This window comes from Streptomyces tyrfis (assembly GCF_037034285.1).
Taxonomy (GTDB): domain Bacteria; phylum Actinomycetota; class Actinomycetes; order Streptomycetales; family Streptomycetaceae; genus Streptomyces.
Map to the genome: position 1 here is coordinate 57672 of NZ_JBAGJZ010000003.1, position 115343 is coordinate 173014.

A 115343-nucleotide genomic window follows, 5' to 3' on the forward strand; every position below is an offset into this window, starting at 1 on the left:
AGCGTGGCCGGGAAGTGCACGACCGCGTAATAGGTGTTGGCGACGCGGACCAGGGTCTCGCCGTGCAGCAGCAGACCCTGCACCAGCCCCTCGCCGGGCAGCCGCAGGGCCCGCTCCAGGTCCCAGACGCGGTCGGCATTCCGGTACGCCTCCTCGACGTGACCGTTCGCGGCCTGCCGGCCGAGTTTGTAGATCACGAAGAGTCCGACGACGAGAAGGAGCTCGCGGACCAGCGGTGGCCGGGCAGAACTGTCCGGCTCCCGGTCCGAGGGCCCGCTACCGGCATGCATCACCCGGCGCCCCTTTGCTGACGAAGCGGTGTGTGTCGCGGCACGATCGGTCGGAACCGTGCCGAATCGATACGCCAGTGTACCGATACGTTCCCGTATCGGTACACGTGCGTTTCGGTACACTGGCGTACCGATGGGCTCCGTCGCACCATGGCCGAGAGGGATGCCGCATGTCGCCGCAGGACGCCACGCACACACCGGCGCACACAGCTCGCCGTTCGAAGATCACTCCGGAGCGGGCGCAGGAGCTGCACGCCGCCGTGCTCGACATCCTGCGGGAGTCCGGGTACGAGGCCCTCACCATGGAGGGGGTCGCCGCGCGGACGCGTTGCGGCAAGTCCACGCTCTACCGCCAGTGGGGCTCGAAGCCGGAACTGGTCGTGGCGGCCCTGCACGCCACCCGGCGGGTGGTGCTGCCCCGCATCGACACCGGCACGCTGGCGGGAGACCTCCGCGAGGCGGCCCGCGTGATCGGCGCGGGTTCGGGCCGGGACACCGCGCTGCTCCACGCGCTCGGCCACGCCGCGTTGCAGAATCCCGAGCTGCGGTGCGCGCTGCGCGAGGCGCTGATCACCCCGGACATCGCGGCGATCGAGGCGATGGTGCGGCGCGGGGCGGAGCGCGGCGAGATCCCGGCGGACAGCCCCGCGGCGGAGTTCGTCCCGGCCCAGCTGCTGGGGGTCCTGCGCGCCCGGCCGCTGATGGAGGGGAGATACGCGGACGAGGCGTTCCTCGTCCGCTTCGTGGAGAGCTCCGTCCTCCCCGCACTCGGACTGGACGCCCCGGCGACCGAATCCTGACAGTCGTGGGCCGCCGCCGGAGCGGATGACGACGGCCCACCGCCACGCCGCACCGTGGGAACGGGCCCGGCGTGCAGACCGGGCGGCCGGTGATTCCTCAAGGAGTCACCGGCCGCCCGCGTTCCACCCCTCGCCCACCGAACAAACGATTGGTAGATTGCTGAGGCCGGTGCGAACTCCCGCCCCGGCCCCGCCGCCCTCACCCCCACCGACCTCGCCCTCCATCGACCCCACCGGCATCGGACCCACGCCCGCGTCCGCGCCGGCTCTCAAACGTCTCCGCGTCGGCGTTCGCGTCTCCACGCCGCCGTTCACACCTCCACGTCGGCATGCTCATCGACATCGGCGTCGGCATCGACCCCGGTGGATCACGGAAGCAGGGGCGGACCATGGACATCGGCGATCCCATCGACTTCTCGGGGCGGGCGGTGATCGTCACCGGCGGCACCAAGGGCATCGGCGCCACGATCGCCCGGGCGTTCCTCGCCGCCGGCGCGCAGGTGCTGGTGTGCGGGCGCGGCGAGCCCCCGGAGCCGCCGAGGAGCGGGGACCGGCGGGCGCTCTTCCATCCGGCCGACCTCCGCGATCCGGCGGCCGCCGGGGAGTTGGCCGACCTGGCGGTGGAGCGGTTCGGGCGGCTGGACGTGCTCGTCAACAACGCGGGGGGCTCCCCCGACGCCGACGCGGCCACCGTGTCGCCGCGGTTCGTCGAGAAGATCGTCGCGCTGAATCTGCTGGCCCCGTTCTCCATGGCGCAGGCGGCGAACCGGGTCATGCGCGAGCAGCGCACGGGCGGTTCCATCGTCAACATCGGCAGCGTGTCCGCACACCACCCGCAGCCGGGCACGGCCGCGTACTCCGCGGCGAAGGCCGGGCTCCTGGCGCTGACCCGGGCACTGGCCCTGGAGTGGGCGCCGAGGGTGCGCGTCAACCACATCACGACCGGTCCGGTCCGCACCGAGAGCGCGGCCTCGGTGTACGGGGCGGACGAGGGCGCCGCACTGGCCGGGGTGATCCCGATGCACCGCATGGCCGTCCCGGACGACGTGGCGCACGCCTGCCTGTATCTGGCGGGCGACCTGGCCCGTTACGTCAACGGCGCGGACCTCGCGGTGCACGGCGGGGGCGAGGTGCCGGCCAGGTTCCTGGCCCTGCGGGGCGATCGGGACGATTCGTTCTCGTCATCTTGACGGTATGCCCCACTCCCCCTTATCGTCGCCATGACGAGAAAAAAGGGGGGCTTCCCGCATGGCCGACATCACCCGACGCCTGGGCTGGCGTCATCTGCGTTCCGCGCCCACCGCGCACATCCGCCACCACAAGCGCGGCCGCCTCGTCCACGACGGCCCCGGACTGAGCTTCTGGTACCGGTCGTTGACTGCGGCGCTCTCCGAAGTGCCGGTCAGCGACCGCGAGTTGGCGATGGCCTTCCATGCCCGCACCTCGGACTTCCAGGACGTCACCGTGCAGGCGACCGTGACGTACCGGATCAGCGATCCGGCCGAGGCCGCCGCCCGGCTGGACTTCTCCGTCGACCCGGACACCGGCGTCTGGCGCGGCGCGCCGCTGGAGCAGATCGCCACTCTGCTCACCGAGACCGCTCAGCAGCACACCCTGGACGTCCTGGCCCGCACCGCGCTGGCCGAGTCCCTGGTCGACGGTGTCGCGGCCGTGCGCGACCGGGTCGCCGCGGGCCTGGCGGCCGAGCCCCGGCTGCCCGCCACCGGAATCGACGTGGTCGCGGTGCGGGTGGTCGCCATCCGCCCCGAGGCCGAGGTGGAACGGGCCCTGCGCACCCCCGCCCGTGAGCAGATCCAGCAGGAGGCCGACCGGGCCACGTACGAACGCCGTGCCGTGGCCGTGGAACGGGAACGGACCATCGCCGAGAACGAGCTGGCCAGCCAGATCGAACTGGCCCGGCGCGAGGAGCAGTTGGTCGAGCAGCGGGGCGCCAACGCCCGGCGCGAGGCGGAGGAGAACGCGGCGGCCGACCGGGTGCGCGCCGAGGCCGAGGCGGCGCGCACGGTGCGCCTCGCCCGCGCCGAGGCCGAGGCGGCGCGCGAGGTCGGGGCGGCCCGGGCGGAATCCCAGGCGGCCTGGCTGCGGGTGCACGGCGAGGTGGACGCCGCGACGCTGCACGCCCTGACGGCGACCAGGCTGGCGGAGAACCTGCCGCGCATCGACAGCCTCACCCTCTCCCCCGACGTGCTCACCGACCTGATCGGCAGACTCGGCAGGGCCGGCGGGAACGGTGGGCACGGCGGGACCGGAGGGAGCGGCAGGACCGGCCGGGAGCCGCGGGCATGAGCCTGGCGCCGCGCGCGGTGCTGGTCCACCGCACCACGGAGTACGAGGAGTTGCTGGCCCGGCACGGCACGCACGGCCAGGCCGCGTTCTTCCTCTCCAGCCGGGGCCGGTCCATCGACGAGGTGGTCGCGCGGCACCGGCACACCCGGCAGGCTCTCGCCGACGTGGCGGCCGCCGTGCCGCTGCAGTGGCGGCAGTCCCGGGTGGAGCGCGCCGATCTCGACCGTTTCCTGTTCGCTCCCGAGGACGTGGTGGTCGTCGTCGGACAGGACGGGCTGGTCGCCAACACCGCCAAATACCTGTCCGGGCAGCCCGTCGTGGGCATCGACACCGAACCCGGACGCAATCCGGGGGTGCTGGTGCGGCACCGGCCGGGCGACGCGGCCGCCCTGCTCCGCGCGGCGGCGTCGCCCGGCGCCACGGCGGAGGAGCTCACCATGGTCGAGGCGGTCGCCGACGACACCCAGCGCCTGCTCGCCCTCAACGAGATCTATCTCGGGCCTCCCGGCCACCAGACCGCCCGCTACCGGCTCGGCCCCGACGCCCCCGGCGCGCCCGTCGAACCCCAGGCGTCGTCCGGCGTCCTGGTCGGGACGGGCACCGGCGCCACGGGCTGGCTGCGGTCGCTGTGGCAGGAGCGACGCAGTGAACTGCGGCTCCCCGCGCCCACGGACGCGCGGCTGCTCTGGTTCGTCCGCGAGGCGTGGCCGTCGCCCGTGACCGGCACCTCGCTGGTCGCCGGCGAGTTGCGGCACGGCCAGGGGCTCCGGCTGACGGTCGAGTCCGACCGGGTGGTGGCCTTCGGCGACGGAATGGAGTCGGACGCGCTGGAACTGACGTGGGGTCAGTCGATACGGCTGGGCATCGCCGCCACATCGTTGCGGCTGACCGTCTGAGACCGCGGTCCGCCCGGGGCCGCCCGGCCGGACGCCGCGCGCTGCCCGCCCGCGCCCCGGCGCGGCTGCCCGCGCCTTGTGCCCGTACGACCGGTTCAGGCGACCGACCTGTCCGTACGACCGGTTCGCGCGGCCGGCGCGGCTGCGGCCTCCGGCACGGACCTCCGCCGCGCCCGCCCTCGTGCCCCGGGCGAGAAGGTACGTAGGCTTGCCTCCCGTACGCCCACCCGCGCCGGGGCGCCGCGCCCCCGCGAGTCCCCCCGCGCCCGACCGCAAGGAAGCCCCGATGCACACCGCGCCCGCCGACTCCCTCCCCCGTAACACCCGCCCGCCGGTGGCGCAGGCGTCGCTCGGCGTGGGCGTCGTCGTGCAGGACGCCCAGGGACGCGTGCTGCTCGGCAAGCACCGCGGCGGGACCTGGGAGCTCCCCGGCGGCAAGGTCGACCCGACGAACGAGTCCATCGCCGCGGCGGCCGTCCGCGAGCTCCGCGAGGAGACGGGACTGGAGGTGGACGTGGCCGACGTGACGGTCTTCGCCATGCTCCATGACGTCGTCGCGGGGATCAACCGGATCTCGATGGCCGCCCTGGTGACCCTGGAGTCCGGGAGCCCTCGGGTGACCGAGCCGCATCTGATCAGCGCCTGGGAGTGGACCTCGCCCGACGCGCTGCCGGAGCAGATGTTCGGCCCCTCGGCCCAGGTCCTCGCGGCCTGGCGGCCCGACCTCGCGATCGAGCACCCCCCGGCGCACCGGCTGGCCCTCGCGACCGCCGGGCCCGACGCATAGCGGGGCGTGCCCCATGCCCGCCGCCGAAGCGGGCTCACCGCCCGCCGCGACGCCCGGCGCCTCGCGGCAGCGGATCTGCACGACGGCCGATTCCCACGGCGTCCGCTCCCCCTCCGGCCGTGAAGCTCCCGGCGCGCCCTCCTCCGCGGCCGGCGTCCGGCGCCCCTCGCCGCCGAGGACGGGACGGGCACGGGGCCGGCCGCGGAGGCGCGGTTCCCCCGCGCGATCGGCGGGGCCGCGGAGTCCGGGGCGTGGCGGTGTCAGGCGAGGGTGACCTCGACGGGCAGCTTCTTGATGCCGTTCACGAAGTTGGAGCGCACGCGCGGGACGTCTCCGACGAGCCTGATGCCCGCCAGGCGCGGGATGAGCTCCTCGAACATGATGCGGATCTCGGTGCGCGCGAGCAGGTTGCCCAGGCACAGGTGGGGGCTGCCCTTGCCGAAGGTGACGTGGTCGTTGTCCCGGCGGGTCACGTCGAAGTCGTAGGGGTTGCCGAAGACGTCCTCGTCGCGGTTGCCGGAGGCGAACCACATGACGACCTTGTCGCCCTCCTTGACGCGCTTGCCGCCGAGTTCGACGTCGCGCGTGGCCGTGCGGCGGAAGTGGTAGACGGGAGAGGCCCAGCGCAGGAACTCCTCCACCGCCGCGGGGATGAGGGAGGGGTCCTCCTGGAGGCGGGCGAGCTGCTCGGGGTGCTGGAGGAGGGCCAGCATGGAGTGGCTGATGGTGTGGCGGGTGGTCTCGTTGCCGGCGACGACCAGCAGCAGGAAGTAGTTGTCGAAGTCCTGCGGCGAGAGCGGCACCCCGTCGCGCGGGGTCTCGTTGACGAGCCTGGAGATCAGGTCGGCGCCGTCGCCGCCGCGCCGCTGCCGGGCGAGCTCGCGGCCGTACGCGAAGACCTCCAGCGAGGCGGGCGAGCGGAAGGGCAGGTCGCGGTACTTCTCGCTCTCGTCGCTGTGCAGGAGGACGTCGGCGTAGTCGGGGTCGGTGTTGCCGATGATGCGGTTGCCCCAGTCGATGAGCTGCTGGTTGTCCTCCGGGGGCACGTCCAGGAGGCGGGCGAGGACGTTGATGGGGAAGTCGGCGGAGACCTCCTCGACGAAGTCGAAGGAGCCCTTGGACAGGGCCGCGTCCAGCGTGGTGGCGGTCAGGCCGCGCAGGAAGTCGGCGTAGCTGTTGATGACGCTCGCGCCGAACTGCCGCTGCAGGAGGCTGCGCAGGGCGCGGTGGCGCACTCCGTCCAGCTCCAGGATGGAGGCGCGCTTCTTGATCTGGTCGTCGTCGACCTCCTCCAGGTTCACGAACCTGGACGAGGTGAAGGTCTCGGCGTCCCGGTCGACGCGGGCGATGTCGGCGTGCCGGGTGACCGCCCAGAAACCGGAGTTGGGCGCTTCCTCCGGCTGCCAGTGGACCGGGTCCTCGTGGCGGAGGGTGTGGAACATGCGCCACGGTGTGACGCCGTCGGTGAAGTTGTCGAGGTCGGCCAGGTCCACCTGGTCCAGGGGCATCGGCTCGCGGGCGGCGCCGGACGCGGGCGGTGTGGTCGTCACGGAGGTCATGGGTTCGTCTCCTCGGCATTACAGGTGGTAGGCGTACTCGGTGAACTCCCAGTCGGTGACGTGCCGATGGAAGCGTGCGACCTCGTCGCGCTTGTACGAGAGGTAGGCGGCGGTGAAGTCCTTGCCGAGCACCTCGGTCAGAGCGGTGTCCGCCTCCAGCGCGTCGAGGGCGTCGGGCAGGGACATCGGCAGGGCGGCGGCTCTGGTGGTGTCGTAGCCGTAGCCCTCCAGCGGGGCGGCGGGCTCCTCGCCGGCCCTGACTCCCAGGAGCGCCGCCGCGACGGTTCCCGCGATCAGCAGGTAGGGGTTCGCGCTCGCGTCTCCCAGGCGGAGTTCGAGGCGGGTGCCGGAGCCGCGTTCCGGTGGGATGCGGACCATGGCGCTGCGGTTGTCCAGGCCCCAGTCGACGAGCCAGGGCGCGAGAGTGTCGGGGCCGAAGCGCTTGTAGGAGTTGACCGTCGGGTTGGCCAGCGCCGCGAGTGCCGGGGCGTGGGCGAGGACGCCGGCCACCGCGTGGCGCGCGGTGGCGGCCAGGCCGTACGGCGCGGACGGGTCCGCGAAGACGTTGCCGCCCTCGTCGTCCACGCAGGACAGGTGGAGGTGGAAGCCTGATCCGCCCGCGCCCTGGAAGGGCTTGGCCATGAAGGTGGCCAGCCGGCCCTCCTTGCGGGCGAGTTCCTTGATCGCGGATTTGAAGCGGAAGGCGCGGTCCGCGGCCGCCATGGCGTCGGAGTGGTTCAGATTGATCTCGAACTGGGAGCCGTCGAACTCGTGGTTGCCGCTGCTGATGTCGATGTCCAGGTCGCGCAGCAGGCGCAGGGTGCGCAGCAGATGGTTGTCGCCGTCCGCGCGCAGGCCCGCCGTGTAGACGACGCCCGTGGCGTCGCTGTAGCGGCGCCAGCCCCGCGGGGTCTCGGGGGCGGCGTCGCACAGGAAGTACTCCAGCTCCGGTCCCACGACGGGGTTCAGGCCGTGCTCGCCGCACCGTTCGACGACCGCGCGCAGCAGATCCCGGGGCGACTCCGGTGCGGGCAGTCCGGTGGCCGGGTCGGTGACGTCGCCGAGGCAGCTGGCGACGCCGGGCTCCCAGGGCAGGGCGGTCAGGGTGTCGAGATCGGGGCGTACGCAGATGTCGGGCAGGCCGGCGTCCAGGCCCCCGGGGACCGGGACCACGTCGCCCTGGGGGCTGGTGTGGTAGACGGCGCGGCAGAAGGCGAGGCCGTGGTCGCAGGCCGAGGGCAGGTGGTCCAGCAGGACGTCGCGGGCCCGTTCGGTGCCGATGAGGTCGGGATAGGTCACCCGGACCACGTCGATGCCCTCGGCGGCCAGTCGCTCCAGATGGCGGCGGACGGGTGGGATGTCGGATGCGCTCACCGGTGTCTCCTCCGGGGGAAGGGGGGCGCCTCCCAGAGCGCGCGGCACTGGGGGAAGGGGTGCGCGGCGGGTTCGGACTGCGGGGAGGCGCAGGACACCGCTCGCTTGCTGGTGGCAAACGGTAGGGACGCCGGTCACCCTCCCGCAAGGGTTCTGTCGCAGAAATTTATCCATGCGGATAGCTATTGACCGGGGCCCGGCCGGTTCCTATGTTGTTTGACGCCAAACGAGTTGGGGGCCGGTGTTCACCGCACCCCTTTGGCCGGGGCCCGGACCCTGTCGGCCCGGGCCCCCTCTTGTCTTCCCTTCCCCTTTCCCGACGCTCCCCCAGCACCAGGAGGACCGGTCATGCAGGTCGTCGTCGACATGAACAAGTGCCAGGACCACGGCCAGTGCGTCTTCGCCGCTCCCGACGTCTTCCGCTTCGACGACGACGGGCGTCTGGCCTACGTCGCCGATCCCGACGAGGCCCTGCGCGGCGACGTCGAGGAGGCCGCCGACGTCTGTCCGTTGCAGGCCATCCGGATCGAGGACTGAGCCGTGGACGCGCCCATCGTCGTGGCCGGTGCCTCCATGGCCGGGCTGCGCGCCGCCGAGCAGCTGCGCGCCGCGGGCTGGGAGGGGCCGATCACCCTCGTCGGGGACGAACCCCACATGCCCTACAACCGGCCACCGCTGTCCAAGGAGGTCCTGGCGGGCAGGGCGTCCTTCGACTCGCTCGCCCTTCGGCCCCGGGCCGGCGTCTCCGATGCGCGGTGGCGCCTGGGAACCGGGATCGTCCGCGCCGACCTCGCCCGGCGGGTCGTCGAGCTCGACGACGGCGAGACCCTTCCGTACCGCGGTCTCGTCGTGGCCACCGGCATGCGCCCCCGGCGGCTGCGCTGTCCCGGTCCCGTCGCCGGACGGCACACCGTCCGCACGCTGGACGACGCCCGGGGGCTGCGCGAGGCGCTGACCCGGCCGGGCGTGCGCGTGGTCGTGGTGGGAGCCGGATTCATCGGCTGCGAGGTGGCCGCGACCGCCGTGGCCCTCGGCGCCGCCGAGGTCACCGTGGTCGATCCGCTGCCGCTGCCCATGGTCGGCCCCCTGGGCGAGCTGCTCGCCGGGGCGCTGCTCGCGCGCCATGAACAGCGGGGCGTCCGCTTCGCCCTCGGCACGGGCGTGACCGCCTTCCACGGCGAAGACCGGGTCACCGGGGTGGCCCTGGCCGACGGCAGGGTCCTCGCCGCGGACGTGGTGGTGGAGTCGGTCGGCTCCGCGGCCAACACCGAGTGGCTCGACGGCAACGGCCTCGACCTCTCCGACGGCGTGCTCACGGACGAGCATCTGCGGGCCGGCGGACGTCCGGACGTGATCGCCGTCGGCGACGTCGCCCGTTTCCCCAACGCCCGGTACGACGGGGTCGCGCGCCGCGTCGAGCACTGGTCGATCCCCACGGACACGGCCAAGCACGCCGCCCGGGTGCTCATCGCCGGCCTCACCGGCTCCGACGCCGGCCTCGCGCCGTTCGCGCCGCTGCCGACCTTCTGGAGCGACCAGCACGACTTCCGTCTCCAGTCCTTCGGCGCCCCGGTCCTCGGCAAGGACGACGTGCGCGTCCTGGAGGGCGACCTCGACGGGGACGTCCTGGCCGGCTACCACCGCGCGGGACGCCTGGTCGGCGTCGTCGCCCTGGGCGGCCGGGCCGCCGCGGCGTCCGCCGCCCGCCACCGCGCCGAACTTCTCAAGCAGCCGTCTCCCATCGCGTAAGGAATCCAAGTGGCCAGTGTCCGTGGATACTTCCACCCCAAGACCGCGACGGGCGCCTCGTCGCTGATCCCCTCGCCGCCGTGGCGCTACTCCGGCGACCTCCTCACCGTCGAATACCGCACCGACCCGTCGCGCGTGCGCGAGCTGCTGCCCGAGCCTCTGGAGCTCGCCGACGAGGACCCCGGCGCCGTCGCGCTGATCTGGGCCGACTGGCAGTCCTGCTCCGCCTCGGGACAGGAGCTGCTCGACCCGGTGCTCGCCCAGTACAAGGAGGCGTTCGCCGTCGTGCGCTGCATGTACAGGGGGCGGACCTACTCCCGCTGCGTGTACATCTGGGTCGACAAGGACTTCGCGATCGCCCGGGGACTGCACCAGGGCTACCCGAAGAAGCTCGGCTCCATCCACCAGACCCGCCCGCACCCGTACGGGCCCGCGCCCCGCATCGAGGCCGGGGCCCGTTTCGGCGCGACCCTCGCCGCGGCGGACCGGCGCCTGGCCCAGGCCGTCGTCACCCTGCGCGAGCCGTCCGGGACCAACGGCTTCGTCAACGGCCATCCGATGGCCCACCACCGCTGGCTGCCCTCCATCGAGAAGGGCGGGGGCCCGGCCCTGGACGAGCTGATCGAGTCCGGCGCCGCCTCCTTCGAGGGCGGGCAGGCCTGGGTGGGCGACGCCGACCTGGAGCTGTTCGACTCGCCCACCGAGGAGCTGGCCCGGCTGGAGATCCGCGAGCCGATCGCCGCCTACTACCGGCAGGTCGGCGTGGTGTGGGACGGCGGCCGGCTGCTGGAGTCGAACACCTCCGGCGCCGAGTGAGCCCGCGCCGCACCGACCACGAGGACCGTGAGGACATGAGCGAACACATCACCACCGTCGCCGGCGTCGCCGTCGACACCCGGCACTGGATCGGCGGCGAACGCGTCGCCTCCGCCGGCACCTTCACCGACGTCTCCCCCATCGACGGCGGCGTCCTCGGCGAGATCGCCCGGGGCTCCGGGCCGGAGGCCGCCGCGGCCGTCGCCGCCGCCAAGGCCGCCTTCCCCGCCTGGGCCGCCACCCCGCGCGCCGAGCGCGCCCGCCTCCTGCACGCCATCGCCGACGGCGTCGAGCGGCGGCTCGAAGAGCTGGCCGTCGTGGAGACGGCCGACAACGGCGCCCTCCTGCGCTCGCACCGCCGCGGCGTCATGCCCCGCGTCGCGCACAACTTCCGCTTCTTCGCCGACTGGCTGCTGCGGCTGGAGCACGAGGACTTCGACACCCGCGGCCACACCAACCACGTCAGCTGGGACCCGGCCGGCCCCTGTGTGCTGATCACCCCGTGGAACGCCCCGCTGATGCTGGCCACCTGGAAGGTGGCCCCGGCGCTGGCGGCGGGCGACACCGTGGTCCTCAAGCCCGCCGAGTGGTCCCCGCTGACGGCCTCGCTGCTCGCCGACATCGCCGCCGAGGCCGGTCTTCCGGCCGGTGTCCTCAACGTCGTGCAGGGGTACGGATCCGAGATCGGCGACGCCCTCACCTCGCACCCGGACGTGCGCCGCATCAGCTTCACCGGGTCCGTGCCGACCGCCCGGCGCATCGCCTCGTCCGCCGCCGCCAACCTCACCCCGCTCAGCCTCGAACTGGGCGGCAAGTCCCCGCTGCTGGTCTTCGCCGACGCCGATCTGGACCTGGCCGTCGACCTCGCCGTGGAGCAGTACGACAACGCCGGGCAGGTCTGCCTGGCCGCCACCCGCATCCTCGTCGAGGAGACGGTGGCCGAGGAGTTCACCCGCCGTTTCACCGAACGGGCGTCGTGCCTCCGGCAGGGCGACCCGCGCGACGAGGCGACCGACATCGGCCCCAACATCCACCCCCGTCAGCTGGAGAAGATCGACGGCTTCGTGCGGCGGGCCCTCGCGGACGGCGCGCGTGCCGTGATCGGCGGACACCGGGGCGAGGGGCAGTACTACGCCCCGACCCTCCTCACCGACGTCGCCCAGGACTCCGAGATCGTCCAGGAGGAGGTCTTCGGCCCCGTCCTGACCCTGCAGACGTTCGCCGACGAGGACGAGGCCGTTCGCCTGGCCGACGACACCCGCTTCGGCCTGGCCGCCACCGTGGCCACCGGCGACGCCGAGCGCGCCGAACGGGTCGCCGCGCGGCTCGTCGCCGGCACCGTCTGGGTCAACTGCTTCTTCGTCCGTGACCTCCGGGCCCCGTTCGGCGGCTCCCGCCACTCGGGCGTCGGCCGCGAGGGAGGCGCCTGGAGCTTCGACTTCTACTGCGACCTCAAGAACACCGTCACCGCGCCGAAGGGGTGGAAGGACCATGGGTGAGATCGTCGGGGCGGGCCTGCTCGCCCACGTCCCCACCATCGTGCTGCCCGAGGAGACCAGGCGGGAGCTGAACGAGGGCAAGGAGATCACCCTCGTCACCGGCCTGAGGCAGCTGCGCGAGGACGTCTTCGAGCGCGACGACTACGACACCGTCGTCGTCCTGGACTCCCACTGGGCGACCACCGTCGAGTTCGTCGTCACCGCCCAGCGGCGCCGCGCCGGACTGTTCACCTCCGAGGAACTGCCGCGCGGCATGAGCCGCATGCCCTACGACTATCCCGGCGATCCCGAACTCGCCCACAGCATCGCCTCGTTCGCCGACCGGCACGGCACCTGGATCACCGCGATCGACGACGCGTACCTGCCCGTCTACTACGCCACGATCAACCTGTGGAAGCTCCTCGGCGAGGGCCTGCCGGACAAGCGGTGGGTGACCATCGGCGTCTGCCAGACCGGCGACATGGAGGACCATCTGCGCCTGGGCCGCGCCCTGGCCGACGGCATCGCCGCCACCCCCGGCCGCCGCGTCCTGCTGATCGCCTCCGGCGCCCTGTCGCACACCTTCTGGCCGCTACGCGAGCTGCGCGACCACGAGGCGAGCGACCCGGCGCACATCTTCACCCCCGAGGCGCGGGCGGCCGACCGGCAGCGGATCGCCTGGTTCAAGGAGGGCGGCCACGACAAGGTCCTCGACACCATGGACGAGTTCTGGACGTACAAGCCCGAGGCCAGGTTCTTCCACTACCTGATGATGGCCGGCGCCCTCGGCGAGCGGGCGTGCACCGCGAAGGCGCGCCAGTACGGCGAGTACGAGAACTCGATCGGCACCGGCCAGGTCCACCTCTGGTTCGACCGTCCGCAGGACGGCTGGACGGGCGCCGGCCCCTCCACGCCCGCCGCCTCCCGCACCCACGCCTAGAAAGGCTCCGCCATGCCCGAGTACCGCCGCATCCTCCTCGACGGCGCCGCCGTGGAGACCGTTCGTGACGGCGACGAACTGGTCGCCGGCGACGGCCGGCGCGTCGCGATCGACGACGCCCAGCACCTGCCGCCCGTCGTTCCCTCGAAGGTGATCGCCGTCCACCTCAACCACCGCAGCCGGGTGGACGAGTTCCGGATCGGCCTGCCCGACACCCCCACCTACTTCCACAAGCCGACCTCCGCGCTCAACTCCCACAAGGGCGCGATCGTCCGCCCCGAGGGCTGCCGCTGGCTCAACTACGAGGGCGAGGTCGCCATCGTCATCGGCAGGACCGCGCGCAACATCTCCCCGGCCGAGGCGGGCGAGTACATCGCCGGCTACACCGTGGCCAACGACTACGGCCTCCACGACTTCCGCGACACCGACGCCGGCTCCATGCTCCGCGTCAAGGGCTCCGACACCCTGTGCCCGCTCGGCCCCGGGCTGGTCACCGACTGGGACTTCCACGGCAAGCGGCTGCGGACCTACGTCAACGGCGAGGTCGTCCAGGACGGCTCCACCGACGAGATGACGTGGGACATGCACTATCTCGTCGCCGACATCGCCCGCACCATCACCCTGTGCCCCGGCGACGTGCTGCTGTCCGGCACCCCGGCCAACTCCCGGCCGGTCCGGCCCGGGGACGTCGTCGAGGTGGAGGTCGAGGGACTCGGCCGGCTCACCAACCACATCGTCACCGGCCCCACCCCGGTCCGGGCCGACGTGGGGGCGCAGCCCACGGAGTCGGAGGAGGTGCTGTCCACCGCCCTCGGCGGCGACTGGGAGTTCCGCGGCATCCGGCCGCCGAAGCGCTGACCGGCACGCCCCCGGTAGGGTCGACCCCATGACCGACCCCGCCCGGCCCGCCGGCGAGCGCAGCCCCCGCAAGCGCGTGACGAACTACGGGACGGGCCGGGTGGCCCTGCTGGACGCCGCCGTACGCGTGGTGGCCCGGGGCGGTCTGCGCAAGCTCACCTACCGGGCCGTCGCCCAGGAGGCCGGGGTCACCCATGGGCTCGTCGTGCACCACTTCGGTTCGCGCGACACGCTGATCGAGGAGGCCGTCGCCCACGCCATCCGCTCCTCGCTGCACAGCAGCGCGCTCGACGGCGGCACGGGCAGGCCGGCCGACTTCGCCGCCGGCCTCCCGGACATGGTCGAGTCCGGTCCCGAGCTCCAGGCGTTCCAGTACGAGTTGCTGCTGGAGGCCCGACGCCGGCCCGAGCTGCTGCCGCAGCTGCGCGCCCTCTACGAGGAGTACTTCGAGGCCAGCCGGCGCGAACTGGACCGCATCCTGCCCGGCCCGGTGGACCGCGGCACGTCCCGGCTCGTCTTCGCCGCGCTGGAGGGCCTGGTCCTGCACCAGCTGGTGTTCGGCGAGCGCGAGGCCACCGAAGAGGCGCTGGCCGAGCTCAGGAACATTCTGGAAGGACTGGCCGGGGAGCCGGACGAGCGCTGACCCGCTCCACCGGCCCGTCCCCGTCGGGCCGTCGGCCGTCGTGGGCGCGGCGGCGCGCGGCCCTGGTCACGCCCGCGTAAAGATCCGTGCCGCGGCTGGATCTCCCGCGCCCCAACCCCTTGCCAAACGGATAGTCGCACCCCACGATGAGGCAACTCGTTTGGCCTGAAACGACTTCCTCCTCATCTGGCAGGTGATCCGAGTGGACAGTCAGACGGCTTCCGCCGAGCGGACCGTGCGGGACGCCCCCACTGCAGCCACACTCAAACCCAACGCCCTGGGTGTCCTTGGCATCCTCTTCTTCGTGCTCTCCGGCCAGGCCCCGCTGACGGGTATCGCGGGCGCCGCCCCGATATCGGTCGCCATCGGCAACGGCTCCGGCACCCCCGCGGCCTATGTGGTGGCCGGGGGTGTGATCCTGCTCTTCTCCGTCGGGTTCATCGCGATGGGCCGGCACGTCGTGGACGCCGGGGCCTTCTACACGTACATCGGCACGGGTCTGGGCCGGGCCGCCGGCGCGGGCAGCGCGAGCGTCGCCCTGTTCGCGTACTGCGTCATCCAGGCGGCGATGTACGGCCTGTACGGCTCGATCGTCAGCGGGCTCCTCGCCGACCACACCTCGCTCCACGTCCCGTGGTGGGTCTGCACGCTGGTCACCATGGCCGTGGTGCAGGCCCTCGGCGCCGCGGGAATCGAGATGGGCGCGCGGGTCCTGGCCGCGTTCGTGCTCGCCGAGTTCAGCATCCTGCTGCTCTTCGGCCTGATCACCCTGTTCAAGGGCGGCGGCCCCGAAGGGCTCGGGGTGGCCGACAGCTTCTCCCCGTCGGCCGCTCTGCAGGGCGCGCCGGGCGTCGCCGTGATGTTCGCCCTGGCGTCGATGTTCGGCTTCGAGGCGACCGCCATCTACGGCGAGGAGGCGAAGAACCCCAGGAAGACGGTGCCGCGGGCCACGTACCTCTCGGTGATCGTGGTCACCGGTTTCTTCGCCCTCACCTCGTGGACGCTCATCTCGGCCTACGGCGCCTCGAAGGCGCCGGGTGCGGCGAACACGGCGCTGGCCGCCGGCGACTCCGCCGGTTTCGTCTTCGCGCCCGTGGCCGACCTGTTCGGCGGCTGGGTCGGCGACGTCCTGCCGGTCCTCCTGGCCACCTCGCTGTTCGCCGGCGTCCTGACCTTCCACAACTCCGCCAACCGCTATCTGTTCTGCCTCGGCCGTGACGGGCAGCTGCCCGTGGAGCTGTGCCGGCTGAACGGCCGGCACGCCCCGTGGATCGCGGGCCGCGTGCAGACCGCCGTCGCCGTGCTGCTGGTCATGCCCTTCGCCCTGGCCGGCGAGGACCCGGTGCTCACCCTCTTCTCCTGGTTCAGCGGGCTCGCCGTCCTGGCGATGATGCTGCTCTACCTGCTGACCTCGGTGTCGGTCGTGGTGTTCTTCCGCCGCCGACGGGTGGACACCGGAGTGTGGAACACCCTGGTCGCCCCCGTGCTGGGCGCGCTGGGCATCGCGGGCGCCATCTGGCTCATCCTGGCCAACTTCACCACCCTGATCGGCGGCGAGGCGAGCACGGCGCTGTGGCTGGTCCTGTCGGTGCCGGTCGTCATGGCGCTGGGCGTGGCCAACCAACGGATCCGCCTCCGACGCGCCGCTCCCGGCGCGGGCTGACCACCCTGCCCGGCGTGTGCCCGGCCACCGGGCGCACGCCGCGCACGGCCCCGCCTCCCCTGTCCGTTCTCTCCCCTTCACCGACGTGGTCTGGAGGACCCGCATGACCCGCGCCACCCACGAGGAATGGCTCCGCCGGGCCGAGACGCTGCAACCGGCCGGCGCGCACCTCATCGACGGCGCCGACGAGGCCGGCGGCGGCGACACGTTCTGCGTGGTGTCGCCCCGCGACGGCCGGGTGCTGGCCGAGGTCGCCGATGCCGGCGCGGCCGAGGTCGACGCGGCCGTCGCCGCCGCGCGCCGCGCTTTCGACGACGGCCCCTGGCCGCGGCTGTCCCCCGCCGAACGGGGCCGCGTCCTGCTGCGGTTCGCCGACCTCCTGGAGGAACGGCGAGCGGAGCTGGCGCTGACGGTCAGCCTGGAGATGGGCAAACCCGTCACCGATGCCCATGACATCGAACTGCGGGCCGTGATCAGCACCTTCCGCTGGTACGGCGGGCTCGCCGACAAGCTCACCGACGAGTCCCCGCACACCGCGCCCGACGCCCTCGCCCTCGTCACCCGGGAGCCCGCCGGCGTCGTCGGCGCGGTCGTCCCCTGGAACTTCCCGCTCACGCTGGCCGGCTGGAAGATCGCGCCGGCGCTGGCCGCCGGTTGCGCGGTCGTGCTCAAACCCTCGGAGAACTCCCCGCTGTCGGCGCTGCTGCTGGGGCGGATCGGCCTGGAGGCCGGGCTGCCGCCGGGCGTCCTCAACGTCGTGGCGGGCGACGGGCCGGTGGCCGGCCGGGCCCTCGGTCTGCACCCCGGCGTCGACGTCCTCGCCTTCACCGGTTCCACCGCCGTCGGCCGCTGCTTCCTGCGCTACTCCGCCGACTCCAACCTCAAGCGGGTCTGGCTGGAGCTGGGCGGCAAGTCGCCCAACATCGTCCTGCCCGACGCCCCCGACCTGGAGCAGGCCGCGGCGACCGCCGCCTGGGGCATCTTCTTCAACCAGGGCGAGATGTGCACCGCGCCCTCCCGGCTGCTGGTCCACGCCTCCGTCGCCGAACAGGTCACCGAGGCCGTCGTGGCGCGCGCCCGCGCACTGCGCGTGGGCGATCCCCTCGACCCCGCCACCGAGATGGGCGCCCTGGTCGGCGAGAGCCACCTCGACCGGGTGCTCGGCCACGTCCGCAGCGCCCTCGACGACGGCGCCCGCCTGCGCACGGGCGGCGCGCGCATCCTGGCCGGGACCGGCGGCGCCTACCTCGAACCGACCGTCTTCGACCGGGTCGCCCCGGACAGCCGCCTGGCCCGCGAGGAGGTCTTCGGCCCCGTGCTGTCCGTCGTCACGTTCGACGACCTCGACGAGGCCGTCGCCCTCGCCAACGCCACCGAGTACGGTCTGGCGGCCGGACTGTGGACGTCCGACCTGTCCACCGCCCACCGGGTCTCCCGCGCGCTCCGGGCCGGCACGGTGTGGGTCAACTGCTACGAGGAGGGCGACCTCACCGTGCCGTTCGGCGGCATGAAGCAGTCCGGCAACGGACGCGACAAGTCCGCCCACGCCCTGGAGAAGTACACCGAACTCAAGACCACCTGGATCCAGCTGTGACCCACCGCCCGCTCGTCGCGATCCCCGCCCGCTTCTCCGCCACCGCCTCCGCCCTGCGCCACGCCGCGGAGGTCAACGCCCGAGCCCTGGTCGACGCCGTCTGGCGGGCGGGCGGCGAGCCCGTCGCCCTCCACCCGCACGCCCCCGGGGGCACGGCCGATCCCGCCGAGGTCGCCGCCCGTCTCTCCCGTTTCGACGCGCTGCTGCTCCCCGGCGGCGGCGACCTCGCCCCGCACCGCTACGGCGCTCCCCACGCCCACGAGGCCGTCTACGACGTGGACGACGAGCAGGACGCGTTCGACCTGGAGCTCGCCCGGCGGGCCCTCGCGACCGCGTTGCCGCTGCTGGCCGTCTGCCGCGGACTCCAGGTGGTCAACACGGTCCTGGGCGGCACCCTGCACCAGGACATGGGCGGCCCCGGACACGAGCACCGCCACCTGCGGCACCCCGTCTCCTTCGCCCCCGGCTCCGCCCTGGCCCGGGTCACCGGCGCCGACAAGGCCGAGGCGTCCTGCTACCACCACCAGCACGTGGACCGGCCGGGCAAGGGACTGGCCGTCACCGCCCGGGCCGCCGACGGAACGGTCGAGGCCGTCGAACTCACGGGGCACGACGGCTGGTTCACGGCCGTGCAGTGGCATCCGGAGGACACTGCCCACGAGGACCCGGCCCAGCAGCGCCTCTTCGACGCGCTGGTGCGGGCCGCGCGCGGGGCCGCCTGAGCCCCGGCTCCACGGCGCTCCCCCGCCGGCACGCCGACCGGCGTCGCGCGCGGCGCGGCGGCCGGCCGGAAGGCCGCGTCAGCCGCGGGCGCGCCGGCCGCTGCGGCGCGGCGCGGGCTGCTCGCCGTTCAGCAGCGACCGGCGCCGCTCCTCGCCCTCCTGCTCGACCTGGAGCACCACGCGCCGCAGCCCGTCGGCGAGGCCGCGGCACTCCGCGTCGCTCAGCCGCGAGGTGACGAAGGACTCCTCCTCGTTGAACGCCGGGAACACCCGGCGCATGAAGTCCTCGCCGTCCTCGGTGAGCGCGAGCAGCACCAGCCGGCCGTCGGTGGGATGGCCGACGCGCCGCAGCAGGCCGCGCGACTCCAGCGTGCGGGAGACCCCGGTCAGCGTGCCCTTGGAGATCCCCGCCTCCTCGGCGACGTGCCGCGTCTCGGACTCGCCCCAGACCCACACCACCCACAGCACCACGAAGGCGGTCCAGGTCAGATCCGAGCCGCGCAGCACGGAGTTCTCCAGATGCTGCCGCACGGCGGACGCGGCCCGGTAGATGTTGGCCACCGCGGCCATCTGCTCCCGGCGGACGGGGATGCCGCCGAGCTTCGCCTCGACGAGCCTTTCCGCCTCGTCGATGGACCGCTGGCTGGGCACGGGGGGCTCCCTCGAATCGTCACCGGGCCGCGGACCCGGCAGGGACCGCGGCCGTTCGGTGTCGCATTCTACGGGCGGACGGATCTCGCCGGCCGATTGCGGTGCCCGCGGGGGCGGTGCGGGCGCCGCCGGCCGACGCCGGTGCCCCTTGGGCCTGCGGGGCCGCGGGGAGCCGGGTTCCTCCGGTTTCGGCGTCGACCTTCACGTAGAGTGCGGTCAGGCTTCACGCGGAGTGTGGCCAGGAGGGTGTTCAGGTCTGTCGTCACACACGGCTCCTGGGTGACCTCCGCCCGCTCCGGAGGTCACAACGCAGAGCCACGCGTCGTCGCGCTCGGCGGGACTGCGCAGCTGTCGCGGAATCGAGGTCGGCGCCCAGGTGGAGGCCACAGTGAAGTGCCCCGACATGTCGCGCGGTGCGCGTCTGACCGCCCATGGCGCCGTGTCCACAGCCCTGGCCCTGCACAGTGATCGCGCCCTGCGCGAACTCCTGGACACGGCCGTGCCGATCGGCTCCGGCATCGGCGGGAAGTCGGCCCTGCTGGAGGTCGCCGGAACCCCGGTCTTCGTGAAGCGGGTGCCCCTCACCGATCCGGAGAGGCAGCCCGAGCACGTCCGGTCCACGGCGAATCTGTTCGAGTTGCCCCTCTTCTGCCAGTACGGCGTCGGGACCATCGGCTGGCCGGGCTGGGGGGCCTGGCGGGAGCTCGCCGTGCACACCATGACGACGAACTGGGTGCTCGCGGCGGAATACGGGGGCTTCCCCCTGATGTACCACTGGCGGGTGCTGCCGGACTCGACACCCCTGCCCGAGGAACTGGCCGACGTCGAACGGGCCGTCGCCTACTGGGGCGGCGGACCGCAGGTGCGCCGCCGGATCGAGGCCCTCCAGCAGTCCTCGGCGAGCGTCGCGCTGTTCCTGGAGTACATCCCGCAGAACCTGCACCAGTGGCTGGGCGCCCAGGTCGAAGCGGGAGACGAGGCCGCCAACCGAGCCTGCGCCATGGTGGAGAGGGACCTGGCAGCCGGCACCTCGTTCATGAACAGCCGCGGGCTGCTGCACTTCGACGCGCACTTCGAGAACATCCTGACCGACGGTCGGCGCCTCTATTTCACGGACTACGGCCTCGCCGTCTCCTCCGGGTTCGAACTGTCGCAGGACGAGGCCGACTTCTTCGACCGGCATCAGACCTACGACCGCTGTTACACCGCCACGTATCTGGTGAACTGGCTGGTCACCGCTCTGTGCGGATACCAGAAGGAGGACCGGGAGGGCCGCTGCGCGCTGGTGCGCGCATACGCGGAGGGCGAGCGCCCCGCGGGAATCCCGGAGGCGGCCGCGGCGATCCTCGCCCGCCACGCGCCGATCGCCGCGCTGATGTCCGACTTCAACCTCAAGTTCCAGCGCCGGAGCAGGCGGACCCCGTATCCGCTGGAGGAAATCCGTCGACTTGGCAAGCCGTACAGCTCCTCCCTTTACTGACCGACGCCTGGAGTCCGGCATTCGACGTGGATCGGTCCGCCCACGTCGGCCTCCAGCAGCTCCCCGGGGCACGACGCCGGCCCGACCATGCGCGTTCGAGTTCAACCCCGCGCAACAGTTCGGCGATGGAACTGTTCGTCCAGTCCTGAATCAAACGCGAAGAGGCTAATGCGCGCGAAGGTTGGTTTTGCGTCTTTTGGAGCCTTCGGATCTTCATCGTTCACCGTGCGTCCGCCACGACGTTGAAAACTTTCGCGAAAAATGACCGATATGCGGCTTCACCTTAATCGGATCGCGACTTGACCAGCCTTGACGTGCCATACGGGCGGTTGAAATCGTCGGCAGCGGCGCTGCCGACTCACGCGGCCGCCTTGAACTGGCTTACTCACACGCGAGGTTGTCGCTTCATGCCCGGCGCACCGCCCACTCCTGCTTCGCCTGCCCGTGCGGCTCCGGCAGCACACCTCAGGCTCCTACACCGGAACGGTCTCGCGCCAATCATTTTCTGACCCCGAGGATCCGCACGTCCTGACCGAGCGCTCGCGACCCGGTGCCCGGTCAACGCGGCCAAGCATCCAGTCACTCACCGGATTTGCGGGCCGATACGCCCCACATCACGAAAGGTCGGCTAGCAGTGCTGCGTTACATCGCCCGCAAAGTAGTCGGCTGGTTTTTGATGATCGCCATCGCGACCAACCTCACGTATTTCCTCGCTAACGCATTCCTCAAACCTGCGTCGAACTACACCGCGTTGCGACCGCCTCGAACTCCAGCCCAGATCAACCATTCGCTGGCGCTCTACAATCTCAATCCAGACAAACCGATCACGGATCGGTGGTGGCACTGGATATCTCAGATCGTGACGCACTTCGATTGGGGCCAGTCGCCGACCGGAGGCAGCGTCAACGACCAGGTCGGCTATCGGATTTTCGTCAGCGGCGAGCTGGTCCTGGGCTCGACGATCCTGTCCATCGTCATCGGAGTCGGGCTGGGCGTCTACACCGCGTCGCGCCAGTACAAGGCCGCCGACCGGCTGTGGCAGGGGGTCTCCGTGCTCTCCTTCAACACGCCCTCCGCGGTGGCCTCCCTCGCGGTGGTGCTCGCGGCCATCGCGCTGAACCAGGCCCTGGGCAGCACACTGCTGCCCGTCGCCGGAGCGCAGAGCCCCGACGTCTCCGGGTTCTGGCCGGTCTTCGGGTCCAGAGCCACGCACGCGATCCTGCCCACGATCTCGCTCACGTTCATCTCCTACGCCGGGTACCACCTGCTGCAGCGATCGCTGCTGCTGGACCACATCAACTCCGACTACGTCCGTACCGCACGGGCCAAGGGCTTGACGCGGAAGCAGGCCATCTACCGGCACGGGCTGCGGACCTCGATCATTCCCGTCGCCACTCAGGTCGCGTTCGCGATGCCGGCGCTGTTCACCGGCGCGGTGATCACGGAGACGGTCTTCGCCTGGCACGGAATGGGTGAGTACTTCACCAAGACCATCAGCACGAACGACGTGCACGGCGTCGTCGCCGTCGCAGCCTTCGGAGCCCTCATGACGGCCATCGGCGCGATTCTGGCCGACCTCGTCATCGTGGCCCTCGACCCCAGGATCAGGGTGAGCTGACGTGGCCATCAACATGCCCGGCGCCGGCCCCGACGCCGAAGACGTGCGCCCCGAGAAGGCCGAGGTGCGGAGACCGGGGAAGACCGGCCCCGGCGGCAAGCGCCTCTCTCCGTCCAGGCTCTACATGCGGCGCTTCGCGCGCAACAAGGCGGCGCTCGGCGGCCTGGTCCTCTTCGTCCTCCTCGTGCTCTTCTCGGTGTTCGGCCAGTATCTGACCCACTGGGACCACATGGAGGCGGACTTCACCGCGCTCTCCGTCGCCCCCGGGGTCGGCGACCACCTGCTCGGCACCAACGGCGCGGGCAACGACGTCTACGCCCAGCTCGTGCACGGCCTCGGCAGATCGCTGATCATCGCCGTGACGGTGTCGCTGCTGACCACCGCCATAGCCGGACTGTTCGGCACCACCGCCGCCTACTTCGGCGGCAAGATCGAACGGGCGATGCTCGGTTTTGTGCACTTCCTGCTGATCCTGCCCTCGTTCCTCATCATCGCCCTGGTCGGTACGCACTACCGCGGCGAGTGGCAGGTTCTGGTCGTGGTCCTCACGCTGTTCGGCTGGATGCTCACGGCCCGGGTGATCTGGTCCCTGGCCACCTCCCTGCGGGAGCGCGAGTACGTGATGGCGGCCCGCTTCATGGGAGTCAGCCCGATGCGCACCATCGTCCGCCACCTGGTACCGAACATCGGGTCCTTGCTCATCGTCACGTTCACCCTCGGTGTCGCCTCGACCGTGCAGTCCGAGACGGCGCTCTCCTTCATCGGTTTCGGCGTCAAGCAGCCCGACGTGTCGCTGGGCTCCATGCTCGCCGACGGGCAGAACACCCTGTCCACCGCTCCCTGGCTGTTCTACCTGCCCGCAGCCCTGGTGGTGCTGCTCACCGTGGCGATGGCGCTGATCGGCGACGGTCTGCGGGACGCCCTCGACCCCACCTCGCAGTCTGGAGGCCGCGCATGATCGAGCAGCGCGCTGTCACGCCCGAGCCCGACACCCAGCAGGCCCTGCTGTCCGTGCGTGACCTGAAGGTGGCCTTCCCGTCGGAAGCAGGCCGGGTGGAAGCCGTTCGCGGCGTCTCCTTCGACCTGCACCGCGGCAGAACCCTGGGCATCGTGGGCGAATCGGGGTCGGGCAAGTCCGTCACGTCCATGGCCGTCATGGGGCTGTTGCCCGACTACGCCTCGGTCACCGGCGGAATCACGCTCGGCGGGCAGAACCTCCTCGATCTCGACGACCGGCAGATGTCGAAGGTGCGCGGTCAGCGCATCGGGATGATCTTCCAGGACCCGCTCTCGTCGCTCACTCCGATCTTCAGCATCGGGGCCCAGATCGTCGAGGCCCTCCAGATCCACCAGGACATCTCGTCCGCGGCCGCCTGGAAACGGGCCGTCGAACTGCTGGACCTGGTCGGCATCCCCAACCCCGACCGCCGCGCCAAGGGATTCCCGCACGAGTTCTCGGGCGGCATGCGGCAGCGGGCCGTCATCGCCATGGCGATCGCGAACGACCCCGACCTGATCATCGCGGACGAGCCGACGACCGCTCTCGACGTCACCGTGCAGGCGCAGATCCTCGACGTCCTCAAGACCGCCCAGCGCGAGACCGGGGCCGCGGTCATCATGATCACCCACGACCTCGGGGTGGTGGCCGGCTCGGCCGACGACGTCATGGTGATGTACGCCGGCCGGCCGGTCGAGCGTGCCGGGGTGGACGAACTCTTCTCGCGACCGCGCATGCCGTACACCATCGGCCTGATGGGCGCGATTCCCCGACTGGACGACCGCGCCAGGGACGCCCTGACCCCGGTCCCGGGGACTCCGCCGCTCCTGGTGGACCTTCCCGACGCCTGCCCCTTCGCGGCGCGTTGCCCGGTGGTGCAGGACGCCTGCCGGGAGGCCGAACCGCCCCTGCTGGCGATCGCCGAGGACGACACCGGCGACGGGCACTCGGCCGCCTGCCGGCGTGCTGCGGAGATCTCCGACAGCGCCATCGACGGCCGCCCTGTCTACCCCGTCCCGGTCGTCAGGGAGAACCGGGCCGCGGCCGTCCCCCGCGAGGACCGGCCGAAGGTCCTGGAACTCTCCGGTGTCACCAAGACCTTCCCACTCACCAAGGGCGGTCTGCTCAAACGCAAGGTGGGCACCGTCTTCGCCGTCAACGGCATCGACCTCGACATCCGGGAGGGAGAGACGCTCGGACTCGTCGGAGAGTCGGGGTGCGGCAAGACCACCACGCTACTGGAGATCATGGGGCTGAAGCCGCCCGAGCAGGGCAGCATCGCCGTCTGCGGCCAGGACACGGCGGACCTGAAGCGGAAGCAGGACATCAGCTCCGTCCGCCGCAACATCCAGATGATGTTCCAGGACCCCATGGGGGCACTGGACCCCCGCATGACGGTCTTCGACATCCTCGCGGAACCCCTCCGGGCGGTCGGTGAACGCGACAAGAAGGTGCTCGGCACCCAGGTGGCGGAGCTCATGGAGCTGGTGGGGCTCGACCCCGAGCACCGCGACCGCTTCCCCGCGGCCTTCTCCGGCGGGCAGCGGCAGCGCATCGGCATCGCCCGGGCGCTCGCCACGAAGCCGCGGCTGCTGGTTCTCGACGAGCCGGTCTCGGCTCTCGACGTCTCGGTGCAGGCCGGCGTCATCAACCTGCTCAACGACCTCAAGGCCGAGCTGGGCCTGTCCTACCTCCTCGTCGCCCATGACCTGTCGGTGGTGCGCCACATCTCCGACCGCGTGGCGGTGATGTACCTGGGGCGGATCGTCGAGATCGGCACCACCGACTCCCTCTTCGACGACCCCAGGCACCCCTACACCAAGGCGCTCCTCTCCGCGATCCCCCTGCCCGATCCGGTGGCGGAACGCACCCGGGAACGAGTTCTGCTCAAGGGCGACCTCCCCAGTCCTACCGACGATCAGCCGGGTTGCCGGTTCGTCACCAGATGTCCGCTCCACCTGACGCTGTCGGAGCCGCAGAAGGAGCAGTGTCGCGGGGTCACTCCGCAGCTCACCGGGCGGGGAGACCAGGACCACCGCGACGCATGCCATTTCACGGACACGACCACGTCTGCCAACAACTGAGCTGAAAGGCTGTCATGAGAAGAACCGCTCTGAGCGGGTTGGCGTTCGCCGCCGCCGCTTCCCTCGTCCTCTCCGGGTGCGGCGGTGGCGACACCGACAACTCCGGGCAGGAGAAGTCCAAGGGTGCCACCTCGGAGAGCCAGGTGCTGACCTCGTACAACCCCCAGCCTGCGACCAACCTGGAGCAGGGGGGCAAGCTGACGCTTCCCATCGTGGAGATTCCCGATCAGCTCAACCCCCTGAACGGCAACGGAACACTGTACTCATCGAAGATCGCCTGGTTCTACCAGCCGCAGCTGTCCTTCAACGACCCCAAGGGCAACATCACCTTCAACGAGGACTACCTCACCGACGTCAAGCAGGCGACGGTGGACGGCAACACCCAGGTCACGTACGACATCAACCCGAAGGCCAAGTGGAACGACGGCCAGGACATGGACTGGACGGCGTTCCGGGACACCTGGAACGCGCTCAACGGGAAGGACAAGGAGTACGACGTCAGCTCCACCGACGGCTACTCCAGCATCGCCTCGGTCAAGAAGGGCAAGGACGCCAAGCAGGCGATCGTCACCTTCGACGGCCCGTTCGTGTACTGGAAGTCCCTCTTCTACCAGCTCGTCAACCCGCACATCGCCAAGCCCGCGGACTTCAACAAGGCTTACGTGAACAACCCCCACGCGGAGTGGGGCGCCGGCCCTTACACCATCTCCAAGTTCGACGCCAAGGGCGGCACCGTCACCTACAAGCCCAACCCCAAGTGGTGGGGCGCCAAGCCGCATCTGGACGAGCTCACCTTCGTGCAGATGGAGTCCAGCGCCAGCATCAACGCCTTCAAGAACGGTCAGATCGACGCCGTCCAGGCAAGCAATGCCGAGGAGCTCAACCAGGTGAAGTCGGTGAAGGGGACCGAGCTTCGCCGCGGCACGACCACCTCCAACAACCTCCTGGTCTTCAACAGCACCTCGCCGCAGCTGAAGGACCCGGCGGTGCGCAAGGCTCTGATGGAGGGAATCGACCGTTCTCAACTCGCGAAGATCTCGTTCCAGGGGCTTGGCTACACCGAGCCCCTGCCCGGATCCTTCAGCCTCTTCCCCTTCCAGAAGGGGTACCAGGACAACTTCGGCAAGCTGGTGAAGTTCAGTGCCGACACGGCGAAGAAGGATCTGGACGCCGCGGGCTGGAAGGTCGGCTCGGACGGTGTGCGCGCCAAGGGCGGCGAGAAGCTGGAACTGACCTTCCCCACCATCGGTGACAGCTCCACCGTCAAGGCCCGGGCCACCGCCCTCGCCCAGATGATGAAGGACATCGGCGTCAAGCTGGACATCAAGGCGCACCCCTCCGCCGACTTCAACAAGGTGTTCACCGACCGCGCCTTCGACATCTTCGGCATGGGCTTCATCTCGAGCGACCCGAACGGAATGCTCTACCTCTGCCAGATGTACTGCTCCGACTCCACTCTCAACGTCTCCCGCTCGGTGCCGAAGAGCATGGACAAGGAGACCAAGGCCGTCACCAACCTGCCGACCTTGGACCAGCAGCTCGAAGTCGGCAACAGCGTCGAGCTGAAGGCCATGGAGACCTACGGCATCATGCCGACCCACAACGGCCCCACCATCTGGGCCGTCAAGAAGGGGCTCGCCAACTACGGGGCGGCCCAGTTCTACGGCAACTACGGCGTCGCGGGCCCGCCCGAGCTGATCGGCTGGCAGAAGAAGTAGACCGTCCGGTCGGAGGCTCCGCCGCAGCATCGACGCGGCGGGGCCCCCGACCCGTGCCGGGCTCTGCCACGTATCGGTGGTGACGGCGGGTGACGGGTGTCGTCGGCCGTTCACACGACCACCACCCGGCGCCACCGCCACCCGGGCGCGCACGAGGTCACGCCCTCCTTGCGCAGCGCTCTGCGCGCTCCCCGCCGGACCCGATCGCCCGGACACGCCGACGCCGATCAGACACACGCCGGTCCCGGCCGGTTCCCAAAAATGATCAAGGGCCGGTTTCGGATGCCTCCGAAACCGGCCCTGACCTGCGACTGTCTCCAGTCGGGACGACAGGATTTGAACCTGCGACCCCTTGACCCCCAGTCAAGTGCGCTACCAAGCTGCGCCACGTCCCGTCGCGGTTTTCCGGTGTTCCGGGCGACCGCGCAGGACAAACATTACCTCACTCCGAGGCCCTGATCGACGCCCTTGCCTGGTGGGCGCGGTCGGCGAGGCCTTCGGCGCCGCAGGCGGTGGCCAGTTTGTGGGCCCTGGCGAGTTCGCGCGGGGAGCGGATCGCGATGCCGTAGTCGACGAGCGCCAGTGCGTGTTCGTACGCGGACGGCGAGGCTTCCAGATGGCGGACCGACTCCGCCAGCAGGTGGACGGCGTCCTCGGGGCGGGCGAAGAGGGCGACACAGCGCAGGGCCTCGCCGATCGCGGTGTCGGTGCCGAAGCGTTCGGCGTGCACCCGGTAGGCGGTGGCGAGTCGGTGCGCGCGCTGCGGGTCCTCGTCGGCCAGGGCCCGGGCGAGGTCACCGGCCCAGGGCGCCCACACGCCGTTGAACCTGCCCCGGGCCTCCAGGGCCTGGCCGACCGCTTCGAGTTCGGTGACGGCCTCCTTCGTACGGCCTTCGGCCAGCAGCAGCCTGCCCCGCAGGCACGGGGCGTCGGGCAGCACCATGGCGCTGGGGTACGGCGGGCCGAAGTCGTAGCGGTTGGCGATCTCGCGGGCCTCGGTGACCCGGCCCCGGGCGACCAGGGTGTCGATCAGCAGACAGGCGGCGTCCCAGTGGACCGGGAGTCCACTGCCGACCCGGTCCGCGAGGCGCAGGCCCTCGCGGAGGAAGCCCTCGGCCTCGGCCAGCCGGCCGCGACGGCGGTGCACCAGCCCCAGCAGGGTGTGCGCGAACGCGAGGTGCCCGCCGCTCCATCCGGAGATCTCGAACGCGCGGACGGCCTCGCCGAACAGCGCCTCGGCCCGGTCGACCTGGTCGGTGAAGGCGTAGGTGATGCCGACGAGGGTCGGCAGCTCGAAGCCCCACTCGGTGTCGGTCCAGCCGAGCCCCCGGGCGGGATGGCCGTCGACCAGGGCCCGTTCGCAGAGGTCCACGATGAGCTGCGCGTTCTCGCCGCGCATCATGGCGTCGAAGGCGCGCAGGGTGAGCAGCGCCCGTTCGGCGTTGTCGCGGCCGGTGAGGTGGTCGGCGTTGCGGGCGAGCCGTTTGGACCGGGCGGGCCCGTCGTCCTCCGTGGACTGCATGCCCTCCCAGAGGAAGTGGGCGGCCTGCAGGCGCATCAGGCCGGGCCCCGGGGCGGTGCGCGCGGCCTCGGCGGCGAGCGCGGCGGCCGCCTCCCTGAGCTGGTTGTTGTGGGAGTGCGCGGCCGCCAGCCGGTAGGTCGCGTCGACGCGCTGGGCGTCGTCGAGACCCGGCATGTCGAGGGCGTCCCGCAGGTGCCGGACGGTGGTGGCCGGGGAGCTGAGCAGCGTGGCGCAGCCCAGTTCGTACAGCAGCGTCGCCTTCACGTCCGGGTGCGGGGGCTCCTCCAGGGCCCGTTCCAGGCAGCGGCGGGCGGCCTCCGGCGCGCCGACGGCGAGGTGCTGCCGGGACGCCTCGCGGAGCTGCTCGACGATTTCCTGGTCGTCCTCGGGGTGCACCTCCAGCAGATGCCGGGAGGCCGCCGCGGCGCCGAGTCCCGCGCGGGTGATCGCCCAGGCGGCCCGGCCGTGAAAGGCGGTGCGGGTGGCCGGAGGGATGGAGCGGTAGATCGCGGAGGCGATCAGCGGGTGCACGAACTCCAGCGGGTCGAATCCGGTGACGATCCGGGCCTCGCGCAGCCGTGCCGTGCAGTCGGCGGCCTCGGCCTGGCTCATTCCGGCGAGCGTGGCGGCGAGGTTCTGCGAGATCTCCGTGCCGAGGACGGCCATGGCCCAGGCGAACCGGGTGGCGTTGGTGCCGAGCCGTTCGAGCCGGGCGACGAGGCCGCTGCCCCGGGCGGACGCGCCGAGTTCGCGCAGCAGCCCGGCCGACTCCTCCAGCGGCGCGAGTCCGCGGTCCTGGACCTTGGCGACGAGTTCGACCGCCTCGTAGGGGTTGCCTCCGGTGACGGCCCACACCTCGCGGCAGAACGGGTCGTCGGCGTGCTCGCCGAGGCCGGCGCGGACGAGTTCCGCGGTGGCGTCCGGGGTCAGGGCGCGGAGCGCGACCCGCACCTGGGAGGGGTGGGTGTCGCCGGCGGCGACCTCGTGCCGCCCCGCCATCTCCTCCGGCCGGTGGGCGCGCACCACCAGGACCCGCAGTTCGCCGAGGCGCTCGGTGAACGAGGTGAGCCAGGCGAGGGTTTCGCCGTCGGCCCAGTGGGCGTCGTCGATGATGAGCAGCAGCGGACGGTGGCTCAGCCGGGAGGCGAGCCGGGACACGACGAAGTCCAGGCCGTCCCGGACGCCCTGCGGGTCCGGCTGGGGCCCGCTGGGCTCCGCGAGTCCGAGGGCGGGCGCGGCGATCTCGTACCAGGGACCGAACAGGGCGCGCACCTCGTCGGGCGGGACCTGCTCGAAGGCCGGTTGCAGTAACTGCCGCACGACGTGGAAGGGGACGGAGGTGACCGTCTCGCCGCCGCGCGCGGACCAGATCGTGCAGCGGTCGGCGGCCATCGAACGGATCTCGTCGAGCAGTGCCGTCTTGCCGATCCCCGCCTCGCCGCTGAACACCAGCAGCCCTCCGGCGGCCTGGGCGCCGCACAGGGCGTCCACGGCTTGTGCGGCAGCGGCGAGTTCCGGTTCGCGCTCGTACAGTGGCCGGGACTGCTTCATCCCTACCCTCCCCAAAGTGGTGCGGACGACTGCCGACACTAGTCGTGCGCATGGGTCCACGGACAGTGGTTCGTACACTTCATCGCAGGTGCGGGGCACAATCGAATGGTGAACAGCGCCGACAGGGATCGCGACGGGGAGGGCCGGGCGCGCAACGCGCGCCCGCGTGACGGTCTGGGCCGTCCGCTGCCGTACGGGACGCCGGGGGTGGAACGGCAGCCCGAGGGGGTTTCCCGCACCCCCGAGGAGACCTTGCGGGAGGCACAGCGGCTGCTGGACGCGGGGATGCCGTTCCACGCGCACGAGGTGTTCGAGGACGCGTGGAAGTCGGGCCCGCCGTCGGAACGCGAGTTGTGGCGGGGGCTCGCGCAGCTGGCCGTGGGGCTGACGCACGCGGCGCGCGGCAACACGACGGGCGGGGCCCGGCTGCTGCGGCGCGGGGCGGGAGCGCTCGCGGGGGCGGAGGCCGACCGGCCGTACGGGATCGGGGTCGGTGAGCTGATCGACTGGGCGCTGGAGCTGGCGCGGCGGGTGGAGGCGGCGGAGGGCCGGAGCGGGGAAGGTCCCGGCGGCCCGGTCGACGCGGTCGCGGAGGCGCCCCGGCTGCGGTCCGGCAGCCGCTGAACCGGTCCGGCGCGGCCCCGCCCGGGCTCTCCCGGCGCCGGGGCGCGGGGCGGTTCGGCGGGGGCATGGGGCAGACTCGGTGCGGTGAGGAAGATCTATGTCATCGGTATCGGCGCGGGCGACCCCGACCATCTGACCCTGCAGGCAGTCAAGGCGCTGAACAGGGCGGACGCGTTCTTCATCCTCGACAAGGGCGAGGAGAAGTCGGATCTGGTCCGGCTGCGGCGGGACATCCTGGACGCGCACGCGAAGGACCGTTCCTACCGGCTCGTCGAGGCCCGGGACCCGGAGCGCGACCGCGGGACATCGGACTACTCGCCCGCGGTGGACGACTGGCGGCGGCGCCGCGCCGATCTGTACGAGCGCTTCATCGCGGAGGAGCTCGGCGAGGACGAGTGCGGGGCGTTCCTGGTGTGGGGGGACCCCTCGCTGTACGACTCCACGCTCGGCATCCTCGACGAGGTCGCCGCCCGGGGCGCCGTGGCCTTCGCGCACGAGGTGGTGCCGGGGATCAGCAGTGTGTCCGCGCTGTTGGCCAGGCATCGCACCGGGCTGAACCGGGTGGCGCGTCCGGTGCAGATCACCACGGGCCGGCGGCTGGCCGAGGGCTGGCCCGAGGGCGTCGACGACGTGGTGGTGATGCTCGACGCGCGGCAGGCGTTCACCCGCCATCTCGACCAGGACCTGTTCATCTACTGGGGGGCGTACGTGGGGACGGAGGACGAGATCCTGGTCTCCGGGCGGTTGGCCGAGGTGTCGGACCGGATCGAGGCGCTGCGGGCCGAGGCGCGCGCCCGCAAGGGCTGGATCATGGACACGTATCTGCTGCGCCGGGGCTGACCGGCCCGGACGCGCGCAGGAGTCGCAGGGCGGAGGGCACGTCGTGGACGACGGGCACGCCGTCGGGCGGCGGCGGGCGGCGGACCACGACCACGGGCAGTCCGAGGTTCCGGGCGGCGGTGAGTTTCGCGGCGGTGGCGGGGCCGCCGCTGTCCTTGGTGACGAGGACGTCGACGGCGTGCGCGCGCATCAGCGCCGTCTCGCCCTCGACGGTGTAGGGGCCGCGGTCGAGGATCAGCTCGGTGTGCCGGGGCAGCGGCGGCTCCGGGGGTTCCACGGACCGCACGAGGAAGCGGAGCCGGCCGGCGCCGGGGGCGGTGGCGAAAACCCCCAGGCCCAGGCGGCCGGTGGTGAGGAAGATCCGTTCGCCCAGGCCGGGCAGCCGGGCGGCTGCGTCCGCGAGGTCGCGGGCCGGGTGCCAGCGGTCGCCGGGGCCGGCCGTCCAGCCGGGCCGGCGCAGTGCGAACAGGGCGGTGCCGGTGGCGCGTGCCGCCTCGGCCGCGTGGGCGCTGATGGTGTCCGCGAAGGGGTGGGTGGCGTCGACGACGGTGTCCACCGCGTGGGCCCGCAGCCAGTCGGCGAGGCCGTGGGACCCCCCGAAGCCGCCGACGCGCAGCTCGCCGTCGGGGGTCCGGGGCCGGGCGACCCGTCCGGCCAGGGAGGTGGTGACGCGGGTCGTCGTGTCGCGGGTCGTCGTGTCGCGGCCGGGCCCGGTCAGCTCGGCGGCGAGCTGCCGGGCCTCGGTCGTACCGCCGAGGATGAGGACGTGGCCGGGCATGCGTCGAACCTACGCCACTTCGGCCGCCGGCCGCCCGAGCGGTGAACGGGGCGGGCCCGCAGCCATTACGATCCCGCGTCATGAGCACTTCTGACCAGGACCGGGCCGCGGAACGCCCGATAGCCGCTCCCGGGGCCGCCTCCGACGACGATCCGGAGGGCGGTACGAGCCCGGAGCGGCCGGCGGACGCGCTGCCCGGAGAAGCGCCGGCGCCCCGGCCGGACGCCGGGCCGAAGGCGGGGTCCGGCGCGAAGCCGCCCACGACGGCCGGCGCGAGGACGGCCGGCGGCCGCGACGAGGCCGGTGCCGACGACGAGGAGGACGCCGGGGGCGCGGGCCGTGCCCCCGCCGGAGCCGTCTCCCGGGCGGCGGATCACACCGCCGGGGAGCCCGGGGCGGACCTCGCGGAGGAACCCGGGGCGGACCTCGCGGAGGAGCCGGGGGCCGCCGCGCGGAACGCTTCCGAGCCCGGGGCCGCCGGACAGGACGCTTCCGAGCCCGGAGAGCGCAGGCTGACTCCGCGTCAGGCACGGCGGCTCCGCGTCGCCCTGTCCTCGGCCGGCATGGTCGCGATGGCGGTCGTGCTCGCGCTGCGGATCGCCAGCCGCTCCTCGGTGCTCGTGGTCGGGGTGTACGGGCTCGCGCTGATCCTCTGCGGGATCGTGATCGAGCTGAGCAGGAACGGCCGTACCCGGCTGGGCACATGGCTGCTGGTGGTGGGGGTCGCCGCGGCGATCGGCTCGGACTGGCTGCTCATTCCCTGACGTGCCGTCATGGCGGGGTGACTCCTACCGCCCGCCGCGCGGACCGAAGCATCCGAGTGGCGGTCCGGCGCGGCGGCCGCTGGGGCCGGTCCGGTGACCGCGCCCCGGGGTTCTTCGTCCGCCGTGCGGCGCGCGCTGCGCGCCGGGGCTCTCGGGTGTGTCGGACGGGGTGGTCCAGGAACGCGCCGGTTCCGTAGGTGCATTTGGCGTCGCCCGGGTCCAGCGCGTTCTGGGCCGGCAGGGCGTCCTGCTGGTCGACGAGGAGTCCGGTCAGCGGGGGTTCGGGGCCGACGGCGGTCGTCGTGCCGACGGCGGTGTCGGAGTCGACGACGGCGGGGAGGCGTTCGCCGCCGAGGCCCAAGACGTCCAGGGCCCGGGGCGACCAGTCGGCCCGTTCCAGGTCGAGCGGCTGGGTGCGGCCGGCGGTGGCCGTGTCGGTGACGAACGCCCCGGTGAGCTGGTGGACGAGCCAGGAGTCGCTGGTGGTGACGACGTCCTCGCGGGTCGGCTCCCGACGGATCCAGGCCATTTCGGGGGCGGCGAAGCAGGGGCCCGGCGGCAGCCCGGTGAGGTGCTTCAACTCCTCGCCGTACGGGTCGAGTTCGTCGCGGGCCGGGGCGGAGCGGCGGTCCTGCCAGACGATCGCCCCGGTGAGCGGGCGTCCGGTCTCCGGGTCCCGGGCGAGCACCGTCCCGCCCTGGTCGGCGAGGCCGACGGCCGCGTCCGGCTCGCCCGCGGCGCCCAGGGCCCGGCGCCCGGCGGCGAGGACCGAGGCGAGGAGGTCCGCGGGGTCGGTCCCGACCGGTCCCCCGGCGCCGCGCCGGGGCCGGACCGGGGCGGCGCCGGAACCGATCACGCCCCGCTCGGGGCAGACCACGAGCGCCTCGGTCCCCGACGTGCCCTGGTCCACGGCGAGTACCGGGCCTGTCATCGGCGCTCCAGCGATGCGAAAGCCCTGCGGCTCGAACGAAATCGTGATCATTGGCCTGCGACGCCCAGAGTGGTGCAGGTCACCGTCCACGTCAAGGGGCGTCCGGGCGGAGCCGAAGCCCATCGGCCGAATCAACCCGCCTGTGAACGCTTCGACTTGAGTAAGATCCGCGAATCGGTCGGGAGTTCGGGCCGACTGGCCTTACACTCACCGCCGAGCAACAACCGGACACCGCAAAGCAGTTCGCATTTCAACAGCTGCACCACCCCCCATGTCCCCGAGGACCCATGAGATCGAAAATCCGCCCCGAGCACCGGCATTCAGCCTCTCGGGCTCTCCGCCGCCAGACGCGCTCCATGCCGCCGCCGGGTTGCGTGACGTGATGAGGGGATATTCCGTCCTCCGCCCGCCGTCCCGTCGCACGGGGGCAGGGACCGTCGATGGCCAACAGTGAATTCCGGCCGGTCTATCACCCGGCCGGCCATGACAACGAATTACGGGCCGCCTTACAGGATTTGCGCACCGGCCGCTGGCTGTCCATGCGCGATCTGCTGGAGAGCACGCCGGACTGGGCCCTGTGGACGCAGCGCACGCAGGTGCTGGGGGCGGTCGCCGCCGGTTCGGACGCGGTGCGGGCGTGGCTGGCCGAGGAGCCGCAGAGCGTGGCCGCCGCCGTGATGCACGCCCGGGTCGCCGTGGAGCGAGCCGTCAGGGCCCGTCGCGAGGGCCATAGCCGCGCCCGGGAGCTGTGGCAGGAGGCCTGGGGGGCGTGCCGCACGGCCGCGCACGCCTCGCCCGCCGACCCGGTGCCGTGGGTGTGCCTGCTGGCCCTGTCCCAGCTGGACGAGCGCCAGCAGCTGGAGGAACACCGGCTGCGGCCGCCGGGGCCGATGCTCTTCCCCGGCCCGTGGGGGCTGCTGGCGGAGGCCGACCGGCGCGACCCGTACAACCGCGAGGCGTACCACCGGATGCTCCAGTTCGTGTACGCGCGCAAGGGCGGCGGGACGATCTCCGAGGCGGTCAACTTCGTCCAGTGGGCGGCCTCCTCCGCCCCCGAGGGCTCCGCGCTGCATGTGCTGCCGCTGTACGTCAGGGTCGAGCGCTACCGGCGCGAGCACGGCCATGAGAAGGCGCTGGATCTGCACTGGGTCACCGAGGACGCCGAGCGGGACGCGATGCGGGCGCTGGAGCTGTGGTTCCGCCGCACGCCCCGGCTCGCCCGTTCCCTGCCGGATCTGAACCATCTGGCCCACGCGTTGTGGGGAGCGCTCAAGTTCGCCGAAGCGGCTGCGGTCTTCGAGGAGTTGGGACCGTACTTCACCTCGGTGCCCTGGACCTACCGGACGCGCGACACCCGGGGTCCGGGCGGCGCCGAGGAGGTCTTCCTGCGCGCCCGGAGCCGCTGTCTTGCCGCGCCCCGCGAACCCGGGCGCGGGCCGCACGGCTGAGCCGGCTCGCCGCACTCCGTCGTCCGCACCCGGCCGGCGTCCCCGGGAACGCCCCGGCCGGGGTCCGGCCGTTCCCCCGTTCGTCCCTGTTCACCGCTCACGGAGGTTTTCCATGTCCCTGTCCACCCCCACCCAGCCGGGTGCGGAGGCCGCGCCCCCGAACGACGAGGAGCAGCGGCTGCGCGAACTCGGCTACCAGCCGGTGCTGGCCCGTCGCATGGGCGGCTTCGGCAACTTCGCCATCAGCTTCTCGGTCATCTCGATCCTGTCGGGCTGCATGACGCTGTACGGCTTCGGCATGTCGACCGGTGGTCCGGCGGTGATGCTCTGGGGCTGGGCGGGGGTCGGGCTCTTCGTGCTCTGCGTCGGCATGGCACTGGCGGAGGTCACCAGTTCCTACCCGACGTCCGGGGCGCTCTACTACATGGCCGACCGGCTCGGCGGCCGCAAGTGGGGCTGGTACACGGGCTGGCTGAACCTGCTCGGGCTGCTGGGCGCGATCGCCGGCATCGACTACGGCGCCGCGCTGTTCACCGGCGCCTTCCTGAACCTGCAGTGGGGTTTCACCCCCACGCCGGGCAAGACGATGCTCATCTTCCTCTGCATCCTGCTGCTGCACGCGGTGCTGAACCTCTTCGGCGTCCGCCTGGTCAGCGTGCTCAACTCCATCAGCGTGTGGTGGCATCTCGCCGGTGTCGCGATCATCGTCTTCGTGCTGGCGGTCGTGCCCTCGCACCACCAGTCGCCGAAGTTCGTCTTCACCGAGTTCGTCAATGACACCGGCTGGCACAACCCGTTGTACGTTGCGGCGATCGGCCTGCTCCTCGCCCAGTACACCTTCTGCGGCTACGACGCGTCCGCGCATCTCTCGGAGGAGACGTCGAACGCCTCGGTGACGGCGGCCAAGGGCATCGTCCGGGCGATCTGGGTGTCGTGGGTCGCCGGTTTCGCGCTGCTGGCGGGGCTCACCTTCGCCATCCAGGACTACCAGGGCACCCAGGAGACCGCGACCAATGTGCCGCCGGCCCAGATCATGATCGACGCGCTGGGCACCACCGGGGCCACCGCGCTGCTGCTCATCGTGATCGCGGCGCAGCTGTTCTGCGGCAACGCCGAGGTCGCCGCCGCCAGCCGGATGGTGTTCGCGTTCAGCCGTGACAACGCCCTGCCGGGCTCGGCGCTCTGGCGCAAGGTGAGTTCGCGCACCCAGACGCCGGTCAACGCGGTGTGGCTGTCGGTCGCCGTCGCCGGTGTGCTGGCCCTTCCGTCGCTGTACTCCGCGACCGCGTACGGCGCGGTGACCGCGATCAACGTCATCGGCATCACGCCCGCCTACGCCATTCCGATCTTCCTGAAGCTCCGCTCGAAGGACCGGTTCGAACGCGGGCCGTGGCACCTGGGCCGCTGGAGCAAGCCGATCGGCTGGATCGCGGTGGTGTGGGTGGCCTTCGTCACCGTGCTGTTCCTGCTCCCCCAGTCGTCGCCGGTGACGGTCGACTCGATGAACTACGCGTCGATCGCACTGGTCGCGGTGCTGGTGCTGGCCACCGTGTGGTGGTTCGTCGCCCGCCGCTCGTACAGCACGCCCTCGGCGTACGGGAACGCGCGCGAGCAGGCGCAGATCGAGGAGGACATCGTCTGACCGGGCACGGCCCGCGCGCCCGCGCCTCCCGGCCCTCCCCCGCCGCGACCAGCGGCGATCGGGAGGGCCGCGGCGTTGTTCCCGTCGGCCCCGGACGGCCGCCGCCGCACCCGGGGGCCGGCCGCCCGTCCTCGGGCACCGGCCGCGCACAGGACGCCCCGCGGTCGCGCCCGTCCCAGCCCGCGTCCGGCGTCCGGCGTCCCGCACCTCGCGTCCTGCCGAAGGCGGCCCCCGTTCCGGCTCGTCGGCAGGCCGCGCCACGCGCGCCCCAGAATGATCGTTCAATCATTTCCACCCCCTTTCGATCGATCACTTGACCAAAAACGATCGACCGATCAGGATTCCTCCGTGACCCGAATCCAGAGCCGCCCGGGCTCCCCCCTCGAACTTCCCGCAGAGGACCGCGAGTCGAGCCCGTACACCGGCTACACCCGGGCGCACTGGGAGGCCGCGGCCGACGGACTGCTCAAGGCCGCCTGGGCCTGGGCCACTCCCGGCGGCGCGCTGCTGGACCTGCCGGGCAGGCCCTCGGTCTCCGGGGTGCGCTCCGACGGCCTGGAGGGCTACGCGCGCACGTTCCTGGCCGCCGCCTTCCGGGTGGCGGGCGCGGACGGCTCCGACCCGCACGGCTGGCTCGGCCGTTACGCCGACGGCCTCGCGGCCGGAACGCTCGCCCCGGGCCGGGACGACGTCGAGTCCTGGCCGCTGATCCGGGATCACGGCGTCTTCGGGCAGCCCATGGTGGAATCCGCCTCGGTCGCCCTCGGGCTGCGGCTCACCCGGCCGTGGCTCTGGGACCGGCTGGACCCTGCGGTGCAGGACCGCGTCGAGGCGTGGCTGCGCGACGCGCTGCGGCACCGGCCCGCCCCCAACAACTGGTATCTGTTCCCCTTCACGGTGGCCGGGTTCCTGGAATCCGTCGGACACGGCGACGCGGAGACGGCCCGGGCGCGGGAGCGGGCCCTCGGCCTGCTGGAGTGCTGGTACCGGGGGGACGGCTGGTACGCGGACGGCGACGGGCGCGCCTTCGACCACTACAACGGCTGGGCCCTGCATCTCTACCCCGTGCTGGACGCCCGTCTCTCCGGGGACGCCGGGGCGTCCGCGCACTACGGCGCGCGGCTGCGCGAGCATCTGGAGGGCTTCTCACTGCTGTTCGGCGGCGACGGCGCGCCGATCCACTTCGGGCGCTCGCTGACCTACCGTTTCGCCGCCGCCTCGTCGGTGGCGCTCGGCGCCGTAACCGGGCACACCCCGCTCGCGCCCGGCGTCTCGCGCCGGCTGGCCAGCGGCGCGCTGCGGTACTTCCTGGACCGCGGCGCGGTGGGCGCGGACGGCCTGCTGAGCCTGGGCTGGCACGGCCCGCACGCGGCCGGCCTGCAGAACTACTCGGCCCCGGCGTCGCCGTACTGGGCGTCCAAGGCGTTCGTGTCGCTGCTCGCGCCGGAGGACCATCCGCTGTGGACGGCGACCGAGGAGCCCGCGCCGAGCGAGGGCCCCGACCGGGTGCTCGCGCTACCCGCGCCGGGGCTGCTGGTGCAGTCCACCGGGGCGGACGGGATCGTGCGGCTGCACAACCACGGCAGCGACCATGTGCTCCCGCACGAGGGCGAGGCCGCGGCCCCCGCCGATCCGCTGTACAGCCGTCAGTCGTACTCCACGGCGACCGGACCCACCGCGCACGGCAACGTCGCGGACAACCATCTGGCCGTGGTCGTCGCCGGGACGCGCAGCGGCCGCCGGGCTATGGATCCGCTGGGCGCGGGCCACGGCGACGGCTGGGGATGGGCCGCCTCCCGGCACCGTCCCGTGTTCGCCTCCGCGCAGCCGATGGTGCCGGGGATGCGGGTGGAGAGCGTCACGGTCGCCCGGGGCCGGTACGAACTGCGGGTGCACCGGGTGCTGGGCGCGCCGGACGGGGCCCGGGTGGAGCAGACGGGCTGGGCCACCGGCCGCGACGACACGGTGGCGTCGGCGCTGCACGGCCTGCATGGCTGGGATTCCCGGGACACGGTACGGGCGCCGCAGGGCACCGCGTACACGCCGTGGGCGGAGGTGCCCCGGCTGTCCGGCCCGGCGAAGGGCACGACGGTGCTGGTGGCGCTCGCCTCGCTGACCGCCGACCCCGACGCGGCACCGCTCGGCACCGTGGTGAGCGAGGTCGGGGTCGAGGGGGACACGGTGACGGTGTCCTGGGCGGACGACGGGTCGACGACCCGGATCCGCTTCGAGCCGCTCACGGTCGCCCACGGCTGAGCGTCCGTCAGGCACGGCCGCGCACCGGCCGCACACCGCGCGGTACCGGCGCCCCGGCGCGCACCGCCGGCGCCACGCGCCGCACGGACCCCGGCGCGCGCGGCCCGAAGGGGCCGTTCGCCCCGGGGCGTCCCGTACCGCGCGCCGGGCGCCGCGGGGCTCCCGTCACACGTCGGTGCGGATCACCACCACCAGGGTGCGCGGGCCGTGCACGCCCTCCACCCGCTCCAGTTCGATGTCGGAGGTGGCGGACGGCCCGCTGATCAGCGTGGTCGGCCGGTCGGGCGTCAGTCGGGCCACCGCCTCGGGCACCCCGGTCTCGACCGTGGACAGGTCGACGACGCACACATGCAGGTCGGGCACGAGGGACAGGGCCCGCCGGCCCTGGTCCGGCGAACCGTCCAGGAAGATCGTTCCCGTCTCCGCGCAGCTGACGGCCGACGCGGTGACGACGCCGTCCAGAGCGTCGAGCCGCGGCGCCGGAACGGCGGCCGAGTCCTCCTCGGCCTCGCCGTCGTATCCGTCCAGCCAGCTCCGGTCGAGGCCGGCCGGCACGCCGATCCGCCGTGCGCCGTGCTCCCGCAGGGCCCCGGCGACGGTCCGGGCGGTGCCTTCGGCGGCGCAGGTTCGCACCTGGGCCCGGTAGTCGACCAGGCGGTCGGTGAAGAGCGCCAGCCGCTCGTCGTCGGGAAGGGTGCGGCCGGTGCGGTAGGCGCGGCGCACCGGGGCGTCCGGGACCGGGGCCAGCGCCAGGGCGTCCCTGATCCGGCCCAGCACGGTGTCGCGTGCGGTCGTCATTTCTCCTGTCCCTTCTGCCGGTCGTCCGGGTGCGCGGCCGCGGCGGCCGCCCGCATCGTCGCGGCGCCCTCGGCCGACGCCAGCCAGTCGCGGAAGGTCTGCTTCGGCGGGGCGGCCGTGTCGCGGCTCTCGCTCCATCCGTCGAACGGCGGGGGCAGATGCGAGATCGTGCCGTCCCGTCCGGCGAGGACCCGGCCCAGCGCCGCGCCCTTCTGGGCGGTCGTGTACAGCCCGGGCCGCTTCATGACGGCGGCGGCGGCCCGCATGGCCAGCTTCTCCGGCGTCGTTCCGGCCCGCTCGGTGTGCTGGTGGCGCAGTTCCACCAGCAGCGACGGGATGTCGATCTTGACCGGGCAGGCGTCGAAGCAGGCGCCGCAGAGGCTGGAGGCGTACGGCAGGGAGCCGTTGGGGTCTCCCTTGGCCATGTCCATCCCGGCGAGCTGCGGGGTGAGGACCGCGCCGATCGGCCCCGGGTACGTCGATCCGTACGCGTGGCCGCCGGCCCGTTCGTACACCGGGCAGACGTTGAGACAGGCGGAGCAGCGGATGCAGTTGAGGGCCTCGCGCCCGATCCGGTCGGCGAGCGCGGCGGTGCGCCCGTTGTCGAGCAGGACCAGGTGGAACTCCTGCGGGCCGTCGCCGGGCGTCACCCCGGTCCACATCGAGGTGTACGGGTTCATCCGCTCCCCGGTGGAGGAGCGCGGCAGCAGCTGCAGGAAGACCTCTAGGTCCTGGTAACGCGGCAGCACCTTCTCGATGCCCATGACGGTGATGAGGGTGTCGGGCAGGGTCAGGCACATGCGGCCGTTGCCCTCGGACTCGACGACGCAGAGCGTGCCGGTCTCCGCGATGCCGAAGTTGGCCCCGGAGACCGCCACCTTCGTCGTCATGAACTTCTCACGCAGATAGGCCCGGGCCGCGGCGGCGAGATGCGCGGGGACGTTGTCGAGGCGCGGGTCGACGCCGGGGATCTCCTTGAGGAAGATCTGCCGGATCTCGTCCCGGTTGCGGTGGATCGCGGGGACCAGGATGTGCGACGGCTTGTCGTGGGCGAGCTGGACGATCAGTTCCGCGAGGTCCGTTTCGTAGGGCGTGATGCCGGCGGACTCCAGATGCTCGTTGAGGCCGATCTCCTGTGTGGCCATCGACTTGACCTTGATGACGTCCCCGCTGCCGGTCGCCTTGACCAGCCGGGTGACGATCTCGTTGGCCTCGACGCCGTCGCGTGCCCAGTGGACGGTGCCGCCGCGCGCGGTGACCTCCCGCTCCAGTCGCTCCAGGAGCTCGGGGAGCCGGTTCAGGGCGTCGGTCTTGATGGCCGAGCCCGCGTCGCGCAGCTCCTCCCAGTCGGGCAGCTCGCCGGTGACGTTCAGCCGCTTGGCGCGGATCGTGTGGGTGGCCCTGCGGAGGTTGCGGCGCAGTTGTTCGTTGCGCAGCTCGTCGTGGGCGGCCTTGGGGAACGTGCGGTCGCCGCGCAGGTTGCCCGACCCGTACGGGGAACGGGGCGGGGGCGCGGGCATGCCGAGGAAGGTGCTGCTCATCGGACGGCCTCCGTCGCAACGTACGGCGTGGAGCGGGTGGCGGCGAGGATCTGCGCCAGGTGCAGGGTGCGGGTGCCCGATCCGATGCGGGAGAGGCCGCCGCCGATGTGCATCAGGCAGGAGGAGTCGCCGGCCGTGCAGAAGTCGGCGCCGGTGGTGGCGATGTCGCGCATCTTGTCCTGGAGCATCGCCGTCGACGTGTCGGCGTTCTTGACGGCGAACGTGCCGCCGAAGCCGCAGCAGGCGTCGGCCTCGGGGAGTTCGACGAGATCGATGGAGTCGACGGCGCGGAGCAGCTTCAGCGGCTTCTCGCCGACCCGGAGCATGCGCAGCGAGTGGCAGGTGGGGTGGTACGTCACCCGGTGCGGGAAGTGGGCGCCGACGTCGGTGACGCCCAGGACGTCGACGAGGAGTTCCGAGAGTTCGTACGTCTTGGCCTTGACGGTGGCGACGCCCGTGCGGAGCGCCGGGTCGCCGTACCGGCGGGCGACGATCTCGTGCTGATGACGGACCGAACCGGCGCACGATCCGGACGGCATGACCACGGCGTCGATCGACGCGTCGCCGAACTGCTCGGCGAAGTTCCGCACCAGCGGCACCGGTTCGCGCTGGTAGCCGGTGTTGACGTGCATCTGCCCGCAGCAGGTCTGCCCCGGCGGGAACACCACGTCGTGGCCGAGCCGGGCGAGCAGCACCGCGGTCGCTCTCACCACCTCGGGGAAGAGCGTGTCTCCCAGACAGGTGGCGAAGAGTCCGATGCGCATGGGTCTCTCCGATCGTTCTTCGACTCGTTCCTCGATTTTTATGGTCCGACCATACTAGCCTCAGCCCAGAATATGACCCGCGGGGCGACCGGCCCCTTCAAACGTGGTCATGAACCTGACAATATGAGGGGGCGTGCCCCTGGCCCGTGAAGGCCGGGGCGGCCGCCCTCACACCGTGCCGGGATCGTCCTCGACCAGCGTGCCGTGGAGGCTGCGGATGTGCCGTTCGACCAGGTCGGCGGCGTCCGCGCCGCGACCCGCGCGCAGCAGTGCCAGCAGTTCGGCGTGCTCCGCGTCGAGCGCGGCGGCCGTGGCCGGCCAGTCCTCGGCCCGCTCCAGCGCCCGCAGGATCAGCGGACGCACCGATTCCCGGACCGCCGAAGTGAGCGTGGAGGTCAGCGCGTTGCCGGAGACACGGGCGATGTGCACATGGAACCGGGCGTCCAGGTCGTTGAACTCGGCCGCCTCGACCCCCGGCTCCCCCATGCGCTGGATGAGCGTCTCCGCCTCGTCGAGGTCCTGCGCCGAGGCGTGCCGCGCGGCCGCCTCGAAGCTGGACCTCTCCAGCGCGACCCGCGCCTCCAGCACGTCGTGGAGTCCGTAGCTGCCGAGGGCGAAGTGCAGTCGCAGCAGCCGGCCGAGGGCGTCGTCCGGATTGCGCACGATCCGCGCGCCGGCGTCCGGCCCCCGCCCCGGCTGGGCGACCAGTACGCCGATCGTCTCCAGCACCCTCAGCGCCTCGCGCAGCGCGGAGCGGCTGACCCCGAGGACCGGCGCGAGCTCCCGCTCGGGGGGCAGCCGGTCACCGGCCCTGAGCTCCCCGGCGAACACCCGCTGCTCGATGCTCCGCAGCACGAGCTCATGCGTACGGGACTGCCGTACGGGCTGCCACTCGACCGGCATCCGCCACCCCTGCCCCGGCCGGAGCCGCCCGGCCGCCTTGCGCATTCACTGATCCGCTCCCCACTATGTCACACATAACATATGGTCGGACCAAACGCGGGCGCCGGGACACCCCCTAGGCCCGGCCGGTCGCCGACGACGGCCCGGTCAGTCGCCGAAGCGGCCGTGCCGCCCCGCGCCCGCCTCGAACCGGGCGGCCCCCGCCCGCGTCTCCCCCGCCGCCAGCGGCACCAGGCCGTGCCGGTGCTCGGCGGCCAGTGCGTCCGTCTCGTCCAGGCCGTGCTGCTCCCGTACCGAGAGCCGGTCATGACGCAGGCACAGCTGCGGGTACGCGGCGATCTCCCGGGCGAGCCGCTCCGCCGCGCGACGCGCCTCGCCGGGCGGCACGATCCGGTTGGCGAGCCCCATGGCGTACGCCTCCGAGGCCGGCACGGGGCGGCCCGTGAGGATCATGTCCATGGCCCGGCTCTCCCCGATCAGCCGGGGCAGCCGCACGGTTCCGCCGTCGACCAGCGGCACGCCCCAGCGGCGGCAGAACACCCCGAACACGGCGTCCTCCTCGACGACCCGCAGATCGCACCAGACGGCCAGTTCCAGCCCCCCGGCCACCGCGTGCCCCGCGACCGCCGCGATGACCGGCTTGCTCAGGCGCATCCGGGTCGGGCCCATCGGCCCGTCGCCGTCCGCCTCGACCCGGTTGCCCCGTGCGGTGCCGACGGCCTTGAGGTCGGCCCCGGCGCAGAACGTGCCGCCCTCGCCCCACAGCACGGCGACGGACGCGTCCGGGTCGGCGTCGAACGCGCGGAAGGCGTCGGCCAGTCGTGCGGCGGTCGGACCGTCCACCGCGTTGCGCGCCTCGGGCCGGCTCAGGACGACCGTGCTCACCGGGCCGTCGCGCTCGATCCGTACCGTCGGCCGCTCGTCCATCGGTCCGCCCTCCCACAGGGGTCGCAGAGGAACCGGCGGACGGTCCGGCCGCCGGGACTACCCCGATGGTGCCGATCGGACACACACCCCGCCACCGGATTCATCTGATTCTCAGGCAATCGTTCTACGGTGGGTCACGTGACCCAGACGAGCCCGCCCGGCTGGCATCCCGACCCCGGGCATACAGGAACCGGCCCCCTTCACGAGCGTTGGTGGGACGGCAACCGGTGGACCGACCATCTCCGCGTGCCGCCCACCACGATCCGGCGCCGGCGGCGCATCGGCATCGGCGTCACCGCCGGTGTGCTGGCACTCGCCGCCGTCGGGGGCGGCCTCTTCCTCCTGTCGGACCACTTCGGCGACACGCCGCGCGAGACGGCCACGGCGCCGTCCGCCGGGCCCGGCGGCGCGCCCGGGGAACGCCGGCGAGGCGGCGGGGGCGACGACGAGGGCCGCGCGCCCGGGCGGCAACAGCCGCAGGCCGAGGACGGATACGCCACCGACCTGCTCAGCGGCGTCAGCCTCCCGGTGCCGGACGGCTGGACGGGGCAGTCGGGGGTGTCGGGCGCCGGGGTGACCACGGGCGAGTACGCCTGCCCGGGCGAACCCTCCGAGCAGTGCGTGCGCGGCGGGGTGTTCTCCGCGCCGGCGAAGGCGCTGAAGCTCGACACGACGACGGCGAAGGCCACCGCCACGCGGGACATCTCCGCCAACGTCTCGGAGTCGTACGGCGAGAAGAGCTACGGCGGCATCACCTCGCACGAGGAACTGAAGGCCGGGCCGGTCACGGTGGCGGGCCGGCAGGGCTATCTGGTGCGCTGGAAGGTGACGACGAAGAACGGCGACGACGGATACGTGCAGTCGCTGGCCTTCCCCTCCCCCCGCGACGAGGACGTGATGGTCGTGGTCCGTTCCGGATTCGACGTCGGCCCCGAGGCGCCCGCGCTCTCAGTCATGGACGACATCACCAAGGGCATCAAGGCGGCCTCCGCAGCGGGCTCCGGCCCCGGCACCACCGCGTAGGCGCCGCGGGGCCCCGCCGGGCATGAACCGCGTCCGCCGGGGCCCCCGCGCGTCCGGGTCTGAGTACGAGGGGCGGGCCGGGCTGAGTACGCCGTCCGATCCGCCGCCGGCGCCCGGCTGGTCGAATGACGGCCATGGTTCCCGACACACCGCACCGCCGCCGCCTGCGGCACGTCACCGCGGCAGGCGCCGCCCTGGCCGTGTCCCTGGCCCCGCTCGCCATCGGCGTACTGCTGGCCAAGGCCATGGCCGCCGACCCGATGACCCCGGTCAACGCGCTGGTCACCAGGGGCGGGCAGGCCGTCCCCCTCTCCCCCGCGCAGTGGTGCGGGTGCGGCGCCCGGGCGCTGCGCGGGTGGCGGGGTCCGCTGAACGGCCGCGGGCGCGCGGCCGCTCCGCTCCGGCGGCGCGCCGGGACGCGGCTCGCCCGGCGTCGCTGACGGGCACCGGCCCGGCCGGTCCCGGCGGGCGGAGCGGGACAGGTCAGTCCTCCCGGCGGCAGAGCAGGAACAGTTCGGGTTCCGGCACCGCCGCCCCGTGCGCCGGGGTGAACAGGTCGCCGCGCTCCCACAGGACCGAGAATCCCGCCGCGGCGACCATCTCGGTGAAGGTCTCCGCGTCGAAGCTGGACACCCGCATCTCCTGCCCCATGAAGACGACGGGGAGGTCCTCGACGTCCAGCGGCACCGTCGCGACGGCCAGGACTCCACCGGGCATCAGCAGCCGCCCGAGCTTGCGCAGCAGCCTCGACTGGTCGTCCCGGGACATCTGCAGCAACGAGAAGTAGGCGCACACTGCGTCGAACCCCCGCTCCTCCAGGTCGATTTCGCGAATGTCCGCGCAGACGAACGACGCCCGGGGGACCTGACGGGCCGCCAGCTCCACCATCACCGGCGAGATGTCGACGCCCAGCACGATGTGACCGGCCTCGGCCAGCGTCCACGCGGTCGGCCGGCCCGTGCCGCTGCCGACGTCCAGGACCCGCCCGTGCGCGGGAAGTTCCTCCAGCAGGCGCTGGAGCGAGGCGTGGCGAGCGGGTGAGCCGGCGAACGCCCGCTCGTACTCCGCTCCCAGCGCGTCGAACACTGCGGCGGCCGACCGGCCGTGGTCCTGGTCCATCAATGCGGTCCTCCCGTTGCGACAGCGGCTGCCCATGACCGTGCCATCATCGCCGACGACCGGTCCCGGCACCGCTCCTGACGGGGCATTATGTACGGCCGTGCCGCCGGATGCCCCTCCGCCGGGACGCCGGCGGCTTCTCCCTCCCCCCGCCCCGGCAAGACCGGTTTCCCGGCGGAGCGGGGCGTCGCTGCGCTCGCTCGCCGCCGATCGCGCGCCGCGCACGGAGCCCCGGCGCACACCGCCGGTCGCCTCCGTGACGGGCGGGCGGGGGCCGCTTCCGTCCTGCCCGCCGCCCACCGGCCGGGAGCCCTTTTCGGACATCTTCCGTTCACCCCTCCTTCTCTTCGAAGACTCCTGGAATCAACACGTGATTCTCATGGGCTCCTCATGCGCCGTTGGTTGCGTGTCCGAGGCCGGTCGGTCCGCAGGAGATGAGCGAGGAGGCGCATGGTGTTCCTGACGAAGGCAGCCGCGGCGCGCGTGGCCCGGGGAGAAGAGGCCCGGGCAGCCGATGGCGGGGGCCGGGAGGGCGAGGAGCCGTTGCATGTGGCCAGTCGGCTGCACGCGTTCAACCGGTTCGAGCTGAAGTACCTGGTCCCGGTCGAACAAGCGGCCGACATCCGCGACGAGTTGGCCGAGCGGATGGACCGCGACCCGCACAGCCCGGTCGGCGGCTACGGCGTGTGGAGCCTGTACTACGACACTCCTCGGCTCCGGTTCTACTGGGAGAAGATCGAGGGCCTGAAGTTCCGTCGCAAGCTGCGCATCCGGCACTACGGCAGCCCCGACGGGGTCACCGACGACTCGCCGGTCTGCGTGGAGATCAAGCAGCGCGTCAACCGCGTCACGCAGAAGCGCCGCATCACTCTTCCCTACGGCGTGGCGCGGCGGTTGTGCGACGAGCGGGAGATGGTGGACCACTCCGCGAAGGAGAGCGCCTTCGTCCAGGAGGTCCTCGAACTGGTCGTACGGCTCGACCTGCGGCCCACCGTCATCACCGGCTATCAGCGCGAGGCGCTGGTCGGGCGGGACGCGGACACCGGCCTCCGGGTCACCTTCGACCGCCGCGTCCGCGGCCGGGACCGGGACTTCCACTTCGGCGTCGAGACGCCGGAGAACCGGTTCACGCTCCCGCCGCACCTCTCCGTGATGGAGATCAAGGTGAACGAGCGCACCCCGCACTGGATCACCGACCTGGCCGCGCGGCGCGACCTCAACCTCGTACGGATCTCGAAGTACGTGCAGTCCGTCGAGGCGTTCGGCATGGCGCCGCGTTCGGTCTTCCACATCGCCGAGGCGGACTGTCCGCCGCGCACCACCCCCATTGAAGAGCAGCCGCCACAGGAGCGGCCGACGCGGCCCGCCGCGTCGTTGAAGGCAGGAGCACAGTGAACTTCGATCTCGATCTGCAGGAACTCAGCGGCACGTTCAGCGTGGCCGACGTCGTGGCGGCGATGGCGTTGTCGTTCATCCTGTCCACACTGATCGGCTATGTGTACCGGTACACGCACCGCAACGTCTCCTACAGCCAGTCCTACGTGCAGACCCTGGTCATTGTGGGCATGATCGTCGCCCTGATCATGCTGGTCGTCGGCTCGAATCTGGCCCGCGCGTTCTCCCTGGTCGGCGCCTTGTCCGTGGTCCGCTTCCGCAACGCGGTCAAGGAGACCCGGGACGTCGGCTTCATCTTCCTGGCCATGGCGATCGGCATGGCGTGCGGCGCCCGGTTCTACACGCTGGCCGCGGTCGGCGCCGTCGTGATCTGCGCCGTCGTCCTGGCGATGTTCAAGTTCGACTGGTTCGCTCTGAACGTGCAGCGGCAGGTCGTCAAGGTCCAGGTACCGGCCGGCGACGACTACACGCCGCAGATCCGTGACGTGCTGATCAAGTACACGAGCGAGTTCGAACTGGTCAGCACGGAGACGATCCGCGGCGGGGCGCTCAACGAGGTCTTCTACACGGTGCGGTTGAAGAAGGGGGCCGAGCCCGGCGACCTGGTCACGGCCCTGCAGGAGCGTACGTCCGGCCAGCGGGTCACCGTGCTGACCGGTTACGACACGACGGACCTGTGATGAGCGGCGGGACCACCGCGCGGCGCGGGCGACGGCTGCGGGACCGGGTGCCCGTCCGGCTGCGTCACCACTGGAAGCCGGCCGGGGCGCTGGGCGTCGGGCTCGCCGCGATGGTCGCCTTCCTCGGCGACGTGCGGGTCTCCCCGTACGTGACGTCGTCCTCACGGGTCGAGGCGGACGCCATCACCGACGACGTCGGGGGGACGGTGGACCTGTACGACGCCTCGGTGCCGCACTCGATCCGGCTCACCTACCAGCAGACCGACTTCGACAAGATGATGAAGGAGTTCAAGAAGGACGGCACCAAGGACTACATCGAGGCCGATCTCGTCATCGACGGCGTCCGCCTCGACTCCGTCGGGATCCGTCTCAAGGGGAACTCCACGCTGTCGTCCCTGCGCGGCGGAAAGGGCATGCCCGGTGGCGACCGGCGCTTCCCCGACGCCGCGCAGGGCGCTCCGCCCGGCGCCCCCGGCGCGGCCGGAGGCCGGGACCGCCAGGACCGGAAGGCGGGCGGCGGTCCGGGCGGTCCCGGGGGGATGGGCGGTCCTGGCGGGATGGTGCAGTACGACCTCTCCGCGGACAAGCCCGAGGAACTGCCCTGGCTCGTCAAGATCGACGAGTACGTCGAGGGCCGCGCCTACCAGGGCGAGCGGGAGATCTCGCTGCGCCCCGGCGGCAACGGCCAGGCGCCGCTCAACGAGGCGCTCTCGCTGGCCCTGACCAAGGCCGGCGGCCAGAAGGCCGAGCGGTACGGCTTCACCGAGCTGAAGGTGAACAACCGGCCCACCGCCACCCGCCTCATGGTCGAGGCGCCCGACACCGACTACGCCGATGACGTCGCCGACGGCAACGGGGTGCTCTACAAGGCGAGGGCGAGCGGCAGCTTCGAGTACCGAGGCGACGACCCGACCGAGTACGAGAGGTCCTTCAAGCAGCTCAACAAGAAGGGCAGCCAGGACCTCGAACCGGTGATGAAACTCATCCGATGGGCCAACAGCGCCTCGGACGAGGAATTCGCCCGCGACCTCGGCAAGTACGTCGACGTCGACTCCTTCGCCGCCTATCTCGCCGCCCAGAACCTGCTGCTGAACTTCGACGACATGTCCGGACCGGGCAAGAACTACCTGCTCAGGTACGACCTGGACACCAAGAAGTTCTCCGTCCTGGGCTGGGACTACAACCTGGCCTTCAGCGGGGACGCGACAGCCGGTCCCGACGACTCGATCGGCATGGGCGGCCTGCCCGGAGCCGCAGCCGGCGGGAAGGACGACGGCGCCGCCGGGGAGAAGGGCGACGCGCGGCAGCCGCCCGCGGGCGGCGCCGCTCCCTCCGGCGCGCCCGCAAACCGGCCCGAGGCGAAGCCGAGCGGCATGCCCGAAGGCATGCCCGAAGGCATGCCCGAAGGGATGCCGCCGGGGATGCCGGACGGCGCGCCCGGCGGCACGGCCGACGGCGGCCCGGACGGCGGTCCCGGACAGCCGATGCCCGGTCGGGACGGCGGTGCGGACCCGAAGGGCGGCAGGGGCGGCTTCATGCAGCACGTCCTCAAGACCAAGTTCCTGGAGTCCGATGCCTTCGACGGCGTCTACAAGAAGGCCTACCGGGAGCTCTACCAGAAGTTCTACGGCTCCGGCACGGCGGCGGAGGCGCTCGGAGCCATCGCGGAGCAGGCCAGGTCCGCGGGCGCCGGCTCCAAGGCGCTGGACACCGCCGTGGCCGAGCTCCAGAAGACCGTCACCGACCGCGCCACGGCCCTGGCCGCGAACAAGGCGGTGACCGGCTGACAGTTCCGGCGTCCCGGACGCCTCGCCCCGAGGGGGCCGCCCGGGACGCCGGAACATCTCCATGCGAGACCGGCTCACGCTCGCGCGTACGGTGTCTCCGCCCGCCGTCGCGCCGCACGACCAGGACCGCCGTGTCGCGGCTCCACCGCCCGTAACTCGAGGTGCAAGAACGTGATGGACAAGCACACCCCTGCGCGCACGCCCGCCGCCGGCCACACCGTCCTGGTCGTGGAGGACGACGCCAGCATCCGCACCCTGCTCACCTCCGCCCTCACCGCGGCCGGCTACGCGGTGGCGAGCGCGTCCAGCGGGCAGGAGGCCATGTTCGAGGCCGGAAGCCGCCGCCCCAGTCTGATCGTCCTCGATGTGATGCTGCCCGACACCGACGGCTTCCGGCTCACCCGCGACCTGCGCGCCCAGGGCGTCTACACGCCGGTGCTCTTCCTCACCGCCCGGACCGATGTCGAGGACCGCATCATCGGCCTGAGCTCCGGCGGCGACGACTACGTCACCAAGCCCTTCCACGTCCAGGAGGTGCTGCTGCGCATACGCGCCATCCTGCGCCGCTGCGGAGCGCCCGCCTCCGCCACCGGCGCCCGTCCGCCGCTGCGCTACGCCGACCTCACCCTGGACGACAGCACCCACGAAGTGCGGCGCGCGGGCCGCCCGCTGAAGCTGTCGCCGACCGAGTTCCGGCTCCTGGCCTGTCTGCTGGCCAGGCCCGAACACGTTCTGGAGAAGCCGGAGATCCTCCAGCAGGTCTGGCGATACGACTTCTCCGGCGACACCCGCATCGTCGACACCTACGTCAAGAACCTGCGCCGCAAGATCGACCGCGACGGGCCGTCGCTGATCCACACGGTGCGCGGGGTCGGCTACTGCCTGCGGCTGGCGCGCGACGAGACCGGCACGGCTAAGCGATGAGGCGGCCCCGCCTCCCGCGCCCGCGCTCCCTGCGCGGGCGCCTCGTCCTGATCGCCGGACTGCTGGCGACCGGCGCCGTCCTCCTGTGCCAGCTCGCCGGCCTCGCCGTGCTGCGGGGCTGGCTCACCGACCAGGTCGACGAACGGCTCTCCCACTTCCGCCCGCCGGACCGCGTCTACCGGGACCTCGCCGAGGGCTCGCTGCGGCCACCGGGCTCGGACGACGCGCTGCCCTCGGACTACCGCGTCTTCTTCTACGACGCGAACGGACGCCTGCTGCCCACCTCGCTGGGCAGCGGAGACGGATCCGGACCCCGACTCCCCCGGCACGCGGCCGACTTGAACCTGGCCGCCGGACAGCTGAGCACCGTCCCGGCCGAAGGCGACGCCTCCTGGTCGGGGTGGCGGGTGATCTCCTACCCCGGGCCGGACCGGATGCGCGCCGTCGTCGCACTGCCGCTGGACACGGTGGACGGCGCCACGGCCAAACTCCTGTGGCTCAGTCTCGGCCTCGGCGTCGCCGTCGCCGTCGGGGTGGTCGTCCTGGGCAACGGTGCGGTCCGCCTGGGGCTGCGCCCGCTGACCCGCGTCGAGCGCACCGCCCAGCGCATCACCGAGGGCGCCCTGGAGCTCAACGTCCCCGTGACGGACCCGGACACCGAGGTCGGCCGCCTCGGTCTGGCCCTCAACACCATGCTCGACCGCCTGCGCACCGCGTTGCACCGCACCGAGACCTCCGAACAGCAGCTGCGGCGCTTCCTCGCGGACGCCGGCCACGAACTGCGCACCCCGCTCACCGCCGTCCAGGGCTTCGCCGAACTCCTCCTCGACGAACCCGACATGGCGGCCGGCCGACGCCGCGAGGCGCACACCCTGATCGTCCACAACGCCGACCGCATGAGCCGTCTCGTCGACGACCTGTTCCTCCTCGCCAAGCTCGGCGACAGCGACACACCGGCCGTGCACCGCGAACCCGTCGACCTCCTCTCCCTGGCGGCCGACGCGATCGCCACCACCGCGATACGCCACCCGCACCACGACATCGGCCTGGAGCCGCTCGCCGCCCGCTCCGCCGGTCCCGAACACGACCTCGACGTCATCGAGGCGCCCGGCGACCCGCATCAACTCGCCCAGGTCCTGGGCAACCTGCTGTCCAACGCCTGCGTCCACACGCCCGCGGGAACCCGCGTCCACGTCCGGATCGGCGCGAGCCGGACTCCCGTGTCGCAGGGCCCCGGCAGCGGCCCGCAGCCGCCGCCCGACGCACCCGTCAGCGTCATCGAGGTCGCCGACGACGGCCCCGGCATCGAGCCCGCGGAAGCCGCCCGCGTCTTCGACCGCTTCTATCGCGCCACCCCGCTCGGCCGGCCCGCCGAGGCCGGCTCCGAACCCGGCGCCGGCCTCGGGCTCGCCATCGCCGCCGCCATCGCCGGCGCCCACGGCGGGCGTCTCGAACTGGACAACCGCCCCGGTGAAGGCTGCACCTTCCGCCTGCTGCTGCCCGACTCGGCCCCCGCCCCGGAGGACGGCGCCGGCACCGACGAGGCTCTCCGTGATCCGGTCCGGACGTGACCGCACCGGAACCGAGCCGCCGCACCGCGAAGGGCGATGATCCCGGAAATCGCGCTCGCCGGCGCCTTCGCCGCCGTGTGAGACGGCCGCCTCCGCCTCACACGGACGGCCGCCTCCGCCTCCCCGTCGACTCCGTCGCCGCGCTCGTGCCGCGCGCGGAGATCGAGGGCGAGATGGGCGACTCGCACGCGGGTCTCCGGGCCGTCCGATGAGCCAGGCCCTGCGGAAGATCACCGGTGCGCTCGACCAGTCCAGGACCACGGCGGTCTTCATCGACCAGCTGCGCGAGAAGATCGGCGTGATGTTCGGATCGCCGGAGATCGCGACCGGTGGCCGGGCCCTCACGTTCCACGCGTCGGTGCGCCTCGACATCCGCAGGATCGAGACGCTGAAGGACGGACCCGAGAATGGCCGAGGGCCGGTTTCGGATTGCTCCGAAACCGGCCCTGACCTGCGACTGTCTCCAGTCGGGACGACAGGATTTGAACCTGCGACCCCTTGACCCCCAGTCAAGTGCGCTACCAAGCTGCGCCACGTCCCGATGCCCGCCTGACCTGGGTTTTTCCCTGGCCGAACGCGCATGAGAACAATACCGCACTCGGGCGGGTGGTCACGAACGCCTTTCCCGCTTGACCTCAACCGAGCTTGATGTTCAACGCTGGACGCATGACGAGGACGACTGGCACGAGGACCGCCGACTACGGCGACATGGACCGGCTGATGAGCCTGATGACGGGGGACGAGAAGCACGGCCCGGCCGCGACCTCCACCCTGGACGCGCTGTGGGTGCTCTACGACGGAGTGCTACGGGTGACGCCCGCGACGGCCGACGCGCCCGACCGCGACCGCTTCCTGCTCTCCAAGGGGCACGGGCCGATGGCGTACTACGCCGTCCTGGCCGCGCACGGCTTCTTCGACGAGGAGCTGCTGCCCGGGTTCGGGACCTACGACTCGCCGCTCGGACACCATCCGGACCGGACGCTGGTGCCGGGGGTGGAGATCGGCAGCGGCTCGCTGGGACACGGCCTGCCGCTGGCCGTGGGGACCGCGCTCGGACTGCGGGCGCGGGGGCTGACCGAGCCCCGGGTGTGGGTCCTGATCGGGGACGCCGAGCTGGACGAGGGCAGCAATCACGAGGCGATCGCGTACGCGGGTCCGGCCGGGCTGGAGCGGTTGCACACCGTGGTGATCGACAACGCGTCGGCGTCGCACGCGCGGCCCGGCGGGATCGCCGCCCGGTTCGAGGCGGCCGGCTGGTCGGTCGCCTCCGTCGACGGGCGCGACCACCGGGCCATGCGCGAGGCGTTCACCGCGCCGCACCCGGGACGGCCGCGCGCGGTGGTCGCGCACGTCGCTCCCAAGGACTGACCGGCCGCGCGGAGCCGACGAGGACGCCGCAGAACGAACGAAAGAAGGACTTTCACATGGACACGATGCGTGACCGGTTCATCTCGACCGTGTCGCAGATGCTGGACGAGGACCCCCGCCTCGCGCTCGTCCTGGCGGAGATCAGCCGGGACGGATTCGCGCCGGCCGAGCGGGCCCATCCGGACCGGGTCGTCAACGTGGGGATCAGGGAGCAGCTGCTGATCGGCACCGGGGCCGGGATGGCGCTCGCGGGCCTGCGGCCGATCGTGCACACCTTCGCCAGCTTCCTGGTGGAGCGCCCGTTCGAGCAGGTCAAACTGGACTTCGGCCATCAGGGAGTGGGCGGGGTGCTGGTGAGCGCCGGGGCTTCGTACGACTGGCCGGCCGGTGGCTTCACCCATATGGCGCCGGGCGATGTCGCCCTCATGGACACCCTCGACGGCTGGACGATCCAGGTCCCGGGCCACCCGGACGAGGCGGAGGCGCTCCTCCGGCAGGCGGCGGCCGGGGACGACCGGGTGTACGTGCGGCTGTCGCTCCAGTCGAACGACCGGGCGCGGCCGGTCGGCACGGGTACCGGTCTCACGGCCGTGCGGGAGGGCGCGACCGGGGTCGTGATCGCGGTCGGGCCGATGCTCGACAACGTGCTCGCGGCGACCGAGGGCCTCGACGTGACCGTGCTGTACGCGACGACGGTGCGCCCGTTCGACGGGGCAGGGCTGCGGCGGGCGGTCGGGGCCGGCCGGGCCGCCGACGTGGTGGTCGTGGAGCCGTATCTGGCGGGGACGTCCACGGCGGCGGTCAACGACGCGCTCGCCGAGGTGCCGCACCGGGTGCTGGGGCTGGGCGTGGGGCGGGCCGAGCTGCGCAAGTACGGGGAGATGGACGAACACCTGGCCGCGCACGGTCTCGACGCGCGGGGGCTGCGGGAGCGGATCGGCGCGTTCCTGCACCGGTGAGGCGGGGCGGGGCCGCCGGTGGCGCGGGCACGGCCCCGTCCGGGAACGGGAGCGGGGGCCGCCGGCCGGGCGGACCGGCGGCCTCCGTGCCCCGTTCCCGTCCCGCCGCCCCGTGGACGGCGGGCGCCGGGCGGCGGGACGGGTGTCACGGGTGGATCAGCACCTGGGACAGGGCCACCCGGCCCGTGCCGGAGGCCACGACGCGTACCGTGCGGGTCTTGCTGTCCAGGTCCAGGACGGTCGGGCGCAGTGCCTTCCCGTCGACGTGGACGGTCGTGTCGTCGGTGACGACGTCGAAGTCGCCCGTGGTGGCGGAGGCGTCGTTCCAGATCTCGATGCGCCGGATGTGCTTCCTGGCGCCGAGGTCTGCCTGCCACCAGGCGCCCGCCTCGGAGAGGGTGCGGGTGTCGGTGGTGGTGTCGCCGTCCAGGGCCAGCGCCGCGGTGGCGGCTCCCTCGGTGGAGGACTGGGTCGCCGTCCCGGTGCGGGCCAGGTCGGTGCGGAGCGGCTCGACCGGGCCGCCGCGGGCCCCCGCCCGGGCGGCGACGGCGAGCGCCTCGGCCGGGAGTCGGTCCAGTCCGGTGAGGTTGCCGGTCATGACGGAGCCCTCGCCGCCGAGCGCGGGTGCGGCGGTGTCGGTCCAGTTGCCCCGGACGGTGTTGTGCACTCCGTAGTCGGCCCAGTTGGAGACCCACTTGTAGCCGACGCGGGTGACGACGTTGTGCTCGACGAGGATGTGCGAGGACTGCTCGTCGAGGTAGACGCCGTTGCCGTCGCGTTCGGTGTTGCCGAAGGCGGAGCGGTTGATGTAGTTGCCGGAGATCACCGTGCCCGGCTGCGCGCCCTGGGTGTAGATCGCTCCGCCGTCGTGCTGGGCCTTGTCGGTCTCCATGACGTCGGTGATGCGGTTGTCGGTCACCCTGTTGTCGCGCAGGACCGACTTCCGCGCCTCGGGCTGGTTCCAGCCCCAGCCGACGGAGATGCCGGAGTACGGGAGGTGGTCCAGGCTGTTGTGGTCGACGGTCAGCCCGGCCTCGTAGCCGGCCCAGATGCCCACGGAGTCGGTGTACTCGACGCCGGTGCGGGTGATGGTGTTGTACGCGACGGTGTTGCGTTCGCCCGCGAGGGCCCGGACGGGCATCGGCTCGGTGTCGCCGACGTACACCGCGCCGGAGGAGAGGTCGGTGAAGGAGGAGCGGGTCAGGGAGCTGTCCTTGGTTCCCGCCTCCAGGATCGCTCCCGCACCGCCGAGCCGGCCGAAGCGGGCGTCGTCGATGTGGACGCGCCGGCCGCCGCGGACGGTGACGGCGGCGGCCGGCTTGGTGTAGAAGCGGCCCGCGTGGTCGACCGGGCCGGTGGCGCCGGTGAGGGTGAGACCGGCCTGGGTTCCCGCGTAGCCCTCGTCGGTGCCGGGCCGGCGGTACGCCGCGTACGCGAAGCCGATCCCGCCGACGGTGATGTCGTGGGCGCCGTCGATGACGAGCAGTCGCTCGGTGTGCGGGGCGACGGTCCGGGCGCGGCGCATGTCCTCGCCCGGACGCGGCAGGTAGGTGACCGTGCGGGCCTTCGAGTCCCAGACGAACTCGCCCGGTTCGTCGAGGAGTTCGCGGGCGTTCTCGAAGAACGCGACGCCGTTGTAGCGGGCGGAGTCGACGGTGGTGGTGTCCCAGGAGGGGCCGGTGCGGTCGGTTCCGCTGGACGCGTTGGTCCAGCAGGGCCGGGCGAAGGACAGGGCGTCGCCGTCGACCGCGGTGATCCGGCAGTGGTAGTCGCGCCAGCGGATCCGGATGACGGCCTCGGCGTCGGTGGGGCGCCGCCAGTCGGCGATCCCGGTGGCGGTGGCGCCGGTCATGCCGGCGGCGGTGGCGTCGCAGACGCTCGCCGGGCAGGCCGCGCCGCGGGCCCGGACTGCGCGTTCGCCGTCGACGAAGAGCTGCCGGGGCGTGACTCCGGCGGGGACGTCGGCGGTCCAGGCGCCGTCGGCGCCCGGCCGCCAGCCGGTGATGTCCCGGCCGCCGGAGAGGACCGGGCGGGCGCCGGGCGCCGCGGTCCAGGTGATGGTGTGGCCGTTCTTCCCGGAGTCGGCGGCGCCGAGCCGGAGGGGCTGGTCGAGCCGGTACGTTCCGTCCTTCAGCAGGACGCGGACGTCGCGCCGGGTCTCGGCGCGGGCCCGGTCGCGGGCGCCCTGGAGGGTGCAGGGGCGGGCGGCCGTGCAGGCGGCGCCGTGTCCGCCGGGGGCCGCGTACAGGGTGCGTGCGGGCTCCGGTGCGGCCAGCGCCGTGGGCGCGGCGAGGAGGGCGGTCAGCAGGGCGGCGGTGACGGTGGCGGCGGTTCCTCGGACGACGTGCGGGAGACGGCGTGTCACACGGATGCCTTCCAGTCGGGGCGGCCGGGCATGGGCGGGTTCACGGCTCCGAAGAGCCAGTCGCGCAGGAACGGGTCGAGGGACCGGTCGCCGGTGACGTCGACGGTGTGCCGGATGAAGTCCTCGCTGGTGTACGTGGAGTCCTTGAAGCGGCGCACCCACTCGCGCATGACCCGTTCGAAGTTCCGCTGCCCGGTGCGCAGCCGGAGCGCGTACAGGACCAGCGCGCCGCCGTCGTAGATGTTCATGCCGCCGAGCGCCCCGGGGAGTCCGGGCGGGCCGTCGGCGGCGCGGACGGCGTCGAGCTTGCCGTATGTGGTCCGCATCTTGTCGTCGAGGACCGACCAGCCGCGTTCCTCGGCGTACAGGCCCGCGTAGTAGACGGCGGGGCCCTCGTTGAGCCAGGCCTGCTGCCAGTCGTGCGGGGTGACGGAGTCGCCGAACCACTGGTGGACGAGTTCGTGGACCATGGTGGTCTCGTAGCCCGGCCGCCCCTGGGCGTCGGGTTTGAACCAGTTGGTGGAGAACAGGGAGAGGGTCTGGTTCTCCAGGGCGTCGGTGTAGCCGTCGTAGATGTGGACGCCGTAGACGGAGAACGGGTAGCGGCCGAACTTCGCCTCCAGCCAGGCGAGATGGTCGGGGGTGCGGGCCACGATCGGCGCGTAGGCGTCCTCCTGGCCCTGCGGGACGATGTGGCGCAGGGGCAGTCCGCGGTGGCTGGTGCCGTACAGGTAGGAGCCCTTGACGACGGCGATGCCGATGAGTTCGGTGGCCATCCGCTCGCGCAGGGCGAAGTGCCAGACGGTGGAGCCGTCGGCGCGCGGTGTCCGGCGGAGGAGTTCGCCGTTGGCGGTGGCGACGTAGCCCGGCGGGGCGCTGATGTGGAAGGTCCAGGTGGCCTTGTCGGACGGGGTGTCGTTGCAGGGCAGGAAGGTGTCGGCGCGGGAGGACTGGGCGGCGGAGGCGAACCCGCCGTCGCTGCCGAACTTCCAGCCGGACAGGCCGAGCCGGGGGTCCTTGCCGTTGCCCCGGTAGTGGATCTCGGTGGTGAACGCCTGGCCGCGGTGGAGGGGGCGGGCGGGGGTGACGGTGAGTTCCTGGCCGCTGCGGCCGGGCGACAGCTCCCCGCGGGCGGGGCGGCCGGCGACGGTCACGGAGTCGATGGTGTGTCCGTCGGTGTCCAGGTTGAACGCGGAGAGGTCCTGGGTGGCCTTGGCGTGGATCTTCACGACGGCGGTGAAGTCGTAGGTCACCGGGGTGAAGTCGAAGGTGAGGTCGTAGTGGGTGACCTGGTAGCCGCCGTTGCCGAGGGTCGGGAACAGCGGGTCGCCGACGCCGTCCGAGCCGGGCTTCGGGTCGAAGCCGTGCGCGCGGGCGGCGGCGGGCGAGCCGAGGGCGGGGACGGCGGCCGCGGCCGCGACCGCCGCGCCGCCGAACCGGAGAAGTGCGCGTCGCGTCGTCACTTCTTCCCCTTCTGGACGGCTTCCTCGAACTCGCCGCGGGCCTTCTCGCCGCCCTTGGCCAGGTAGTCCTTGATGAGCTGGTCGTAGGCGGACATGGGCTTGCGGCCGGCGATGATGTCCTTGAGCGCGTCCTGCTTGAGCGTGTAGAGGCTGCCGGTGCCCTTCGAGTCCCAGGTGGGTGACGAGTACTGGAGTGTGGGGTCGGGCACCATCATCGGGATCATCTTCGTGAACGCGTCGTGGACGTGCCGGACGCCCTGCTCCGAGTCGGCGCTGAAGATCGCGGGAACCGCCGAGGCCATGAACTTCCAGGGCACGGTGATGTCCTGGGTGCCCTGCTTGGTGAGCGCGGGGTTGCCCTTGGCGTCGCGGGTGAAGTCGGTGCCCTCGACGCCGTAGTTGATGAGTGTGTACTCCTGGCTGCCGAACGGGGAGGCGGCGAAGTCGGCCAGGGCGAGGATCTGCTCGACGCGTTCCCCGGACGCCTTCTTGACGTGGGTGTTCTCCAGCTTGACGTTGTCCATCCAGGCGACGGCGTCCTTGCCGACCGGAACGAACGGGCGCGGGTCGTACGTCTTGTCGATGGCCTTCATGGCGGCGACGTAGCCGACGCCGGGCGCCAGGTAGGTGGGCATGCCGTCGTAGACGTAGGCGCCCTTGCCGTTCTTGAACATGTCCGTGTACTGGGCCTTCTGCGCCCCGGACATCTGGAGGGTGCCCGGGTAGTAGCAGCCCTCCTTGTACAGCAGCCGGGCGGTCTCGACGGCCTTGCGGTACTCCGGCGTCTCCAGGTCGAGGGTGAACTTGCCGGTCTTCTCGTCCAGCCGCCAGGCCGAGGGCGCGCCGGCGGACATGGCGAGCATGGTGGTGGCGCCCGCGATGATGGCGTACTGGTCCTTCTTCGGCCGGGTGAGTTCCTTGCAGAGCTCGACGAACCGGTCGAGGCCGGTGATCTGGTCGAGGCTGGTGACGCCGGCCTCGGCGAACAGGTCGTGGCGGTAGAAGCCGGCGCCGCCGGTGCCGGTGCGGGCGATCGGGATGCCGTAGAGCTTCCCGCCGAAGATCGCGGACTGCCAGGCGGCCTTCGGGATGGCGGCGAGGTTCGGGTAGTCCTTGACCTTGTCCCCGGCGAGGTGCGGGGTGAGGTCGGCGCAGGTGGCCTGGAGGAAGGCGGCCTTGTTGTCGACGCCGCCGCTCTCCGGGTACATGAAGAGGTCGGGCAGGCTGTCGCTGGCGACCATGGTGGAGAACTTGGTGCCGTAGTCGTCGGCGGGGACGGCGGTGATGTCCACCCGGCCGCCGAGCAGCTTCTCGATCGCCTGCCAGGCGGCGTTCTTGCCGCGGGCGGGCGGCGGCGGGGAGAAGGTCTCCATCGTCGCGCTGATCGGCTCCGCGCCCTTGAGCGGGGCGCCCTTCGTGGCGCGCAGCGGCTTGGCCGGGTAGCGGAAGAAGCCCTGCGGGACGCCGGCGGCGGTGCCCTGGAGGTCGGGCGCGAGGCCGATGTTGCGGACGGCGGTGTCGGGGAGCAGCGAGGCGCTCTTGGCCTCGGCCTTCGCGGTCGTTCCGCCGTCGCCGCAGGCGGCGAGCAGCGGGGCGGCGGCCAGTCCGAGGCCGACGCCGGCGCCCATGCGGAAGAGCGTTCTGCGGTTGATGGGGGTGGAGCTCGGCACCTGGATCTCCTTGGGAGAGGGGAGGGAGGAAGTGGGGGGCGGCGGCTTCGCCGAGAGGCGGTCGGGTGGCCCCGGACCGGGCGGCCGTGCGCCGGCGGCGGGTCGCCCGGCGCCTCTCAGCCCTTGATGGCGCCGGTGAGGACGCCCTTGGTGAAGTAGCGCTGGAGGAACGGGTAGACGCAGAGGATCGGTACGACGGCGATCACCAGCACCGCCATCTGCACGGCCTGCTGCGGGGCGAGGACCTCGCCGGCCGAGGCCGCGTTCAGGCTCTGGCCCTGGAGGACGTAGGTGCGCAGCACCATCGGCAGCGGCCACTTGTCGGAGTCGTTGAGGTACAGGAGCGCGTTGAAGAAGGCGTTCCAGTACGTCACCGCGTAGAAGAGGCTGATCACGGCGAGGACGGCCTTGGACAGCGGCAGGACGATCCGCACCAGGATGCGGAAGTCGCCGGCGCCGTCGACCTTGGCGGCGTCGTACAGCTCCTCCGGCAGGTTCATGAAGAAGGACCGCAGGACCACCAGGTTGAAGGCGCTGACCAGGGTGGGCATGACGAGGGCCGCATAGGTGTCGTACAGGCCGAGCCCCTTGACGAGCAGGAAGTTCGGGATGATGCCCGCGTTGAAGAGCATCGTGAACAGGGCCGTCATCAGGATGAAGCGGGAGCCGGTGACGTCGCGCCGGGAGAGCCCGTACGCCATGCCGACGGTGACCAGCAGGCTGGCGAGGGTGCCGAGGACGGTGATGCCGACGGAGACGACCAGGGCCCGGGTGACGACTCCGCCGGTGAAGATGGTGCGGTAGGCGTCCAGGGTGGGGTGGTCGGGCCACAGCACCAGGCCGGAGCTCTTGATGATGTCGGTCTGCGAGGCGAAGCTCGTGCCGATGACGCCGACCAGCGGGTAGGCGACGGCGAGGACGACCACGACCACGGCGACGGCCTTGGCGGCCTGTCCGAGGCGGGTCGGCCGTTCCATCCACGGGGGCCGGCCCTCGGACGTACGGGCGGTGGCGGCCGGGGGCCGCGGTGTGGCGGGGCGCGTCGTGGCGCGCGTCTTCTCAGCGGTCAGCACCGCGGTACACCCCTTCGTGGCCGAGCCGGTGGGCGAACTTGTTCGCGCCGAGGACGAGTGCGGTGCCGATGACCGCCTTGACGAGTCCGACGGCGGCGGCGACGCCCCAGTCGTTGTCCTTGATGCCGTGGTAGTAGACGTAGGTGTCGAGCACCTCGCCCGCGTCGGGGCCGACCGCGTCGCGCTGGAGCAGGATCTGCTCGAAGCCGACGGAGAGGATCTGCCCGAGGTTGAGGATGAGCAGCAGGATCAGCACCGGGGCGATGCCCGGGAGGGTCACGTGCCACAGGCGGCGGGTCCGGCCCGCGCCGTCGATCGCGGCGGCCTCGTACTGCTGTTTGTCGATGTTGAGCAGCGCGGCGAGGATGATGATCGTGCCCCAGCCGGCGTCCTTCCAGGCCACCTGGAGGGTCAGCAGCCAGGGGAAGGCGTCGGGGTCGCTCATCATGTCGTAGCGGGGCAGTCCCAGTCCGTCGAGCACGTCGGGCAGGAGTCCGGCGCCGCCCAGGATCTGCTGGAAGATCGAGACGATGATGACCCAGCCGATGAAGTGCGGCAGATAGACGACGCTCTGCACGAACCGCCGGATGCGGTCGCTGGCGATGCTGTTGAGCAGCAGGGCCAGGGCGACCGGGATCGGGAAGAAGAACACCAGCTGGACGAGGGCGATCTCCAGGGTGTTGAACGTGGCGGACCAGAAGGCCGGTTCGCCGAACGCAGCGGTGAAGTTGGCGAAGCCCACCCAGACGCTGTGCATGTAGCCGAGGTACGGCTGGTAGTCCTGGAACGCCACCACGTAGCCCAGCAGCGGCACGTAGTGGAAGACGACGAAGTACAGCAGACCGGGCAGGGTCAGCAGCAGCATGACCCGGTCGCGCTTGAGCCGCTGGCGGAGCGTCAGCCGGTGGCGCGCGACGACGGGCCGGCCGGTGGGCGGCGGGGGCGTCTCGGCCTCGGGCCGCTTCTCCCGCGGCAAGGGGGGTGCAGTTTCAGCCATGGGGGCGTCCTGTTCGGCTGGGTGGCGCATGGTCGGCCTTCTGGGGCGGCAAGTTAGTAAGCGGTTAACCCAAGCGTCAAGAGACCGGCCGAAAGTCGTCCAGCCCATGAAGCGTCGATCGCAGGAATCCGTAGTGACGAATCCACACATTCGCCTGCTGTCAGGACACTTCACCGGGCGGAGAGCTTGACGGTCAGCCACCACGCTCCTTAGCGTTCCGGTCAACCCATAGAACACGATTACTATCCGGAGGCAGGGTGCGAACCACCGAAGAGGCACCGGCTCATTCCGGTGGCGGGGCCGGAGCGCCGCCCGCGCGGCGACCCCGCACGGTCCTGGCCATGAGCCCCGGGCTCCTCGACGACGTCTTCCCGCCGCCGGTGCGGGCCCGGCTGGAGGAGACCGCCGATCTCCTCCGGCCCCAGGTGATCGGGGATTTCGACTCGCCGGAGGCCGCCGAGGCGCTGGGCGCCGCGGAGGTCCTGCTCACCGGCTGGGGCTGTCCGCCCGTCGACGCCGCCCTGCTGGACCGGGCTCCGGCGCTGCGAGCCGTGATCCACGCGGCCGGCACGGTGAAGACGTTCCTGTCCCCCGTCGCGTTCGACCGGGGGATCCTCGTCTCGTCGGCGGCCTCCGCCAACGCGCTGCCGGTCGCGGAGTTCACCCTGGCGGCGATCATCATGGGCGCCAAACGGGTCTTCCCGCTGGCCGGCCTGTTCCGGACCCGGCGCACCCACCGCACCGGCGCCGACCTCGACCGCCAGCACTGGCTCGGCACGCACGGCCTGACCGTCGGAGTGGTCGGCGCGTCCCGGATCGGCCGCCGGGTCATCGAACTGCTCCGGGTCATCGACGCCGAGGTGCTGCTGTACGACCCCTACGTCGGCGCGGCCGAGGCACAACGGCTCGGCGTCACCCGGACCGACCTGGACACCCTGGTGGCGACCAGCGACGTGGTGACCCTGCACGCGCCCGACACGGCCGAGACCCGGGGCATCGTCGACGCCCGGCGGATCGGCCTGATGCGCCCCGGCACCCTGCTGGTCAACACGGCCCGGGGCCCCCTGGTGGACACCGAGGCGCTCACCGCCGATCTGGTGAGCGGCCGACTGGACGCGGTGCTGGACGTGACCTCGCCGGAGCCGCTGCCGCGCGACCATCCCCTGTGGGACCTGCCGAACGTGTTCCTCACCCCGCATCTGGCGGGGGCCCAGGGCAACGAGGTGGGCCGGCTCGGGGCGCTCGCCGTCGAGGAGCTGGCCCGGTACGCGCGGGGCGCGCCGTTCGACCACCCGGTGCGCCGGGCCGACCTCGGCAGGATCGCGTGAGGCACGTCCCCGCGCGTGCCGGGGCCCGTCGCCGGGGCGGCCTCCGGTGCGGCACGCCCCGGACGCGCCGGGCGGCGAGGGCGCGGCCGGAGGCCGGGGCCGCACGTCGCCCGGGCGGCCCTCCGTCCCGCGACGCGCCGCGCCGGGCGTCGAGGATCCTCCCGCAGAGCCGCGCCCGGCCGCCGCACAGCCCGGCCTCCGGCCGAACGACGCCGGTCCGAGGACAGGCCCTAGGCTCTGCGTCACACCACAGTCACCAGGGGGTGAGCCGGATGCGCCGGCAGAGTTCAGCCGCGGACGGGCAGCGCCGTGCGACGGTCACCGACGTCGCACGACGGGCGGGCGTGTCGACCGCCACCGTCTCCCGCGTGCTCAACCGCAACTACCCGGTCGCCGAGGCGACCCGGGAGCGGGTCGAGGCCGCGATGCGCGAGCTCGGCTATGTCGTCAACGCCCACGCCCGCGCCCTGGCCGGGGTGTCCAACCGCACCGTGGGCATCATCGTCAACGAGCTCATCGACCCGTTCTACGCGTACATCTCGCGCGGTGTGGAGCGGGAGGCGGCGCTGGGCGGGCGGCTGTGCCTGGTGTGCTGCACCCAGGGCGACCCGCAGCGCGAGCTCGCCTTCATCGATCTGATGCACGAACGCAGGGCCGACGCCGTGGTCGTGGTCGGCGGGTCCCTCGCGGACCGCGGCTACACCGCCGAACTGGCCCGCAGGGCGCGGGACCTGGACGCGGGTGGCTCGAAGCTCGTGCTGTGCGGCAGGCCGCCGCTGGGCGAGGGGGTCCCCACCGTCTCGGTGGAGTACGACAACGAGGGCGGCGCCTTCGCCATCACCGACCATCTGCTGATGCAGGGCCACGAACGCATCCTCTACCTGGGCGGGCCGCCCAGGCTCTCCACCACCCGCGACCGGCTGGCCGGCCACCACCGGGCCCTGGAGCTGCGCGGCGTCGCCCCGGACCCGGAGCTGGTCCACGCGGGCGCCTTCAGCCGCGGCTTCGGCTACCGCCGGATGGCCGAACTGCTCCGGGAAGGACCCGACTTCACCGCTGTGTTCGCCGCGAACGACATGGTCGCGGCGGGCGTGGCGCAGGCCCTGGAGGAGGCCGGGGTGCGGGTGCCGGACGACATGTCGCTGGTGGGGTACGACGACATCCCCGTCGCCCAGGAGCTGCGTCCCCGGCTGACCACAGTCCACGTTCCGCTGGAGGAGCTGGGGCGGCAGGCGGTCCGGCTGGCCGTCAGCGGCGGGGACGAGGACGAGTGGCGCGAGCCGGCCACGGGCACCCTGCGGCTGGGCACCCACATCGTGGTACGCGATTCCGTCGCCGCACGACCGCGACGGACCGTCCGGGGGTGACCGGTTACCCCGCGGCCTCCCCCGGTAGGCCATAGAAAACAACAGTAAATTTCCGCCACCCCTTGCGACTCTGTAGCAACCGCTTACATGCTGGCGCCGAGCAGGTTCGTTCCGCACGCCTTCGCCCTTCACCCGTTTCCGCAGGGAGATCTCCGCATGCGCATGCCCTCTGACCCCGCCGGCTCCTCCGCCCGTTCCTCCGCTTCTTCCTTCACCGCGATCTCCGGGCCGGCCGCCCCCTCGGTTCCCTGGTCGCCCGACGGCCTCCGTTCCCGGCGCTCCGTGCTCGCCGCCGCGGTGGGGGCGGGGGCCGGCGCGGCGCTCGCCCTGGGCGCCGGTCCGGCCGTCGCGTCGGCGGCGGCCTCCGCCCCCGGCGGGCACGGCGCCCGGCCGGTCAAGCTGGCGCTGACCGCCCGGCCCGCCGCCGAGGCCGAACGGCTCCGGCTGGGGCAGGCGTTGCGGGGCTCGGAGTTCCAGCCCACCGGCCGCTGCGCCGTGCCGGGAACCCCCGTCTCCCTCACCGTCCAGCCGCACGACGGGGTGCTGCCCACCCTCTGGATCGGCGCCTGGGACTACTACGGAGAGGTCACCGAGCCGCGCTCGTATCCGCTGACCGCCGGCGCCAACACCGTGACGGACCCGCACGGCGGCCCGGTCTATCTGACCCTGACGGGCGACGGCGAGCGGGCCGGCGTGCTGATCCGCTCCGGCACGGTCGCCATGCCGGTCTTCGCGCTCGGCCGCACCACCGAGGCCGACTACCAGCGGCAGCTGGACACGCTCACCGCGTCGCCGTACGTCGAACTGCACGCGCCGCACACCATCATGACGCTCACTCGCGAGGGCGCGCTGCTGTACCGCGACGAGGACCACGCCGCGCTGCTCGCCCTGATGGAGACGATCATCGACTCCCACGCCCGGATCAGCGGTCTCGACGGTTCCCGGCCGGTGCACCGGCGCAAGGCCGGGCCGTACCACTTCACCGAGGTCAGCAAGGTGCCCTCCGGGGTCGGCGCGTACGCGACCCACGGCTACAACGGCTTTCCCCGGGCCTATCTCGACCGGGCGACGACCGTGACCGGGCTGCGCACCCGGGGCTGGGGGCTTTACCACGAACTCGGCCATCTGCACCAGCAGTTCGCCTACAAGCCGGCCGGTCTGACCGAGGTCACGGTCAACATCTACTCGCTGGCCGCGCAGCGCACGCTGAAGCAGCCGTCCAATCTCCTCACCGTCGACCCGAAGACCGGGCTCGACTACTTCCAGTCGGCACGGCAGAAGTTCGGCACGCCGGGGCTGACGTATGAGAAGTCCTTCGGCGCGTACGAGCAGCTCGTCCCGCTGCGTCAGCTGGAGCTGGCCTTCGGCGACGACTTCTGGCCCCGGCTGCACCGGCTGGTGCGCGAGGAGAACCCGCAGTCGCAGTACACCGAGAACGAGAAGCGGTACCGGGCCCTCGCCACCTTCTCCAGCCGGGTCGCGGGCCATGACCTCACGGACTTCTTCGTGCACACCTGGGCGTTCCCGATCGACGCCGTCGGCAGGGCCGAACTCGCGGCGCTGAATCTGCCGGAGCCGCCGGTCGACCCGTCGACGCTGACCGACTGACCACGGCCGACCGGGAGTCACCATGAACCTCAGCAGAAGGACCCTCATCGCGGCGGGCGGCGCCACGGCCGTCGCCGCGCTCACGGCTTCGGCGGGCCCCGCGCTGGCGCGGCCGGCCGCCGCCTCCGCCGCGCCCGCGGCGGCGCCCTCGGACGCGGACTTCGAGGCCCTCCTCCGCCGGGCCGCGACGCTCCTGACCGGCCGCGGCTTCGACCCGCGCGACCCCGACTTCACCGGGGCCGTCGCCGCCCTCGACACCACCGCGAAGGAGCTCTGGAACACCCTGGACCGGGGCGCCGGGCGGGCCGCGCTCTGGCCCGACCTGGTCCCGCAGGACGAGGCGGGCAACTTCGGCCAGAGCTACACCCGGCTGCGCACCCTCGCGACCACGTGGGCGACCGAGGGCACCTCGATGGCCGGCGACCGCGAGGTGGCGGACGCCCTCCTCGCCGCGCTGCGCTTCCTCCACGACACCGCGTACCACCCGGACCGGCGCGAGACCGGCAACTGGTGGTTCTGGGAGATCGGCGCCCCGCGCGCGCTGATGGACTGCTGCGTCGTCCTGCGCGATCTCCTTCCGGCGACGGACCTGGCGGACTATCTGGCGGTCGTCGACCGCTTCTGCCCCGACGCGGACCGCCGCACCAACTCCCCCGCGCTGGCCGAGACCGGCGCGAACCGCACCGACAAGGCGGTGATCGTGGCGCTGCGCGGCCTGCTGGGGCGGGACGCCGCCAAGCTGGTCTCGGCCCGCGACGCGCTCTCCGACGTGCGCGACGGCGGCCGCAACAGCCTCTTCCGGTACGCGACGTCGGGCGACGGGTTCTACGAGGACGGTTCGTTCGTCCAGCACGACGTGGTCGCCTACACCGGTTCCTACGGCGTGGTGCTGCTGGGCGGCGCCGCCTTCCTGCTGGCGCTGCTCGCGGACTCCCCCTGGGCGGTCGCCGACCCGAAGGTGTCGGTGATGTACGAGGCCGTCGAGCGGACCTTCGCCCCGGTGGTCTTCGACGGTCTGATGATGGACGCGGTGCGCGGCCGGGCGGTCTCCCGGGAGCGCGCCGGCGACCACCGCGACGGCGCGACCGCCGTCGGCGCGATCCTGCTGCTCGCGTCCGGCGCCCCCGCAGCGTACGCCGAACGCTGGCGGTCGCTGGTCAAGGGGTGGCTGACCCGCAACCGCACCACCCCGTTCGCGGCCCTGGCGACCGTGCCCCAGCTCGCCCTGGCGAAGGCGGTCCTGAACGACCGTTCCGTCCCGGCCGGGGCGCGCACCACCGGCAGCGCCGTCTTCGCCGACATGGACCGCGTGGTGCACCGCCGCCCCGGCTGGGCCTGCGCGCTGTCGCTCTCGTCGAAGCGGATCTCCGCGTACGAGGCGGGCAACGGCGAGAACCTGCACGGCTGGTACACCGGCGACGGCATGACGTACCTGTACACCGGGGACGACCTGGGGCAGTTCAACGACGGCTTCTGGCCCACCGTCGACCCGTACCGGCTGCCCGGTACCACCGTGGACACCCGCCCGCGGGCCGATCTCGGCACGGGTTCCGGCACCTCCACCTACTGTCCGGGGAACGCCGTCGCGGGCGGGGCGGTGCTGGACGGACGGTACGGAGCCGCCGCGATGGAGCTGTTCGGCGCCCCCGGCACCACGCTGCGGGCCAGGAAGTCCTGGTTCCTGCTCGACGACGCGGTGGTGGCGTTGGGCGCGGGCATCACCGCGGACGACGGGCACGAGGTGGAGACGGTCGTCGAGAACCGCAACCTCGGCGCCCGCGGCCGGCACCGGTTGCTGGTCGACGGCGTCCCCCGGCCGGCGGAGCAGGGCTGGTCCCACTCCTTCGCGGGGGCGCGGTGGGCGCATCTGGACGGGGTGGGCGGCTATGTCTTCCCCGGCGGGTCGCCGCTGCGCGCGCTGCGCGAGGAGCGCACCGGCACCTGGCGGTCCGTCAACACCGGTGCGGACACCGGGGGCGGCGCCGATCCGGTCACCCGCCGCTATCTCACGTTGTGGATCGGCCACGGGGTCTCCCCCGCGGACGCCGGATACACCTATGTGCTGCTGCCCGGCGCGACGGCCGCCGCGACCTCGGCCTGGTCGCGTTCGCGGCCGGTGCGGATCGTCGCCAACGACGCCGTCGCGCAGGCCGTGGAGATGCCCCGGACGGGTCTCACCGCGGTGAACTTCTGGGCGGCGGGGACCGCGGCCGGGATCACCTCGTCCGGCCCGGCCTCGGTGCTGGTGCGCCGCCGGGGCCCCCGGGTCTCGGTGGCGGTCTCCGATCCGGGCCGGACGTCCGCCGCCGTCTCGGTCGAACTCCCCTTCCGCACCGGGGCGGTGGTCGAGAGCGACGACACGGTGGCCGTCACGGCGGGCCGCCGGACCGTGCTCACCATCGCCGTCGGCGGCTCGCGCGGCCACACCCACCGGGCCGAGCTCGTCCGGTAGCCGCCGGTCACCGCCCTTCCCTTCCCGTCCCGACGTCCTTCCCACCGATCCTCCGAGGAGCAGCACCACCATGTCCGTCGCCCCGCATCTGCACCTGCCCCCGACCGACCGGCTCCTGTCGTCCCGCACCGGCTGGACCCGGGCGCACTGGGAGGCGACGGCCGACCGGATGCTGGAGGCGCTGGCGCCGTACGCGACCCCCGGCCTCGCCCAGTACCGGCTGCCCGGCCGCGGCAGCTGGTCGGGGGTCGTGTCGGACGGTCTCGAAGGGTTCGCCCGGTCGTTCCTGCTCGCCGCCTGCCGGATCGCGGGCGCGGGCGGGGCGGTCGACCCGGCGCTCGTCGAACGCTACGCCGCGGGTCTCGCGGCGGGCGCCGACCCGGGGAGCGCCGAAGCCTGGCCGCGCCTGACGGACTGCTCCCAGCAGATGGTGGAGGCGGCGTCGGTCGCGGTGGCGCTGCACGAGACCCGGCCGTGGATCTGGGACCGGCTCGACGCGAGGGTGCAGGAACGGGTCGTCGACTGGTTCTCCGGGTTCGTCGGCGGCCGCACCTGGGACAACAACTGGCGGCTGTTCCAGGTGGTGTCGGAACAGTTCCTGGCCTCGGTCGGCGCTCCCCACAGCCGGTCCGACATCGAGGGCGGTCTGGACCGGATCGAGGACTGGTACGTCGGGGACGGCTGGTACACCGACGGCGACGGCCGCAACTTCGACTACTACATCGGCTGGGCCATGCATCTGTACCCGCTGCTGTGGTCGCGGATGGCGGGCGCCGACGACGGCGGCCGGACCGAGGTCTACCGGCAGCGGCTCAGCAGGTTCCTGGAGGACTATCCGCACTTCTTCGGCTCGGACGGCGCACCGGTCCATCAGGGGCGTTCCCTGACGTACCGGTTCGCCGCGCTGGCCCCGGTGTGGATGGGGGCGCTGGCCGACTGCACACCGCTCGCCCCGGGCCTCACCCGCCGCCTGGCGTCGGGCACGTTGCGGCATTTCGTCGAGCGCGGTGTGCCGGACGAGCGGGGGCTGCTGACGCTCGGCTGGTACGACGCCTTCCTGCCCACCACCCAGCCGTATTCCGGCCCCGCGTCGCCGTACTGGGCGAGCAAGGGCTTCCTCGGGCTGCTGCTTCCCGCGGACCATCCGGTGTGGACGGCACGTGAACTCCCGCTGCCCGTCGAGGAGTCGGACCAGTACACGGCGCTGCCCGCGCCCGGCTGGCTGCTGCACGGCACCCGCGACGACGGCATCGTGCGGCTGATCAACCACGGCAGCGACCACAATCCCCCGTACGGCGAGGGCGCCGACCCGTCCGAGGGCACGCACGACCCGCACTACGCGGCGCTCGCCTTCTCGACGGCGACCGCCCCGGAGTCCGCCCCGCACGCCGTGGCCCGTCACCTCGACGGCCATCTGGCGCTCGTGGCCCCGGACGGCGCCCCGTCGCCGCGCCGTCGCATCCATCCGCTGCGCTGCGAGGGCCGGGTGGCCTCCTCGTGGTACGCGGCGAAGCTCCCCGGTGACGACCGTCCGTACCGAATCGAGACGACGAGCGTGCTGCACGGCCCGTGGGAGATCCGGGTGCACCGCGTCGAGGCGCCCGAGGGGGCGGTGGTGCGCGAGGGCGGCCACCCGGTCGCGCACACGGAGAGCCCGTACGCCCTGTCCGGTCCCGACTGGGCACTGGCCCGTACGGCGGACGGTCTGAGCAGTGCCGTGGTCGCGCTGCACGGCTGGGACGGCGGCGCGGAAGGGGCGGCCGTGGCGCGCGACGTCCAGTCCAACGCGTACGGTCCGCGCTCGGCGATCCCGTATCTGAGCAGCCGGCCGCACCCGGGAGGGCGCAGCGTCCATGTCTCGCTGATCGCCCTCTCCCGGGACACCCTGCATCCGGAGGCGCTGCGGGACGCGGTGCGGGTGAGCGCGGGCGCGGATTCGGTGGTGCTGACGTTCCTGGACGGCACGACGGTCGAGGTCTGAGCGCGGACGGGGCACGAGGGCGCGGGCCGCGGGGTCCCGCCGGTGCGCCGGCCGCGTGCCGGGCGGTCAGATCCCGGTGCCGATGCCCTCCCGCTGGTCGATGTGGCCGACGAGCTCCCGCGCCAGGGACTTGATCGTGTCGAGCCCGGTCCTTCCCCAGGAGCGGGGCACCGTGTCGACCGCGCAGACCGCGCCCAGGGCGACGCCCGTGCGGTCGATGAGCGGGGCGCCGAGATAGGAGCGGATGCCTATGTCGTCGACCACCGGGTTGCCCGCGAAGCGCGGATAGTCGCAGACGTCCTCCAGCACGAGCGCCTTGCGCCGTACGACGACGTGCGGGCAGTAGCCGCGGTCCAGGGCCACGTACCTGCCCGCCCGGCTGCTGCCCGCGGCCACCGCGCCCAGGTCGGTTCCCTTGTGGACGCCGGTCGGCGTGTGCAGCCCGGCGAAGAACTGCCGGTTGCCGTCGATGAAGTTGACCATGGAGAAGGGCACGTCGGTGACCTCGGCCACCCGGTCCGCGAACGCGTCGAAGTTGTCGAACGAGGCGTCGGCGCGCTCCCCGAGACCGAGCGTCCGCAGCCGGCGGGTGCGGACGGCGGCGTCGTGGTCGACGGGCGTGAGCAGCAGCCGGTCGGAGACGGGCCGCCGGGTCATGAGCGGGCTCCGAAGGCGGTGAGCGGGTCGGGCACGGCGGCGGTGGCGTTGATGAGGTGCTGGACGAGGGTGACCAGCGCCCCCGTGCCGGAGCTGGCGATCCGGGCGTCGCACCGCACGACCGGCACGTCGGGCCCCAGGTCGAGCGCGGTCCGCACCTCCTCGGCCTCGTAGCGGTGGGCGCCATCGAACTCGTTCACCGCGACGATGAAGCCGATGCCGCGCCGCTCGAAGAAGTCGACGGCGGCGAAGCACTCGGTGAGCCGCCGGGTGTCGGCGAGCACCACCGCTCCCAGCGCGCCCTGGGAGAGCTCGTCCCACATGAACCAGAAGCGCTCCTGGCCGGGCGTGCCGAACAGATAGAGGACGTGCCGCTCGTCGAGCGTGATGCGGCCGAAGTCCATGGCCACGGTGGTGGACGTCTTGGACTCGACGCCGTCGAGATTGTCCGTCGCGGCGCCTGCCTGGGTGAGCAGTTCCTCCGTGCTCAGCGGCGCGATCTCGCTGACAGCGCCGACGAACGTCGTCTTGCCGACGCCGAACCCGCCCGCCACCAGCACCTTGAGCGCGACCGGGAAGCCCTCGGGCGCGCCGGGGCCGGTGTCCGTGCCGACGCCGCGGTCCGGGGCGTGTCCACCGCCGGGGGCGGGGAGCGTGCCCATGCCGTAGGAGCCGCCGGGCCCGCCCGGTCCGAGGGGATCGTACGGCGCTGTGCTGTCGTAGGACCCGGCGGGATCGCAGGACGCGGCGGATTCGTAGGGCGCTGCGGGGTCGTAGGACCCAGCGACTTCCCGGAGCCGACCGGCGGAATCATGGGCCCCGGCGGCGCCCGGGAACGCGCCGGAGCGGTGCACAGGGCCGGAGCCCGCGTACCCGCCGGCACGGCCGAGGTCTCCCGGAACCGAAGGACGGTCGGGGTCTCCCGGGGTCCCGGGACGGTCGCGCCCTCCCGGGATCCCGGAAGGCGAGGGGAAGATGTGGCCGCCCGGCGCCCCGTGAGCCCAGTGGGTCCCCTGGGCCGCGTGGGGCTCATGGCTCACGTGACGTCGCCGGAGATCGTGCGTTTCCTGGAGTCCATGGCTTCCGGGCCGTCCGTGGTCTCCGGAGCGTGCGCCGTCGTCGTACGCGGCGGAGCTGCCGAAGCCGTCAGAGCTGTCGTCGTAAGCCATCGAGCACTGCCTCCAGCAGGGATCGGTCGGTGGGCGTGTCATGGAAGGCGGGCGGATGCGCGGTGACTGCCCCGCAGTCCACCAGATCGGAGACCAGTACCTTGGTGACGACCGCGGGCAGCCGCAGGTGCGCGGCGATCTCGGCCACGGACGTGGGCCCGCCGCACAGCCCCAGCGCGACGGAGTGCTCGGGACCGAGCGGGGCCGGTGGTTCGGCGCCCGTGGCCCTCACCAGGGAGAGCAGGTCGAGCACGGTCGTCGGACGGGTCCTGCCGTTGCTCACGGTGTACGGGCGGATGAGCCGCCCGGCCGCGTCGTCGAGCAAGGGCCCGTCCTGCGACAGCGGCACTCTCACAGCCCCGTGACGCTCGGTACCACGGCCGGCTGTCTGGCCGGGGTCATCAGATAGGGCCGGACGCTCTTGACCAGCATGGTCATCTCGTAGCCCAGCACGGCGGCGTCCGCCTCCCGCCCGGCGAGCACGGCGAGGCAGGTGCCCGAGCCCGCCGTGGAGACGAAGAGCAGGGTCGAGTCCAGCTCGACCACCACCTGGCGCACGTCGCCGTTGTCCCCGAAGCGGGCCCCGGCGCTGCGGCCGAGCGAGTACAGTCCGGCGGCCAGCGCGGCCATGTGGTCGGCGCTGTCGCCGTCCATGCCGTGGAGGGATTTCACCAGCCCGTCGGCGGAGAGCAGGACCGCGCTGCGTGTGTACGGCACACGCTGCACCAGCCCGCTCAGCAACCAGTCGAGGTCCGACACCTGACCGGACGGCATATCGGTCGCCATGGCGCATCTACTCCTTGGGGATGTTCGCTTCGTGGGGATCGCCCACCGGGGAGGGACCCGCGCCCTGGCCCGGGGCGGGGCGGTGCGGGGCGAACGGCGTCGTCCGCACCCGGACCGGAAGGGGTTCGGGCGCGGTGCGGGACTGCCGGTCGCGGGGCGTCGCCCGGTCGGGGACCGGTTCCGCGCCCGGGCCGCCGGGCCCTGCCCCGCCGCCCGTCTCGTACGCGTTCCGGACGTCGGACTCGCTCCGGACCCCGCGCTCGCCGCCGGCCTCGGATTCGCTCCGGGGCTCGGACTCGCTCCGGGCCTCGGCCAGATCGATGCCGCGCCGGAAGGCCGCCATGAGACCGGGGTCGTGGAGTGCGTGATCGTCCTCGGGACGGGGTGCCGGGGGCTGCCTGAGCTGCGGCGCCAGGTTCTCCTGGTGGGTGCGCCTGGGCAGTCGGGGCCGATCGGCGGCGCGGGCTGCCCCGGACCGGGCGTCGGCCGCCGACGGCCCGTCGTCCGGGTACCGGGTGCCGGGGCGCGGCTCGTCCGGGGCGGATTGGCCGGGACGCCGGGCGCGCGCGGGCAGGCCCAGCGGTTGGCTCGGGACGTACGGCTGCCGCCTGCTGCCCGGCCGTGCGTCGGCCGCGGGGCCGGAACGCGGGGCCGGGTCGGTGCCCGGCGGTGCGCCGTCGTCCGGTGGGCGACGGGGGTCCGCGCCCGGTCCGGCGCCCCCCGGCCGGTGCCCGGTCCGGCCCCGGTGCGCGTCGTCGTTCTGACGCGGGTTCGGGTGCGGGGCGCCGCCGTCATGGTTCCGGCGCCGGTCCGGAGCCGCGGGGGCGTCGGGGACGGGCCGGCGGAGGGTCTCGGCGCCTTGCCCGGCCGATGGGCGGTGCCCGGGGCCGGGGTTCGGCAGCGGTGTCGCGCCCGTCTCGTCCGGGACGTCGTCGTCCGCGCCCAGCAGGGTGCGGGGCAGGACGAGCACGGCCTGGGTGCCCCCGTAGATGTTGCTCTGCAGCCGTACCGCGATGCCGTGTCGGCGGGACAGGGACGCGACGACGAACAGGCCGATCCGGCCGTCCTGCAGCAGACGGGCCACATTGACCTGGTCGGGGTCGGCGAGCAGGGCGTTCATCCGCTTCTGCTCGTCGCCCGGCATGCCCAGGCCCCGGTCCTCGACTTCGAGCGCCAGCCCGGCGGTGACCTGTTGGGCGCGCAGCAGCACCTGGGTGTGCGGGGCGGAGAACACCGTGGCGTTCTCGACCAGTTCGGCCAGCAGATGGATGACGTCGGCCACGGCGTGACCGCGCAGGGTGCCGTGGATCGGCGGGACGAGTTTGACCCGGGGGTACTGCTCGACCTCGGCGATCGCCGAGCGCAGGACCTCGGTCATGGTGACCGGGCTGCTCCACTGCCGCCGCGAGACGGCGCCGCCGAGAACGGCGAGGTTCTCCGCGTGCCGCCGGATGCGGGTGGCGAGATGGTCGACGTGGAAGAGGCCCTTGAGCAGATCGGGGTCCTCGACCTCGTGCTCCAGCTCGTCGAGCAGCTGGATCTCGCGGTGCACCAGCGACTGCAGCCGGCGGGCGAGGTTGACGAAGACCTCGACCTTCTGCTCCTCGCCGGTGTGGTCGGCGAGCCGGGACGCCTCCACGACGGCGACGACGGCGAACTCCTGGTGACGGCCCAGCTCCTGCGCGAGGAGCTCGAAGGCGTCGCCGCCGGGGGCGGCCTGCTGCACCGGGCGCCGGGCGGGCATGGACTCGCCCTTGCGGAGGTGTTCCACCACCTGTTGCAGTTCGGCCCGGCCCTGGGCGCTGGTGCGGCGGAGCGCCAGGCACCGGCCGAAGACGGTGGTGGCGACCCGGTTGGCGGCGAGGTACGCGGACAGCACGGCGGCGAGCGCCAGGGCGCCGGCACCGCCCAGGGCGATCCACAGCGGCGTGGACGGCCGGGCCCCGGTGACGCGGATGGTGCAGACGACCGCGGCGGCCCCGCTCAGCGCCGCGACGACCGCCGGCAGCACCGCGGTGCGCAGCATCCGAGGGCGTATGCGCGTCTCGGGGGACGGCTGGGCGGGGCGGGGCCTCGCGGAGGCCGCGTGGGAACGGTTGCCCGGTCGGCCGTGCCGACCGCCCTCGCGGCGTTCCGGTCGCGCCTCGGGTGCGCGAAGTTGAGACATCAGTGTCCTCGGTGCGTGCGGCGCCGGCGATCGGCGTCCAGGTGTGAGCCCCTGCGGTGCTCGGTCGGGCTCGGTCCGGCGGTCGGGCGGGCTCGTCCATGGAAGCCCACCGTTGATCGCCGGGCACACACGGTAGTCGTCAATCGCGTATGCGCGACGGGCAGTTGTCGAACTTGCCCGCCATCCGTCCCACTCCGGTGTGACGTCTCGCACACAGGGTCGATTACTCCGGATGGGGCACCCGGCCGACGGCCACTCCGACGGCGTACGAGGCGAACTCCTGAACACACGGAACGGCTCGGTCCGTCCGGCGGTACCGGACGGACCGAGCCGTCTTCCTTCGCACTTCCGGGGCCGCGCTCCCCTGTTTCCGCTCCCCCGTCCGGAATACCCGGAGCGGGCGGGGTTCACCCGAAACGGGCAGGCGGGGTGCGGGGAGAGGGAAAGGGTTCCCCCGTGCGGGTGAGGCCGACGCGGGGCCGTGACCCCGTCATGGCGTCGGGGCCGCCGCCTCGGCGTGCTCGTCCCCGGCCGTCACACCCGCCGGGGAGGTGTCCGGCGCCGCACCGGCGGTGAGATCCGTGATCCGCGCGGCGCCCGCGGGCCGGCGCTCCACCGGCTGCGGGGCCACCGCACGCCACCACGGATCGGTGGGAAGGCTCGGCGCCGTGGGTTCGAAGGGCTCGCCGGGCCGTGGCAGGGCGACGGCGGCGCCCGCGTCCTCGGCGGCGGCGACGGTGCCCTCGCCCGGCTCGGCCCAGGGGTGCGGGGCGAGATTGAAGGTGGCCCAGTGGATCGGGAGCATCGTGCCCAGCGGCACTCCGCCCTGGAGGTCGAGATGGGCCCGCATGCCCTCGGCCGGCGTCATGTGTATGTCGGGCCAGTACTCGGAGTAGGCGCCGATCTGGATCATGGTCGCGTCGAACGGGCCGTGCTCGGCGCCGATGTCCCGGAAACCGGGGAAGTAACCGGTGTCGCCACTGTGGTAGATCCGGTGCTCCGCCCCGGCGACCACCCAGGACGCCCAGAGCGTGTGCTGCTGGTTGCGCAGTCCGCGCCCGCAGAAATGCCGGGCCGGAGTGGCGGTGAGGGCCGTCCCGGCGACCTTCGCGGTCTCGTTCCAGTCCAGCTCGCGCACCCGGTCGTCGGGCACGCCCCATCGTTCCAGGTGGGCGCCGACGCCGAGCGGGACCACGAAGACCGTGCCCGTGCTCGCGAGGGCCTTGACCGTCGGCAGGTCGAGGTGGTCGTAGTGGTCGTGCGAGATCACCACCGCGTCCACCGGGCCGAGCGCGGCGAGCGGAAGCGGCACCGGGTGCAGCCGCCGCGGGCCGGCGAAGGCGAACGGCGAGCAGCGCTCGCCCCATACCGGGTCGAAGAGCACTCGCCCGCCGTCGATCTCGGCGAGCACGCTGGAATGACCCATCCAGGTGAGCCGCAGCCCGGTGGGCGGCGGCTCCGCCAGGTCCGCGTACGTGGTGGCGTGGACGGGGACGGTGCCGGCCGGCGCCCTGTGCAGCCGCCCCTCCTTGCGGAAGTAGACCTTCGCGAACTCCAGCGCCGAGCCCGACGGTCTGGTCCGCGCGCCCACCGGGTTCTGGAAGGTTCCGTCGGCGAAGTTGGGCGAGCGGCGGATCCGCGCCATGCGGGCGCCCTCCGGATCCGCGCCGAACGCGGCGGGGCGCAAGGAGAGCAGCCGGGTGCGGAGCGAGGACAGAGGGTCGGCGCCGGTCACATCATCTCCTGGGGGAGTCGGTGTCGTCATCAATTATGAGCGGGGGGCACGACCGCGCGAGAGCGGAGCACCCGACGGGCTGACCGGCGGGCCCGGTGCCGTCAGTCACGCGACTGGCCGTAGACGTGCTCGACGCGCAGGCGCAGCACGACGCGCCGGTCCCGGACCATCGCGTCGCGGAACTCGTCCCAGTCGGGGTGCTCGCCCCGGACGTCGCGGTAGAGCGCGACCAGTTCCTCCACCGTCGCGTCGTGCGGATCGGCGGCCGGCGGGGGCAGCTCGGCCGTCCCGTCCACGACCGTCCAGGCCCAGCGGTCCGGGCTGGTGACGTGGTAGCTCGCCCGCGGGTCGCGGCGGAGGTTCCTCGTCTTCACCCGGTCCTCGGTGACCGAGACGCGGACGACGCCCTCGTCCGGGTAGTAGTGGTGGTTCACGTTGGACAGCTGTGGTCTGCCGTCCCGCCCCAGGGTGACGAGCACCCCGCCGTCCTGGTCGCCGAGCAGGCCGAGCAGCGCTTCGCGTCGCGCGTCCGGTGTCCCTGGTGTGTCCGGTGTGTCGATACGCGTCATGCCGGGTCCAACGCACGTGGACACGGCAGGATTCCGCGCTCCCCGTCCCCGTCCGGACCGGCCGTCCCGCGCCTGCCCTTCCCCCTCTCTCCGGGACTCGCTTCCGGACCGGCTGTCCTGGCCGCCTTCCCCCGGGGTCAGGGAATCGGCCGGCCCGGGCATTGGTTAGGCTGACGGAGTGGCAAGAGTGCGGCTGAGCGTGGCGGAACGACGCGAAGAACTCCTGCGCGCCACCGTCGAGCAGATCGAGGTGAGGGGCGTCTCGGCGGTACGGATCGCGGATGTCGCCTCCGTGCTCGGGGTGAGCAACGCGCTTGTGCTCTACCACTTCTCGACCAAGGAGAAGCTGGTCGCGGCCGCCTTCGCGCACGCCGCCGAGGCCGATCTCGCCCATCTGCGCAAGGTGCTGAGCCGCCGCACCACCGCCGTACGCCGGCTGCGCGCCGCGGTCCGCTGGTACGCGCCGATGGGCCGCGCCGCCGGCTGGCGGCTGCGGATCGAGGGCTGGGCCGCCTCCCCGCGCGACCCGGCCCTGCGCACCGTGGCCGGCGATCTCGACCAGCAGTGGAAGGCGGAGCTGGCCGAGGTCATCGAAGAGGGCGCCGCCGCCGGTGAGTTCCGCTGCGACGACCCGATGTCCGTGGCCTGGCGGCTCATCGCGCTGCTGGACGGCCTGGCGGTGCAGATGACCTCGTACGCGGCACCGCTCTCCCGCGCCACGATGCTGGCCTGGACCGACGAGATACTGGCCCGCGAACTCGGCCTCGACCGCGCGGCGTTGACGCCCTGACACCGTGATCGCCCTCCCCGTTCCCTCCCCTTCCCCTCCTCCCCGGCGGTCGTGATCGCCCACGGTCGGCCCGTGCAGCGCCCTCGCCGAAGCGTCGCCCCCTTCCCCGTCAGCCTCCTCCTCATCGGCCCGCCCCGTCGGTCCCGTCCCCCATCGGTCCCATCCCCGTCGGTCCGTCGCGCGTCCCCCTCGGCCCATGCGCGTACGCGGTCGGTCCGGCCCCGCGGCGGTCAGGTCTGGAGCATGGGCTCGTACACGTCCGCGGAGAGCCCGAAGGTCCAGGCGACCCCGTCCTTCGCCGTCCTGGTGCCCGGCGGCACCCGGAGCCAGTACGTGCGGTGGGTCCCGTCCGGCTCCGGGGTGGAGTTGACCACCTCGACCATCACCACGTCCTCGTCGCCCTCCAGCGCGATCCGCCAGAGGATCCCCGTCTCGTCCCGGTGGACGGGCTCGGCGCCCGACTCGGAGAGGTATCGGTCGTAGCCGTAGAACTCCAGCATCACGCGGCGGAGTTCCGCGTTCTCCTCCTCACGTATGCGTTGCGGGGTCAGGGAGTTCAGCTCCGCGAGGAACTCCGCTGGGACGGGCATGCCCCGCCAGGCGTAGAGCGAGAAGCCGTCCCGGTAGGCGAGCGCGGGACCGTCCCCGCGGTCCAGCCTGCCCGCCTCGTCCCGGTGCAGCGCCTCCGGGCGCTCGCTGATGACCACCGCACGCTCGTAGGGCCACCACCAGCCCGCGTTCCTGGCCACCTCGGCCAGGCCGTTCAGCCGGTCGCCCCGGCCGTCGAACGCGGCGAGCCAGGCCGCGTCGTGCTGGCCCAGGACCGCGTCGAGCAGCACCAGCCGGACGGCCGACTCCTCCTCGGGATGCCGGGCGAGGTCCGCGACGACGCCGGCCTTGATCCGCTCGGCGAGGGCCGCCGTGGTCTCCCAGAGCTGCGCCCCCGTGGCCGACCACAGGGCGGACCAGCCCGCCGGACCCAGTTCGTCGTGCATCCGGCGCCGCTCCTGGGCCCAGGGCCGGGTACGCACCTCGTCGCGCACCGAGTGGCCGGAGTCGACGAGCTTCCCGACGGCCTCCACGGCGGCTCTGGGCGAGTCGACCCAGACGATCCTCTCCGGTTCCGCGAGCCCGGCGCCGCGATAGGCCAGCCGCAGCCCGTCCTCGGCCGCGGCCCGGTCCGCCGCTCCGGTCGCCGCCGCCACGCCCCGCCATGAGTCCACGTACTGCATCGGTTCTTCCCCGTCCCCTGATTCGGTGTTCGGTGTGTCGTCGACCGGGTGTGTCGTCGGCCCGGTCTCGTGTGTCCGGTGTCATGTGTCCGGTGTCGTATGCCCGGTGTCGCGGCACGTCGCGCGCGCCGGCCGTGCCCCGCCGGCCGGTCGGCCGCCGTGCCGGCCAATCGGTCAGTCGGTCAGTCGGTCAGTCGGTCAGTCGGTCAGTCGGTCAGTCGGTCAGTCGGCGACGATGCGGACCGCGCCCGGCGCGTACTCCCGCTGACGCACCACCCGGTACCAGCCCTTCGGCAGCGGTATCACCGCGTGCTCCTCGTGCACCACCCGGCCGCCCTCGGGAAGGTGCAGCAGCATCGGCCCGAAGACTCCCGCCTCGCGCATCAGCCGGCCCGGGCCCTGGACCGCGTGGGCGTGGCCGGTGACCTCGCCCAGCGCGAGGACCATCCGCCCCCGGCCGTCCCTCGGCTCGCCCGGCGCCTCCACGAGGTGCGCGGGCACCGCCGACTCCTCCAACGGCACGATCAGTACATCGCCCTGACGGTACACAGACCTCTCCCCTCGACGGGCCGCACCCGCTGTGCCGACCACGGGGAAGACGCTACGGGGAGGGTCTGACAACCGGCCCCCGGCCGGCTCCGCGGCGACGCCGGACACGTGCCGGACGGTCCCCGGTCACGGCGTTGTCAGTGCGGCTTGATAGACCTTGCGGACATCAGCCGTTCCCCAGTACCAGGAGCTCAGGGCCATGTCCGGTGTGGACCATCTGCACGAGTTGCTCGGCCTGCCCGCCGTCGACTTCCAGCACGCGACGGGCGAAGCACCCGCGCAGGCCGCCGACGCGGCGGCCTGGCGCATCTCGGTCGATCCGTACGACGACGATTGCGAGAAGACCTGGGAGGAGGCGTTCCGGACGTTCCTCGACACCGTCGATCCGGCCGGGGTCCGCGCGCTGATCGTCGGTCAGTGGGGGGAGTCCTACGAGGAGCCCTCCTCCTACCCGATCGGCCTGGTGACCGCGGCCGCCGACCGGCTGACCTCGCTCCAGGCCGTCTTCGTCGGAGACATGACGATGGAGGAGAGCGAGATCTCCTGGATCGAGCAATCCGACGTCACGTCGCTGCTCGACGCCTTCCCCGGCCTGCTGGAGCTGGGCGTGCGCGGCGGTACGGATCTGGTCTTCTCCCCCTGCCGGCACGAGCGGCTGCGGGCGCTGACCGTCGAGACCGGAGGCATGCCGGTCGGCGCGCTGCGCGGGATCCTGGAGAGCGACCTGCCCGCGCTGGAGCGGCTGGACCTCTGGCTCGGCGTCTCCGCGTACGGGGGCGACGCCGAGGTGGCGGACCTGGCTCCGCTGCTGTCCGGGGCCCGCTTCCCGAACCTCACCCACCTCGGGCTGCGCAACAGCGAGGTGCAGAACGAGATCGCGACGGCCGTCGCGGCTGCCCCGGTCGTCGCCCGGCTCCGGGTCCTCGACCTGTCGAACGGCACCCTGGGCGACGAGGGCGCGGCGGCGCTGCTGGAGGGCCAGCCGCTCACCCACCTCGAGCGGCTCGATCTGCACCACCACTTCATGACCGAGCCGATGGAGCGCCGGGTCGTCCAGGCCCTGGAGCCGCACGGCGTGCGGGTCGACGTGTCGGAGCGCGAGAAGCCCTGGGGCGATCGCGGCGTCGAAGGCCGCTACACCGCGGTATCGGAGTGATCGGCCATGACCGACATCGAACACCCCGAGACGTTCCACGGTCTGCCGGTCCTGACCCTGCCTCGCCCCGGAGCGGAGGAGACCGGCCCTCTCCCGGCGGCGGACTCCGTCGCGTGGCGGCTGGAGAGCGCCTGGCAGGGAGACCTGACGTTCGACGTGCTGTGGCGCCATTTCCTGGACACGGTCGACACGACGGAGGTCCGGGCCCTGCTGATCGGTCCGTGGTGGCAGGAGGACTACGGGTCCTTCGCCCCGGTGGTCGAGCTGCTGGCCGGTGACGCGGACCGTTTTCCCGCTCTGAAGGCGCTCTTCCTCGCCGATGTCGTCGGCGAGGAGTGCGAGCTGTCCTGGCTGGAGATGGCCGACGTCACCCCGGTCGTCGAGGCGTTCGGCGGGCTGGAGGAGCTGACGGTCCGCGGGTGCGGCAGCACGTACGGCGACGGGACGAAGCTGTCGCTGCGCCCGGTGCGGCACACCTCGCTGCGGAGGCTGCGGTTCGAATCGGGCGGGCTGCCGTCCGAGGTCGTGCGGGCGGTCGGCGCGTCCGAGCTGCCCGCGCTGGAGCACCTGGAGCTCTGGCTCGGCGTCTCCGAGTACGGCGGGGACGCGGGCGTCGCGGACCTGGCGCCCGTGCTCTCCGGCGGCTCCTTTCCCGCCCTGCGCCACCTCGGCCTGCAGAACAGCGAGATCCAGGACGAGATCGCGGCCGCGGTCGCCTCCGCCCCGGTCGTCGCCCGGCTGGAGTCGCTCTCCCTCGCGATGGGGACCCTGGGCGACGAGGGGGTCGAGGCGCTGCTGGCGGGCCAGCCGCTCACCCATCTGACCTCGCTGGACCTGCACCACCACTACGCCACCGAGGCCCTGATGGACCGGCTCGGGGACCTGCTCGGTTCCGACCGGGTGAACCGGGACATCGACGAGGTCGAGGACTGGGATCCGGAAGAGGACGAGTTCCGCTATGTCGCCGTCAGCGAATAGCCCGGATCCGGCGGCTCCGGCGCCGCGTCTCGCCGTCGTGGGAGTGCCCGGCAACCGCCGGGTGACGTTCTTCCAGGACGCCGTGCGCGCCGCCGGGCTGCCGCCCGCGCGGGTCGTCCCCTGGCTGGACGTCCTGCGCGGCGAGGCCGCCTTCCGGCCGGGCGAGACCGTGCGGGTGGACTCGCCCGGCGAGGACGCGGAGGTGGAGCGGCGTCTCAGGTCGGTCGACGATCCGACCAGGGTCGAGGGAACGGCCCTGTGGTACGCCCGGTTCACCGCCGCCGTGCGGTCGGTGGCGCGGGCGGCCGCCGAGGCCGGCGCCGTGCCGCTCGACGCCCCCGGTGACATCGCGGTCCTCTTCGACAAGCGGCTCTGCCACGCGGTGCTGGACGGCGCGGGTGTCCCGGTGCCCGCGTCCCCGACCTCGGGGGCCGAGGTCCCCGGGGTGCGCGACTGGGCGGATGTGCGCGAGCGGATGGCCGCCCATGGCATGGCCAGGGCCTTCGTGAAGCTCGCGCACGGTTCGTCGGCCTCGGGGGTCCTGGCCGTGGAGACGGCGGGGCCCGGCCGCGTGCGGGCCACCACCTCGGTGGAACGGGACGCGGCCGGCCGGCTCTTCAACTCGCTGCGGGTGCGCCGCTGCACCACGGAGCGGGAGGTCGCCGCGATCGTCGACGCGCTCGCGCCGGACGGGCTGCACATCGAGCGCTGGCTGCCCAAGGCGACCCGGCGCGGCCGGGCGGCGGATCTGCGGGTCGTGGTGGTGGCGGGCCGGGCCACCCATGCCGTCGTGCGGACCAGCCGCTCCCCCATGACCAACCTCCACCTCGGCGGCGCGCGCGGGAGCCTCGACGACTTCCGTTCGGCCGTGGCCGCCGCGGGCGGCAGCTGGGCCGACGCCCTGGCCGTGTGCGAACGGGCCGCGGCGTGCTTCCCGGACACCCTGTGCGTCGGCGTCGATCTGCTGCCCTCGTCCGACCTGCGGCGCTTCGCCGTCTGCGAGGTCAACGCCTTCGGCGACCTGCTGCCGCGGCTGACCGGGCTCCCCGGCGGCGGAGCCGAGGGCCTGGACACCTATGCGGCGCAGGTCGCCGCCGTACTGAACCGAGCAAGGAACCACCATGCAGACGTCCCCCACTGACGCCGCGCGCCCCGCCGCGGTCTGCGAGAACCCGGACATGGGCGAGGTCGTGGGCAGTCACGATCTGCTGTTCGTGACCCTCGACACGCTGCGCCACGACGTGGCGCAGGAGCTGGCCGCCGCGGGACGCATCCCGCATCTGGCCCGCCACCTCCCGGGCGGCGCCTGGGAGACGCGGCACGCGCCGGGCAGCTTCACCTACGCCTCCCACCAGGCGATGTTCGCGGGGTTCCTGCCGACCCCGGCCGGCCCGGGGCCGCACCCGCGGCTGTTCGCCGCCCGGTTCGCGGGCAGCGAGTCCACCGCCTCGGGCACCTTCGTCTTCGACACCCCCGATCTGCCGTCGGGCCTCGCCGCGGCGGGGTACCGCACGGTGTGCATCGGCGGCGTCGGGTTCTTCAACAAGCAGGGGGCGCTGGGGTCCGTGCTGCCCGGGCTGTTCCAGGAGAGCCACTGGGAGCCCGGGTTCGGGGTGGCCTCGCCCACGTCCTTCGAGGCGCAGGTGGCCCGGGCCGAGGAGGTGGTGGCCGCGCTCCCGTCGGAGCAGCGGCTGTTCCTCTTCGTCAACGTGTCCGCGCTGCACCAGCCCAACTGGTTCCACACCCCGGGGGCCACGCGGGAGGCCGGCGATTCCCGCGCCACCCACGCCGCCGCGCTCGAATACGTCGACGCGCACATCGGCCGGCTCTTCGCCGCCGCGAGCAGCCGGCGACGCTGCTTCGCCGTCGTCTGCTCCGACCACGGCACGGCGTACGGGGACGACGGCTACACCGGGCACCGGATCGGCCACGAGTCGGTGTGGACGGTGCCGTACGCCCACTTCTTCCTGGAACCGGGAGCCTCCGCGTCATGAGCCGCACCACGACCGCCGCGCGGGCCGTCCGCCCGTATCAGAGCTATGTCTACGCCTACCCGCACAAGACGGCGTACCGGCCGCTGCCCGACCGGCCCGAGCTGCGCGAGCTGTGGGCGGGCGAGCGCAGGGACGCGCTCTCGCTCTATCTCCACATACCGTTCTGCGAGGTCCGCTGTGGCTTCTGCAATCTCTTCACCCGGATCGGCGCTCCGGACGAGCTGACGACCCGGTACCTCGACGCGTTGGACCGGCAGGCCGTCGCCGTCCGCGACGCGCTGGACGACGCGGAGCCGGTGCGGTTCGCCGCGGCGGCGTTCGGCGGGGGCACTCCCACGTTCCTGACCGCGGCGGAGCTGGAGCGGCTCTGCGACATCGCGGAGAAGCGGATGGGCGCCGATCTGCGGTCCGTTCCGCTGTCCGTCGAGACGTCTCCGTCGACCGCGACCGCCGACCGGCTGGCCGTTCTCGCCGACCGGGGCGCGACCAGGATCAGCATCGGGGTGCAGAGCTTCGTCGAGGCGGAGGCGCGGGCCGCCGTCCGGCCGCAGCGGCGCGCCGACGTGGAGGCGGCCCTGGACCGAATACGCGACGCCCGGGTCCCGGTCCTGAACATCGACCTGATCTACGGCATCGACGGGCAGACCGAGGAAAGCTGGCGGCTCTCGCTGGACGCCGCGCTGGGCTGGCGGCCGGAGGAGCTGTATCTGTACCCGCTGTACGTGCGCCCGCTGACCGGTCTGGGGCGGCTGGGCGCGGACGGCGAGGCCGCGGCCGACGCCGCCTGGGACCAGCAGCGGCTGCGGCTGTACCGCGCGGGCCGGGACCATCTCCTGGCGCACGGCTACGAGCAGGTGTCGATGCGGATGTTCCGCCGTGCCGACGCCGCGCGCGCGGACGGGCCCGACGACTACGCCTGCCAGACGGACGGCATGATCGGCCTGGGGTGCGGAGCCCGTTCGTACACCTCGCGGCTGCACTACTCCTTCGACTACGCGGTGGAGACGCGGGAGGTCCGGGCGATCATCGACGGCTACACCGCCGCCGAGGACTTCTCGCGCGCCGAGGTCGGGCGGTACGTCGATGGCGACGAGGCGCGTCGGCGCCATCTGCTGCAGTCGGTGCTCCAGGCGGCGGGGATGCCGCTGGACGGGTACCGGGAGCGGTTCGGCAGCCTCCCCGCCGAGGACTTCCCCGCCGAGCTGGCCCGTTTCGAGGAGCGTGGCTGGCTGGACGCGGCGGCCGGGGCGGCCGGTCTGCTGCGGCTCTCCCCCGAGGGCCTGGCGCACTCGGACGCGCTGGGCCCCGAGCTGTTCTCCCCGGCCGTGCGGTCAGCGATGGCCGCGTACGAACTGAAGTGAGCGCCTCCATGGACCTGACCATCCTCTACCGCGGTCCGCTCGCGTCCTGCGACTACGACTGCCCGTACTGTCCGTTCGCCAAGCGGCGGGACAGCCGGGAGCAGCTGCGTGCCGACCGGGCCGCGCTGGAGCGGTTCACCGCGTGGGTCGCGGCGCGGTCCGGCGACGACCGGATCTCGGTGCTGTTCACGCCGTGGGGCGAGGGGCTGGTCCGGTCCTGGTACCGGCGGGCCCTGGTGGAGCTGGCGGGGATGCCGCACGTCGGCCGGGTCGCGATCCAGACCAATCTCAGCGGCCGTACCGGCTGGCTGGCCGGGGCCGGGGACGCCGGGCGGGAGAAGATCGCGCTCTGGTGCACCTACCACCCGGGGCAGACGCCGTACGAGCGGTTCCTGGCGAAGTGCCGGGAGCTGTCCGCGCTCGGCGTCCGCCACAGCGTCGGCGTGGTCGGGCTCGACGAGCATCTCGGCGAGGCGCGGCGGCTGCGCGCCGCGCTGCCCGACGAGGTCTATCTGTGGGTGAACGCCGCGGAGGGGCACACCTACACGGACGAGGAGGCGGACCGCTGGACGGAGCTGGACCCGCTCTTCCCGTACAGCCGCCATCCGCACCGGTCGGCCGGGCTGCCCTGCCGGACCGGCGAGTCGGTGATCTCGGTCGACGGCGACGGCACGGTGCGGCGCTGCCACTTCGTCAGGTCCGAGCTCGGCAACCTCTACGACGGGAGCTACCGGGACGCGCTGCGCCCGCGTGCCTGCCCGCTGGCGGTGTGCGACTGCCATATCGGCTATGTGCATCTGGAGACGCTGCCGCTGTACGACGTGTTCGCGGGCGGGGTGCTGGAACGGATACCGGCGGCCCCGCCGTCGTCGTCCGCCGGGCCGGTCGGAGCGACGGTCCTGCCCCTGGCCGGCCGGCGGACGGGGCCGGGGCCGTCGTGACGCCGGACGCCCGGGGCCGGGCTCGGGCACGGGTGGCGCCGTCCGCCGGGGCTCGGCTCAGAGGGGCAGGAGGTCGGGCCGCTTCGCCTCGACGTGGTCGCCCGAGGACTCGCCGCGCAGTCGCCGTCCGATCCACGGCACCAGGTGTTCGCGCGCCCAGTGGATGTCGTCGCGGCGGACCTCGAACGTGCCGCGCGGGGCCTGCGGGGGCCACGGCTGGTCGGGGTCGACGGGCACCTCGATCCCGAGGACCTGGGCGGCCCGCAGCGCGACCCTGGTGTGCCCCTCGGGCGACAGGTGGAGCCGGTCGTCGTCCCAGGCGCGCCGGTCCTGGACGGACCGCAGCGACCACAGGTCGAGGACGGGGCAGCCGTAGCGGTCGGCGATGGCGCGCACATGGGCGGTGTAGGTGGCGATCTTGCCGCGCAGATGACGCAGCACGGGAATGCCCCGGGTGTCGAAACCGGTGGTGACCATGACCACGCCGACCGACTCGGTCAGTTCGGCGACCGCGCGCTCGAAGCGCTCGGCCACGTCGTCCGGGTCGGTGCCGGGCCGGATGATGTCGTTGCCGCCCGCGCAGAAGGTCACCAGGTCGGGGGCCAGGTCCTTGGCGCGCGGCACCTGCTCCGCGACGATCTGGTCGAGGAGGCGGCCGCGTACGGCGAGGTTGGCGTACCGGAAGTCCGCGTGCGTGGGGCCCTGGGCGCCCGTCGCCTCGTCGGGGTCCGGAAGCTGGTCCGCGAGAAGTACCGCGAATCGGTCCGCCCAGCCGACGTAGGTCCCGTCCGGGCCGGGGTCTCCGACTCCTTCGGTGAAGCTGTCGCCGATCGCCGCGTACGACCCGATGGCGCCTTGTCGGTCGATGACGCCACGTTGTGTTTTTCTCGAATCGTCTGCCACAACCGCTTATCCTGCACCGACGAATGTGACCTACGCGACCGTAATAAGGGGTTGACGGGTGGTGAGATAGACCACCCGACGAGGGCCGCGACGCCGGGAATAACGGAGAGGGGCGGTGCGCCGCAGCGCACCGCCCCTTCGCATGGCCCGGGTCGTGCCCGGGCCCGCCCGCCGTCCGGCCGTTCGGCTCAGACGTAGACGCCGTGCGCGGCGAGGTAGGCGATCGGGTCGATGTCCGAGCCGTACGCCGGTCCGGTGCGGACCTCGAAGTGGAGGTGCGGTCCGGTGGCGTTGCCGGTGGAGCCGGAGAGGCCGATCTGCTGACCGGCGGTCACGGACTGGCCGGCCGAGACGGAGATCGAGGACAGGTGGCCGTACTGCGAGTAGCGGCCGTCGGGGTGCTTGATGACGACCTGGTTGCCGTACGCGCCGCCCCAGCCGGCGGTGACGACGGTGCCGGAGGTGATGGCCTTCACGCTGGTGCCGGTGAAGACGGGGAAGTCGATTCCGGTGTGGCTGCCGCTGGACCAGTTGGATCCGGAGGCCCGGTATCCGGTGGTGTGGTTGCCGGGGACCGGGTGGACGTAGCCGGAGGCGTTGCTCCGGGCTGCCGGGGCGGAGGCGGTCGCGGCCTTGGCCGCGGCGGCCACCGACGGCGCGGAGAGCGCCTTCGACGGCAGGGCGGCGCCCGCGCCGCCGCCGGCGGGCGCGGAGTGGGAGGAGCCCTGGGCGCCGAGCGTCAGCTTCGCTCCGGGGTGGATCAGGCTCGGGTCGTCCCCGATGACCTCGCGGTTGTCCTGGTACAGCTTCTGCCAGCCGCCCTCGACGCCGTGCTCGGCGGCGATCTTGGACAGGTAGTCGCCGGCGACGACGGAGTACGTGATGGCGGCCGGCTTCTCCGCGGCCCGCTGGGCCGGGACGGTGTGCGCGGCGGCGGGGGCCGAGGCCGGGGTGGCGGCGTGGGCGCCGGCCGCTCCGAACAGCGGCAGGGCGATCACGGCGGCGCCGACGCCCGCGGCGGCGACGCCCCGGGCGATGACGCTGGACTTGGTACGACGGTGGTTACCCGAGATGGGCATGGTGCGCTTCCTCTCCGGCGCCTGCGAGGTGAGCTGTCGGGTTCGGGCTGGAGATGCCCGGCCGTGCCTCGCACGGCTTCACCCCGAGCCGACCGGATCTCTTCGGTCGGCGGCCTACCTGGTTCCCCCGCTCCTGCCACGCGTCGACGGGTGCGATATCCGACCGGCGGCAGGATTAGGCGTTCCGACCGGATTGACGGTGACCGTAGGCGAGCCGGGACGACGAGAACAAGCCGCCGATTCCGGAGAAGGAATCGGCGGCGGGAATTCATCGAGGAATTACGGTCACACTGCGTGGCTCAGGATCTTGAATTTCCCTTATCCCGTCGGGAATGACGGACCGCCCCACCGGCACGCACGGTCACGGATATGATCCCGCTCACGAGCGCGAATCCAGCCCACGAAACAATGCACACACAGGCCAACAAATCACCTCAATATGGACATTTGACAGGTGTCGCGTGCCGGGACCTGCGCAAACTCCGCCCGGCCGGCCCTCATAAACGTCGGCGAATCCTGGGGGCCCCGGCCGGTCCGGGCCCGTGAAGCCGCGACCGAGATCCTTTTGAAGTCCGTCGATCACATGCGCGGGCGAACAGCACCCCCTTCGCCTCCCGCAAACACCTCGCATCTCATGACGGGTCGAACCGGAGCCGGATGAGAGACGGCGGCGGAATCCGGTCACCACCCGGCCCGCGAATTCCGCACTCTCGGAATGCGCACGATAAAGATCGATTTCTTCACCGCCCCTTTCCGTCGGGGAAACGGTCCGGATCCGGCTCCCGGCACGCCCCGGAACCACGGCCGGCCGGACGGGGCGTCAGGAGCGGGCCCGGGCGTTCCGTCCGGCCGGGCGGCACGGGCCTGGCGCGGGTATCGACAGGGCGACGATGAACTGGTTGCCTGATGAACCGATGAGAAACCCATGTCGTATCGTCGCGGGAGTGGCCTTGTCGGCGACTCGTGCCGACGGCCGGACCCTCCAGGAGTCACTGTGACGCAGCAGCTGCCGCAGATCCCGTCGACGGAGCCCGAACTGGCGGGCGTCCGCAACTTCCGCGACGTGGGCGGCCTGCCCACCATGGACGGTCGGCGGGTGCGGCACGGAAGGCTCTTCCGCAGCGGTCATCTCGCGCACGCCACCGCCGAGGACGCCGCCTTCCTCAGCGGTCTGGGGCTGCACACGGTCTTCGACTTCCGCAACTCCGCCGACCGCCGGCTCGACGGGCTCGACGTGGAGCTGCCCGGCGTGCGGAACATCAGCGTCCCGCTCTCCGACCCGGCCGACGGGGCCGAGTTCTGGCGGATGGTGCGCGACGGCGACATCGGTCAGCTGCGCGCGCTGCTCGCGGACGGCAAGGGGGCGAAGCGGATGATCGCGTCGTACCGCGAGATCGTGCTGACCCGCACCGCCGAGCACAGCCGGGTTCTGCACGCCCTGGCCGAGGACAGCGTTCCGGCGCTGATGCACTGCGCGGCGGGCAAGGACCGGGCCGGTCTGACGATCGCGGTGTCGCTGCTCGCGGTCGGGGTCGAGCGCGACGCCATCGAGGCCGACTACCTCAAGTCCAACGAGGCGCACCGCCGTTACCGGATCCGCCGCAGCGACACCTCGGCGGACGGCATGTCGGCCGAGGTGCTGGAACTGCTCAGTCCGCTCTTCGGCGCCCAGCCCGAATATCTCGCCGCGGCCTTCGCCGCCATCGAGGAGACCTGGGGCGACACGGAGCGGTATCTGACCGAGGGCCTGGAGCTGTCCCCCGGCACCCGTGAGCGGCTGCGCGACCGGCTCGTCGAAACGGCCTGACCGCGGCCCCGCCCGGAAGCGGTGGTCAGCCCTTGCCGGCCACCGCGAAGAGCAGATAGAGGAACGCCGCGAAGACGTGTCCGGCGATGAGATAGGCGATCAGCCGGATCACCACGCCGCGCGGGAAGTTCCGCTCCTGGGCCTCGTACTTCTTGGTCGACCCGAGCGGGTCGAAGTTCTCGGAATCGGACATGACAGTCCTCTCTGGCAACCGGCCGGGCCGGTCTCAGTGATGGTGGACGCCGCCGCCGAGGCACAGCTCGGCGGCGGGGCTCTGAAGCAGGGTGTGGACGAAGAGGAGTTCGGCGCCGTCGTGGTCGACGGCGGTGATCCGGTGTGGGGTGAGCGAGTCGAAGTGCGCGCTGTCGCCGGGGGCGAGGTCGTGCACGGTGTCCCCGAGCGTCACCCGCAGGTGCCCGGCGAGCACGTACAGCCACTCCTCGCCGGGGTGCACACGCACCAGGTCGCCCTGCGCACCGTGCGGGACCCGGACGCGGAGCGCCTGCATCGCCCGGCCGGAGCCGCCGGCCCGCTGGTACTGCCAGCCGTCGGCCTCGGCGCCCTCGAACTTCCCGCCGCGGATGATCGCGTCCCGTTCGGGGGGTGTCTCGCCGAGAAGCTCGGAGACCGTCGTACCGTAGATTCTGGCAAGACCGAGCAGCATCGGCAGCGACGGCTGCCGACGGCCCGTTTCGAGCCGGGAGAGATGGGCGGGCGACAGCCCGGCCCGCTGGGCCGCGGCCTCCAGGGTGAGACCGCGGGCACGGCGCAGGTCGCGCAGGCGTGGCGCGACCTCGGGCAGCTCGTCGGCCACCGCTCCGTCCGGAGTGTTCATGTACCCATTGGGCCAAAAACTTTCCTCTGGGGCAAATTTCTTACCTCTGAGGCAAAGAGCCCGCCGCACGCCCCCCACCTCGGGGCCGCACCGGGCCTGCGCCGGGCCGGCCACGTCGGCGGACGGCGGGCGGGCAGTCCCGGAGCGGCACGGGCGGCGCGGTCAGCGCTGGGCGACGGCCTGCTTCACCAGGGTCCTGCCGAAGTCCCACATCAGCCCGCCGCTGTGCGCCTCGTCCATCACCGCGGTGAACGCCGTGACGAACCGGTCGACCTCCGGCTCCCCGATCACCAGCGGCGGAATCAGCTTGATCACCTCGAGGTGGTCGCCCGAGACCTGGGTGAGGATGCGGTGCTTGCGGAGCAGCGGCACCACCACCATCTGCGCGAAGAGGCCCTTGCGGGCCGCCTGGAGCATCGTCCAGCGGCCGCGCAGCTTCAGCGAGGACGGGCGGCCGAACTCGATCCCGATCATCAGCCCGCGCCCGCGCACCTCGTGCAGCAGCTCGTAACGGTCGATCAGCGCGGCCAGCCGGCCGCGCAGCAGATCGCCGGTGCGGCGCGCGTTCGCGACGATCTCCTCGTCCTCCATCACCGCGAGGACGGCGAGTCCGGCGGCCATCGCCTGGGCGTTGGACCCGAAGCTCGCGGAGTGCACCAGGACCCGGTCCATCGAGGAGTAGACCTTCTTGAAGATCCAGTCCTTGCCGAGGGTCGCCCCGACCGGCACATAGCCGCCGGAGAGGGCCTTGGCGACGCAGACCAGGTCGGGTTCGACGCCCTCCTCGTGCTGGTACGCGTAGAAGTCGCCGGTCCGGCCGAGCCCGGTCTGCACCTCGTCCGCGATCAGCAGCGCCCGGTGCCGGTGCAGCAGTTCCTGCGCGGCCCGCAGATAGCCGGGCGGGGCCGCGTGCACGCCCTTGCCCTGGATCGGCTCGACGACCAGCGCCGCCACGTCGCCGCGCCGCAGCTCGCGGGCGAGCGCGTCGAGATCCCCGAGGGGGACGGCGGTGTCCGGGAGCAGCGGGGCGAAGCCGTCCCGGAAGCCGCTCTCGCCGTTGACCGACAGCGAGCCGGTGGTCAGCCCGTGGAAGGCGTGGGCGCAGTAGAGGATCCTGGGCCTGCCGGTGGCGTACCGGGCGAACTTCAGGGCGGTCTCCACGGCCTCGGTGCCGCTGTTGCCGAAGAAGACCCGGTCCAGGTGCGGGCTGTGCGCCAGCAGCTTCTCGGCGAGCAGTCCGGGCAGCGGCTGGCAGTCGAAGCGGGTGAGGTCGGCGAGCGAGGCGTCGAGGACGTCGTGGAGCGCCTTGCGGACGACGGGGTGGTGGCGGCCGAGGCCCATCACGCCGAATCCGGCGAGCATGTCGAGGTAGTCGGCGCCGTCCGCGTCCCAGAAGTACGCGCCCTCGGCGCGCTCGTAGACCTGGTCGAAGCCGATGGTGCGCAGCATCCGGGGCAGTTGGTGGTTGAGGTGCCTGGTGTGCAGTTCGTAGCGTTCGGCGCCGCGCTCCGCGAGGAGTCGCGCGAGGTCGAAGCCCTTGGGTTCGTCGTCCTTCATTCCGTGCCCTCCTCCGTGCGTGCGGCCGCTCCCCCGGTGATGGCCAGGGCGTCGCCGATCCGTCCGGCGATCTCGACCGGTGTGAGCCCGATGTCCGCCAGCACCTCGGCGCGTCTGCCGTGGGCGAGGAACCGCTCGGGGATGCCGAACGTCCGCAGCGGTACGTCCGTCCCGGCGTCCCGCAGCGCCTGCCCGACGGCCCAGCCCACTCCGCCGGTGCGGCTGTTGTCCTCGACGACGGCGACCAGCCGGTGCCGGGCGGCGAGCGGGGCCAGCCGGGCGTCGACGGGTTTCACCCAGCGCGGGTCGACGACGGTGCAGCGGACGCCGCGCTCGGCCAGCAGGCCGGCGGCGCCCAGGCACACCGGGGCCAGCGCCCCGACGGCGACCAGCAGGACCTGGGGGTCGTCCGCCCGGTGCAGGACGTCCATGCCGCCGATCCGGCCGACGGCCGGGACGGGCTCCCCCGCCGACTCCTTGGGGAAGCGGATCACGGTGGGGGCGTCGTCGACGTCGACGGCCTCGCGGAGCTGGGCGCGCAGCTCGACGGCGTCGCGCGGGGCGGCGATGCGCAGTCCGGGGACGACCTGGAGCACGGACATGTCCCACATCCCGTTGTGGGACGGCCCGTCGGGGCCGGTGACCCCGGCGCGGTCGAGGACGAACGTCACCCCGCAGCGGTGCAGCGCCACGTCCATCAGCACCTGGTCGAGGGCCCGGTTGAGGAAGGTGGCGTACACGGCGACGACCGGGTGGAGTCCGCCGGTGGCGAGGCCCGCCGCACAGACCGCCGCGTGCTGTTCGGCGATTCCCACGTCCCACACCCGGTCGGGGAACGCCTCGGCGAACTTCGTCAGTCCGGTGGGGTGCAGCATCGCCGCGGTGACGGCCACGACGTCCGGCCGCCGGGCGCCGATCGCGGCCAGTTCGTCCCCGAACACCGAGGTCCAGGACGGGGCTTCGACGGGGACGAGCGGTGCGCAGGTCAGCGGGTCCATGGCGCCGACGGTGTGGAAGTGGTCCGCGTCGTCCCGCAGCGCGGGCGGGTAGCCGCGGCCCTTCTCGGTGATGCAGTGCACCAGCACCGGTCCGTGGAAGCGCTTTGCCCGGTGCAGGGCGGACTCCACCGCCGCGATGTCGTGGCCGTCGACCGGCCCGACGTACTTCAGGCCGAGGTCCTCGAACATGCCCTGCGGGGCGAACGCGTCCTTGAACCCCTTCTTCGCGCCGTGCAGCGACTCGTACAGCGGCTGCCCGACGACCGGGGTCTGCCGGAGCACCTCCTTGCCCCAGGCGAGGAAGCGTTCGTAGCCGTCGGTGGTGCGCAGGGTGGCGAGGTGGTCCGCGAGGCCGCCGATCGTCGGGGCGTAGGACCGTTCGTTGTCGTTGACCACGATGATCAGCGGCCGGTCCCGCGCGGCCGCGATGTTGTTCAGCGCCTCCCAGGCCATGCCGCCGGTGAGCGCGCCGTCCCCGATGACCGCGACGACGTGGTCGTCCTTGCCGAGGATCTCGTCGGCCTTGGCCAGGCCGTCGGCCCAGCCGAGCACGGTGGAGGCGTGCGAGTTCTCGATGACGTCGTACTCGGATTCCGCGCGGGAGGGGTAGCCGGACAGGCCGCCCTTGCCCCGGAGTTTGGAGAAGTCCTGCCGGCCGGTGAGCAGTTTGTGCACATAACTCTGGTGGCCGGTGTCCCACAGGATGCGGTCCGCGGGCGAGTCGAAGACCCGGTGCAGGGCGACGGTGAGTTCCACCACGCCCAGGTTCGGCCCCAGGTGGCCGCCGGTCCTCGCCACCGCCTGGATGAGGAACTCCCTTATTTCCTCGGCGAGTTCGTCGAGTCGTTCCCCGCTCAGCGCCTTGAGATCGTGCGGCCCCCGGATGTTCTCCAGAATCGACACGCCCGGCCCCCTCTCTGGTTCCGTTCAGCTCACGGTGACGGCGGGAACGCCCGCGGCGTCCCCGCGTCCGCACCGCCCCGGCGGTACGCACCGCCCCGGCGGGCGGCCGGCCCGGACGCCTCCGTCCGCGTCCGGTGCGCGCGCCGGGGTGGCCGGCCGCACCCGGCGCGCCGCCCGCCCGGCGCGGCCGGTCCGGGGCGCGACGCGCCCGGCGGGCGGTGCGTCGCGGGCGCCCCGGACGGACGCGGTGGACGGGCGGCGGTGCGCGGGCCCGGTGCGGCCGGGTCCCCGGCGGTCAGGGCGTCAGCCGTTCCCGGCGACGGTCTCGCGGGCGGCGCGCAGGGACTCCTTGAGCGAGCCCATGGTGGCGAGGACGGCGGTGGGCTCGTACCCGCAATGGGCCATGCAGTTGGCGCAGCGGGGGTCCTTGCCGCGGCCGTACTTGTCCCAGTCGGTCTTCTCGATGAGCTCGCGGTAGGTGGGCACATATCCGTCGCTCATCAGGTAGCAGGGGCGCTGCCAGCCGAAGAGCGAGTAGTTGGGGATCGCCCACGCGGTGCACGGGAAATCCGCCTTGCCCTCCAGGAAGTCCAGGAAGAGCGGCGAGTGGTTCAGCCGCCAGCGCGACCGGTTGCCGCCGGCGAACGACTTCTTGAAGAGTTCCCGGGTCTGCTCGACCCCGAGGAAGTGCTCCTGGTCGGGCGCCTTCTCATAGGCGTAGGCGGGCGAGATCATCATCTCGTCGACCTTCAGGTCGTCGTTGAGGTAGTTGAGGACCTCGATGACCGTCTGCGGGGTGTCGGTGTTGAAAAAGGTGGAGTTGGTGGTGACCCGGAAGCCGCGCCGCTTGGCCTCCTTGATCGCCGCCACCGCCTCGTCGAAGACGCCCTCCTTGGCCACGGACTCGTCGTGCCGTTCGCGCAGCCCGTCGATGTGCACGGCGAAGGCGAAGAACGGGGAGGGGGTGAACTTGTCGATCTTCTTCCGTAGCAACATGGCATTGGTGCACAGGAACACGTATTTCTTCCGGGCCACCAACTGCCGGACGATTTCATCGATCTGAGGGTGCATCAGCGGCTCACCGCCCGCGATGGAGACCATCGGGGCGCCCGATTCGAGGACGGCGCCCACGGCCTGAGCGACCGGCATGCGCTGCTTGAGCACTCCCGCCGGATGCTGGATCTTCCCGCAGCCCTCACAGGCCAGGTTGCAGGCGAACAGCGGCTCCAGTTCCACGATCAGCGGGAACTTGTCCCGCTTGCGGAGCTTCTGTTCCATGAGATACGTCGCAACCTTGATGGACTGACGGAGCGGCATGGCCATCTGGCTCACCTCCTGGGGAGCAACAAAGATCGGTGCCATTCATAGAAAGCAGGCAGGACGGCACGGAGAACGCGGAAAGCCGATATTCCACCGCGTATCGTGCCGATACGGACGAGCTCGTGCTCCGGAGCGTCCACGACCACCCGTACGGCCGCAACCGCGCGCGGCCCGGCCCGCAACGCGGCGCTGAGGGTGGCGGCGGACTCCATGTCCACCGCGATCGCTCCGGTGGCCCGCAGTTCGGCCCGCTCGTGCCCGCGTACGACATGGGCGGAGCCGGTCAGCGGACCGGTGTGGACAGTGCGCCCCGGGACCGCCCGGGCGAGGGCCTCGGCGAGCAGCCCCGTGCCGGTGCAGGCCGTCGGGTCCCCGGCGCCCCGGGTCTCGTCGGCGACCACCAGGTCGCCGGGGTGCATGCCGGGCGACAGGCCGGCGCAGAACCCGGACGCGAGTACCGCCGCGTCCGGCGCCCGGCCCCGGCCGAGCGCCCCGGTCACGGCGGCGTCGGCGGCCCGGGGCCCCATGCCCGTACGCAGTACGGACACCGGCCCCGGCGCCGCGCCGGCCCTGCCGCGGCCGCTGCGCAGCGCGAGCCGCTCGATGCCGAGCGCGCAGGCGATCAGCAGCGGCGCCGCGGGACCGGCCGGGACCGGGGCATCGCCCATCAGGCCCCCTCGCGGCCGGCCGCGCGGTCGGCGAACGGTTCGCCGTGCACGTACCGCCCGAGTGCGGTGAGCGGGAAGACCTGGCGGTAGAGGTGGTAGTTGATGGAGAAGTCCCAGGGGAAGCCGGTGCCGGTGAAGTACGGCTCGTCCCAGGAGCCGTCGGCCCGTTGGGTCCCGGCCAGCCAGGCGACCCCCCGTCGCACGGCCTCGGTGTCCCGCCGTCCCGCGGCCAGCAGCGCCATCAGCGCCCACCCGGTCTGCGAGGCGGTGGAGGCGCCGTGGCCGATCCACTTCTCCTCGCGGTAGGAGCGCAGGTCCTCGCCCCAGCCGCCGTCGTCGTTCTGCACGGACTCCAGCCAGGCGACCGCGCGGCGGATCGCCGGATGGGCGACGGGCAGTCCGGCCGCGACCAGCGCGGGCACCACCGACCCCGTGCCGTAGACGTAGTTGACGCCCCAGCGGCCGAACCAGCCGCCGTTCACGTCCTGTTCGGCGAGCAGCCACTCGATGCCGCGCCGGGTGACCGGGTCGTCGGCGCGGCCCTCGACGGCGAGCATCTCCACCACGTGTCCGGTGACGTCCGCGGACGGCGGGTCGATGACCTCGCCGAAGTCGCAGAAGGGCAGCCGGTTGGGGAACGGGCTGGTGTTGTCCGCGTCGAACGCGCCCCAGGCCCCGTCGCGGGACTGCATGCCGACGTTCCAGCGCACTCCGCGCCGGATCGCGTCCTCGAGCTGCGACGGGTCGGGGTGGCGGACCCGGCGCAGCGCGAGGATCACCTCGGCGGTGTCGTCGATGTCCGGGTAGTTGTCGTTGTGGAACTCGAACGCCCAGCCGCCAGGCGGGAGTTGGGGGCGGCGTACGGTCCAGTCCCCGGGCCGGACGACCTGTTCGGCGAGCATCCAGTCCGCGGCCTTCACCAGTGCCGGGTGGTCGGGGGCGACCCCGGCGTCGGCGAGGGCGATGGTGGCGAGGCAGGTGTCCCAGACCGGGGACTGGCACGCCTCGATCATCCGCGCGCCGTCCTCGCGCCACACGGCGAACCGGTCGAGCGAGGCGAGACCGGCCCGCATCACCGGGTGGTCCAGGTCGTAGCCCAGCAGGTGCAGGGCGATGACGGAGTAGACGGCCGGCGGCTGGATGCCGCCCCAGCAGCCGTCGTTCTCCTGGCGCTCGACGATCCAGCGGGCGGCGGCGTTCATGGCGGTCCGGCGCAGCCTGCGCGGCGCGACGCGGTGGTACAGGTGCAGTGCCTTGTCGAGGCGCTGGAAGACGCCGTCCCAGCTCGTGGCGGGGGCCATGCGCCGGGGCGGGTTCGGGCGGCCCGGATCGGCGTGGAGCTCGTCGAGCGGGAAGGGGGCCGGGCGGACCGGGCGCTTCGCCGAGACGATGGTGAGCGGCACGATGGTCTGCCGGGCCCAGCAGCCGAAGTCGTAGATGTTGAGCGGGACCCACTTCGGGAAGAAGATCAGCTCGGGCGGGAGCTCGGGCAGGTCCTCCCAGCTCCACCAGCCGAAGAGGGCGAGCCAGATGCGGGTGAAGACCCGGCTCTCGGCGATGCCGCCCTGTTCCCTGATCCAGCGGGAGGCGCGGGCCATGTGGGGGTCGTCGGGAGCGTCCCCGGCCAGTCGCAGGGCGACGTATGCCTCGATGGTGGCGGAGAGTTCGCCGGGGCCGCCGTGGAAGGTGGCCCAGGTGCCGTCGCCGAGCTGCTCTCCGCGGATGAAGCGGCCGGCCGCCTCGACGACGGTCCGGTCCTGGATGCCGAGGAACTGACGGAGCAGCAGGTCCTCGGCGTCCATGGTGACGTTGGTGGCCAGGTCGCCCTTCCACCAGCCCTGCTCGTCCTGCCTGCCGAGGAGATGCTCCACCGAGCGTTCCGCGGCGCGCCGCGCGGCTTCGAGCACATCGTCCGCGGCGATGGTCGTTTCGGTCGGTTTGCTGGCCGCGGCGGCGCGGGGGTTCAGGGCTCCCGCGCTTCCGTCGGTCGTCGCTGTCATGGCTTCCCCTTCGTGCAGTGGTTCCTCTGCTGTGCTGGGGTCTCCGTCGGCCGGCGCCCGGTACGGACGCCGGCCGGCGACTGCGAGTCATATGGAGCGGATAGTGATCATCTCTTTCGTACGACGACGAAGTCCGCGAGCGCGGTGAGCTGCGCCCGCACGGTGTGCGGCATGTCGACGCGGTGCAGCGCCTCGATGGCGACCGCGTGCTGTCGACGGGCCTCCTGGGCGGTCCATTCGCGGCCGCCCGCCTCCTCGATGAGCGCCGCGCGGGCGGCGAACTCCTCTTCGGAGAAGCTGTCGGAATCGGTGCTGCGGGCGTCGGCGGCGAGCAGTTCGCCGAGCCGCTGCGAGGCCGGTCCGCCCGCGGCGAGGGCGGCGACGACCGGGAGCGACTTCTTGCGCTGGCGCAGGTCGCTCCAGGTCTGCTTGCCGGTGGACTCGGGGTCGCCCCAGATGCCGAGCAGGTCGTCGACGGCCTGGAAGGCGAGGCCGAGGTGGTGGCCGTACGCCTCCAGGGTGTCGGCGGTGCGGTCGTCGGCGCCGCCGAGGACGGCGCCGATGGAGCAGGCGCAGGCGAGCAGGGCGCCGGTCTTGTTGCCCTCCATCTCCAGGCACTCCTCGACGGTGACCCGTTCGCGGTGCTCGTAGGAGATGTCCTGGGCCTGGCCGTCGATGAGCTTGCGGGTGGCGACGGTCAGCCGGCGGGTCGCGCGGCCGGCCTCGGCGGTGCCGAGCTCCAGCAGGATCTCGTTGGCGAGCGCGAACAGCGCGTCGCCGACCAGGATCGCCTGGGCGGGGCCGTGCACCTTCCACACCGTGTCGCGGTGGCGGCGCTGCTCGTCGCCGTCCATCAGGTCGTCGTGCAGCAGCGAGAAGTTGTGCACGAGTTCGACGGCCACGGCGCCGGGGACGCCCGCCTCGGGAGCGGCGCCCGCCGCCTCCGCGGACAGCAGGGCCAGCGCCGGGCGGACGGCCTTGCCGCCGTCGCCGGCGGCGGGCCGTCCCTGGGCGTCGATCCAGCCGAAGTGGTAGGCGGCGACGGTGTCCATGGGCGGTGCGAGCCGGTTCACAGCGGCCCGGAGCACCGGCGTGGAAAGGGCCCGTCCGCGCTCCAGAAGCGCGGTGACGTCCGTGGTGTCGGCCACGGTGTCGAAAGCCGGATTCGCCGGGGTCACTGACTCTCCTCTTGTTCCGGTGATACTGCTCATGCCGCCTCCTGCAGCGGATGTTCATGGGAGCGGCCGAGCGCCCTCAGCGCGACGTCCGCCGCGGTGAATCCGCTGCGGACGGCGCCCTCCATCGTGGCGGGCCAGCCGGTCGCCGTCCACGCTCCGGCCAGGCCGAGGCCGGGGAACCGGGTGCGGGCCCCGGGCCTCAGCCGGCCGACGCCGGGGGCGGGGGCGAAGGTCGCCGTGCGTTCCCGGGTGACGAAGAAGTCCCTGATCCCGGCGGTGCGGGCGGCCGGGAGGAGCCGCTCCAGCTCGGGCAGGTAACGCCTGCGCAGTTCGGCGACGGGGAGGTCGATCTCCTCGTCGGCGGCGGACTGGGAGACCGCGAGGTACTGTCCGGGGCCGGTGAGCCCGGACGCCTCGGTGCGGTCGAAGACCCACTGGACCGGGGAGCCGAGCGCGGCGAAGAACGGGCGGCGCAGCACCTTGCGGTCGTAGACGACGTGCACGTTGAGGATCGGCGAGGTGCCGATGCCGAGCAGCCGGTCGGGGGCGTCGAGTGCCCCGGCGGGCAGCAGGCCGTGGGTCTCGCGCTGCGGTACGGCGAGGACGACGGCGTCCGCGTCGATCCGCCCGCCCCCGGCGGCGACGGTCCACCCGCCTTGCTCCGTACGGGTGAGGGAGGTGGCCTTGGCCCGCAGTTCGGTGCGCACCCCGGCGGCGTCGAGCGCCGCGCGGGCGAGGGTGTCGTGGATCTCGCCCAGGGGCACGCCGGCCCAGCCGATGTCGGCGGCGCCGGGCTCGGAGAGGAGTCCGGTCTTGAAGACCTTCGCGGCCAGGGCCAGCGAGGCGTTCGGGGCGGTGGCGTTGAGCGTGGCGACGCCGACCAGGTCCCACAGGGCCTCGATGGTCCGCCGCGACTGGCCGTGCCGGGTGAGCCAGGCGCCGAAGTCGATGGCGTCGAGGGCGGGGTCGTCCGGGTCCAGGCGGCCCAGCGCGAGTGCGGCGCGGCCGACGCCCGCGCGCTCGGCGAGCGAGAGGTGCGGATAGCCGGCGAGTCCGGCCGCGAGGTGGAGCGGCACCGGCAGCCCGTTGCGCCGCAGCCGTCCCAGCCGGGGCCCCGAGGGCCGGCCGACATCGAGAACGGGCACGTCCAAACGGTTCTGCAGGGGCGCGAGGCTCGTGCCGCCGACGCGGTCGAGGAACCAGCGGTAGGCGGAGCAGCAGCGCAGGTAGACGTGCTGTCCGTTGTCGACCGTCAGATCGCCGCGCCGGAAGGAGAAGGCGAGTCCGCCGAGCCGGGGCCGCCCTTCGAGCAGGGTCACGTCCAGCCCGGCGTCGGCCAGTCGCAGAGCGGCGGTGGTTCCGGCGATTCCGCCGCCGATCACCACCGCACGGGAGGAGCGCAGTGCGTCGTCCGTCATGCGTCCTCCTCCTTTCGCCGGGTCACTTCAGTCTGGGACGCGTCGGCCGAACAGGGGGTTGAGCACTGTCCGGAACGCGGGTCCGTGATGCACATGGTGCGCGAGATAAGCGTGTGCCGCATCAGACACGCCTCCTGACCGTCCGCCGGGAGACGTGCCGGGCGTCGAGACCGGAGAGTCCGCGGACCGCGACGTACGCCTTCTCGTGGCCGGGCAGCGAGACCCGGCCGCGCAGCACCGCCTCGGGGTCGCGCTCGATCCGGTCGAGCAGCCGCCGGTAGATGCCCGCCATGGCCGCGACGCAGGCGCCGCTGCGCCGGTCCAGCATCGGCAGCAGCCGGTAGCCCTCGGCGAACAGGGTGCGGGCCCGCCGCACCTCGAAGTGGACCAGCCCCGAGAAGTCCGCGCCGGACGGCGGGGTGGAGCGGTGGAAGCCGGCCGAGCAGCCGAACTTGGCGAGGTCGTCGGCGGGGAGATAGGTGCGTCCGTTGCCGGCGTCCTCGCGGACGTCCCGCAGGATGTTGGTCAGCTGGAGCGCGAGTCCGAGCGTGTCGGCGTACTCCGCGGCCCGCTCGGCGCCGGGAACGCCCGGCTGCGTGCCGAAGACGCCCAGGCTGAGGCGGCCGATGGCGCCCGCCACGCAACGGCAGTAGACCTTGAGGTCGTCCCAGGTCTCGTAGGTGGCGCCGCGCACATCCATCAGCACGCCGTCGATGAGTTCGTCGAGCCCGCCGAGCGGCAGCGGGAACCTCCGCGCCGCGTCGGCGAGGGCGACGGCCACCGGGTCGGTGTCGTCCTCGTCGATCGCGCCCTCCCGGATCCGGTCCAGGACCTGACGCGTGCTCTCCAGGCGCGTCCGCTTGGTCTCCGGCGTCAGGTCGCCGTCACCGATGTCGTCGACACGGCGGGAGAAGGCGTACAGCGCCGACATGGCCTGGCGCTTCTCGGCCGGCAGCAGTCTGATGCCGTACGCGAAGTTGCGCGCCTGCTGTCCGGTGACCGCCTCGCAGTACCTGTATGCGGCCTGTACCGGTGCCGGCATGGACGTCTGTGCCTCCACGGGTCCGGCTCACCCCTCTCTACGCGCTTTTCGCAAGACGACTCCCACTTCGCGCAGCAGGCTGGGCTTGGTGGGCTTGGGGGGTCCGGGCAGGACGTCGAACCCGGCGGCCGCGATCGCGGAGAGGGCGGCGCGCCCCCCTCCCACGAATCCGGCGAGAAGCAGCCTGAGCCTGCCGTCGACGCTGCCCACCAGAGGGATGCCCTCATTCAGCAGTTCCCGGGCGCGCTCCGCCTCGAAGGCGACCAGCGAACGCACCGACGCGCCCGCGGTGGGGGCGGCGAGGCCGTCTTCGCCGACATGGAACCGGGCCATGTCGTCCGCGGGCAGGTAGATCCGGTCGCGTCCGAGGTCCTCCGCCACGTCCTGGAGGTGTTCGACGATCTGCAGGGCCGTGCAGACGGCGTCGGAGCGGCGGACGCGCTCGGGGCCGGCGGTGCCGGTGATCTGCAGGACCAGCCGGCCCACCGGGTTGGCGGAGAGCTCGCAGTAGGCGGCGAGCTCCGCGTACGTGCCGTAGCGGCGGACCTTCTGGTCCTGGCGGTTGGCTTCGATCAGGCCGAGGAAGGGTTCGGGGGTGAGCGCGCGGCGCCGAACGGTGGGGCGCAGCGCGCGCAGCAGGGGGTGGCGCGGGCCGTCGCCCGTGGTGGCGAAGACCCGGCGCAGGTCGGCCTCGAAGGCGTCGAGCAGGGCGAGCCGGTCGTCGGCCTGCTCGGGGTCGACGCCCAGGTGACGGGCGTCCGCGCCGCCCGGGGCGAGGTCGCCGTCGCCGATGTCGTCGACCAGGCGGGCGTAGCCGTAGACGGCCATCAGGTCGTCCCGCCAGGCCCTGGGCAGGAAGAAGGGGGCCACGGGGAAGTTCTCGTCCGCGGCCTTGTCGAGGGTGCCGGGCACGGCCGCCGCAGGGCGGGCCTGCCGGGTGGGGGTCACCACGGACCGCCCGGTGCTGGGACGGCGCGGACACCTCGGAGCTGGAGATCTTCCGTCATTGCCGTCACATCTCCCGTTCTACACTGCTGACCCAAAACATCCCATTCCGGACACGCCGCCCGCTCTGCCGAGTGCGGAGCACGCCTGTGGGCCGTCCGGCCCGGCGGTATCGCCCCACTTGCCACGAATCAGCACCGGTACAGCTTACGTTGTACAACGCTCATCGATACGGACGGGGTGTCGCCCCCTGCCGGGCAACACGTCCCACCCCGCCAACCTTCCCCGCGCGCAAGGAATTTCACGTCATCCGACGGGAGGAGATCTTGTCCGGCGCATACCGCCGGACGTGCAGAACGCCGCGCGGCGTCCACGGTCCGGACACCGTCGCGGCCTCCTCCGGAACCCTCCGGCGGAGGCCGCGACTCCCGGGTGCCGGCCTACTTCCCGGTCTCGCGCTCGTAGGCCTTGAGGACCTCGTCCGTCGGACCGTCCATCAGCAGCTCGCCCTTCTCCAGCCACAGCACCCGGTCGCAGGTGTCCCGGATGGACTTGTTGCTGTGGCTCACCAGGAAGACCGTGCCCGCCTCCTTGCGGAGTTCCCGGATGCGCTTCTCGGAGCGGATCTGGAACTTGCGGTCGCCGGTCGCCAGCGCCTCGTCGATCATGAGGACGTCGTGGTCCTTCGCGGCGGCGATGGAGAACCGCAGCCGGGCCGCCATGCCGGAGGAGTACGTCCGCATCGGCAGCGTGATGAAGTCGCCCTTCTCGTTGATGCCGGAGAAGTCGACGATCTCCTGGTAGCGCTCGCGGATCTCCTCGCGCGACATGCCCATGGCCAGGCCGCCGAGCACCACGTTGCGTTCGCCGGTCAGGTCGCTCATCAGCGCCGCGTTCACGCCCAGCAGCGACGGCTGGCCGTCCGTGTACACCTTGCCCCGCTCGGTGGGGAGCAGGCCGGCGATGGCCCGCAGCAGGGTCGACTTGCCGGAGCCGTTGGTCCCGATGAGGCCGATGGCCTCGCCCCGGTACGCGGTGAAGGAGACGCCGCGCACGGCGTGCACCTTCCGCACGCCGCGCGGCTCGCCGCCGCGGCGCAGTATCCGGCTCAGTGCCGCGGTGGCGCTGCCCCTGCCTCCGCCGCCGCCGTTGACCCGGTACACGATGTGCACGTCGTCGGCGATGACGGTGGGGACGCGCCCCGAAGTGTTGTCGTCAGCCACGGCCGTACCGTTCCTCCGCCTTCCAGAAGTACACGAAGCCCACCACGCCCACGACGACCGCCCAGGCCAGGGCGACCATCCAGACGTGCGCCGGGAGGTTCTCGGCGCCGTAGCCGTCGATCAGCGCGAAGCGCATCAGGTCCATGTAGACGGCCGCCGGGTTGTACTGGAGCACATCCGCGATCCAGCCCGGCTTGTCCTTGAGCATCACCGGGATGGAGAACATGACGCCCGAGGCGTACATCCAGGTCCGCATGATGAACGGCATGAGCTGGGCGAGGTCGGGCGTCTTGCTGCCGAGCCGGGCCATGATCAGCGCCATCCCGGTATTGAAGACGAACTGCATGGCCAGCGCCGGGACGATCAGCAGCCAGGACAGGCCCGGGTAGCTGCCGAAGCTCACGGCCACCACCGCGAGCACGATCATCGAGTACAGCAGCTGCTGGAGCTGCTGGAGCGAGAACGAGATCGGGAGCGCGGCGCGCGGGAAGTGCAGGGCCCGCACCAGCCCCAGGTTGCCGGAGATCGCCCGCACCCCCGCCATCACCGAGCTCTGGGTGAAGGTGAAGACGAAGACGCCGGTCACCAGGAAGGGGATGAAGACCTCCTGGGTCATCCCTCTCCTGGTCCCCAGGATCAGCCCGAAGATCAGGTAGTAGACCATCGCGTTGAGCAGCGGCGTGGCCACCTGCCACAGCTGGCCCAGCTTCGCCTGGCTGTACTGGGCGGTCAGCTTCGCCCGGGAGAACGCCATGATGAAGTGGCGCCGCCCCCAGAGCTGGCGGATGTACTCGACGAGCCCTGGCCGGGCGCCGCTCACCGTCAGGCCGTGCTTCGCGGCCGTCTCGGCCGCGCTCAGGCTCTCGTCGGCGGACGGTGGGGCGCCCAGGGCAACCGCGCCGTCGTGGGTTGTGTCACTCACCAGAATGAAACTCTCGTTTTCAAGATGCGCGGCCGGTCGCGGGCGCGGCTCGGAGCGTACAGGTCCCATGGAGAAGGAGGTGCAGAGGAGTCGCCCCCCATGCTCTCAGAGAAGAGCCTCTCAGATCACGGGAGGTCGGCCGAGCCTGGTCAGCCGCCACACCGTGCCCCACCTCATCGGGCGGCGGGTGCCGCACGGCGTGGACCAGCCCTCCCGGAAGCCGCCGAACCACGCCTTCAGCGCCGGGCCGGAGGGCTTGCGCAGCAGGGTCAGCAGCAGCCACACCCCGAGGTAGACGGGGACCAGCGGCGCGGGCAGGTTGCGGCGGGCCAGCCAGACCCGGTTGCGGGCCACCATCCGGTGGTACACCGCGTGCCGCGAGGGGGCGGTGGTCGGGTGGTGGAGGACCATGTCCGCGCGGTAGTCGATCATCCAGCCGGCGTCCAGCGCCCGCCAGGCGAGGTCGGTCTCCTCGTGCGCGTAGAAGAACTGCCCGGGCAGCGGGCCGACCTCGGCGATGACCTTGGTGCGCACGGCGTTGGCGCCGCCCAGGAAGGTCGTCACCCGCGAGGAGCGCATCGGGTCGGCGGCGCGCAGCCGCGGCACGTGGCGGCGCTGGGTGATCCCGGTGTCGGGGTCGGCGATGCGGAAGCTGATGATGCCGAGCTCGGGGTCGGCCTCGAACGCCCGCCGGCACAGCTCGGCGGTGTCGGTGCGCGGCAGCAGCCCGTCGTCGTCGAGGAACAGGAGCGCGTCCACGTCGGTGCCGCCGGGGCCGAACGCCTCGATCCCGACGTTGCGGCCGCCGGGGATGCCCAGGTTCTCGGGCAGCTCGACGGTCCGCACGCCCGGGGGGACGTCCGGCACGGGCGCGCCGTTGCCGACGACCACCACCTCGATCCGGTCGCCGTCCTGCCCGGCGACCGAGTCCAGGAGGGCCCGCAGTTCCTCGGGGCGGTTGCCCATCGTGATGACGACCGCGCCCAGTTTCATGGGTGTGCTCACTTCAACCTGCTCGACGCGAGGATCGACACCAGGTGCAGAAGGGTCTGCAGCAGTGCGATGCCGGCCAGTACGGCGACCATCAGGCGGCTGGCGAACAGGTCGTCCCTGACCGTGTCGACGACCGCGGCCGCCAGGACGACCAGCGACGCCTCGACGCCGAGGATCAGCCGGTGGAACTTGAGGGCGGCGGCGGCCCGGCGGGCGAGCGCCATGCCGGACGAGCGCGGCTCGGAGGCGGCCTCCTTGACCGGTGGCAGCCCGCCCTGGTGACGCGCGACGCCGACGAGGTCGGTCTCGGCCTTGATCAGGATGGCGCCCAGGGCCGCGAGGGTGCCCAGGAAGGCCCAGAGCCAGTCGATGCGTCCGGTGCCCCACGGATCGGCGGCGCGCAGGCCGAAACCGACCAGGACCGCCGCGTCGCACAGGTACGCGCCGACCCGGTCCAGGTAGACCCCGCCCAGTGAGAACTGCTTCTTCCAGCGGGCCACCTCGCCGTCGACGCAGTCGAGCAGCAGATAGAGCTGGACCATGAGCACGCCGAGGAGCGCCCCGGGGATGCCGGGGACGAGCAGGGCCGGTGCGGAGAGCACGCCCGCGACGGTCATCAGGTAGGTCAGCTGGTTGGGCGTGACCCGGGTGTTCACCAGGTGCCGGTCCACGCGCAGGGAGATCTCGCGCATGTAGAGCCGACCCGCCCAGTGCTCGCCGCTGCGCCGGTCCTTCACGCCCGGGGGGTGCACGACCGGGCGGAGTTCAGCTATCGATGGCTTCTGCATAGTCGGCGTACGCGTCCCTGATCTGGTCGGTGGACAGGTTGAGGTGTTCGAGGATGGTGAAGCGTCCGGGGCGGGTCTGCGGGGCGTACTCGACGGCCCGGACGAACTCGTCGGCGGTGAAGCCGATCTCCTCGGGCAGCACGGGCAGGTCGTGACGGCGCAGGGCGGCCGCCATGTGCCGCGACTCCTCGTGGGCGCCGCGCAGGTGCATGGCGAAGCAGGCGCCGAGGCCGACCTGCTCGCCGTGGCTGGCCGCGCGCCTGGGATACAGCAGGTCGAAGGCGTGGTTGATCTCGTGGCAGGCGCCCGAGGCGGGCCGGGAGTCGCCTGCCACCGACATGGAGATGCCGGTCAGCACGAGGCCCTCGGCCAGCACCGTCAGGAAGCCGTCGTCGCCGATCCCGCCGGGGTGGCGCAGCACGGCCTCGCCGGCCTGCCGGGCCATGGCGGCGGCCAGGCCGTCGACCTTCTCGCCCCTGACCTCTCGGGCGAGTTCCCAGTCGGCCACGCAGGAGATGTTGGAGACCGCGTCGCCGATGCCGGAGCGCACGTAGCGGGGCGGCGCCTGGCGGACGATGTCGAGGTCGATGACGACGGCGATCGGGATGGGCACCCCGTAGGAGCCCCGGCCGTTGTCGTTGTCCAGGGTGGCGACCGGGGAGCAGAGCCCGTCGTGGGCCAGGTTGGTCGCCACCGCGACCAGGGGCAGCCCCACGCGCGCGGCGGCGTACTTCGCCACGTCCACGATCTTGCCGCCGCCGAGGCCGACCACGGCGTCGTACCGGTTGCCCTTGATGTCGTCGGCGAGCTTGACCGCCGAGTCGAGGGTGCCGTCGACGACCGGGTACCAGTGGGCGCCGGGCAGCGCGGGGGCGAGCCGCTCGCGCAGCGCGCGCCCCGAGCCGTCGCTTATCGCGACGGCGAGCTTGCCGGAGGCGGAGATCCGCTGGTCGGCGAGGAGACCGGCCAGGTCGTCCAGCGCGCCGCGGCCGATGTCGACGACGACCGGGGACGGGATGAGCCGGGTCAGTACTGGCACGCGATCTCACGGCCCTTCGCGAGGTCGTCGTGGTTGTCGATCTCGACCCACGCCACGTCGCCGATGGGCGCCACGTCGATGGTGAAGCCGCGGTTCACGAGCTCCTGGTAGCCGTCCTCGTAGTAGAGGTCCGGGTCGCGCTCGAAGGTCGTCCGCAGGGCGTCGGCGAGATCGGCGGCGGCCTCAGGCTCGATGAGGGTGACGCCGATGTACTCGCCGGTCGCGGCGGCCGGGTCCATCAGCTTGGTGATGGAGCGCACTCCCCTGCCGTCCTCGGTGACGACCTTCATCTCCTCGTCGGCGAGGCTCTTCACCGTGTCCAGGGCCAGGATGATCCGCTGCCCGTCGCCGCGGGCGGCGAGCAGGGTCCTCTCGACGGAGACCGGGTGGACGGTGTCGCCGTTGGCCAGGATGACGCCGCGGGCGAGGACGTCACGGGCGCACCACAGGGAGTAGGCGTTGTTCCACTCCTCGGCCTTGTCGTTGTCGATCAGGGTGAGGGCGAGGCCGTACTTCTCCTCGAACTCGGCCTTGCGGGCGTACACGGCCTCCTTGCGGTAGCCCACGACGACGGCCGCCTCGGTGAGGCCGATCTCCGCGAAGTTCGCCAGTGTGAGGTCGAGAACCGTCTTCTCGCCGTCCACCGGCACGAGGGCCTTCGGGAGCGTGTCGGTGTAGGGGCGCAGTCGCCGTCCGGCACCGGCTGCCAGTACGAGGCCGATCATGCGGGTTCTCCTTCGTCGTGAACGGCGGGTGCTCCGGAGGACACCCAGAAGCGGATGGACTCCACGAGCACCACCAGCGCCACGGCCACCGCGAGCACGGTGAGTGCCGCGGCGAACGCCGAATGCCGGGTGAGTACGGCGGCGAGTACGGCCACCACCAGGGTGCGGCCCTCGTGCCCGCCGATCGCGCGTACCAGCCACTGGGGCGGCGCGCCGGTGCCTCCGCGAATGCGGTAGACCGTGTCGTAGTGATGGTAGGCGACGGCCGAGACCAGCCCGAACGCCGCCGGGAGGGCTCCGGGGACGTCGCTGCGGGCGGCGAGGATCAGGATCGTGCAGTACTCGGCCGCCCGGAACACCGGGGGCACGAGCCAGTCCAGGGCTCCCTTGAGGGGCCGGGAGACGGCCAGGCCCGAGAACATCGCGTAGACGACGGCCGCCAGGATGGTGTGCCCGCTGCCGAAGGGCTGCGAGAGCGCGGAGGCGATCATGAGCGCCCCGCCGAGCAGGGCCGTGGCCGCGGGGAGCCAGCTGCCGCCGAGCCGGGGGCCGAACGCCGCGACGGCGCGGGCGAGCGGTCCGGAGTCGGCGAGGTCGGCCAGGGCCGCGGCGGCCCGGTCGGTGCGCCGGGCCTTGCGGGTCACCGAGCGCAGCAGCCGGCCCGCGGTGGTGTAGCAGGCGGCGAAGGAGCAGCCGACGAGCAGGGCGTAGAAGACGATCCGGGGGGTGGTCGCCGCGGTGAGCACCGCGATCATCGCCCAGCGCTCGCCGATCGGCAGCACGATCATCCGGCGCAGCCAGACCGTCCAGCCGACGCTGTCGAGACGGTCGGAGAGGGCGGCCGTGGGACTCGAATTGGCCACGGCGTCGTGGTTGGCCTCGTTGAACGAGAAGTCGATCACATGGCGGCACGACTGGAGCACCATGGCGCCGAGGGCCAGGGCCCAGACGTCGTCCCCGCCCCGGGCGGCGCCGAGGGCGAGCCCGGCGTAGTACGCGTACTCCTTGGCCCGGTCGAAGGTGGCGTCCAGCCAGGCGCCCATCGTCGAGTACTGCAGCGAGTAGCGGGCGAGCTGCCCGTCGGTGCAGTCCAGGACGAACGAGAGGAGCAGCAGCACGCCGGCCGCGACGAAGCCCGCGCGCGTGCCGGTCGCCGCGGCCCCCGCCGCGATCAGCGCGGTCAGCAGGGAGGCGGTGGTGACCTGGTTCGGGGTGAGACCGCGCCGCGCGCACCAGCGGGCGATGTAGCGGGAGTACGGGCTGATGAAGAACGTGGTGAAGAAGCCGTCGCGGGCCTTGACGGCGCTGCGCAGCCGCACCGCCTCGTCGTCGACCGCGTCCCGGGCGCGCTCCGCCTCGGCGCGCGCGGAGGCGTCGGCCGGCACGGCGGCGACCAGCGAGCCCAGCTCGGGGCGCTGCACGGCGGCGTCCTCGTCGTCCATGGCGGCGGCGAGGCGGCCGGGCAGGGTGTCGTCGGTCCCGGGCCCGGCGGGGGCCGGTCCGGCGGGGGCGCCCGCGTGGACGGACGCGGCGACCGCGTCGAGGGCCCGGGCCAGCGCGGGGCGGGCCTCCGGGCGCGCGGTGAGCGCGCCGGGGACGGCGGCCGCGGGGAAGCGCGGGTCGGTCAGGCCGAGCCGGAGGGCGTGGACGTGCCCGACGAAGCGGGGGTCGACCAGGGCGACGCGGCGGTCGGCGGGGACGTCCGCGAGGAGCCGCGCGGCCTCGGCCGGGTCGGCGGCGGTCCGCACGTCGAAACCCAGTGACCGCAGATCGTCCGCGAGCGAGGATCCGGGCAGCGGAGCACCGGTGAGGATGGCGGTCGACAGACGAACTCACTCCTTGGTGCTGACGGGGTCGGCGCGCGGCGACGCGGCCCGGAAGCGGGCCGACGGCACGTCGGCAGAGGCTATCGGATGAACGGAAGCGGGAGTTCACTGCCCGTTCGCGCTCCGTTCGGGGCGGACCGGCATCATGCGGGACCACCCGAGATCATCATCGTCGATCCCCGCCTCGCCTGACAAAACGCGGTGGCACGGAACCGGGCCTTCCCGCCCGGACCGTTCCAGAACGCCCCAGATCGGACGGACGGGGACGGCGCGGACCGGATCCCCGGCCCCGTGCCCGCGCACGGCGGCCGTGCGCGAGGAGGGAGTGGACGGGCAGCGCTTAGGCTGGCCGTCATGACATGGCTGATCACAGGCGGGGCGGGGTACATCGGCGCACATGTGGTGCGGTCCATGACCGGGGCCGGTGAGCGGGTCGTCGTGCTCGACGACCTGTCGACCGGGGCCGTCGGACGGCTTCCGGCCGATGTGCCGCTGGTCAGGGGCTCGGCGGCCGACCGTGCGCTGCTCGACGAGGTGCTGGAACGGCACGCGGTGACGGGTGTGGTGCATCTCGCGGCGAAGAAGCAGGTCGGGGAGTCCGTCGAGCGGCCGCTGCTGTACTACCGGGAGAACCTGGCCGGGCTGACCGTGCTGCTGGAGGCGGTCGTCGCCGCCGGGGTGCGCCGCTTCCTGTTCTCCTCCTCCGCCTCGGTGTACGGCGTGCCGGATGTGGAACTGATCACCGAGGAGACGCCCTGCGCCCCGATCAGCCCGTACGGCGAGACGAAGCTCGCCGGGGAGTGGCTGGTGCGCGCGGCCGGCCGGGCGCACGGGCTGTCCACCGCCTGCCTGCGCTACTTCAACGTGGCCGGGGCCGCCGCGCCGGAGCTCGCGGACACGGGCGCCTACAACGTGATCCCGATGTTCTTCGAGCGGCTGACCCTCGGCGAGGCCCCCCGGATCTTCGGCGCCGACTACCCGACGCCCGACGGCACCGGTGTCCGCGACTACATCCATGTCGCGGACCTCGCCGACGCGCATCTGTCCGTCGCACGGGCCCTGGCGGCCCGGACCGGGGAGGAAGGCGCGGACCTGACCGTGAACATCGGCCGCGGCGTGGGCGTCTCGGTGCGGGAGATCGCGGATCTGGTGGGCGAGGTCACCGGCCGGAGCCAGGAGCCGGTGGTGGAGGCGCGCCGGCCCGGCGACGGCGCGAAGGCCGTCGCGTCCGCCGCCCGGATGTCCGGGGAGCTCGGCTGGACGGCCCGGCACGGGATGCGCGAGATGGTCGAGTCCGCCTGGGAGGGCTGGTGCCTCCAGCATCCCGAGGCACGCGCGAACTGACCTTCCGGTGATCACCCGACCGCTCTGACCTGCGAGCATTTCCGCAGGTCAGAGCACATGACAACGGTGTTCAGTGCCGTGTTGCCCGATACCCCCCACCCGTAGTTCACTGGCAGTGCTCGGGGCGACCGCGCCCGAGTCCGCGAGACGACCGGGAGGCGTCCCCATGGGCGCAGGGCACGACCACGGGCACACACACGGCGGGCCGCCGCCCACCGGCACGGCGGCCGCCGCGCACAAGGGGCGGTTGCGGATCGCGCTGGGCATCACGCTCGGCGTGATGATCGTGGAGGTCGTCGGAGGGGTGCTCGCCGGTTCGCTGGCCCTGATCGCCGACGCGGCCCACATGGCGACCGACGCCCTGGGCCTGGGGATGGCCCTGCTGGCGATCCACTTCGCCAACCGGCCCGCCGGGCTCAACCGCACCTTCGGGTTCGCGCGCGCCGAGATCCTGGCGGCCCTGGCCAACTGTCTGCTGCTGCTCGGCGTGGGCGGGTTCCTGCTCTTCGAGGCGGTCCAGCGCTTCATCACCCCGGCCGAGACCCGGAGCGGGCTCACGATCGCGTTCGCCCTCGTCGGCATGGTCGCCAACGTGATCTCCCTCTCGCTGCTGCTGCGCGGGCAGAAGGAGAGCCTGAACGTGCGCGGCGCCTATCTGGAGGTGCTCGCGGACACGCTCGGCTCCTTCGCCGTGCTGATCTCGGCGGGCGTCATCCTGGCCACCGGCTGGCAGGCCGCCGACCCGATCGCCTCGCTGGTGATCGGCCTGATGATCGTCCCCCGTACGGTGAAACTGCTCAGGGAGACGCTCAACGTGCTGCTGGAGGCGGCCCCGAAGGGCGTGGACATGGGCGAGGTACGGGCCCACATCACCGCGCTGCCCGGGGTGCTGGACGTCCACGACCTGCACGCCTGGACGATCACCTCGGGGATGCCGGTACTCTCCGCGCACGTGGTGGTGAGCCAGGACGTGCTGGACTCGGTCGGCCACGAGAAGCTGCTCCACGAGCTCCAGGGATGCCTCGGCGTCCACTTCGACGTCGAGCACTGCACCTTCCAGCTGGAGCCGAGCGGCCACGCCGAGCACGAGGCCAGGCTCTGCCACTGAGCCGCCGACCGGGGCGGACCGGCCGGAGCGGGGCGGGGACCCGGCCGGACATGCCACGACCCGAGGTACGGACGAGCGGCTTTTGTGCGGCAGACTTGGGCGGACTCGACGGGACCGGCGCACCGGGCCGGGACCATAGCGAAGGATGGGTATGCCGACCACACCAGCCACCGCGGCGCACAGCTCGTCGAACGGCACCGCAGACGCGATCATGCTCGAACTGGTCGACGAGAACGGCACCACCATCGGCACGGCGGAGAAGCTCTCCGCCCACCAGCCGCCGGGTCGGCTGCACCGCGCCTTCTCGGTGTTCCTCTTCGACGAGCGGGGGCGGCTGCTGCTCCAGCGGCGCGCCTCGGGCAAGTACCACTCCCCCGGTGTCTGGTCGAACACCTGCTGCGGCCACCCCTACCCCGGTGAGGCGCCGTTCGCCGCCGCCGCCCGGCGCACGTTCGAGGAGCTGGGGGTCTCGCCCTCCCTGCTGGCCGAGGCGGGCACGGTCCGCTACAACCACCCGGACCCGGCCTCGGGTCTGGTGGAGCAGGAGTTCAACCACCTCTTCGTGGGCCTGGTCCAGGACCTGCCGCGCCCGGACCCGGAGGAGGTCGGCGAGACGGCGTTCGTCACGCCCGGCGAGCTGGCCGAGCGGCATGCCGAGGCGCCGTTCTCGGCGTGGTTCATGACCGTGCTGGACGCCGCGCGGCCGGCCGTCAGGGAGCTGACCGGGCCGTCCGCCGGCTGGTGAGCGGACGCGGGGCGCCCGGCCGGGCGCCCCGCACGGGCCGGGTCAGGGCCTCGGACCCAACGGCAGCGCCGCCCAGATGATCTTCCCGCCGCCCGCGGTGTGCCGCACGTCGCAGGCGCCGCCCGCCTCCCTGGTGATCTCCCGGACCAGGAGCAGCCCGCGGCCGCCGGTCTGCCCGTGGTCCGTCTCCAGGGCCGTCGGCCGGTAGGGGTGGTTGTCCTCCACGGACACCCTGATCCATTCCGCCCCGACGGCCACCTCGACGCCGAGCTCGGGCGACAGCAGCGCCGCGTGCTTCACCGCGTTGGTGACCAGCTCGGAGACGATCAGCAACAGCCCCTCCGCGATGTCGGCGCCGATCGGCACGCCCTGGCGTCTCAGCAGATCGCGTACGGCGTGCCGCGCCCGCGGTACGGACGCTTCCACGGCCGCGGCGGTGAACCGCCAGAC

At 72.6% G+C, this 115343-nt stretch carries 98 protein-coding genes, 2 tRNA genes, 2 pseudogenes and 1 riboswitch (2 of these 103 cut by a window edge); of the genes and pseudogenes, 52 read left to right on the forward strand and 50 right to left on the reverse strand.

Annotation, left to right across the window (positions count from 1 at the left end; genetic code table 11):
- Nucleotides 1–290, reverse strand: the start of a protein-coding gene (locus WA762_RS03435; protein WP_443080507.1) for a phosphatase PAP2 family protein. The gene continues 646 nt to the left of window position 1, outside the view; only the first 290 of its 936 coding nucleotides appear in the window; its start codon is at nt 288–290; its stop codon lies off the left edge, out of view.
- Between the two features lie 170 nt (nt 291–460).
- Here WA762_RS03435 and WA762_RS03440 point away from each other — a divergent pair, with 170 nt between their 5' ends.
- The 5 genes from WA762_RS03440 to WA762_RS03460 all read left to right on the forward strand — a co-directional run bounded on the left by WA762_RS03440 (nt 461) and on the right by WA762_RS03460 (nt 5080).
- Nucleotides 461–1090, forward strand: coding sequence for a TetR/AcrR family transcriptional regulator (locus tag WA762_RS03440; RefSeq protein ID WP_335932768.1), 630 nt, complete (start codon nt 461–463; stop codon nt 1088–1090).
- A gap of 389 nt (nt 1091–1479) precedes the next feature.
- On the forward strand, nt 1480–2280 hold the full coding sequence (locus WA762_RS03445; RefSeq protein WP_335933017.1) for an SDR family oxidoreductase: 801 nt from the start codon (nt 1480–1482) through the stop codon (nt 2278–2280).
- A gap of 58 nt (nt 2281–2338) precedes the next feature.
- Nucleotides 2339–3397, forward strand: coding sequence for an SPFH domain-containing protein (locus WA762_RS03450; protein ID WP_335932770.1), 1059 nt, complete (start codon nt 2339–2341; stop codon nt 3395–3397).
- Nucleotides 3394–4293 (forward strand): hypothetical protein, encoded by a 900-nt coding sequence (locus WA762_RS03455; RefSeq protein ID WP_335932771.1) that lies wholly within the window; start codon nt 3394–3396, stop codon nt 4291–4293. Before WA762_RS03450 ends, WA762_RS03455 begins: the two co-directional genes overlap by 4 nt.
- Nucleotides 4294–4579: 286 nt before the next feature.
- Nucleotides 4580–5080, forward strand: coding sequence for a nucleotide triphosphate diphosphatase NUDT15 (locus WA762_RS03460; protein WP_335932774.1), 501 nt, complete (start codon nt 4580–4582; stop codon nt 5078–5080).
- 260 nt (nt 5081–5340) lie between these two features.
- On the opposite strand, the gene WA762_RS03465 is transcribed toward WA762_RS03460, so the two are convergent.
- Together WA762_RS03465 and WA762_RS03470 are read right to left on the reverse strand one after the other, a co-directional pair.
- Entirely contained in the window at nt 5341–6639 is a 1299-nt protein-coding gene (locus WA762_RS03465; protein ID WP_335932775.1) for a cytochrome P450, read from the reverse strand.
- Nucleotides 6640–6657: 18 nt separating this feature from the next.
- On the reverse strand, nt 6658–8013 hold the full coding sequence (locus WA762_RS03470) for a glutamine synthetase family protein (RefSeq protein ID WP_335932776.1): 1356 nt from the start codon (nt 8011–8013) through the stop codon (nt 6658–6660).
- 348 nt (nt 8014–8361) lie between these two features.
- Between WA762_RS03470 and WA762_RS03475 the strand changes: the two genes are divergently transcribed.
- From WA762_RS03475 to WA762_RS03520, 10 genes are all read left to right on the forward strand, one after another.
- Entirely contained in the window at nt 8362–8550 is a 189-nt protein-coding gene (locus WA762_RS03475) for a ferredoxin (RefSeq protein ID WP_335932777.1), read from the forward strand.
- Between the two features lie 3 nt (nt 8551–8553).
- Nucleotides 8554–9762, forward strand: coding sequence for an NAD(P)/FAD-dependent oxidoreductase (locus WA762_RS03480; RefSeq protein WP_335932779.1), 1209 nt, complete (start codon nt 8554–8556; stop codon nt 9760–9762).
- Between the two features lie 9 nt (nt 9763–9771).
- A complete protein-coding gene (locus WA762_RS03485; RefSeq protein WP_335932781.1) occupies nt 9772–10578 on the forward strand; it encodes an acetoacetate decarboxylase family protein in 807 nt (268 codons plus the stop codon).
- A 35-nt stretch (nt 10579–10613) separates the two neighbouring features.
- Nucleotides 10614–12077, forward strand: coding sequence for an aldehyde dehydrogenase (locus tag WA762_RS03490; RefSeq protein WP_335932782.1), 1464 nt, complete (start codon nt 10614–10616; stop codon nt 12075–12077).
- On the forward strand, nt 12070–12996 hold the full coding sequence (locus WA762_RS03495) for a 3,4-dihydroxyphenylacetate 2,3-dioxygenase (RefSeq protein WP_335932783.1): 927 nt from the start codon (nt 12070–12072) through the stop codon (nt 12994–12996). Before WA762_RS03490 ends, WA762_RS03495 begins: the two co-directional genes overlap by 8 nt.
- A gap of 12 nt (nt 12997–13008) precedes the next feature.
- On the forward strand, nt 13009–13854 hold the full coding sequence (locus tag WA762_RS03500; protein WP_335932785.1) for a fumarylacetoacetate hydrolase family protein: 846 nt from the start codon (nt 13009–13011) through the stop codon (nt 13852–13854).
- A 28-nt stretch (nt 13855–13882) separates the two neighbouring features.
- The gene (locus WA762_RS03505; RefSeq protein WP_335932787.1) at nt 13883–14497 is read left to right on the forward strand and encodes a TetR/AcrR family transcriptional regulator; all 615 of its coding nucleotides are present in this window, start codon (nt 13883–13885) and stop codon (nt 14495–14497) included.
- 202 nt (nt 14498–14699) lie between these two features.
- The gene (locus WA762_RS03510) at nt 14700–16160 is read left to right on the forward strand and encodes an APC family permease (protein ID WP_335932789.1); all 1461 of its coding nucleotides are present in this window, start codon (nt 14700–14702) and stop codon (nt 16158–16160) included.
- A 103-nt stretch (nt 16161–16263) separates the two neighbouring features.
- Nucleotides 16264–17754, forward strand: coding sequence for an aldehyde dehydrogenase (locus WA762_RS03515; protein ID WP_335932790.1), 1491 nt, complete (start codon nt 16264–16266; stop codon nt 17752–17754).
- Nucleotides 17751–18476, forward strand: a complete 726-nt coding sequence (locus tag WA762_RS03520) for a gamma-glutamyl-gamma-aminobutyrate hydrolase family protein (protein ID WP_335932791.1) — start codon at nt 17751–17753, stop codon at nt 18474–18476. Before WA762_RS03515 ends, WA762_RS03520 begins: the two co-directional genes overlap by 4 nt.
- Before the next feature lie 78 nt (nt 18477–18554).
- Here the strand turns inward: WA762_RS03520 and WA762_RS03525 are convergent, their stop codons facing one another.
- Complete coding sequence (locus WA762_RS03525) at nt 18555–19127, reverse strand: MarR family winged helix-turn-helix transcriptional regulator (RefSeq protein ID WP_335932792.1); 573 nt, start codon at nt 19125–19127, stop codon at nt 18555–18557.
- A gap of 403 nt (nt 19128–19530) precedes the next feature.
- On the opposite strand from WA762_RS03525, the gene WA762_RS03530 reads away from it, so the two are divergent.
- The 5 genes from WA762_RS03530 (at nt 19531) to WA762_RS03550 (ending at nt 27024) form a co-directional block, all read left to right on the forward strand.
- Nucleotides 19531–20607, forward strand: a complete 1077-nt coding sequence (locus WA762_RS03530; protein WP_335932793.1) for a protein kinase family protein — start codon at nt 19531–19533, stop codon at nt 20605–20607.
- Between the two features lie 859 nt (nt 20608–21466).
- Nucleotides 21467–22225 carry an ABC transporter permease gene (locus WA762_RS03535; protein WP_335932794.1) on the forward strand — a complete coding sequence of 253 codons (759 nt, stop codon included), beginning with the start codon at nt 21467–21469 and terminating at the stop codon, nt 22223–22225.
- A 1-nt stretch (nt 22226) separates the two neighbouring features.
- Nucleotides 22227–23183 (forward strand): ABC transporter permease, encoded by a 957-nt coding sequence (locus tag WA762_RS03540; RefSeq protein WP_335932795.1) that lies wholly within the window; start codon nt 22227–22229, stop codon nt 23181–23183.
- Entirely contained in the window at nt 23180–25306 is a 2127-nt protein-coding gene (locus WA762_RS03545; protein WP_335932797.1) for an ABC transporter ATP-binding protein, read from the forward strand. The genes WA762_RS03540 and WA762_RS03545 overlap by 4 nt, the downstream gene beginning before the upstream one ends.
- 14 nt (nt 25307–25320) lie before the next feature.
- Nucleotides 25321–27024, forward strand: coding sequence for an ABC transporter family substrate-binding protein (locus WA762_RS03550; protein ID WP_335932799.1), 1704 nt, complete (start codon nt 25321–25323; stop codon nt 27022–27024).
- Between the two features lie 321 nt (nt 27025–27345).
- Here the strand turns inward: WA762_RS03550 and WA762_RS03555 are convergent.
- Both WA762_RS03555 and WA762_RS03560 read right to left on the reverse strand, forming a co-directional pair.
- A tRNA-Pro gene (locus WA762_RS03555) sits at nt 27346–27419 on the reverse strand.
- Nucleotides 27420–27466: 47 nt separating this feature from the next.
- Complete coding sequence (locus WA762_RS03560; protein WP_335932801.1) at nt 27467–30097, reverse strand: ATP-binding protein; 2631 nt, start codon at nt 30095–30097, stop codon at nt 27467–27469.
- A gap of 108 nt (nt 30098–30205) precedes the next feature.
- Here WA762_RS03560 and WA762_RS03565 point away from each other — a divergent pair, with 108 nt between their 5' ends.
- Together WA762_RS03565 and cobF are read left to right on the forward strand one after the other, a co-directional pair.
- Nucleotides 30206–30721, forward strand: a complete 516-nt coding sequence (locus WA762_RS03565; RefSeq protein WP_335932802.1) for a DUF309 domain-containing protein — start codon at nt 30206–30208, stop codon at nt 30719–30721.
- An 84-nt stretch (nt 30722–30805) separates the two neighbouring features.
- Complete coding sequence (gene cobF / locus WA762_RS03570; protein ID WP_335932803.1) at nt 30806–31561, forward strand: precorrin-6A synthase (deacetylating); 756 nt, start codon at nt 30806–30808, stop codon at nt 31559–31561.
- On the opposite strand, the gene WA762_RS03575 is transcribed toward cobF, so the two are convergent.
- On the reverse strand, nt 31530–32339 hold the full coding sequence (locus WA762_RS03575; RefSeq protein WP_335932805.1) for a cobalt-precorrin-6A reductase: 810 nt from the start codon (nt 32337–32339) through the stop codon (nt 31530–31532). The genes cobF and WA762_RS03575 overlap by 32 nt on opposite strands.
- A gap of 80 nt (nt 32340–32419) precedes the next feature.
- On the opposite strand from WA762_RS03575, the gene WA762_RS35630 reads away from it, so the two are divergent.
- A complete protein-coding gene (locus WA762_RS35630; RefSeq protein WP_443080508.1) occupies nt 32420–33103 on the forward strand; it encodes a hypothetical protein in 684 nt (227 codons plus the stop codon).
- A gap of 175 nt (nt 33104–33278) precedes the next feature.
- Here WA762_RS35630 and WA762_RS03585 read toward each other — a convergent pair.
- Nucleotides 33279–34034 (reverse strand): annotated as a pseudogene (locus tag WA762_RS03585) (FGGY family carbohydrate kinase); the annotation flags it as partial.
- 440 nt (nt 34035–34474) lie between these two features.
- On the opposite strand from WA762_RS03585, the gene WA762_RS03590 reads away from it, so the two are divergent.
- From WA762_RS03590 to WA762_RS03600, 3 genes are all read left to right on the forward strand, one after another.
- Entirely contained in the window at nt 34475–35482 is a 1008-nt protein-coding gene (locus WA762_RS03590; protein WP_335932807.1) for a hypothetical protein, read from the forward strand.
- 112 nt (nt 35483–35594) lie between these two features.
- Nucleotides 35595–37124 (forward strand): amino acid permease, encoded by a 1530-nt coding sequence (locus tag WA762_RS03595; protein ID WP_335932809.1) that lies wholly within the window; start codon nt 35595–35597, stop codon nt 37122–37124.
- A 357-nt stretch (nt 37125–37481) separates the two neighbouring features.
- Complete coding sequence (locus WA762_RS03600; RefSeq protein ID WP_335933018.1) at nt 37482–39380, forward strand: DUF2264 domain-containing protein; 1899 nt, start codon at nt 37482–37484, stop codon at nt 39378–39380.
- A 165-nt stretch (nt 39381–39545) separates the two neighbouring features.
- On the opposite strand, the gene WA762_RS03605 is transcribed toward WA762_RS03600, so the two are convergent.
- From WA762_RS03605 to WA762_RS03625, 5 genes are all read right to left on the reverse strand, one after another.
- The gene (locus WA762_RS03605; RefSeq protein ID WP_335932810.1) at nt 39546–40178 is read right to left on the reverse strand and encodes a LutC/YkgG family protein; all 633 of its coding nucleotides are present in this window, start codon (nt 40176–40178) and stop codon (nt 39546–39548) included.
- Nucleotides 40175–41719, reverse strand: coding sequence for a lactate utilization protein B (locus tag WA762_RS03610; protein ID WP_335932811.1), 1545 nt, complete (start codon nt 41717–41719; stop codon nt 40175–40177). The genes WA762_RS03605 and WA762_RS03610 overlap by 4 nt, the downstream gene beginning before the upstream one ends.
- Complete coding sequence (locus WA762_RS03615) at nt 41716–42483, reverse strand: (Fe-S)-binding protein (RefSeq protein ID WP_335932812.1); 768 nt, start codon at nt 42481–42483, stop codon at nt 41716–41718. The genes WA762_RS03610 and WA762_RS03615 overlap by 4 nt, the downstream gene beginning before the upstream one ends.
- Before the next feature lie 168 nt (nt 42484–42651).
- Nucleotides 42652–43386: a FadR/GntR family transcriptional regulator gene (locus WA762_RS03620; protein WP_335933020.1), complete on the reverse strand. Its 735-nt coding sequence runs from the start codon at nt 43384–43386 to the stop codon at nt 42652–42654.
- A gap of 147 nt (nt 43387–43533) precedes the next feature.
- Nucleotides 43534–44313: a crotonase/enoyl-CoA hydratase family protein gene (locus WA762_RS03625; protein WP_335932813.1), complete on the reverse strand. Its 780-nt coding sequence runs from the start codon at nt 44311–44313 to the stop codon at nt 43534–43536.
- Nucleotides 44314–44451: 138 nt separating this feature from the next.
- Here WA762_RS03625 and WA762_RS03630 point away from each other — a divergent pair, with 138 nt between their 5' ends.
- Both WA762_RS03630 and WA762_RS03635 read left to right on the forward strand, forming a co-directional pair.
- Nucleotides 44452–45336 (forward strand): DUF2510 domain-containing protein, encoded by an 885-nt coding sequence (locus WA762_RS03630; RefSeq protein ID WP_335932814.1) that lies wholly within the window; start codon nt 44452–44454, stop codon nt 45334–45336.
- 134 nt (nt 45337–45470) lie between these two features.
- Nucleotides 45471–45776 (forward strand): hypothetical protein, encoded by a 306-nt coding sequence (locus WA762_RS03635; protein ID WP_335932816.1) that lies wholly within the window; start codon nt 45471–45473, stop codon nt 45774–45776.
- A 43-nt stretch (nt 45777–45819) separates the two neighbouring features.
- Here WA762_RS03635 and WA762_RS03640 read toward each other — a convergent pair whose 3' ends face one another.
- Nucleotides 45820–46455: a class I SAM-dependent methyltransferase gene (locus WA762_RS03640; protein ID WP_335932817.1), complete on the reverse strand. Its 636-nt coding sequence runs from the start codon at nt 46453–46455 to the stop codon at nt 45820–45822.
- Between the two features lie 450 nt (nt 46456–46905).
- On the opposite strand from WA762_RS03640, the gene WA762_RS03645 reads away from it, so the two are divergent.
- From WA762_RS03645 to WA762_RS03670, 6 genes and pseudogenes are all read left to right on the forward strand, one after another.
- Complete coding sequence (locus tag WA762_RS03645) at nt 46906–47850, forward strand: polyphosphate polymerase domain-containing protein (RefSeq protein WP_335932818.1); 945 nt, start codon at nt 46906–46908, stop codon at nt 47848–47850.
- On the forward strand, nt 47847–48530 hold the full coding sequence (locus WA762_RS03650; protein WP_335932819.1) for a DUF4956 domain-containing protein: 684 nt from the start codon (nt 47847–47849) through the stop codon (nt 48528–48530). The genes WA762_RS03645 and WA762_RS03650 overlap by 4 nt, the downstream gene beginning before the upstream one ends.
- Nucleotides 48530–50317, forward strand: coding sequence for a CotH kinase family protein (locus WA762_RS03655; RefSeq protein ID WP_335932820.1), 1788 nt, complete (start codon nt 48530–48532; stop codon nt 50315–50317). Before WA762_RS03650 ends, WA762_RS03655 begins: the two co-directional genes overlap by 1 nt.
- Nucleotides 50318–50491: 174 nt before the next feature.
- Entirely contained in the window at nt 50492–51241 is a 750-nt protein-coding gene (locus WA762_RS03660) for a response regulator transcription factor (RefSeq protein ID WP_335932821.1), read from the forward strand.
- Nucleotides 51238–52812: a sensor histidine kinase gene (locus tag WA762_RS03665; RefSeq protein ID WP_335932823.1), complete on the forward strand. Its 1575-nt coding sequence runs from the start codon at nt 51238–51240 to the stop codon at nt 52810–52812. Before WA762_RS03660 ends, WA762_RS03665 begins: the two co-directional genes overlap by 4 nt.
- Before the next feature lie 125 nt (nt 52813–52937).
- A pseudogene (locus tag WA762_RS03670) lies at nt 52938–53218 on the forward strand (recombinase RecA); the annotation flags it as partial.
- 61 nt (nt 53219–53279) lie between these two features.
- Here the strand turns inward: WA762_RS03670 and WA762_RS03675 are convergent.
- A tRNA-Pro gene (locus tag WA762_RS03675) sits at nt 53280–53353 on the reverse strand.
- Nucleotides 53354–53478: 125 nt separating this feature from the next.
- Between WA762_RS03675 and WA762_RS03680 the strand changes: the two genes are divergently transcribed.
- Both WA762_RS03680 and WA762_RS03685 read left to right on the forward strand, forming a co-directional pair.
- Entirely contained in the window at nt 53479–54180 is a 702-nt protein-coding gene (locus WA762_RS03680) for a transketolase (protein ID WP_335932825.1), read from the forward strand.
- 56 nt (nt 54181–54236) lie between these two features.
- The gene (locus WA762_RS03685) at nt 54237–55139 is read left to right on the forward strand and encodes a transketolase family protein (RefSeq protein ID WP_335932827.1); all 903 of its coding nucleotides are present in this window, start codon (nt 54237–54239) and stop codon (nt 55137–55139) included.
- 145 nt (nt 55140–55284) lie between these two features.
- Here WA762_RS03685 and WA762_RS03690 read toward each other — a convergent pair whose 3' ends face one another.
- From WA762_RS03690 to WA762_RS03710, 5 genes are all read right to left on the reverse strand, one after another.
- The gene (locus tag WA762_RS03690; protein ID WP_335932829.1) at nt 55285–57504 is read right to left on the reverse strand and encodes a right-handed parallel beta-helix repeat-containing protein; all 2220 of its coding nucleotides are present in this window, start codon (nt 57502–57504) and stop codon (nt 55285–55287) included.
- Entirely contained in the window at nt 57501–58967 is a 1467-nt protein-coding gene (locus tag WA762_RS03695; protein ID WP_335932830.1) for a M1 family metallopeptidase, read from the reverse strand. The genes WA762_RS03690 and WA762_RS03695 overlap by 4 nt, the downstream gene beginning before the upstream one ends.
- A complete protein-coding gene (locus WA762_RS03700) occupies nt 58964–60637 on the reverse strand; it encodes a type 2 periplasmic-binding domain-containing protein (protein WP_335932832.1) in 1674 nt (557 codons plus the stop codon). Before WA762_RS03700 ends, WA762_RS03695 begins: the two co-directional genes overlap by 4 nt.
- 116 nt (nt 60638–60753) lie before the next feature.
- The gene (locus WA762_RS03705; RefSeq protein WP_335933021.1) at nt 60754–61614 is read right to left on the reverse strand and encodes a carbohydrate ABC transporter permease; all 861 of its coding nucleotides are present in this window, start codon (nt 61612–61614) and stop codon (nt 60754–60756) included.
- An 82-nt stretch (nt 61615–61696) separates the two neighbouring features.
- Nucleotides 61697–62707, reverse strand: coding sequence for an ABC transporter permease (locus WA762_RS03710; RefSeq protein WP_335932833.1), 1011 nt, complete (start codon nt 62705–62707; stop codon nt 61697–61699).
- A 341-nt stretch (nt 62708–63048) separates the two neighbouring features.
- Between WA762_RS03710 and WA762_RS03715 the strand changes: the two genes are divergently transcribed.
- The 5 genes from WA762_RS03715 (at nt 63049) to WA762_RS03735 (ending at nt 71443) form a co-directional block, all read left to right on the forward strand.
- Complete coding sequence (locus tag WA762_RS03715) at nt 63049–64035, forward strand: hydroxyacid dehydrogenase (RefSeq protein WP_335932834.1); 987 nt, start codon at nt 63049–63051, stop codon at nt 64033–64035.
- 272 nt (nt 64036–64307) lie between these two features.
- Nucleotides 64308–65402, forward strand: a complete 1095-nt coding sequence (locus WA762_RS03720) for a LacI family DNA-binding transcriptional regulator (RefSeq protein WP_335932836.1) — start codon at nt 64308–64310, stop codon at nt 65400–65402.
- Between the two features lie 156 nt (nt 65403–65558).
- Nucleotides 65559–67010, forward strand: a complete 1452-nt coding sequence (locus tag WA762_RS03725) for a M60 family metallopeptidase (protein WP_335932837.1) — start codon at nt 65559–65561, stop codon at nt 67008–67010.
- 22 nt (nt 67011–67032) lie between these two features.
- Entirely contained in the window at nt 67033–69462 is a 2430-nt protein-coding gene (locus WA762_RS03730; RefSeq protein ID WP_335932838.1) for a polysaccharide lyase 8 family protein, read from the forward strand.
- A 70-nt stretch (nt 69463–69532) separates the two neighbouring features.
- Nucleotides 69533–71443: a DUF2264 domain-containing protein gene (locus WA762_RS03735; RefSeq protein ID WP_335932839.1), complete on the forward strand. Its 1911-nt coding sequence runs from the start codon at nt 69533–69535 to the stop codon at nt 71441–71443.
- Nucleotides 71444–71509: 66 nt separating this feature from the next.
- Here the strand turns inward: WA762_RS03735 and WA762_RS03740 are convergent, their stop codons facing one another.
- The 7 genes from WA762_RS03740 to WA762_RS03770 form a co-directional block, all read right to left on the reverse strand.
- Nucleotides 71510–72100 carry a GAF domain-containing protein gene (locus WA762_RS03740; protein ID WP_335932841.1) on the reverse strand — a complete coding sequence of 197 codons (591 nt, stop codon included), beginning with the start codon at nt 72098–72100 and terminating at the stop codon, nt 71510–71512.
- Nucleotides 72097–72762 carry a GTP-binding protein gene (locus WA762_RS03745; protein WP_335932842.1) on the reverse strand — a complete coding sequence of 222 codons (666 nt, stop codon included), beginning with the start codon at nt 72760–72762 and terminating at the stop codon, nt 72097–72099. The genes WA762_RS03740 and WA762_RS03745 overlap by 4 nt, the downstream gene beginning before the upstream one ends.
- Nucleotides 72763–73246: 484 nt before the next feature.
- Nucleotides 73247–73618 carry a DUF742 domain-containing protein gene (locus WA762_RS03750; RefSeq protein ID WP_335932843.1) on the reverse strand — a complete coding sequence of 124 codons (372 nt, stop codon included), beginning with the start codon at nt 73616–73618 and terminating at the stop codon, nt 73247–73249.
- Nucleotides 73619–73620: 2 nt separating this feature from the next.
- Nucleotides 73621–74055, reverse strand: a complete 435-nt coding sequence (locus WA762_RS03755) for a roadblock/LC7 domain-containing protein (RefSeq protein ID WP_335932844.1) — start codon at nt 74053–74055, stop codon at nt 73621–73623.
- Between the two features lie 7 nt (nt 74056–74062).
- Nucleotides 74063–76222 (reverse strand): sensor histidine kinase, encoded by a 2160-nt coding sequence (locus WA762_RS03760; protein ID WP_335932845.1) that lies wholly within the window; start codon nt 76220–76222, stop codon nt 74063–74065.
- Nucleotides 76223–76712: 490 nt separating this feature from the next.
- Entirely contained in the window at nt 76713–77957 is a 1245-nt protein-coding gene (locus WA762_RS03765) for an MBL fold metallo-hydrolase (RefSeq protein WP_335932847.1), read from the reverse strand.
- A gap of 101 nt (nt 77958–78058) precedes the next feature.
- Nucleotides 78059–78526: a PPOX class F420-dependent oxidoreductase gene (locus WA762_RS03770; protein WP_335932849.1), complete on the reverse strand. Its 468-nt coding sequence runs from the start codon at nt 78524–78526 to the stop codon at nt 78059–78061.
- Between the two features lie 178 nt (nt 78527–78704).
- Here WA762_RS03770 and WA762_RS03775 point away from each other — a divergent pair, with 178 nt between their 5' ends.
- On the forward strand, nt 78705–79316 hold the full coding sequence (locus tag WA762_RS03775) for a TetR/AcrR family transcriptional regulator (protein WP_335932851.1): 612 nt from the start codon (nt 78705–78707) through the stop codon (nt 79314–79316).
- A gap of 230 nt (nt 79317–79546) precedes the next feature.
- Here the strand turns inward: WA762_RS03775 and WA762_RS03780 are convergent, their stop codons facing one another.
- Both WA762_RS03780 and WA762_RS03785 read right to left on the reverse strand, forming a co-directional pair.
- Nucleotides 79547–80548, reverse strand: coding sequence for a DUF6745 domain-containing protein (locus tag WA762_RS03780; RefSeq protein WP_335932854.1), 1002 nt, complete (start codon nt 80546–80548; stop codon nt 79547–79549).
- Nucleotides 80549–80770: 222 nt separating this feature from the next.
- Nucleotides 80771–81097, reverse strand: a complete 327-nt coding sequence (locus WA762_RS03785) for a hypothetical protein (protein WP_335932856.1) — start codon at nt 81095–81097, stop codon at nt 80771–80773.
- A gap of 199 nt (nt 81098–81296) precedes the next feature.
- On the opposite strand from WA762_RS03785, the gene WA762_RS03790 reads away from it, so the two are divergent.
- The 6 genes from WA762_RS03790 to WA762_RS03815 are packed head-to-tail and all read left to right on the forward strand — an operon-like array spanning nt 81297 to nt 87527.
- Nucleotides 81297–82253 carry an STM4015 family protein gene (locus WA762_RS03790; RefSeq protein WP_335932858.1) on the forward strand — a complete coding sequence of 319 codons (957 nt, stop codon included), beginning with the start codon at nt 81297–81299 and terminating at the stop codon, nt 82251–82253.
- A 6-nt stretch (nt 82254–82259) separates the two neighbouring features.
- Nucleotides 82260–83231: an STM4015 family protein gene (locus WA762_RS03795; RefSeq protein WP_335932860.1), complete on the forward strand. Its 972-nt coding sequence runs from the start codon at nt 82260–82262 to the stop codon at nt 83229–83231.
- Nucleotides 83212–84372 carry an STM4014 family protein gene (locus tag WA762_RS03800; protein ID WP_335932862.1) on the forward strand — a complete coding sequence of 387 codons (1161 nt, stop codon included), beginning with the start codon at nt 83212–83214 and terminating at the stop codon, nt 84370–84372. Before WA762_RS03795 ends, WA762_RS03800 begins: the two co-directional genes overlap by 20 nt.
- A gap of 37 nt (nt 84373–84409) precedes the next feature.
- Nucleotides 84410–85225, forward strand: coding sequence for an STM4013/SEN3800 family hydrolase (locus tag WA762_RS03805; RefSeq protein ID WP_335933023.1), 816 nt, complete (start codon nt 84410–84412; stop codon nt 85223–85225).
- Nucleotides 85222–86586, forward strand: a complete 1365-nt coding sequence (locus WA762_RS03810) for an STM4012 family radical SAM protein (protein ID WP_335932864.1) — start codon at nt 85222–85224, stop codon at nt 86584–86586. The genes WA762_RS03805 and WA762_RS03810 overlap by 4 nt, the downstream gene beginning before the upstream one ends.
- Before the next feature lie 8 nt (nt 86587–86594).
- The gene (locus WA762_RS03815; protein WP_335932866.1) at nt 86595–87527 is read left to right on the forward strand and encodes an STM4011 family radical SAM protein; all 933 of its coding nucleotides are present in this window, start codon (nt 86595–86597) and stop codon (nt 87525–87527) included.
- Nucleotides 87528–87584: 57 nt separating this feature from the next.
- Here WA762_RS03815 and WA762_RS03820 read toward each other — a convergent pair whose 3' ends face one another.
- A complete protein-coding gene (locus WA762_RS03820) occupies nt 87585–88430 on the reverse strand; it encodes an SGNH/GDSL hydrolase family protein (protein WP_335932867.1) in 846 nt (281 codons plus the stop codon).
- 188 nt (nt 88431–88618) lie between these two features.
- Nucleotides 88619–89509 (reverse strand): M23 family metallopeptidase, encoded by an 891-nt coding sequence (locus WA762_RS03825; protein WP_335932868.1) that lies wholly within the window; start codon nt 89507–89509, stop codon nt 88619–88621.
- A gap of 5 nt (nt 89510–89514) precedes the next feature.
- A riboswitch (cyclic di-AMP (ydaO/yuaA leader) is annotated at nt 89515–89668 on the reverse strand.
- Nucleotides 89669–90503: 835 nt separating this feature from the next.
- Between WA762_RS03825 and WA762_RS03830 the strand changes: the two genes are divergently transcribed.
- On the forward strand, nt 90504–91316 hold the full coding sequence (locus tag WA762_RS03830; RefSeq protein WP_335932869.1) for a tyrosine-protein phosphatase: 813 nt from the start codon (nt 90504–90506) through the stop codon (nt 91314–91316).
- Nucleotides 91317–91341: 25 nt separating this feature from the next.
- On the opposite strand, the gene WA762_RS03835 is transcribed toward WA762_RS03830, so the two are convergent.
- From WA762_RS03835 to WA762_RS03920, 18 genes are all read right to left on the reverse strand, one after another.
- Nucleotides 91342–91509, reverse strand: a complete 168-nt coding sequence (locus WA762_RS03835; protein WP_335932871.1) for a DUF6126 family protein — start codon at nt 91507–91509, stop codon at nt 91342–91344.
- Nucleotides 91510–91542: 33 nt separating this feature from the next.
- Nucleotides 91543–92151, reverse strand: a complete 609-nt coding sequence (locus WA762_RS03840; RefSeq protein ID WP_335932873.1) for a helix-turn-helix domain-containing protein — start codon at nt 92149–92151, stop codon at nt 91543–91545.
- 162 nt (nt 92152–92313) lie between these two features.
- The gene (locus tag WA762_RS03845) at nt 92314–93708 is read right to left on the reverse strand and encodes an aspartate aminotransferase family protein (RefSeq protein WP_335932874.1); all 1395 of its coding nucleotides are present in this window, start codon (nt 93706–93708) and stop codon (nt 92314–92316) included.
- A complete protein-coding gene (gene dxs / locus WA762_RS03850) occupies nt 93705–95609 on the reverse strand; it encodes a 1-deoxy-D-xylulose-5-phosphate synthase (protein WP_335932876.1) in 1905 nt (634 codons plus the stop codon). The genes WA762_RS03845 and dxs overlap by 4 nt, the downstream gene beginning before the upstream one ends.
- Before the next feature lie 303 nt (nt 95610–95912).
- Nucleotides 95913–96932, reverse strand: coding sequence for an adenosyl-hopene transferase HpnH (gene hpnH / locus WA762_RS03855; RefSeq protein ID WP_335932877.1), 1020 nt, complete (start codon nt 96930–96932; stop codon nt 95913–95915).
- A 5-nt stretch (nt 96933–96937) separates the two neighbouring features.
- Nucleotides 96938–97597 (reverse strand): phosphorylase family protein, encoded by a 660-nt coding sequence (locus tag WA762_RS03860; protein WP_335932879.1) that lies wholly within the window; start codon nt 97595–97597, stop codon nt 96938–96940.
- Nucleotides 97597–99597 carry a squalene--hopene cyclase gene (gene shc, locus WA762_RS03865; protein WP_335932880.1) on the reverse strand — a complete coding sequence of 667 codons (2001 nt, stop codon included), beginning with the start codon at nt 99595–99597 and terminating at the stop codon, nt 97597–97599. The genes WA762_RS03860 and shc overlap by 1 nt, the downstream gene beginning before the upstream one ends.
- A gap of 107 nt (nt 99598–99704) precedes the next feature.
- Nucleotides 99705–100808, reverse strand: coding sequence for a polyprenyl synthetase family protein (locus WA762_RS03870; protein ID WP_335932881.1), 1104 nt, complete (start codon nt 100806–100808; stop codon nt 99705–99707).
- Complete coding sequence (gene hpnE, locus WA762_RS03875) at nt 100805–102193, reverse strand: hydroxysqualene dehydroxylase HpnE (protein ID WP_335932883.1); 1389 nt, start codon at nt 102191–102193, stop codon at nt 100805–100807. The genes WA762_RS03870 and hpnE overlap by 4 nt, the downstream gene beginning before the upstream one ends.
- A 121-nt stretch (nt 102194–102314) precedes the next feature.
- Complete coding sequence (hpnD, locus tag WA762_RS03880; RefSeq protein WP_335932885.1) at nt 102315–103235, reverse strand: presqualene diphosphate synthase HpnD; 921 nt, start codon at nt 103233–103235, stop codon at nt 102315–102317.
- Between the two features lie 27 nt (nt 103236–103262).
- Nucleotides 103263–104183: a squalene synthase HpnC gene (gene hpnC, locus WA762_RS03885; protein WP_335933025.1), complete on the reverse strand. Its 921-nt coding sequence runs from the start codon at nt 104181–104183 to the stop codon at nt 103263–103265.
- Nucleotides 104184–104620: 437 nt separating this feature from the next.
- Nucleotides 104621–105403 (reverse strand): ABC transporter ATP-binding protein, encoded by a 783-nt coding sequence (locus WA762_RS03890; protein ID WP_335932886.1) that lies wholly within the window; start codon nt 105401–105403, stop codon nt 104621–104623.
- Entirely contained in the window at nt 105396–106325 is a 930-nt protein-coding gene (locus tag WA762_RS03895) for an ABC transporter permease (RefSeq protein WP_335932887.1), read from the reverse strand. Before WA762_RS03895 ends, WA762_RS03890 begins: the two co-directional genes overlap by 8 nt.
- 120 nt (nt 106326–106445) lie before the next feature.
- On the reverse strand, nt 106446–107330 hold the full coding sequence (locus WA762_RS03900) for a glycosyltransferase family 2 protein (RefSeq protein WP_335932889.1): 885 nt from the start codon (nt 107328–107330) through the stop codon (nt 106446–106448).
- The gene (locus WA762_RS03905; protein ID WP_335932891.1) at nt 107327–108106 is read right to left on the reverse strand and encodes a CDP-alcohol phosphatidyltransferase family protein; all 780 of its coding nucleotides are present in this window, start codon (nt 108104–108106) and stop codon (nt 107327–107329) included. The genes WA762_RS03900 and WA762_RS03905 overlap by 4 nt, the downstream gene beginning before the upstream one ends.
- A complete protein-coding gene (locus tag WA762_RS03910) occupies nt 108084–109145 on the reverse strand; it encodes an iron-containing alcohol dehydrogenase family protein (protein WP_335932893.1) in 1062 nt (353 codons plus the stop codon). Before WA762_RS03910 ends, WA762_RS03905 begins: the two co-directional genes overlap by 23 nt.
- Nucleotides 109133–109870, reverse strand: coding sequence for a phosphocholine cytidylyltransferase family protein (locus WA762_RS03915; RefSeq protein WP_335932894.1), 738 nt, complete (start codon nt 109868–109870; stop codon nt 109133–109135). The genes WA762_RS03910 and WA762_RS03915 overlap by 13 nt, the downstream gene beginning before the upstream one ends.
- Nucleotides 109867–111618: a DUF5941 domain-containing protein gene (locus tag WA762_RS03920; RefSeq protein WP_335932896.1), complete on the reverse strand. Its 1752-nt coding sequence runs from the start codon at nt 111616–111618 to the stop codon at nt 109867–109869. The genes WA762_RS03915 and WA762_RS03920 overlap by 4 nt, the downstream gene beginning before the upstream one ends.
- Before the next feature lie 432 nt (nt 111619–112050).
- On the opposite strand from WA762_RS03920, the gene galE reads away from it, so the two are divergent.
- The 3 genes from galE (at nt 112051) to idi (ending at nt 114893) form a co-directional block, all read left to right on the forward strand.
- Complete coding sequence (gene galE / locus WA762_RS03925) at nt 112051–113040, forward strand: UDP-glucose 4-epimerase GalE (protein WP_335932898.1); 990 nt, start codon at nt 112051–112053, stop codon at nt 113038–113040.
- 166 nt (nt 113041–113206) lie between these two features.
- A complete protein-coding gene (locus WA762_RS03930) occupies nt 113207–114148 on the forward strand; it encodes a cation diffusion facilitator family transporter (RefSeq protein WP_335932900.1) in 942 nt (313 codons plus the stop codon).
- 151 nt (nt 114149–114299) lie between these two features.
- Complete coding sequence (gene idi, locus WA762_RS03935) at nt 114300–114893, forward strand: isopentenyl-diphosphate Delta-isomerase (protein ID WP_335932901.1); 594 nt, start codon at nt 114300–114302, stop codon at nt 114891–114893.
- Between the two features lie 42 nt (nt 114894–114935).
- On the opposite strand, the gene WA762_RS03940 is transcribed toward idi, so the two are convergent.
- Nucleotides 114936–115343: the 3' portion of an ATP-binding protein gene (locus WA762_RS03940; RefSeq protein ID WP_335932902.1), read on the reverse strand. Its footprint extends 48 nt past the window's final position; 408 of the gene's 456 nt are visible here — the last part of the coding sequence; its start codon lies off the right edge, out of view; the stop codon is at nt 114936–114938.

Coding starts and splice junctions, on each gene's coding strand:
- WA762_RS03440 (WP_335932768.1), top strand. CDS start 461: ATGTCGCCGCAGGACGCCACGCACACACCGGCGCACACAGCTCGCCGT.
- WA762_RS03445 (WP_335933017.1), top strand. CDS start 1,480: ATGGACATCGGCGATCCCATCGACTTCTCGGGGCGGGCGGTGATCGTC.
- WA762_RS03450 (WP_335932770.1), top strand. CDS start 2,339: ATGGCCGACATCACCCGACGCCTGGGCTGGCGTCATCTGCGTTCCGCG.
- WA762_RS03455 (WP_335932771.1), top strand. CDS start 3,394: ATGAGCCTGGCGCCGCGCGCGGTGCTGGTCCACCGCACCACGGAGTAC.
- WA762_RS03460 (WP_335932774.1), top strand. CDS start 4,580: ATGCACACCGCGCCCGCCGACTCCCTCCCCCGTAACACCCGCCCGCCG.
- WA762_RS03465 (WP_335932775.1), bottom strand. CDS start 6,639: ATGACCTCCGTGACGACCACACCGCCCGCGTCCGGCGCCGCCCGCGAG.
- WA762_RS03475 (WP_335932777.1), top strand. CDS start 8,362: ATGCAGGTCGTCGTCGACATGAACAAGTGCCAGGACCACGGCCAGTGC.
- WA762_RS03490 (WP_335932782.1), top strand. CDS start 10,614: ATGAGCGAACACATCACCACCGTCGCCGGCGTCGCCGTCGACACCCGG.
- WA762_RS03495 (WP_335932783.1), top strand. CDS start 12,070: ATGGGTGAGATCGTCGGGGCGGGCCTGCTCGCCCACGTCCCCACCATC.
- WA762_RS03500 (WP_335932785.1), top strand. CDS start 13,009: ATGCCCGAGTACCGCCGCATCCTCCTCGACGGCGCCGCCGTGGAGACC.
- WA762_RS03505 (WP_335932787.1), top strand. CDS start 13,883: ATGACCGACCCCGCCCGGCCCGCCGGCGAGCGCAGCCCCCGCAAGCGC.
- WA762_RS03515 (WP_335932790.1), top strand. CDS start 16,264: ATGACCCGCGCCACCCACGAGGAATGGCTCCGCCGGGCCGAGACGCTG.
- WA762_RS03530 (WP_335932793.1), top strand. CDS start 19,531: ATGTCGCGCGGTGCGCGTCTGACCGCCCATGGCGCCGTGTCCACAGCC.
- WA762_RS03545 (WP_335932797.1), top strand. CDS start 23,180: ATGATCGAGCAGCGCGCTGTCACGCCCGAGCCCGACACCCAGCAGGCC.
- WA762_RS03550 (WP_335932799.1), top strand. CDS start 25,321: ATGAGAAGAACCGCTCTGAGCGGGTTGGCGTTCGCCGCCGCCGCTTCC.
- WA762_RS03560 (WP_335932801.1), bottom strand. CDS start 30,097: ATGAAGCAGTCCCGGCCACTGTACGAGCGCGAACCGGAACTCGCCGCT.
- WA762_RS03575 (WP_335932805.1), bottom strand. CDS start 32,339: ATGCCCGGCCACGTCCTCATCCTCGGCGGTACGACCGAGGCCCGGCAG.
- WA762_RS35630 (WP_443080508.1), top strand. CDS start 32,420: ATGAGCACTTCTGACCAGGACCGGGCCGCGGAACGCCCGATAGCCGCT.
- WA762_RS03590 (WP_335932807.1), top strand. CDS start 34,475: ATGGCCAACAGTGAATTCCGGCCGGTCTATCACCCGGCCGGCCATGAC.
- WA762_RS03595 (WP_335932809.1), top strand. CDS start 35,595: ATGTCCCTGTCCACCCCCACCCAGCCGGGTGCGGAGGCCGCGCCCCCG.
- WA762_RS03605 (WP_335932810.1), bottom strand. CDS start 40,178: ATGACGACCGCACGCGACACCGTGCTGGGCCGGATCAGGGACGCCCTG.
- WA762_RS03610 (WP_335932811.1), bottom strand. CDS start 41,719: ATGAGCAGCACCTTCCTCGGCATGCCCGCGCCCCCGCCCCGTTCCCCG.
- WA762_RS03615 (WP_335932812.1), bottom strand. CDS start 42,483: ATGCGCATCGGACTCTTCGCCACCTGTCTGGGAGACACGCTCTTCCCC.
- WA762_RS03620 (WP_335933020.1), bottom strand. CDS start 43,386: ATGCCGGTCGAGTGGCAGCCCGTACGGCAGTCCCGTACGCATGAGCTC.
- WA762_RS03625 (WP_335932813.1), bottom strand. CDS start 44,313: ATGGACGAGCGGCCGACGGTACGGATCGAGCGCGACGGCCCGGTGAGC.
- WA762_RS03635 (WP_335932816.1), top strand. CDS start 45,471: ATGGTTCCCGACACACCGCACCGCCGCCGCCTGCGGCACGTCACCGCG.
- WA762_RS03640 (WP_335932817.1), bottom strand. CDS start 46,455: ATGGACCAGGACCACGGCCGGTCGGCCGCCGCAGTGTTCGACGCGCTG.
- WA762_RS03645 (WP_335932818.1), top strand. CDS start 46,906: ATGGTGTTCCTGACGAAGGCAGCCGCGGCGCGCGTGGCCCGGGGAGAA.
- WA762_RS03655 (WP_335932820.1), top strand. CDS start 48,530: ATGAGCGGCGGGACCACCGCGCGGCGCGGGCGACGGCTGCGGGACCGG.
- WA762_RS03660 (WP_335932821.1), top strand. CDS start 50,492: ATGGACAAGCACACCCCTGCGCGCACGCCCGCCGCCGGCCACACCGTC.
- WA762_RS03665 (WP_335932823.1), top strand. CDS start 51,238: ATGAGGCGGCCCCGCCTCCCGCGCCCGCGCTCCCTGCGCGGGCGCCTC.
- WA762_RS03680 (WP_335932825.1), top strand. CDS start 53,479: ATGACGAGGACGACTGGCACGAGGACCGCCGACTACGGCGACATGGAC.
- WA762_RS03685 (WP_335932827.1), top strand. CDS start 54,237: ATGGACACGATGCGTGACCGGTTCATCTCGACCGTGTCGCAGATGCTG.
- WA762_RS03705 (WP_335933021.1), bottom strand. CDS start 61,614: ATGGAACGGCCGACCCGCCTCGGACAGGCCGCCAAGGCCGTCGCCGTG.
- WA762_RS03710 (WP_335932833.1), bottom strand. CDS start 62,707: ATGGCTGAAACTGCACCCCCCTTGCCGCGGGAGAAGCGGCCCGAGGCC.
- WA762_RS03715 (WP_335932834.1), top strand. CDS start 63,049: ATGAGCCCCGGGCTCCTCGACGACGTCTTCCCGCCGCCGGTGCGGGCC.
- WA762_RS03720 (WP_335932836.1), top strand. CDS start 64,308: ATGCGCCGGCAGAGTTCAGCCGCGGACGGGCAGCGCCGTGCGACGGTC.
- WA762_RS03725 (WP_335932837.1), top strand. CDS start 65,559: ATGCGCATGCCCTCTGACCCCGCCGGCTCCTCCGCCCGTTCCTCCGCT.
- WA762_RS03730 (WP_335932838.1), top strand. CDS start 67,033: ATGAACCTCAGCAGAAGGACCCTCATCGCGGCGGGCGGCGCCACGGCC.
- WA762_RS03735 (WP_335932839.1), top strand. CDS start 69,533: ATGTCCGTCGCCCCGCATCTGCACCTGCCCCCGACCGACCGGCTCCTG.
- WA762_RS03740 (WP_335932841.1), bottom strand. CDS start 72,100: ATGACCCGGCGGCCCGTCTCCGACCGGCTGCTGCTCACGCCCGTCGAC.
- WA762_RS03745 (WP_335932842.1), bottom strand. CDS start 72,762: ATGGGCACGCTCCCCGCCCCCGGCGGTGGACACGCCCCGGACCGCGGC.
- WA762_RS03755 (WP_335932844.1), bottom strand. CDS start 74,055: ATGGCGACCGATATGCCGTCCGGTCAGGTGTCGGACCTCGACTGGTTG.
- WA762_RS03760 (WP_335932845.1), bottom strand. CDS start 76,222: ATGTCTCAACTTCGCGCACCCGAGGCGCGACCGGAACGCCGCGAGGGC.
- WA762_RS03770 (WP_335932849.1), bottom strand. CDS start 78,526: ATGACGCGTATCGACACACCGGACACACCAGGGACACCGGACGCGCGA.
- WA762_RS03780 (WP_335932854.1), bottom strand. CDS start 80,548: ATGCAGTACGTGGACTCATGGCGGGGCGTGGCGGCGGCGACCGGAGCG.
- WA762_RS03790 (WP_335932858.1), top strand. CDS start 81,297: ATGTCCGGTGTGGACCATCTGCACGAGTTGCTCGGCCTGCCCGCCGTC.
- WA762_RS03795 (WP_335932860.1), top strand. CDS start 82,260: ATGACCGACATCGAACACCCCGAGACGTTCCACGGTCTGCCGGTCCTG.
- WA762_RS03800 (WP_335932862.1), top strand. CDS start 83,212: ATGTCGCCGTCAGCGAATAGCCCGGATCCGGCGGCTCCGGCGCCGCGT.
- WA762_RS03805 (WP_335933023.1), top strand. CDS start 84,410: ATGGGCGAGGTCGTGGGCAGTCACGATCTGCTGTTCGTGACCCTCGAC.
- WA762_RS03810 (WP_335932864.1), top strand. CDS start 85,222: ATGAGCCGCACCACGACCGCCGCGCGGGCCGTCCGCCCGTATCAGAGC.
- WA762_RS03815 (WP_335932866.1), top strand. CDS start 86,595: ATGGACCTGACCATCCTCTACCGCGGTCCGCTCGCGTCCTGCGACTAC.
- WA762_RS03825 (WP_335932868.1), bottom strand. CDS start 89,509: ATGCCCATCTCGGGTAACCACCGTCGTACCAAGTCCAGCGTCATCGCC.
- WA762_RS03835 (WP_335932871.1), bottom strand. CDS start 91,509: ATGTCCGATTCCGAGAACTTCGACCCGCTCGGGTCGACCAAGAAGTAC.
- WA762_RS03840 (WP_335932873.1), bottom strand. CDS start 92,151: ATGAACACTCCGGACGGAGCGGTGGCCGACGAGCTGCCCGAGGTCGCG.
- WA762_RS03845 (WP_335932874.1), bottom strand. CDS start 93,708: ATGAAGGACGACGAACCCAAGGGCTTCGACCTCGCGCGACTCCTCGCG.
- hpnH (WP_335932877.1), bottom strand. CDS start 96,932: ATGGCCATGCCGCTCCGTCAGTCCATCAAGGTTGCGACGTATCTCATG.
- WA762_RS03860 (WP_335932879.1), bottom strand. CDS start 97,597: ATGGGCGATGCCCCGGTCCCGGCCGGTCCCGCGGCGCCGCTGCTGATC.
- shc (WP_335932880.1), bottom strand. CDS start 99,597: ATGACAGCGACGACCGACGGAAGCGCGGGAGCCCTGAACCCCCGCGCC.
- WA762_RS03870 (WP_335932881.1), bottom strand. CDS start 100,808: ATGAGCAGTATCACCGGAACAAGAGGAGAGTCAGTGACCCCGGCGAAT.
- hpnE (WP_335932883.1), bottom strand. CDS start 102,193: ATGACGGACGACGCACTGCGCTCCTCCCGTGCGGTGGTGATCGGCGGC.
- hpnD (WP_335932885.1), bottom strand. CDS start 103,235: ATGCCGGCACCGGTACAGGCCGCATACAGGTACTGCGAGGCGGTCACC.
- WA762_RS03905 (WP_335932891.1), bottom strand. CDS start 108,106: ATGCAGAAGCCATCGATAGCTGAACTCCGCCCGGTCGTGCACCCCCCG.
- WA762_RS03915 (WP_335932894.1), bottom strand. CDS start 109,870: ATGATCGGCCTCGTACTGGCAGCCGGTGCCGGACGGCGACTGCGCCCC.
- galE (WP_335932898.1), top strand. CDS start 112,051: ATGACATGGCTGATCACAGGCGGGGCGGGGTACATCGGCGCACATGTG.
- WA762_RS03930 (WP_335932900.1), top strand. CDS start 113,207: ATGGGCGCAGGGCACGACCACGGGCACACACACGGCGGGCCGCCGCCC.
- idi (WP_335932901.1), top strand. CDS start 114,300: ATGCCGACCACACCAGCCACCGCGGCGCACAGCTCGTCGAACGGCACC.